Below are 110,191 nucleotides of genomic sequence, written 5' to 3'. Positions count from 1 at the left end.
TACTTAAAATCTCACACAGTTCTTTGAAAGTTTCTCCGCCGTGAATTGTAAGTAGGCCAAAAACATTTTCAAATACAAAGGATTTTGGTTGTAATTCGGATAATAATCTAATGTATTGTTGTGGAAGTTGCCCTCTTGGATCTTTTATGCCCAAGCGCTTGCCAAAAACGCTAAATGCCTGACAAGGTGGACCACCTGCAAGTAAGTCAGTTTCGCCAGGTTTTAGATTTGCTTTCTCCATAACTAAATTTGAGCTAAGGCTTAAAATATCAGCTTCGTGAATAACCGCATTTGACAGGAAAGGCTTGCCTAGCTTGGCCGCTTTTTCTTTTCCTTTTTTTAAAGTTTCACAGCTGTGATGATCAATGTCGGTTGCAAATACCGTTTCAAATCCTGCTGCCTCAAGACCTAAATCTAAACCACCGCCCCCGCTAAACAAGGAAACCAGTTTCAAAGGCTTTAATCCATTTTTCTTTGACATTCTTTAATCCAAAACAATTATTAATTTCGAAGACGTAATCTGGGTCACAGTACTGTGAAAATGAGCTTACGTGAAGAATTTGTTGCGCTTAACAATGATTTTTTGATGCACATCGAACTCGACGCTATCTGTTTTAAGCACTAATGCCGTGGCCTCACAGCATCTGCGTAGTGTGCCGTAATTCTGAGCGATGAAGTGACGCACGCTAGACGGATATGCATCTTGTGCCGCCACATTTTGGCATCCACTGAACGCACGGCATTCATCAGTCACTAAGGGCTACAGTTCACAAAAACCCAAACCTCCGCGCATGCGCCTCCAAAAACGCAGGCGCAGGCCGAAAGCGTTCCGGCAGGCGAATCGCCTGCCCTTGGCATTGCGCCAAGCTGCTTAGTGCAAACGGGTCCAACTCGGCGTGGCGCAGCGCTTCGCCCACGCGGATGGTGAAGTCCGGTAACACCGTGATCAGCCCTTGGTCATAGGCCCGGTCGTGCAAGGCCGACAGGCACAGGCCGTTGCTGGGGTTCAGGCGGTTTTGGGTGTCCATGCTCCACGGCACGATGTGGCTGGCCACCAGCAGTTTGGGCACGCGCAGGCCGCTCATGCAGCAGGTGGCGTTGTAGCTGGCCAAAATCGAGCGGCGAAACCCGGCTTGGTTGACGCGCACCTGCACGATGGCCGTGGTGGTTTTGCCTTCTGCAATCTCGGGCACTTCGTCCAGCACGTCCACAAAGGGCGGCAGGCCGTTTTGTTCTGCATAGCTGCCAAAGGACGTGGCCGCTTCGGTCACCACGGGGTCGTTAGCCGCCAAAAATTCGTGCCAAATTTGTTGGTCCAGTTTGGACGCATTGCCCATGCCGCGTCGGCCACTGGCCACAATTTGTGGGTCGAGGCTGGCCAAGTTGACCAGCTTCATGGCCACAGCGCTGGCGGTGCGCCCAATCCACTGCGACAACTGCACGATGCGCGGTTGGTTGCGGTGCAGCTGCCCAAATGGCAGTTGCAGGTAAATGTGAAACGCCGCCAATGTTTCGTTGCGCGTCCAGTCGGTGGATCGTGGCATGTGTTGTTCTCCCTGATCGCGGATGTTAGCTGTCCTCGTCCCATGGAACCGGTTTGGCTTGCCTGCGCAAATTGTTGGGGCGGGTGTTTTGTCGGAAGGTGTCGGGTGGCCTTAAGCATTCTTCGGGCGTCACCACATAGACCGTCCAATCGCCGTACAGCTTGCCGTCAAAGCACAGCAGGTCGCCGTCCATTTGCAGTTCCAAAAACGTGTCGTTGTTGCCGGTGAGCAAGTGGGCGTCGCTCGGGCTGGTGAACTGGAGATTCACGCTGCAAGCGTAGGTGGTGTGAAAGTAAATGAGGGGACCCAGTGCGGGGCCATCAAAACCCCAGTCGTTCATGACTTGGTTGGGTGTGTCGCGGCCATGGAACAAGCCCAAATACATGCCGGGTTTTTGGGGCCGAATGCCGTAAACGGGTGCATCGGCTGCTTGTGTTTGCTTGGGCATATCGCGTCCTTGTTGCAAAGGCGCTCAGCTTACGAATGGGGCGGGGCTTTGTGTACCAGGGCTTTGCCTGGGTTATCCAATGGTCCGTAGCGGCTAAAGTGGAGGCTGCTTTTCAGCCAAGCCAAAATACCCGCCCATGACCCCACCCCGACTTGACCTGCGCAAAGGCGTGACCGACCCTGTTGTCCTGTTGATTTCCAGGCGGCAGGTGGAGCAACAAGATCTGGCTTCGGTGCTGGATTCACTCAAGGTGTTCACCGCCACGCGTGAAGACGCTTGGCTTTACCGGGGGCAGATGAGTCTGGTGGTGGACGGCTACAACCACGACCCCCGTGAGCTGGTGGACATTCCCGAGGTGCGCCACTTCCTCAAGCGGCTGGCCGCTCAGTGGCCGTATTGGGGTTTCTTTTTGAACCAGGTGGACGACAGCATCAAGATTTTGGGCTCGTGCTGCTGCGGCGTGGAGTTTCCCGGCCGTGGCGCGGTGCTCATCGATCCGGCGCTGCTGCCCGGCTTTTTGAACCAGGCCTTTGCGGGCATGAACGCGTTGTTCGACCAGCACGGTTTTCCTGAACACGAGCTGGAGGCCATGAGCATGGGCTTGGTGGCTTTGATTGCGCCGTCTGAGTGATGCGGCCTTGTCCGTCCGCTTTCAAAGCCCCGATAATCACCCCATGAAAAATCTACGCCCAGAGACGCTGGGCATCGTGCAGCGGGTCGAAGCCCTCAGCGGGTGTCCCGTCGAATTTCAGCCTGACAGTTCGCTCAGCATCCAAGCCACCCTCCAGAAAGCCCGCCACGGTGCCGCCGCCCATGTGCTGCGTTACCGGCCGGGCAGTGGGCCGCTGGACTATTGGGTCGCCTACCAGTGCGGCTTTGCCTTGCGCTTTTTTGCTTTGCCGCCTGATCAGCGTTTCGATTTTGTGGACACGGGCGATGGCACAGAGCAGGCCGCCACCTTGTTGACCAGTGGGCAGGCGCTGCCCGCTGCCGACCTGGAGCGCGTGCCCATGTTCGCGCACCAGATCGAGCAATGGGCCTTGATGACCTTGCTGTCTTACCCGGTGGGCATGCGGGTGGACCAGTGGCTGCATGACGAGTTCCCGGCTTTGCGCGATTTGCAGCGCGAAGGCATGGACTTGATCCAGCAAGAAAACCTGCGGCTCTTGTCCATGGCCATGGGGCGCTTGACGGTGCCCGTGCCTTTGCTGGGCATGCCTGCGGCTTATGCCTTGTTGGCCGACGAGCTGCTGGGCACCGGCATTTATGCCATTGCCTACCGGGCCGCTGGTGTGTTGGGCATGGGCGAGGCTTTGCGCGATGCGGGCGCGGCCGTGCCCACAGGCCCCGAGCACGACCGCGCCCTTATTGATGCCTGGGCGCAAGCGCTGGGCGTGTCGTCCTGGTACGCCTGGCGTCCTTACAAAATCCTCTCATGATTTCCGAATTCAAGATTCCCCTGCACCGCTTCGACCTGAACCTGCTGCCCGCCGATGCGAGGCAGATTGGCTCTGAGGCTTTCAAGATGGCGGTTACGGTGCACTTCGCGGCCGAATACGCGGCCAGTGGTCAAAACGCCATCGTCACGGTGGACGATGTCGAGATTGGCGTGATGACTTACCCGCGTGATGCGGATGCGCTGGACATGATCATGCCCAAGCTCAAGGCGGGCAAGCTGGCCGAGGCCGTGCCTTACCTGGAAGCGGTCAACAAGGACGAGCCGGACAATGCCGCCGTGCTCTACAACCTGGGGCTTTGCTACAGCGAGTTGGGCCAGTTCGACGAAGCGATCATTCGCCTGAAAAGGGCCGTGCAGCTGGACCCGAAGCACGCGCATTCGTGGATTGGCATTGGCAACGCGTACCACCGCATGCGCAAGCCGGAGCAGGCTTTAGAGGCTTTCACCGAAGCGCTGCGCCTCAACCCGAAAGACGCTTACACACAGCGCAACCTGGGCGGCATGTTGCTGGCCATGAAGCGCCCGGCAGAGGGCGTGGCCTACCTGCGCAATGCGCTGGCCCTGATGCCCGATGACCCGCAAAGCATTTACGGCTTGGCGCTGGGCTTGTCCGACCTGGACACGGTCGATGCCGACCGCGAAGCCGATGGTCTGTTCAACCGGATCATCAAGGAGCACCCGACATCGCCCGTGGTGGAGCAGGCCGAAAAAGCCCGCACGCGCCTGGCGCACAAGGGTCTGCAAGAGGGCGCTGTCGGTGGCCTGCGGCTGGACGTGTTGGCCTACATCACCGATGCGCTACGCACCTTCGACAAAGTCAGCCCCAAGGACATGCAGCGCATCGCCCTCGAAATCGCTTTGAAGGGTCAGTCTGGGCTGGACATCAACAACCCATCAAAGCAATACACGCTCAAGAGTTTGCCCGGCGAGTTCTCAGGCCTGCACCTGCTGGCCATCATGTACGCGGCCTTCCAGAAGGTGGACCCGAGCGCGGACCTGGGGGCGGATTTTTCGAAGGAATATGCGATGGCTTTGCAGGCGATCAAGGGGCGGTGAATTTGGTAGAGCAGGCTTGAGTGGAGTCAAGCCCCTCCAAACAAGCTCACGAGCTTGGCCACCTCGGGTGTCATGCCCATGGTTTTGAGCCGCACATGAGGGTGTGCGGTGGCAAAGACACGAAAAACTTCATCCACAAAGGCTTGGCCGACGTGGGCCACGCCTTCGAAGTCAAGTACCACGGTTTTGAACTGTGTGGCACGGTTCATGACCCATTTAGCTTGCGAGCGAGAGACCAGCTCGCTGCTCAGTTGTGCCAGGCGCACCGGGATTTCTGTGGTGTGAAAGGCTTCGCCGGGCTCTGCATCGCCCACGTTGCTGGCTTCAAAGTATTTGAAATACACATCGTTGCTGGTGCGGGTGCTGTCCACCGCCAGCGACATGCGCACCATGGTCTGCACCTGTGACGGCTTCAAAGCGGCGTTCACGTCGATCCAGTCAAAACGGGCCAAGGGGGTGCTGGCCTCGTTGGGGTCAAAACGCAGGCCACACGATTCGATGGCGAAGCCGTCCATCATGCGGGACGACACAAAAATGCCCATGCCCGAATGGCCTTGGGCAGCCGTGGTGAACTTGCCTTTGGCCAACTCCAAAATGGCCAAGCGTTCATCAAACAGGTGTGCCGATTCGGCGATTTTGCAAAAGATCCCCTCGCCGTCATCGGCCACCACCATTTGCAACTGTCCGCCCTCTAGGTGCATGCCCATGAGCACCTGCAAACCGTTGGAGTGGTCCAGCGCGTTGTTGAGCATTTCGGTGAATGCGGTGTTCACCAGGCCTTTGACGTTGGGCTTGAGGTCGGTCAGCAGGGGCGCAAGGCGCTGCTCCCAAACGGCCATTTCACCGCCGCGCTGCAAAATGCTCTCGCGCTGCTGCACGCCCAGCCAAAAGCGCTTGTCACCCAGGCTGTAGGTTTGCCGGGTGCCTGTGCCGTGCCGCTGCAAATAGCCACTGTCGGCCAGCTTCTTGATGCGACGCGACACGGCTACCCGCGTCAGGCCGGTTTGCTCGGTCGCCACACTGGCCATGGCCCCACCTTGTGCAGCACAAGCGAGGATGATTGCATCGTTAAGGTCAAGCATTTGTATCGCTCAATGTAAATTTTGATTTTTTCATTGTATATCTTGGATCAGTTTATTGTTCTGTTGATGTCGGAAAGTCGGACCTGGCTGACGCTCAAGCGGCTGGCCGCCCAGTGGCCTTACTGGGGTTTCTTGTTGAACCAGGCCTTTGCAGGCATGAACGCGCTGTTCGACCAGCACGGTTTTCCTGAGCACGAGCTGGAGGCCATGAGCATGGGCTTGGTGGCTTTGATTGCGCCGTCTGATGAATAAGCGTTTTGTCGTTCCCACACCCACGCCACAATCTGCACCATGAAAATTCTTCGCATCCACAAGCTGGTTCAAGGTCAAGCCGATGATGTCGACCGGCTTGCCACGTTACGACAAGCCGCCCAAGAGGGCATTGCCGACATCGATGCGGGGCGTTTCAAGACTTTTGTAACCAAGCAGGAGTTGCGCAAACACGTGCAGGCGATCGCAGCGAAAGCCCCGACGTTTATTCACCAAGCCCGTTATCGATAAAGCAGCCTTGCGTGCTTCAAGAGCTTGGCCGCATTTGCTGGACGGCCCTGATTTCGTAGTCGTTGATCAGCTTCTGGAAGTACTTGTAAATGTCAGTCATCTTCACATTCAGCTGGATGCTGGCAAAACTTTCATCGTTTTTGTCGAGCGGGATCACGCCCGTGACCACGCTCTTGAAGTGTTCGGGGTCTTTGTTTCTGATGGGCTGATAGCTGTTGATGGCCAAAAAAATGTCGTCGAGTGTGTAGCCATGGTCTCTGGTGAGGACCATCAAATCGTAGAGATCACGAGACTTCACGCGGTCATAGACAACGAGGCTTTTCATGACAAGAAGCCCTTCAACGCTCAGCACATCAAAGCCCCCTTCAGAAACCGTCACCTTGGGGGCGGTCTTTAAGTACGCAATCTGCGCCTTGGGCCGATCGCTTTCATTGCGGGAATGAAACGTGACCTTGGCGCCGTCAATCAGGTAATCCTGAATGTAGTGATCCAGGTTTTCTGACGTATTGATTTTGAAGCCCAGCTTTTGTTCAGGTGTGATCAGGCTTTCAATCGTGGAGCCACTTGTAGCCAAATCATCCAGGAGGCCATCAATAGCTTTGATGGGCAATTTTTGGCCAAAGATATTGAAGTCCAGGTCTTCGCTGATCCGGTGCCCTATTTGCAATGCCAGCGCAGTGCCGCCGACCAAGGTGAAGTCGGCCAGTTTAGGGTCGTCTTGGAGTCGGGCGAAATTTTGCCGAGTCGCCTCTGGCATGAAATCCAGTTTGAGCTTAAGCATTCGATGGCTCCTTTGCTGTTCGCAAGCCTTTGCTGATGTTGCCCAGCATCCTGCTCACGCTGGCGCTGGTCATGGGCTCAAATGCACGCCGCTTGAAAACGCGCTTGACCTTGGGGACGCCGTAGTAAAAGCACAGCCGAGCCACATCCTCGAACTTGTGCTTTTCGAGCACATGGCCGATCAACACATCGTCCTTGATGTTGGGGTTTGACCAGTCATAAGCGCCCGATAAACCGATCTTGACGGACTTGCGTGTCGCATTGGCTTGGTGAATGACGGTGCGCAGCCACGCGGGGATCAGCGCTGCGTAGTTGTCCATTTCCCCTTCTGCCCAGTCACCCGTGGCACGCTGGATGTCCAGCGTTGTGAGGTTTTGCATTCCCTGGGTCCACAGCTCAAGCAAGATCCTGCCCTTGGGGCTGGCCGCAAGCTGGATTTTCCTTTGACTCATGCGGCGAAATTGCACGGTGTGCCCAGCAGCCTGGACGGTGCGCGACAGACCCGAAGTGGGCACCACCAGCAGGTCTTCTGCTCCTCCGGCTGGCGCAAGCCCTACTTTCTCCCCCGTCTTTTGCGCCATTGCATGGGCAATGGATTGTGCGTCCACACGCTGGCCCGCTGTGACATACAGCCCTCTGGCGACCCGCTCAATGGTCCCTGCCTTCATCATCCGAATGAGCGCCTGGTCAACGGCTGCGCGAGTCCCCACCGACAAAAAGTCAGCACTGGAGAAAACGGCCCCTGGGGGCTTGTCTGCGATAGTTTGCCTGATCTTTTCAGATGTTTGCATGTCAGAAATTATTGACGTTTTTCAAACAATGTCAATTATTTAAGCGGTGCTATTGAAAAATGCAGACCCGATGATGTTTGCATAAACGCCTTTTTTGTAAGAGCGGCACCCTCGCCGCGATGGCATCTCTCAGACCACCCTCCATCGCCCCGGGGCGGGACTCCCACAGGGATCACAGGGCTGATCGTTGTACCCAAGACCAGCCTTTCACTTCAGACTTCAAAGGGCCGGATCAATAAACGGTCACGTCAATCGGGCAGCATCAACGTCGGCACGGCTGCTTGATCGGCCCAGACAAAGGCCCATTGCTCATATTGACCCGCCAGCGCTTTGGCGGCTTCGCGGCCCATGTTCAGAATCAGCACGCTGGGCTCACCGGGCCAGCCATTGCCGGGGTGTTGCCCGATGCCATCGATGAAAACCTGGCCACGTTCCGTGAGGTTGTCTTTCAGCGTTTGCTGTCGCGCTTCGTTTTCTGTATTGGTCAGTTGTTGGGCAAACGGGTTCCATGCGGTGATGAAAGCGGCGCACAAGGCCTTGCGCTCGGCCATCAGCTTTTCAAGGTCGGGGCAAAACACGCCGATGTTCATCGTGAACGGCGGTTCATGGTGGACGATGTAGTGGGTTTCGGTGAAGGCTTGAAAAAGTTCGGCGGGCAGCTGGCTTGTCATGGTGAGGGCTCTGTTCCGAACAAGCCCGTGGCCGGGTTGTAAAAGCAGGGGGCGCTTTCTGGCAGCAGTACCTTGATCATTCCAGAGCCGGGCACGGTCTGTATTTGGAGGGTTTGGTTTTGCAGCGCAATGGTGGCGTAGGCCATGGTTTTTTCCTTCTCCCGCAGACGATTGGAACGTCGGCGGCGTGCGGGATCAGGGCGCTGCGTGACGCTTTAGCCATATATTTGTTGTGCGCCCAGGCAAGTGGTCTGGAATAAATCCGGCGCGGTGGAGATTGCAGAGTCTATTTATTCACTTTGACCGATTGAGGTGCCGGGCATGGGCGGGTGACTGTGCTCGGTATTGAATCAATAGCCCTGAAACAAAAAGTCGAGTGCAGTGGTGATCTGGTCTTGTTCCTGAGCGAGTGAAGTCACGGGCGATTTCAGCACCCGCAAGGGCACAGCACCCATCTTTGGCGTTTCCAGCAAGAAGTCTTCGCCATCGATGGTGAAGATGGGTGTCAGCCGGTTTGACAACTTGACTTTCGGGAAGTGCTTGAGCCCACGCATTGGAATGACCATCCGGGTGTCCAGCCCATTGAGCAGATCGCTTTGTACATCCAGCAAGTAGGGTGTTGTTGTGGCGGAGCCGCCTGGGTTGGCGTAAACGTCAAAGCGGGCCATCAGAAGCTTTTCCACTCGTCCAGTGGCAGGCCTTCGGCTGCAATGGTGCCGTTGTAAGCCGCAATGAAATCTGCGTGTTGCTCGCGCCATTGGCGTTCTTGTTCGCGTTGCACGACGAGGCGCAGGTGTTGGTCGCAGACTTTCGAGATGTTGATGTCGAGCTGTTTGGCGGCTAACAGCACATCACTGCTCAGGCTCAGATTGATGGCGCGTTTGCCTGGCGTGCCAGAGGGTGGACGTTCTGTGGTGGGTAGGGTTGGCATCTATAACCTTATGCGCATTGTGGTGTGCGCATATTTTAATGGCTATCGGTGCGTGTGTGAACGATCTGAATGGACTATGTCCGTTTTCAGTGCACGGTCAAGAGTTGATCACGGTCAAGCCTGCAGATTCAAAGGGCAGTATGCGTTGTGCGACAAATTGCGCGGTACCGCTTGCGCCGCTCCGAATATGCGGCCTGGCAAGCCCGACTGGCTAAAGGCGAGCAGGGCTGATCGCGCTCAAGGCCACGTCATCACCCCCCGCAGCTCCACCCCAAAGCTCTGAAAGCCTTGCGCGTCCCAGTGAGCGCTGCTGTCAATGCAGTCGTGCTGGTGGCCGTGCACCGTCATGCGCACGCCCATGCGGCGCGCCAGGGTGTCCAGCGCTTTGAAGCCGTGTTCGTGGTAGCCGGGCGCTTCGTGGGTGATGAGGATGTCGGCTTGCAGCGATGCAAGTTGTTCCACCTCGTCAGGGTAGATGGTGGACCAGTGCTTCAGGTGCACGCTGCCTTGCCAGCGGTCTTGGCGCGGGGTGACACGGGCGTGCGCTTCGCGGTTGCGAAACTTGGGTTCTTGTGCGTCTTTGGGGTACCACACCGCACCGCGAAATACACCGCCCAGCCCGGCAATTCGCGTGCCGCAGGGCAGCGTGACCACGCGGCCGTGCAGCTGCCGCTCGCTCACGTCGCTGTGCCAGACGTTGGCAAAGTTGTCCGCATGGTCGGTGTCGTGGTTGCCGTGGATGAACCAGACGCGCTCCCAAATGGCTTGCAGCTCGATGTGCAGCGGCCGTGACGGCTCCAGATCGCCCAGCAAGATCACGGCGCGGGCGCGTGTTTGCTCAGCCGCATCGATGATGTGCTGCCATTGGCCGTGCGGGTCGCCGCAAAAGAGGATGGGGCCGGGGTGCATGGGGAGTGAACTTGAGGCGGTGGTTGATCCAAGTAAATCGTACATGAGGTGTTGGATTGACGGGCTTGGCAAGTCATGGACCTTTTTGTAGGAGTCCACCCTGTGGGGGATGGTTTTCAGGGCGTGTGTCACGCCGATCGCCCACGGGGTGGGCTCCTACAGCGACGTGGTCGCCCGTCAACCGCCGTCTCACATCGCCGGATAGTCGGTGTACCCCTCAGGCCCCGGCGCGTAAAAGGTGCTGGAGTTCGCTTTGGCCAGTGGGGCGTTGGCTTTGAGGCGTTGCACCAAGTCGGGGTTGGAGATGTAGGCGCGGCCAAAGGCCACGGCGTCGGCACTGCCCGATGCGATGGCGTCGATGGCCATGTCGCGGGTGTAGCCGTTGTTGGCGATGTAGGCGCCTTTGAAGGTTTGACGTGCCCAGGCAAAGTCAAAGCCGGTCAAGTCGCGTGGGCCACCGGTGGAGCCTTCGACAAAGTGGATGAACGCGATGCCGCGCTGACTGAGTGCTTCGACCAAAGGCCCAAACACAGCTTGGGGATTGCTCTCGGCCGAGTCGTTGGCGGGCGAGACGGGCGACAGGCGGATGCCGGTGCGGCCTGCGCCGATTTCGGCAGCCACAGCATCCACCACTTCCAGCGCGAAGCGGATGCGGTTTTCGGGCGAGCCCCCGTAGCCGTCGGTGCGCAGGTTGGTGCTCTCGCGCAAGAACTGGTCGATCAAATAGCCGTTGGCGCCATGGATTTCCACGCCGTCAAAACCGGCCCGCATGGCGTTGGCCGCGCCTTGGCGGTATTGCTGGACAACTTGCTTGATTTCGTCCTCTGTCAAGGCGTGTGGCACGGGAGCGGGCACTTTGCCGTTGCGGCCGTAGGCCATCACCTTGGCGGCCACGGCCGAGGGCGCGATGGGTTCAACGCCGCCAGTCAGGTCGGGGTGGCTGATGCGACCCACATGCCAGATTTGCGCCACGATTTTGCCGCCCGCTGCGTGCACGGCCTGGGTGATGGGCTTCCAGCCTTCAACCTGCGCGTCCGAGTAAATGCCGGGTGTGGCCATATAGCCTTTGCCCCCGGGCGAGACCTGTGTGCCTTCGCTGATGATCAGGCCTGCGTTGCTGCGCTGGCGGTAGTACTCGATGTTCATGGCGCTGCCGGGAATGTCGCCTGCGGCTTCGTCGGCGCGGCAGCGGGTCAGTGGCGCCATGACCACGCGGTTGGCCATGTCGATGTCGCCGATGCGGGTGGGTTGGAAGAGTTGGGCAAGTGTGTCGGTCATGGGGGCTTTGTTATGCGGTGGGGCCAAAAGAGAAGTCGATCATTATGAGTGGAACAGTTCCTTGTGGGAGCCCACCCTGTGGGCGATGGTTTGCAGGGTGTGTTCCACGCCCATCGCCCACAGGGTGGGCTCCTACAACAACACTGTCCGGTCAAAGAGGCCGCACCGCACTTGGGATAATGGCACTCCCCTTTCACACCGGACAACACACCTTGAGCACCATCGCCGTCATCGACTTTGAGACCACCGGGATTTCTCCCAACATGGGTGACCGCGCCACCGAGGTGGCGATTGTCTTGCTGGAAAACGGCCAAGTGGTGGACCGCTACCAAAGCCTGATGAATGCCGGGGTGCGGGTGAACAGTTTCATCACGCAGCTCACTGGCATCACCAACGAGATGGTGCAAGCCGCGCCGCCAGCCGAGCAGGTGATGCGCGAGGCGGCGCGCTTTGTGGCCGGGCGGCCCATGGTGGCGCACAACGCGGCCTTTGACAAAAAGTTTTGGCAAGCCGAGCTGGCGCGTTGTGGACAAGACGGCTCGCACCCTTTTGCTTGCACCGTGCTGCTGTCGCGCCGCCTGTACCCGCAAGCGCCCAACCACAAGCTGGGCACGCTGGCGGCGCTGCACCATTTGCCGTCGTCAGGTCGTGCCCACCGGGCCTTGGCCGATGCCGAAATGGCCGCGCATTTGCTGGCGCAGATGCAGCACGACCTGAAAACCCGCTACGCCTGCCAGCAGCCCGACCACGCTTTGCTTATGGGCCTGCAACGCACCAGCCGCCACATGGTGGGGCCGTATTTGAAGGCGCGCACGGGTGGCCCTGGATCTTCGTAGGTCGGCACCTTCAGGTCCGACATGGTGTGTGTTGGTGCAGAGCTTGGCGGGGGCTGAATGGCGCAAACTAAGTCGCATTTAAAGTCGCAAAATTTCCCGCATGATTTGGTAAATATCTTTGCATGACATAGACTTGCATCTTATGTCAAAGTCGCAAAAATTTCAGCTTTATGACCATCCTGCGCAGATGGAGCCCCTGTTGCCTTCCGAGCACCGCATGGGCCCCCTGCTGGAGCGTGCGCATGACCTGATCCGCAAGGCGGACCGTTTGTCGGGCTGGTGCCCAAGCGGGGCCTTGCCGGGGCTGCGCTCGTCTTTGCGGGCCATGAACTCGTATTACTCCAACAAAATTGAGGGGCAGCACACTTTGCCGCTGGAAATCGAGCAGGCCCTGCGCAATGATTACGCGCAGGATGCCGATAAAGCCCGCCGCCAGCGCATGGCGCTGGCCCACATGGCCACCGAAGCGCAGCTGGAGGCGCTGTGGCCTGCATGGGACGCCGCGAAAGTTTGGTCGGTGCAAACGGTTTGCGATATCCACCAGGATTTGTTCGCCCGCTTGCCCGAGGCCGATCGCGCCATCGAATCACCAGGGGGCGTGCAAACCTTGCAGCCCGGCGCCCTGCGGGAGCGCGAGGTGAGCGTGGGCCGCCATGCCGCCCCAGCCGCTGCAGTTTTGCCTGCGTTTTTGTCGCGTTGGACCAGCGTCTATTCGGGCGTCAGACGGGGCGAGTTGCAGTTGGTGGCCATGGCGGCGGCGCACCAGCGGCTGGCCTGGATTCACCCCTTTGCAGACGGCAACGGCCGCGTGGTTCGGCTGCACAGCCATCTGGTGTTGGGGCACATGGGTCTGACGAATGGTTTGTGGTCGCCTTTGCGCGGGTTTGCCCGCACGCATGAGGCCTACTATGCGCATCTGGCAGCAGCCGATGAACCCCGGGCAGGCGATCTGGATGGCCGGGGCAACCTGACCGAGTCGGGTTTGATTCGCTGGATCGATTACGTGCTGGGCGTGTGCATCGACCAAGTCGACTTCATGTCGGGCTTGCTGTCGCTCGATGGCATGAAGGACCGCATGGCGGCGTGTTTGGCCTACGAGGAAAACGTGGTCAAACAAGGCGTGCGCGCCGAGGCTTTGCGGGCGCTGCATTACCTGTTTGCGTCGCAGGCCGAGCTGGACCGGGCCGACTTCAAAGCCATGCTGGGTTTGGGCGAACGCTTGGCTACGGCGCAGGTGTCGGCTTTGCTCAAAAGAGGGTTACTGGAAAGCGATACGCCTCACGGCAAGCTGCGCCTGGGCGTGCCGCAGCACGCGTTGCGCTTTTACTTTCCGAGTTTGTGGCCGGAGGCCGAGGCGCAGGGTTGAAAGCGTCTCACCCTCACCTTCACCCCAAACCCAGCGGCAGCGCCGTCTTGTAGCGCACCTGCTTGAGCGCAAAGCTGGAGCGGATTTTTTCCACCCCCGGGATCGGTGAGAGCTGCTCCAGAATGAAACGTTCCAGCGCCGCCATGTCGCGCACGGCCACGCGCAACAAATAGTCGCTGTCGCCGGTCATCAAATAGCACTCCATCACCTCGTCGTGCCGGGCGATGTGCGCCTCAAAGTCGGCCAGGGTTTCCTTGCTTTGGGTCTTGAGGCTGATGGAGATGAACACCGTCAGGCCCAGCCCCAGCGCCGCCGCGCTGGCCAGCGCCACGTAGCGCTGGATCACGCCGTTGCTCTCGAGTGCCTTGACGCGGGCCAGGCACGGCGAGGGCGACAGGCCGATGCGTTTGGCCAGCGTCACGTTGGACAGTGAGCCGTCGCGCTGCAGTTCGTCGAGTATCTTCAAATCCACGTTGTCCAGAATCATGTGCTGAATTCCTTTTAATTTCGGCATATTGTGCTTTAAATGACGGATAAGTTGGTTCAAATACGCAGCACATGCGCCGCTTGCCTCTGTAAAGTTCAGCGCATGAACGCACCCATCGAACCCCATTTGCAAGCGATGTTGTCCGCCCACGACATTGACCCCGAAGAAACCGCCGAGTGGCGCGAGGCTTTGCTGGCGTTGATCGGCACGCAAGGCCCCGAGCGTGCGCGGCAAATTCTGGACGAGCTGGCCGTCGTGGCGCGCCAGCAGCGCACGGGCTGGCAGCCCGAGCTGAACACGCCCTACATGAACACCATCGCGGTGCAAAACCAGCCCGTGTTCCCCGGCGACTTGGCCACCGAAGAGCGGCTGGTGGCCATCATGCGTTGGAACGCGCTGGCCATGGTGGTGCGGGCCAACCAGGCCTATGGCGAGTTGGGCGGGCACATCGCCAGTTACGCCAGCGTGGCCGATTTGTTCGAGACCGGCTTCCACCACTTCTTCCACGCCCGCACCGAGCAGCACAAGGGCGACTTGGTGTTCTTCCAGCCGCACAGCGCACCCGGCGTGTACGCCCGCGCTTTTCTGGAAGGGCGCTTGTCTGAGGCGGACCTGATGCACTACCGCCAGGAAATCACCGCGCCCGACAGCGGCGCTCGCGGTTTGTCGAGCTACCCACACCCTTGGCTGATGCCCGACTTCTGGCAGTTCCCCACGGGCTCCATGGGTTTGGGGCCGATCAGCTCGATCTACCACGCCCGTTTCATGCGCTACCTGACGCACCGCCAGCTGCAAGACTGCAGCGCCCGCAAGGTGTGGGGCGTGTTTGGCGACGGCGAGATGGACGAGCCCGAGAGCATGAGCGCCTTGACCTTGGCCGCGCGCGAAAAACTCGACAACCTGGTGTGGGTGGTGAACTGCAATTTGCAGCGCTTGGACGGCCCCGTGCGCGGCAACGGCCGCATCATCGACGAGCTGGAAAAGCTGTTTGCGGGTGCAGGCTGGAACGTGATCAAGCTGGTCTGGGGCAGCGACTGGGACGGTCTGCTGGCACGCGACACCTCGGGCGCTTTGCTGCGCGCTTTTGCCAACACGGTGGACGGCCAAATGCAGACCTTTGCCGCCAAAGATGGGCGCTACAACCGCGACAACTTCTTTGGCCAAAACGAAGAGCTGGCGCGGCTGGCGCAGGGCATGACCGACGAGCAGATCGACCGGCTCAAGCGCGGCGGCCACGACATCGTCAAAATCCACGCCGCTTATGCGGCAGCGGCTGCGCACCGTGGCCAGCCCACGGTGATCTTGGCGCACACCAAAAAAGGCTTTGGCATGGGCAGCGCGGGCCAGGGCAAGATGACCACGCACAGCCAAAAGAAGTTCGACGAGCAAGACCTCATCGACTACCGCAACCGCTTTGACCTCCCGCTGAGCGACGAGCAGGCCAAGGGCTTGGCCTTTTACAAACCCGCCGACGACAGCGCCGAGATGCGCTACCTGCGCGAGCACCGCGCCCGCTTGGGCGGCAGCTTGCCCAAGCGCGAGACGACCTGCGACCGCTTGCCTGTGCCCGTACTCGCCAGTTACGGGCAGTTTGCGCTGCAGGCCGACGGCAAGGAGATGAGCACCACCATGGCCTTTGTGCGCATGCTGGGCAACCTGCTCAAAGACAGCACGCTGGGCCCGCGCATCGTGCCAATCGTGGCCGACGAGGCGCGCACCTTTGGCATGGCCAACCTGTTCAAACAGGTGGGCATTTACAGCAGCGTGGGCCAGCGCTACGCGCCCGAAGACATCGGCTCGGTGCTGAGCTACCGCGAAGCCACGGACGGCCAGATTCTGGAAGAAGGCATCAGCGAAGCGGGCGCCATCGCCAGCTGGACAGCCGCGGCCACCAGCTACAGCGTGCACGGCCTGGCCATGCTGCCCTTTTATATTTATTACTCGATGTTCGGCTTCCAGCGCGTGGGCGACGCCATTTGGGCAGCGGCCGATCAGCGGGCCCGTGGCTTTTTGCTCGGTGCCACTTCAGGCCGCACCACCTTGGGCGGCGAGGGCCTTCAACACCAGGACGGCAGCAGCCACTTGGTGGCGGCCACCATCCCCAACTGCAAGGCCTACGACCCGGCCTTTGCGGGCGAGTTGGCGGTGATTTTGGACGCGGGCATGCGCGAGATGGTCGAGCAGCAGGCCGATGTGTTTTATTACGTCACCTTGATGAACGAGAACTACGCCCAGCCCGACTTGCCGTCGGGCGTGGAGGCCGACGTGCTGCGCGGGGGCTACCGATTTGGCGTGTATGGCCCCAGCGATGCTGCGCAACGCGTGACCCTGCTCGGCTCGGGTGCGATCCTGACCGAGGTGGTCAAAGCCGCGCAGCAACTGGCCGCACAAGGCGTGGGCGTGGAGGTGCTGAGCATCACCAGCTGGAGCGAGTTGGCGCGTGACGGCATGGCGACCGAAAGACTGGTCGATGCGGCCCTGGCGGCGGGTGTTGGTGGTGCTGGTGCTGGTGCTGGTGCTGGTGCTGGTGCTGGTGCTGGTGGTGCTGGCCCATGCGGTGGACATTTGGCAACCCTGTTGTCAACCACCCAAGGCCCCGTGATCGCCGCCACCGACTACGTGCGCGCCGTGCCCGAGAGCGTGCGCGCCTTCGTGCCCGAAGGCCGCCGCTACACCACGCTGGGCACCGACGGCTTCGGCCGCAGCGACACGAGGGCCGCGCTGCGCCGCTTCTTTGCGGTGGACGCGGACAGCATTGCGCAGACGGCAACGCGGGCTTTGGCCGCTTAACTCGACATGGAGCACAGTGCACTGAGAACCCTAATGATCTGGTCCCTTGAAGTCTTGAACAACAGGTAAGGGATCGTTTTTTGTAGGAGCCCACCCCTGTGGGCGATGGGCGTGGAACACGCCTTGCAAACCATCGCCCACAGGGTGGGCTCCTACAAAGACAACAAGATCGGCATGCTCGGCACCAACAAGGGTCATTCAAACTTCATCGGGCCGGATCAATGGGTCTAATTCTTGGTTGACGCATGGTGTCAATAATGGCACCCTTGTTATCGAGACGCCTTGGCCAGGCGATCGAGAAATTAGGCAGTCCATCATGAACATTCAACACTACACCTACCGCGTGACATGGTCGCCAGAAGATGGCGAGCATGTGGGCTTGTGCACCGAGTTTGCTTCTCTGAGCTGGTTGGCAAAAACGCCCGAAGCTGCGCTCAAAGGCATCCAAAAGTTGGTGGGCGATGTTGTCGCCGACATGCTGTCAAATGGCGAACCCGTCCCCGTGGCGCTGGCCGACAAAAGCTACAGCGGTGAGTTCCGTGTCCGCATTCCGCCGCTTGTTCACCGCAATCTGGCACTGTTGGCAGCCGAACAGGGCGTCAGCCTGAACCGCCTGGCCAGCGCCAAGTTGTCGGCCTGAACAAGCCAGGAGCTACCCGTCATGAAGTTCAAAAAAATTGCACTGGTCGGTCTGGCCGCCATCTTTGGCGCGGGTGCCTTGGGTTGGCAAAGTCTGGACAAGGAAACACGGGGTTTCTTGGCGGCGTTCCCCACCAACACCGACCTGCTGTTTTGGAGCACATCGCAGCGCGATGCGGCATTTCGGGCGCTCGATCGCTTGCCCTTTTTGGCCAAGCACCGCGTGGTGCCTGCGGGTGACACGGCGTCTGCTTTGCCCCCCGGCCCGCCGCTGGCGCTGCCTCTGGACATCGACGCGTACATGCAAGGGCAGCGCAGTGCGGAGCTCATGGTGCTGCACAACGGCCAGGTGCGGCTGGAGCGCTACGGGCTCGACTTTGACAGCGAAGGCCGTTGGACCAGTTTTTCTGTGGCCAAGTCTTTGACCTCGACCTTGGTGGGCATGGCCGTGCGCGATGGCCACATCAAGAGCATGGACGACAAGGTCAGCGATTACATTGCCGAAATGAAGGGCTCAGCCTACGACGATGTCAGCATCCGCCAGTTGCTCACCATGACCTCGGGTGTGGCCTGGAACGAGAACTACGACGACCCGAAATCCGACGTGGCCCAGTTCAACAACCACAAGCCCAATGGCGGCGAGGACGCCGTGGTGAGTTACCTGCGCAAACTGCCGCGTGCCGTGCCCGCCGGAACCCGCTGGCTTTACAGCACGGGTGAGACCAATTTGGTAGGCGTGCTCGTTTCGCGGGCCACGAAAAAAACGCTGTCGGATTACTTGTCTGAAAAAATCTGGCGGCCCGCTGGCATGGAACAACAGGCCACCTGGATGCTGAGCAAAACCGGGCAAGAGATCAGCGGCTGCTGCCTGCAAGCGGCCACGCGAGACTTCGCCCGTTTCGGCCAATTCATCTTGAACGGCGCCCAGATCAACGGCCAGCCCACTTTGCCCGAGGGCTGGCTGCCAGAAGCCACCACCTCGCGCACCGGCATTGGCCAGCCCGGGCGCGGCTACGGTTACCAGTGGTGGACCTACAACAACGGCAGCTTTGCCGCCCGTGGCATCTTCGGTCAGGGCATCTTCATTGACCCGGCGCGCCAGCTCGTGATTGCCTCCAACGCCAACTGGGGCAACAACGCCACCGACCCGACGGCCACCGCCGCCCGGGAGGCTTTTTACATGGCAGTGCAGCAGGCCGTGGATGCCGAAGTTGCAGAGGCAGCGGCCAAGCGCTATTGATCCGGCCCCCTGGCGTTTGAGTTTTGTTCACCTGTCTCCCGTAGGTCGGTGGCTTTAGCCCCGACATCGCGTGCTTCACGCGTGGGCTGCTTGTCGGGGCTAAAGCCACCGACCTGCAAACTCTTTGAGCGTTGAAGACTTCGCTGGGCCGGATCAATAGAGTGGTTTTGTGCACAAGCGCTGCAGTGCTGTAACCAACACCGGCATGGGCCGAGTCCAGCAGCCCTTCGAGCAGTCGACATGTTTCACCGTTTCGGGCTTGGGGCTTTCAAACACAAACGCTCAAGCTCGCGCAGCACCAAGCCTGCGTCCACCATGTCGGCCAAGGCGCGGTAGAGCGCTTCGTGGCTCACGCCCAGTTCGGCCGCCAGCGATTTGTAGCCTGCGGTCACGGCGCAGCAGCCGCTCGTGCCTTCGGTTTCCAGCCAGTGCAGCACGCGCGCTTGCACGCCCTTGAGGTTCAGGCGCTCGCACTGCAAGCGCAAGCGGCGCACCTCTTGGTTGAGCATGCCAATCCAGCGCAGGGCAAAGGCGGGGTCTTCGGTGAGCGCTTGCAAAAGCGCGGGCACGGGCACGCGGGTGATGTGCGCGTCCACCACCACCAGGGCGTCGCAGTGGTAGCGCGGCGACTGCAGGCTGGCCTCGCTCACAAAGCCTTGGTACGTGCGCTGCAGCACCACACTGGTGCCGTTGGCCGCCGCACGTTCCAGCACCACTTGGCCCACGTGCACCCAAAACAAATGGCGTGGCCGCTGGCCCGTGGCAAACAGCCGATCGCCTTTGCGCACATGCAAGGCCTCGCAATCGGCCAAGAGGGCCGGGGGCAAGAGGTCAAGCAAGCGCTGGTCTGGGATGCTGGTATTCATATGATTCAAATCATATGAGAAAGCGCCACCGCGCCGCATACTGCCCGCATGAAAACCCCATTTTTTGCCTTTGGCCAAACCCTGCCCGATTACGCGGTGCCCGTGTTCAACGAACGTGCGGTGCGCGCCAGCGCCGGGATTTTGTTTGTTGTGGCCTTCGCCGCGTTTGCGCAGGCCTTGTTGCTGGGCCAATTCCAAACCACGCAGGTGTTTGTGGTGGCCTTTGTGATCGAGTTTGGCATTCGCCTCTTCGTCAACCCGCGCTGGGCCCCGGCCATGATCATCGGCCAGTGGGTCGTGCGCGGGCAGGAGCCCGAATACGTGGGCGCGCCGCAAAAGCGCTTTGCTTGGGGCATCGGCTTGGCGCTGGGCCTGTGGATGTTGTATTTGCTGGTGATCGAGCGCAGCATTGGGCCGATCAACATGCTGGTCTGTGGCACCAGTTTGTTGCTGATGTTTTTTGAAACCGCGTTTGGCATTTGCATTGGCTGCAAGCTGCACGACTGGCTGCGCCCCACACAAGCGCAACTGTGCCCCGGCGGCACCTGCCGCTACACACCACCGGCTGGCGCGGGCGGCCACTGGGGCCAAGCCTTGGTGCTGGTGGGTTTTGTGGCGGTGATGGTCGCGGTGGCCGGCTGGGTCAAGCAAGGCCCCGCATTGCGCGGCATGCACCACCCCGCCATGCACGGTGCACCGAGCCAGCCCACGGCCAACGAAGAAGAGCGCTGCCGTGTGCCCGATTTCGCCAAGGCCATGGGCCACGAGACCATTTGGAAACAACACAACGGCTGTCTTTGAAAGGACCCCCACATGACTGCACTGATTTTTGACGTCGAGAACATCAAATGTGGCGGCTGCGAAAACTCCATCCGCAAAGGCCTGAGCACCATCGCGGGTGTGAGCGAGGTGCAGGTTGACCGCGAGCAGCAACGCATCACGCTTTTGGCCAACGAGGCCGAGCGCAGCGCCATCGCCGACAAACTGCGCAGCATGGGCTACCCCGAACAAGGCTCGGTGGCGGGCTTTCAGTCGGGCTTGGCGCAGGCCAAGTCGATGGTGAGCTGCGCGATCGGCAAGGTCAGCGCTTAAAGCGCGAGTTGCTTGTGGCCTGTTGGATGGGGATGAAACAGGACAGTGGTGGTGGCGTGAAGGGCCCATAAAGCGCTGGTGTTGCCATAATGGCACGACCCCATTGAACCCCTCTGTCCCCCACAGAACCCAACCCACAGGAGTTGCCCCATGCTCGACCCGCAAGCCCAAGCCCTGATGACTTTGTTGAGCGAAAAGGGCATCCCCCCGGTCTACACGCAAACACCCGCCGAGGCGCGGTCCTCTTACCGGGCGCGGCGCACATTCACCCAGCCCGATGCGCCCGAGGTGGGGCGGGTGCAAGACCTGTCGTTCAAGCATTCGGGTGTGGACATCGCGGTGCGCGTGTACCACCCGGCCGGGGCCACCCAGGCCATGCCCGCCTTGGTGTACCTGCATGGCGGCGGCTGGACCATTGGCGACTTGGACACACACGATGTGCTGTGTCGCAGCCTGTGCCAGCAAGCCCATGGCGTGGTGGTGGCGGTGGATTACCGCATGGGGCCTGAGCACAAGTTTCCGGCGGCCTACGACGATGCGGTGGCCGCCTGGCAGTGGGTGGCTGCGCAAGCGCAGGCCTTGGGCATTGACCCGGCACGCATCGCCATCGGTGGCGACAGCGCGGGGGGCAATCTGGCCGCTGCGGCCTGTTTGGGCCTGCGCGACTTGGGCCTCAAGCCGGTGCTGCAGTTGTTGATTTACCCCAGCACCCTCATGGCCCCCGACACCGCCTCGTACCAGACCAACGGTCAAGGCTACATGCTCACGCGTGAGTCCATGGCTTGGTATTCGGGCAACTACTTGCGCGGGCCACAAGATGCTCAGGACTGGCGTGCATCGCCCCAGTTGGCCACCAGCCATGCCCATTTGCCGCCAGCCTTTGTATTGACGGCAGGTTTTGACCCTTTGCGCGACGAGGGCCTGATGTATGCCGATGCGCTGACCCAGGCGGGCGTGTCCTCGCAATACATCTGCTTTGAACGGCAAATCCATGGCTTCATCACCATGGGCCGGGTGCTGCAAGAGGCCAACACGGCGGTGGCTTTGTGTGCGCACGCTTTGCGCACTGCTTGGGCTTGAGCCCGCAAGCCGCTGCGCCAGCGGCTCAGGCCTCGGTGATGGCCAGGTAAGCCTGCCGGGTTTCGGGGCTGACCGCTTGGAGCGCTTGCTCGTAACGGGTTTGGTGCCGGGCCACCATGCGTGCCGAGGCGATGGTCTTGGATTTGCAAAACCAGTGGCAGCTGTGCTGCATGAGGAACATTTCCCCCATCAGGCGAAAAGCCCGTTCCTTCAGTGGCAAGCCAGCCGTGTTGTCAACCGCCTGACCAATGCCTTTGGCGTGCGTCTCCAGCATCCTGCGCATGTCAAAAGTGGCCTTGGGGGAGAGTTGGTCCACAAAGGGCAGCGCAATCTTGAAGGCGCGTGTGGCAGGGGCTGGCAGTTTGGCAAAAGCCTCAGCCAGATTTTGAAAGTCTGCGGCCAGCTGCTGCTCGGCCTGTTCTTGCAATTGCAAAATTTGCGTTTGCCGCGCCAGGTCGCTCTCGCCCAGTGCGCGCATGTAGGCGCTGGTCAGCTGCTCCATGTGTTTTTCGATCTGGTAGGGGTGCAATTGTTCGGCCAGCAAGGCGGTGCGCTGACGCTGCCCACGGGCATTGACCCAGTGAACGCCCAAGCCCAGCAGCAAGAACAAACTGAATAATTCCATACGAATGTGACCTCATGGCCCAAGGGGGCCGAAGCCCAGAGTGTAAAGAGCCCCCAGCCCTTTTCGAGGCCGCACTCAAAAACACAAGGATGTGACATGTCTGTGACGCAGATCAGGCACAGCCAGGTTTTGGAGAGTCGACTCTAAAGAACGGGTTTACCCTTGTTTCGATGCAGAGGTGGTGTTCCAATTGCTGCATTGCAACAAAACTTCCAAAAAGGAAAAAACCATGAACTTCAATGCTGAACAATTCGCCGCCACCCAACAAGCCAACTTGGCCGCTGCTGCTGGCCTGTCGCAAACCGCTTTCGCCGGTTTCGAGCGCCTGGTCGAGCTGAACATGGCCGCTGGCAAAGCCGCTGTGGGTGAGTCTTTCGCCAACGTGCAAGCCCTGATCGCTGCCAAGACCCCCCAAGACCTGCTGGCCGTGCAAGCCGCTTTGGTGCAGCCTGCTTTCGAAAAGTCGGTGTCTTATGGCCGTCACTTGGCTGAAATCGCTCAAAGCACCGGTGGCGAGTTCACCAAAGCCGTCGAAAGCAAAATGGCCGAGTCCGAGCAAGCTGTCAAAAGCCTGGTCGAAAACAGCCTGAAAAACGCCCCCGCCGGTTCTGACGCCGCTGTGGCCGTGATCAAAAGCGCTTTCGAAGCCAGCCAAAACGCCGCTGAAACCCTGAAAAAAGTGGCCAAGCAAGCCGCTGACAGCGCCGAGTCCAACCTGAAGGCCGCTACTGCCCAAGCCGAAGCTTCGGTCAAAGCCGCCATGAGCAAGGCCAAAGCCAAGGCTTAAGCCTTTGCGCAATGAGCGCCCCTGTTGGGGCGCTTTCTACAATCAAGGGCGTCTTCGGACGCCTTTGTTGTTATTGGAATTGCGATGAATCCTGCTTTGGCTCAGCCGTCACCCCCTGCACTGCACATCGCCGGTGGCGTTGCCACCATCACCCTGAACCGGCCCGCCCAGCGCAACCGGCTTGAGAACGGCGATCTGCAAACTTTGTTGACCCAGTTCGATGCCATCGACCGCAAGCCCGAGGTGCGCGTGCTGGTGTTGACGGCCAACACCGCCGGTCAGCCCAAGCCGGTGTTTTGCGCGGGTTATGACATCGGCGGCTTCAAGGAGCCCGGCCAGGGCGCCACGGCGTTTGAAAAAGTGCCCGAAGCGCTGGCCGTGCTGCGGCCCATCACCATTTGCGCACTCAATGGCAGTGTTTACGGTGGCGCCACCGACGTGGTGCTGGCCTGTGACCTGCGTGTGGGCCTGCAAGGCATTGAATGGCGCATGCCTGCCACGGCTCTGGGCCTGCATTACTACCCCAGTGGCTTGCAGCGCTACATCAGCCGCTTTGGGGTGGCGGCTGCCAAGCGGGCATTTCTGACCGCCCGGCCTTTCAACTGGCAGCAACTGGAGCGACTGGGTTTGTTTGAAGCTTTTGTCAGTGCGGATGAATGGTCGGACACGCTGGAGGCGCTGACCGAAGACATTCTGGCCCTGGCCCCGCTGGCCGCTCAGGAAACCAAAAAATCCCTGAATGAAATCGCTGCAGGCCAGATGGACTGGCCCACTTTGCGCGCCCGCGAAGCGCTGACCAGCACCAGCGCAGACTTTGCCGAAGGCCGCGCCGCCTTTGCCGAGCGCCGCAAACCGGTGTTCGTGGGGCGTTGAAAAAGCGGACGCCGCCGTTCTGAGGCCATTGCCGCAAGGGATGAGGTCGGCGCAACCCGTCGGGTCGCAGGGGTAATATCTGCCCTGGTTTCACGTCGCTGACCTCTTTCTACCCATCGAGCCATGTTGTTGCGAATCACATTTTTCATGCTCTGGATCTGGGGCACTTTGTTACACAGTGCGTGGGCAGTCGCGTCCACCGATACGCCTGCCGATACGTCTGCCAATGCTTTGCAATGGGCGCTGCCCGTGGAAGCCAGTCCCGGCAAGCCTTTGCCGCAGACGAAATTCTCTGGCCCCAGGCCCGGGCTGTGGCTGGAGGTCAATGCCTTGCAAAAAGTGCTGGTGCCAGCAGATGGCACCTTGCTGTACGCGGGCGGGGTTTCAGCGTCACAAACGGGTTTTGTCATCGGCCACCCGAACGGCTGGATCTCCCTGATTGCGTCGCCCATGTCTTGGGAGCGAACCGCAGGCATTGCGGTGGGCGCTGTGGTGCGCCAAGGCCAGGAATTGGCCGTGGTGCGGGGCGGGCGTGCAGAAATTTTGCGGCAGTTGAATTGGTCGGTCTTCAAGTTGGACGAAGCGCCTTTGCGTCAGGAATTGATGGCGTTGGTGCCTGACGCGGGTGAAGCCGCAGCCGCGATTCGAGACCTGTTGTTTGCGCGCTTGTTGCAATTGCCAGCGGTGAATGCGAAGGGCTTGCTGGGCTTGGGAAGCTTGCAATTGGGTTTGAATGCCGGCAACAACCTGGAAGATTGCACGGTTCGATTTGTGGGTGTGCAGATGCCCTGCCGGTCCGCTGAACAACAAGATTTCCTGTTGCCCGTGGGGGTTCATAAACTCGAAGTGCAAAGCGGGCGTGTATTTAAAAGCACCAACACCACGGTACATTTCATCTCATTAACTGACACCATTGTCCAGAACATTGAAAAGGACGATCGCAACAACTATCTGGCGACTGCCTATGCGATAGATCGCAGCGAACTGAAAGCGGACTCATCTGAAAGCCAGGCACAGGCACAGGCACAGGCGCAGGCGCTCAAACTGGAGCAAGACCGGCAATTGGCCGCAGCCGAGAATCTGAAGCGCCAAAAGGAGGCCGAAACCTTGGCCCAAGCTCAGGCGCTCAAACTCGAGCAAGACCGGCAACTGGCCGCTGCCGAGAGTCTGAAACGCCAAAAAGAGGCCGAAGCCTTGGCAAAAGCTCAGGCGCTCAAACTGGAGCAAGACCGGCAATTGGCCGCAGCCGAGAATCTGAAGCGCCAAAAAGAGGCCGAAGCCTTGGCAAAAGCTCAGGCCCTCAAACTCGAGCAAGACCGGCAACTGGCCGCAGCCGAAAACCTGAAACGCCAAAAAGAGGCTGAAGCCTTGGCAAAAGCCCAGGCGCTCAAACTCGAGCAAGACCGGCAACTGGCCGCTGCCGAAAGCCTGAAACGTCAAAAAGAGGACGAAGCCTTGGCACAAGAACGTTTGGCGCAAGAGGCGCGGCAACGTGATGCGCAGGAAATCTTGCGGGTGAATGCGGAGCTGTCCAAACTCAAAGAGCAACTGAGCCAGATCCAGGCGCAGAAGGCCCCTGTGCTGGATGTGCCCGTCTCGTCCAATGACGCACGCACGGGCATGCGCCGAGCACTGATCATGGGCAATGACGCCTACAAAGATGTGGCGGTTTTGCAAAACGCACGCTCAGACGCACGTGCCATGAGCAAGACCTTGGGACGCTTGGGTTTTGAGGTGTCTACCCATCTGGATTTGACCGAGCGTGGCATGAAAGAGGCCATCCGCACATTCAAGTCACAAATTCGCGGTGGCGATGAGGTCGTCGTCTTTTTCGCGGGGCACGGGGTGCAATTGGGGGCCACCAATTACCTGCTGCCGGTAGACATCCGTGGACAGTCCGAAGACCAGGTGCGCGATGAGGCCATTCCGCTGCAACGACTTCTGGATGATTTTCAGGACACCAAGGCGCGGTTTGCCTTGGCCATCATTGATGCTTGCCGGGATAACCCTTTCAAAACAGCCGGTCGGGCCATCGGCGGGCGAGGGCTGGCTTCCACCTCGGCTGCAACAGGTCAGATGGTGATGTTTTCAGCGGGCACCGGCCAGCAAGCGCTGGACCGTCTGGGGCCGCAAGACCGTGAGCCCCATGGCTTGTTCACACGCGTGCTGCTCAAGGAAATTGACAAGCCGGGCGTTTCCATCGAGCGCTTGGTGCGAAACGTGCGCAACGAAGTGGCCCGCCTGTCCAAAACAGTGGGCCATGAACAAGTGCCCGCTGTGTACGACCAAACCCTGGGCGATTTCTTTTTCCGCCCCTGAGGCGGGCCGCTGGCTTGGGCTCGCCCCGTCAGTCCCTGGATCGACCCGCCGACCAGGCGCTGCCCATGGACGCGGCCATGATGAACAGCATGGCCAACTCTTGCTGAAAGGTCAGCTTTTCGCCCAGCACCAACCAGCCTGCCATGGCGCCCACAGCGGGCTCCAGGCTGAGCAAGATGCTGAAGGTGCGCTTGGGCAGGTGGTTCAGGGCGTACATCTCCAGGGTGTAAGGAATGGCGCTCGACAGCAAGGCCACGCCCAGGCCGGCGGCCAGCCATTGCGTGTCAAACAAGGCGCCGCCCGCCTGTGCCAGCCCGATGGGCGTGACCACGATGGCCGCTGCCAGCATGCCCATGGGCGTGGCAAATGCCCCATAACGCAGCGCGACGCGTTGACCAAAAATGATGTACAGCGCCCAGCACACACCGGCGCCCAGGGCATAGGCCATGCCCACGGGGTCCAGTGCGGTGCCCGAGCCCGGCAGGGGCAGGATCAGCCCCAAACCGAGCACGGCCAGTGCAATCCAGAGCCAATCTGAGACTTTCTTGGACGTCCACAAGGCCACCGCCAGCGGGCCGGTGAACTCGATGGCAATCGCCAGGCCGAAGGGAATGGTCTTGATGGCGCTGTAAAACAGCAGGTTCATGACACCCAGGGTCACGCCGTAAAGCCCCAGCGGAAGGGCGTCGGCCCATTGCCAGCGGCGACGCCAGGGCCGCCAAAAAGCCATGAGCATGAGCATTGAAAAGACCAGGCGGTAAGTGGTGGTGCCTTCGGCGCCGACGGCAGGAAACAAACTTTTGGCAAAGGACGTGCCTACGCAGAGCGACACCAGGGAGCCCATCAAGGCGGCAATCGGCAAAACAGGAAAGGTCAAGGGTGTGCTTTCAGGGGCAAGGTCAAAGGGGGGCTCAAACCCGGTCCCAAGCCTTGAGAGTCAGTCAAATCAGGGGGTCATCATAGCCCCGCATACAATCCCGGCTTGGTCTGCAAACCCTGGCCTTGTGTGAGCGCTTGCAGAAGACATCTATACAGTTTTTGTGGAGTTACCCATGTTCATTTCTTCCGCTTTTGCCCAAACCGCTCCTGCAGCCGCTGCCGGTGGCGACATGCAGTCCACCCTGATGAGCATGCTGCCTTTGCTGCTGATGTTCGCGGTGCTGTATTTCGTCATGATCCGCCCCCAGATGAAAAAGCAAAAAGAGCACCGAGCCATGATTGACGCCTTGGCCAAGGGCGATGAAGTCGTCACCGCTGGCGGTTTGCTGGGCAAAGTCAGCAAAATCGGCGACAGCAACATCGGTGTGGAAATTGCCTCCGGTGTGGAAGTGCAGATGCAGCGCAGCGCAGTGGTGCAGGTCTTGCCCAAAGGCACACTGAAGTAATTCAGACCGCAAGCGGTTTTTTCAGAGGGGCGCACGATGCCCCGATTTTTTCATCCTGTACGCGAGTCCCTATGAACCGTTACCCGGTCTGGAAATACGCGATCATCGTGATCGCATTGTTGCTGGGGGTGGTCTACACCCTGCCCAACTTCTTTGGTGAGGCACCTGCGGTGCAAGTGTCTTCGGGCAAGGCCACCATCAAAGTGGACACTGGGACTCTGCAAAAAGTCGAAGACGCCCTCAAGGCCGCGGGCGTGAGCGCCCAGAGCGTGGCGCTCGAAGGCGGCTCCATCCGCGCCCGCTTTAACAGCACTGACGAGCAGCTCAAGGCCAAGGACGCGGTTCAAAAAGCCCTGATTCCAGATGCGGCCAACCCTCAGTTTGTGGTGGCGCTCAATCTGGTGTCGCGCTCGCCCGCCTGGCTCAGTGCCTTGCACGCAGCGCCCATGTACCTGGGGCTGGACTTGCGCGGCGGCGTGCACTTCATGCTGCAGGTGGACATGCAAGCGGCTTTGACGCAAAAGGTGGAATCCATCACGGGTGACTTGCGCAGCTTGCTGCGCGAAAAAGACGTGCGCCACGGCGGTATCAGCCGCAACGGCGCCAGCATTGAAGTGCGTCTGCGTGATGCGCAGCAACTTGAAGCGGCCAAGCGCGTGCTGTCGGCCCAGTTTCCTGACCTGCAAACGCAGGACGTGCCCGATGGCAGCGAGTTCCGCCTGACGGCCAGCATCAAGCCCGAAGCCGCCCGCAAAGTGCAAGAGCAGGCGCTCAAGCAAAATATCACCACGCTGCACAACCGGATCAACGAGCTGGGCGTGGCCGAGCCGGTGATTCAGCAGCAGGGCCTGGACCGCATCGTGGTGCAGCTGCCCGGCGTACAAGACACGGCCAAGGCCAAAGACATTCTGGGCCGCACCGCCACCCTGGAAGTGCGCATGGTTGATGAAAGCACCGAAGCGCGTGCGGCTGAACAAGCTGGCGGCATCGTCCCCTTTGGGGCTGAGCGTTACTTGGAGCGCGATGGCCGCCCCTTGATCGTCAAGAAGCAAGTGGTGCTCACGGGCGACAACCTGACCGACGCCCAGCCTGGCTTTGACAGCCAGACGCAAGAGCCCGTGGTCAACCTGACGCTGGACGCCAAAGGCGCCCGCATCTTCAAGGACGTGACGCGCGACAACGTGGGCAAGCGCATGGCCATCATCTTGTTCGAAAAGGGCAAGGGCGAAGTGGTCACCGCTCCGGTGATCCGCGCCGAGATCGGCGGCGGGCGCGTGCAGATTTCGGGCCGCATGACCACGGCCGAAGCCAACGACACCGCGCTGCTGCTGCGTGCCGGCTCGCTGGCCGCGCCCATGGAAATCATCGAAGAGCGCACCATTGGCCCGAGCCTGGGCGCTGAAAACATCGCCAAAGGCTTCAACAGCGTGACCTGGGGTTTCCTCGTCATTGTGGCTTTTATGGTCATTTACTACGCCATGTTCGGTTTGTTCTCCGGCATTGCGCTGGGTGTGAACTTGTTGTTCCTGGTGGCCATTTTGTCGATGCTGCAAGCGACCTTGACCCTGCCGGGCATGGCCGCGATGGCGCTGGCGCTGGGCATGGCGATCGACTCGAACGTGCTGATCAACGAGCGCGTGCGTGAAGAGCTGCGCAATGGCGCAAGCCCTCAGGCCGCCATCCACGCGGGCTACGACCGCGCCTGGGCCACGATTTTTGACTCCAACATCACCACGCTGATCGCGGGTGTGGCCTTGCTGGCCTTTGGTTCCGGCCCGGTGCGCGGCTTTGCGGTGGTGCACTGCATCGGCATCTTGACGAGCATGTTCTCGGCGGTGTTCTTCTCGCGTGGCTTGGTCAACCTTTGGTACGGTGGCAAGAAAAAACTCAAATCGGTGTCGATTGGCACCGTCTGGCGGCCCGAGGCTGGCACTGCGGTGAAAGCCGACTAAGGGGAAAAGACCATGGAATTGTTCAAAATCAGAAAAGACATCCCGTTCATGAAGAACGCGTTGGTCTTCAACGTGATTTCCTTCGTGACCTTTGCCTTGGCGGTCTTCTTCTTGTTCAGCCGTGGCCTGCACCTGTCGGTGGAGTTCACGGGCGGCACTTTGATGGAAGTGAGTTACAGCCAACCCGCCGACCTGCAAAAGGTGCGTGGCACGGTGGCCACGCTTGGCTTTTCAGAAGTGCAGGTGCAGAACTTCGGCTCGGCACGCGATGTGATGATCAGGTTGCCCGCGCAAAAAGGCGTGAGCTCGGCCCAGCAAAGCGAAAAGGTTTTAACGGCTCTTAAAGCCAATGACCCTGATGTGACCTTGCGGCGCACCGAGTTCGTTGGCCCGCAAGTGGGCGACGAGCTGGCCGAAGACGGGCTGAAGGCCTTGGCCTTTGTGGTGGTCGGCATCATGATTTATTTGGCGATCCGCTTCGAGTGGAAGTTCGCCGTCTCGGCCATCATCGCCAACTTGCACGACGTGATCATCATCCTGGGCTTTTTTGCCTTCTTCCAATGGGAATTTTCACTGGCGGTGCTCGCGGCGGTGCTGGCGGTGCTGGGTTACTCGGTCAACGAGTCGGTGGTGATTTTTGACCGGATTCGCGAGAACTTCCGCCGCTACCGCAAGATGAACACGGTCGAAGTGATTGACAACGCGATCACCTCCACCATCAGCCGCACCATCATCACCCACGGCTCGACCCAGATCATGGTGTTGTCCATGCTGCTGTTCGGTGGCGAAACCCTGCACTACTTTGCCATGGCGCTGACCATCGGCATCTTGTTTGGCATTTACTCGTCGGTGTTCGTGGCCGCCGCCATTGCCATGTGGCTGGGCTTGCAGCGCGAAGATCTGATCAAGCCGATCAAGAAAGACAACGACCCGAACGACGAAAACTCGGGCGCGGTGGTCTAAGACCTCACCCCAACAAACAAGGGCACCTTCGGGTGCCCTTTGTTTTGGCTATCGACCTACGGGGCAGTATTTGTAGGTCGGCACCTTCAGGTCCGACATGGGGCCTGCGCCGAAGCCTGCATCCCCTATGCAGACCCGATGCGCTGAAACAAGCCGCCTGGCAGACGGCCCACTTGCCCCATCAATTCCAGCTCCAGCAGCTGCGCTTGCAGCTGGGCGGTGGGCCAGCCGCAACGTGCTTGCAGGGCGTCCAGGCTCACCGGGTCGTGGCCCATGTGCTGGAGCAGTTCATCCTCGTCGGATTCTTGATGGGATGAGGCCGTAGGAGAGGAATCCAGGGCGAGTGGCACCTGGGCGAAGGGATCGCTCATGCGCAGTTCTTCGAGCACGTCCTGGGCCGATTCGACCAATTTGGCGCCTTGTTTGATGAGGGCGTGGCAGCCTTTGGCCTGTGCGGAGTGGATGGAGCCGGGAATGGCCATCACGTCGCGACCTTGCTCCAGCGCCTGTTTGGCCGTGATGAGCGAGCCCGACTGCAAGGCCGCTTCGACCACCAGGGTGGCTTGAGACAGGCCGGAAATCAGGCGATTGCGCCTGGGGAAGTGGTGCGCCAATGGCGGCGTGCCCAGCGGGTATTCGCTCAGGATCAGGCCTGAAGCCGTGATGCGGTGCGCCAGGTCGCGGTGCTGGCGGGGGTAGACCCGGTCCAGCCCAGTGCCCACCACCGCGATGGTGGCCAATGCGCCGGGTTGTCCTCCCGCTTGTGCGCCTTGCAGGGCGCCTTCGTGCGCGGCGCCATCCACCCCCAAGGCCAGGCCCGAGACGATGGTCAACCCGCTGGCGGCCAGGCTGCGCGCAAATTCCCGGGCGTTGACAGCGCCTTGTGGTGTGGGGTTGCGGCTGCCGACCATGGCCAAGGACCGGTCCACATGCAAATGGCGCAGGGCGCTGACTTGGCCCAGGGCGTACAGCATCAGGGGTGGGTCTGGGATTTGCAGCAGCGGGGCCGGGTAGTCGGCATCCCCCAGCGTGAGCACGGCACGCGTCTGGGCAGACGGTCCATCGGCTTGCAGCCATTGCCAGGTTTCAGCGGTGAGTTCTGCCCAGCCTGCGGGTGTTTGGCGCAGGGCCTTGGACTGCTGGGGCGAGACGATCTGGCGCAAGGCCGATTCTGTTTGCGCAAAGATGGCCTGGGGTTCGCCAAGCGCGGCCATCAGGTTGCGGGCGGTTTCGGGGCCCACCCCGTTGGTGAGCGCCAGGCGCAACCAGGCACCCAATTCTTCAGAGCTGTCCATCATGTGTCTCTCCCTGTGCAGCCTTGAAAGCCGTCTGTGCAGGCATTGTGGGCCAAAGCTGGCGCGATGCCAAGGACACAGGATTGAGGCCAGAAAGCGCGTGGCCGCAGCTTTTGCACCTCAAACAACGGGCTTGGAGGGGCAGACGCTTTCAAAATTAGGGACAATACAGGATTGGTTTCTTCTAGCTCTTGACCCATGGCCCTGCTTCCCATCCTTTGCTACCCAGACCCTCGCCTGCACAAGGTGGCCAAACCCGTGCAAGCGGTGGACGCCCGCATCCACGCCCTGATCGACGACATGGTTGAAACCATGTACGAGGCCGGTGGCATTGGCCTGGCCGCCTCACAGATCGATGTGCACGAGCGCCTGGTGGTGATCGACACGTCTGAGGAGCGCAACCAGCCCATGGTGCTGATCAACCCCGAGATCACCTGGATGAATGAGGAGCGCGTCAAGGGCGAGGAGGGTTGCCTGTCGGTGCCCGGCATTTACGACGGCGTGGAGCGCGCGACCAAAGTGAAGGTCACGGCCTTGGACCGCGATGGCCAAAGCCGCACGATCGAGGCCGAGGGCATGCTGGCCATTTGCATCCAGCACGAGCTGGACCACCTGATGGGCAAGGTGTTTGTGGAATACCTCTCGCCGCTCAAGCAAGGCCGGATCAAGACCAAGATGGTCAAAGCCCAAAAAGCCGGGCGCTGATCCCTTTTGAAGAACCGTTCATGCGTTTGATTTTTGCGGGCACGCCCGAATTTGCCCAGGTGGCGCTGGCCGCCCTGCACGCGGCAGGCCACGACATCGTGCTGGTGCTGACCCAACCCGACCGGCCCGCCGGGCGCGGCATGAAGCTGCAGGCCTCGCCCGTCAAGCAGTGGGCGCTGGCGCACGGCGTGCCCGTGGCCCAGCCGCGCAGCCTGCGCCTGGACGGCAAATACCCCGAAGACGCCGCCGCAGCCCGCGAGGCCTTGCTTGCTGCGCAAGCCGACGCCATGATCGTGGCGGCCTACGGTCTGATCTTGCCGCAGTGGGTGCTGGATTTGCCGCCACGCGGGTGCCTGAACATCCATGCGTCCCTCTTGCCGCGCTGGCGCGGTGCGGCGCCCATCCATCGCGCCATCGAGGCGGGTGACAGCCAAACCGGCATCACCATCATGCAGATGGACGCGGGCCTGGACACGGGCGACATGCTGCTGGTGCGCGACGAGACCATCTGGCCAACCGACACCACCGCCGTGCTGCACGACCGTCTGGCCGCTTTAGGCGGCGAGGCCATCGTGCAGGCCCTGGCCGACATCGACCAGTTGCAGCGCCAGCCCCAACCGAGTGAAGGCGTGAACTACGCGCACAAGATTGAAAAAGCCGAAGCCGCGCTCGACTGGGCCTTGAGTGCCGAGGTGCTGGCGCGGCGCATCCGTGCCTTCGACCCTTTCCCGGGCATGACCGTGCCGCTGACCACCGAGGCAGGCACCGAAACCCTCAAGCTCTGGCAAGCCGTGGCCGAGCCCTTGCCACGCCCTGCCGAGCCCGGCACCTTGGTGCAGGCCGACGCCAGCGGCGTGCGCGTGGCCTGCGGGCAAGGCCAGCTGTGCCTCACGCAACTGCAACGCCCCGGTGGCAAGCGTTTGAGCGCCGCCGACTTCCTGCGCGGCTGCCCCTTGCAGCCCGGCCAGCGCCTGGTGGTGGCCTGATGTTTTTCCTCTCGCGCCTGTACCGTCACCCCGCTTTTGTGCTGGGCATGCGCGAGGTGTCGCCGCAGTCGCCAGGCATTGCCGCCTGGGGCCTGATGACGGGCGTGGCCATGGTCAAGTCGGGCATGAGCGTGTTCGAGGCCAGCGCCATGACGCTATTGGTGTTCGCGGGCAGCTCGCAACTGGCGGCCATTCCGCTCATCGTGGCGGGCGCACCTGCCTGGGTGATTCTGGCCACCGGCTTTTGTGTGAACCTTCGCTTTGTGGTGTTCAGCCTGCATCTGCGCCAGTTCTTGATCCACCTGCCGCGCTGGCAGCGCATGCTGCACGGCTACCTGACGGCCGACATCAGCTATGTCCTCTTCACCCGCAAATACGCGCACCCGGGCCAGACCGCGCAGGAGCGGCATGAGCAGGAGGCCTATCTGGCTGGCAACGACTTTTTGAACTGGCTGTCATGGATCGTGGCGAGCTTTGTCGGCATCGCGCTGGCCAATCTGATCCCACCCAGCTGGGGCCTGGGCTTTGCGGGCATTTTGTGCCTGCTGGGCATCCAGTGTTCGCTGGCCAGCTCGCGCATGCGCATTTTGTCGGCGGTGGTGGCTGGGGCGGCTGCCGTGGTGGCCTACAACCTGCCGCTCAAGCTCAACATCGTGGTGGCGATTGCCGTGGCGGTGATCCTGTGCCTCACGGTGGAAAAACTCCGTCCGGCTCCCGGAGTCGCTGTATGAACACGAATGGGGCGGGGACCGATCTCTGGACTTTGGCCGTCATTGTCGGACTGGCGCTGGTCACGGTGATCACGCGAAGCTTCTTTTTCATCTCCAGCAAAAACTGGCAGCTGCCCCACTGGGCGCAGCGCGGCCTGCAATATGCGCCCATCGCCGCCCTATCAGCCGTGGTGGTGCCCGAAATCGTCACGGTGCAAGGGGTGTTGATCACCACCTGGCAAGACGCCCGCCTGTTTGCGGCCTTCATGGGCGCGGGGGTGTATTTTTGGCGCCGTGATGTGCTGCTGACCATCATGGCGGGCATGGCTGTGTATCTGCCGCTGCACCTGGGTCTGGGTTGGTAGCGTTGGTTCGGGCCTTGTTCGGGGTTCGTAACGGCCCAGGCGTAAGCCCTTGTCAGAGCAGGCTTTTAAAATCACGGGCAGTCATCTTCCCCAAGCGAGTCCCCCCATGAACGTCATCCGTTTTTCCGACCTGTGCGCCCAGGGCAAAGCCCAGAACCAGCGCGTGTTCATCCGCGCTGACTTGAACGTGCCCCAAGCCGATGACGGCAGCATCACCGAAGACACCCGCATCCGTGCCAGTGCGCCCTGCATCCAGATGGCGCTGGCCGCAGGCGCCGCCGTCATGGTGACCAGCCACCTGGGCCGCCCGACAGAAGGTGAATTCAAACCCGAAGACTCGCTGGCCCCTGTGGCCAAGCGCCTGGGCGAGCTGCTCGGCCGTGATGTGCCGCTGATCGCCAACTGGGTGGACGGCGTGACCGTCGCCCCCGGCCAAGTGGTACTGCTCGAAAATTGCCGCGTCAACAAAGGCGAGAAAAAGAACAACGAAGAGCTGGCCCGCAAGATGGCCCAGCTGTGCGACATCTACGTGAACGATGCTTTTGGTACCGCGCACCGCGCTGAAGGCACGACTTACGGCATCGCCCAGTTCGCGCCCATCGCCTGTGCAGGCCCCTTGCTGGCCGCCGAGATCGACGCCATCACGCAGGCCCTGGCCAACCCCAAACGACCGCTGGCGGCCATCGTGGCGGGCTCCAAGGTGTCCACCAAGCTGACCATCTTGAAGAGCCTGTCGCAAAACGTGGACCAGCTGATTGTGGGTGGCGGCATTGCCAACACCTTCATGCTGGCGGCGGGCCTGAAGATCGGCAAGAGCCTGGCCGAAGCGGACTTGGTGGGCGAAGCCCAGGCCGTGATCGAGGCCATGAAGGCGCGTGGCGCCGAAGTGCCGATCCCGACCGATGTGGTGACCGCCAAGACCTTTGCAGCCGACGCCGTGGCCACGGTGAAGAAAGCCACCGACGTGGCGGATGACGACATGATCCTGGACATCGGCCCCGAAACCGCCGCCAAACTGGCCGCGCAACTCAAGTCGGCAGGCACCATCGTCTGGAACGGCCCAGTGGGCGTGTTCGAGTTCCCGGCCTTTGAAAACGGCACCAAAGTCATCGCCCAGGCGATTGCCGAGTCCAGCGCGTTCAGCATCGCAGGCGGCGGCGACACCCTGGCCGCGATAGCCAAGTACGGCATCGAAAAGCAGGTCGGCTACATCTCCACGGGCGGTGGCGCGTTCCTGGAAATCCTGGAAGGCAAGACCTTGCCTGCTTTCGAGATCCTGGCCAAGCGCGCTGCCGGTTGAAGCATCGACGGGGCTGAAGCTGCCGACCTACAGCTTATTTTGTAGGTCGGTGGCTTCAGCCCCGACGTGAAGCCTGTGCCGAATTCACCAACGTCGGAGCTGAAGCTGCCGACCTACGGGGAGGTGTCGGTAGTTTGGTGGCTTTGGCCCCGACGTAAATCTTCAGATTTCCGATAACAAAAAACCCCGCATTGCGGGGTTTTTTGTGGCGTGAAACGAAGCCCTGATCAGGCCTGAGCCACTGGCGGCAGGTTGCCGCGCACCGGGCTGGTCATGGTGCCCTTGAAGTCGGTCCAGCACTCGCGGCTGAAGTCGTAGAGCTTGCAGTTCTTGGCCGTCTCAAAGTACCACTTCCAGGAGAAGGGCTGCACGATGATGCGGCCGGGCAGCATTTCTTCGAGCTTGGCTTGGGCTTTTTTCAGGCGGTACAGGGGCACGCTCATGTCCACATGGTGGGCGGTGTGCTCCATGATGTGGTGCATCAGTGCGCCGATGTTGAAGGGGAAAGTCAGGTGCACGGTGGTCGACACGAAGGGCGCGGCCTTGGTCCAGGCAGCCTTGTTGTCGTGCCAGGAGACCTTGACATGGGTGTGGTGCACATAAACCACAAAACCGATCATGGTGTTCCAGAAGAAGAAGGGCACGGCAAAGCCCAGCAGCAGCGACAGCCAGACCGACTGGCCGGTGGCCACGGCGGCGGCGGCAATGGCGGCGATCCAGAGAACGCCAAAGACCGTCACCAGCGAACTGTCCTTGAAGAAGATCGGGCGGCGGGTGGGCATGTGGGTCTTGTTGGGGAAGAACTCGCGCTTCCACCAGATCTCGATCATGTAATACAGACCGGGTGCCCAGCCGCTGCGGTAGGCACGTTCGAGCAGTTTCTGCATGGGAGACAGCGCTTCAAACTCTGCAGCCGTCAGTGGGGTCCAGACAAAGTCCACACCTTTGAGGTTGGTGTAGCCGTGGTGCACCACGTTGTGGCCGGTGTCCCACAGGCTGTAGGGCGTGAGCGATGGCAAAAACGCGATGCGGCCGAGCACCTTGTTGAGTTCGCGGTGGGGTGTGAGGCTCTGGTGGCAGGCGTCGTGGCCGATGATGAACAGGCGCCCGATCACAAAACCTGCAGCCAGACCGCTCAGCAGCTTGGCCCAGATGGCGTCGAAATACAGCGTGCCTGTGATCAGGGCAAAAAACAGGGCGTAGTCCACGATCAGCAGCACAAAGGCCAGGACGGTGGTGCGCTGGGACAGCGGGATCAGCCATTCGCGAATGATCTTGCGATGGGGCAGAGGCTGGTCCAGAGGGATGGGCTGTGAAGGCGTGGGGGGGGTGTTCATGACAGTCATGGAGCAAGAATTTGAATCGCTTGACTGCAAGTTTAGTCGTTCGACCATGCAACTGGCCTGACAAGGATCAATCATGGTTTGGACAAAAGGGCATAAGCCCACTGGGTCTGCGTCTGGCAGGGGTGCATGGGCACGGTGCTTATGCTTGATGGATGCGTTGAATGTTTTCGGTGTGTAACCGATTCCGTGTGAAAATTGAAATCAAATTACATGGAGTCCCCTGAATGTCGCTTCGCGCCACCAAAATTGTTGCCACCTTAGGCCCCGCTTCCAGCGACCCCGCCCTGCTTGAAGCCATGATCCGTGCTGGCGTCAATGTGGTGCGTTTGAATTTCAGCCACGGCAAGGCGCAAGACCATGTTGACCGCGCCCGCCTGGTGCGCGAAGCCTCGCAGCGCGCTGGCCGCGAAGTGGCCATCATGGCCGACCTGCAAGGCCCCAAGATCCGTGTGGGGAAATTTGCCGAAGGCAAAGTGATGCTGGAGCCCGGCGCATCTTTTGTGCTGGATGCCTCGCGCGCCGAACCCGGTGACTTGCAAGGGGTCGGTCTCGATTACAAGGAATTGCCCCGCGATGTGAAAGCGGGCGATGTGCTGTTGCTCAACGATGGCCTGATTGTGCTGAATGTGGTGGCTGTCAAAGGTGAGCAAGTGCACACCACCGTCAAGTTGGGTGGCGAGTTGTCCAACAACAAAGGCATCAACAAGCAAGGTGGAGGCCTGACCGCGCCCGCCTTGACCGCCAAGGACATGGACGACATCAAGACTGCCATGAGCCTGAAGGCTGACTATGTGGCCGTGAGCTTCCCGAAAAACGCCACCGACATGGAAATGGCCCGCCAGCTGTGCAATGTGGCCGGTGCCGAATACGGCCACAAGCCGGGTTTGATCGCCAAGATCGAGCGCGCCGAAGCCATTCCGCACCTCGAAAGCATCCTGATGGCCAGCGACGGCATCATGGTCGCGCGGGGCGATCTGGCGGTGGAAGTGGGTAACGCGGCTGTGCCTGCCCTGCAAAAACGCATGATCAAGCTGGCCAAGGTGCACGACAAAGTCGTCATCACCGCCACCCAGATGATGGAAAGCATGATCACCAACCCGGTGCCCACCCGCGCCGAGGTGTCGGACGTGGCCAATGCGGTGCTGGACGGCACCGACGCCGTGATGCTCAGCGCTGAGACCGCCGCAGGCAAATACCCGCTGGAGACGGTGGAAGAAATGGCCAAGATTTGTCTGGCCGCTGAGGGCGCGGAAGACGTGCAGCTCGATGCTGACTTCAAGGGCCAGACCTTCAAGCGCATCGACCAGTCGATTGCCATGGGCGCCCTGTTCACGGCGCACCACCTGGGCGCCAAAGCCATCGTGGCCCTGACCGAGTCGGGATCGACCGCCTTGTGGATGAGCCGCCACCGGGTGCACATCCCGATTTATGCCTTGACCACCAAGCTGTCGTCGCAACGCAAGATGACCTTGTTCCGCAATGTGCGCCCCTTGTTGCTGGACACCAGCGCCGACCGCGATACCGCCTTGTTGGAGGCTGAAGGCCACCTGAAAAAACGCAACATCGTGAGCACAGGCGATGTGTACGCCATCACCTGTGGCGAGCCCATGGGTTCGCCCGGCGGCACCAACATGCTCAAGATCTGCCGAGTCGAATAAGTCCAGGTGTGCCTTGGGCGGGGCGTGGCGACGGACGGTGCTTTGTGCGCCAGTTCATCCAGCCAGCGCTTCGCCTGGCCTGCATTCAGGCCTGTGTCAGACCGGAGCCTATAAAATTCACCCAGTTACAAGCCGGTTACATAGACAGTCGGCTCACCTGAATCTTCAACTCTCCGGGAAAACACTACCATGGCACTCGTTTCAATGCGTGAGCTGCTGGACCACGCCGCCGTCAATGGCTACGGCATTCCAGCTTTCAACGTCAACAACCTGGAGCAAGTCCAGGCCGTCATGACGGCGGCCGACGAAGTCGGCGCTCCCGTCATCCTGCAGGCGAGCGCCGGCGCACGCAAATATGCAGGTGAGCCCTTCATCAAGCACCTGATCCAGGCCGCCACCGAGCAGTGGCCCCACATCCCGCTGGTCATGCACCAGGACCACGGCCAAAGCCCGGCGGTTTGCCAGGGTGCGATCAACCTCGGTTTCTCGTCGGTCATGATGGACGGCTCTTTGCTGGAAGACGGCAAGACCCCGGCCGACTTCGCTTACAACGTGAATGTGACCCGCCGTGTGGTGGACATGGCCCACTTGTTGGGCGTGTCGGTAGAGGGCGAGCTGGGTTGCCTGGGCAACCTGGAAACCGGTGAGGCCGGTGAAGAAGACGGCATTGGCGCTGAAGGCAAGCTCGACCACAGCCAGATGCTGACCGACCCCGAAGAAGCCGCGCAGTTTGTGAAAGCCACCGGTCTGGATGCCTTGGCCATTGCCATTGGCACCAGCCACGGCGCCTACAAGTTCAGCCGCAAGCCCACGGGCGACATCCTGGCCATCAGCCGCGTCAAGGAAATCCACCAGCGCATTCCCAACACCCATTTGGTGATGCACGGCTCGTCCAGCGTGCCGCAAGAGCTGCTGGCCCTGATCAACCAGTACGGCGGCAAGATGAAGGAAACCTACGGCGTGCCCGTCGAGGAAATCCAGGAAGCCATCAAGCACGGCGTGCGCAAGATCAACATCGACACCGACATCCGCCTGGCCATGACAGCGGCTGTGCGCAAGTTCCTGTTTGAAAACCCCGATAAGTTCGACGCCCGCGAATGGCTCAAGCCCGCCCGAGAAGCGGCCAAACAGATTTGCAAGCAGCGCTATCTTGAGTTCGGCTGTGAAGGCCAGGCTGCCAAGATCAAAGGCGATAACCTGCAGGTGGTGGCGGCTCGTTATGCCCGGGGTGAGTTGGCGCAAGTGGTCAACTGATCGGATCGGATGGTTCACAGCGGCAGTGTTTCTAGACCCTCACACGAGACACTGCCCATGCCTTTAAAAGGCGTAATTCAATTTTGCAAATAACTGGCTCGATCTCAAGTTGATTTCGGGCTGGACTGCGCTTGCAACGATGCGACTGCCTTTGTAAAGGGCTTGTGGCGTGCCTTCTTCGATGCGGTCTTGTCGAATGTGGATGGCGGCTGACCATGTCCATCTTTGATCGTTTGCGCCCAGCTTATTTCCTATCGACAATCCAATTTCACGGGTATGGCCTGCGCCCAGATGCAAGGTTGAAGGCGCAAAGTTGGGAAACACCACATTCGACTGTCCTGAAAAAATGCGTCCCTGCCAATACTCAGCTTGCCAGATCAAATTTGTATTCACGGATTGTTTGTACCGAACACCTAGAGACAAGTCGTTGAATTGAAAATGCTCGGGATAGCCTGCCGCCTCGCTGGTGGATTGAATGTTTCGATGAATTGAGTTGTGAACCACTCGTCCTCCTAAGGACAAGTTTTCGCTGGCCTTGAGGTGAACCGATCCGGAGATTCTCTGATGCCCAACGTCAGAAAAACTTGTGGCAGTTTGGCCTGTATTGGTTGCACCCAAGTAAGTGCGCGACCCCTTGCTCTGTGACCAAGCCAAAGCCCAGTCAGCCGATGTGCAATGAGCGGAAAGCATCAAGCCATTGAAATGCAGTCGCCCGTTCTCAGTCACCAGCCGTTTACCTGAACGGGACACTTCTTCCCAGCGGCTTATTTCAGTTCCAAGCTGAGGGCTGAGGAAGACCTTGGAGCACTCTTTACCGAGCGCACTCCAGGATACAAAAAGAGCAAGCGCACCCACATACAAATGTGGGCGCAACAGGCGATCACAGAATTTAAAGGATGTCACTCCAAGGCACTTGTTTGGATGTTTCAAATTTGCCGTCATTTTCTTGGTCAAGTTCGATCAATGCATTGCTGGTGCCATTAGCGGTTGCACGGATTTTCCCACCTTGCTTGAATGTGATGAGGGCAATTCCATCAGTCGGGTAGGACAAAGAAAATGAAACGTTAGATGTCACAGGCGATACGAAATTCTTGATGGTCTGAATAGTGGCGGTGTTGGAGCCCAAGCTCGGGATGTTGATGGAGCCCGTGATGGACAGAGTCACTTGCTTGTTGTAGGTGGTGCTTTTGAGGATGTAGTCACGGTATTCGTAAACTTTTGTGGTTCCTGCTGTGGTGACGCTGTAGTCCAGACTGGCGGCGCTGACATTTACAGTCATGCTCTGTTGAGTCATGCCGTTTTGCCCGAGTACGTAAATTGATGAAATGTCCATGTCAAACGATCCTTGGGTGGCTGTTGTAACGCCATTGATCTCGGAACGGAACTGATTGCTTTGAACAATTAATGAAGCATCAAATGCGTCTGGATTCGCCGAATTTTTTGAGTACTTCGTGAAGGTGATCGTCATTTGACCGTTGATTTTCGCTCCACTCAATGAGTCTATGCAGTCGTTTGCGGAAACCGTGACGTAGTCACCAGGGTCGGGTGAATCATTTCCATTTAAATCGTCGCTGGACATGCTGAGTGAGCCACCTGAGGTGCATGGTTGTGTATCTGTGATGATGGCGCCGATGAGTTGTGGTCGTTGAGCGCCCAAACTTTTGATCAAGTCTGGAAGTTTTGAAAGCACGAAATCAGTGATGGTTGGCGCTGTTTGAACGTTTGCGCCCGGCAAAAGATTGGAGGCGTTACTCGAATTGCCAAGCAAGGTGCTCGAACTGCCCATGGCCTCAGTGGCTGCGGCCTCATAGTTTTGAGTCGTCAGCGCAACCGACGGTCTGTCAGTTTTGTTGTTTGAGTTTTGACTGCCACCTCCACCGCCTCCACAAGCGGTCAACGTTGCACAAATCATCAGAACAGTTGCGAGTTTTTTCATGGTTGCCCCTTCAAAATAATTGAATTTTATGATGAGAAAGTATTTGTTTTTAAATGCTTGATGATTTGAAGGTGCTTGTTTGGATGGGGAGAAATGTGTGCGGGGTATGCTGCAAGAGTCGTATGGAGGGGGAGATCTCTTGAGATAATCCACAAGAATGATTCCGAGCCCTTGAACAGTTCAACGGGCTTTTTGTTTGATGAGAGTTCCCATGCCCAACGCCCTCCACACCTCGGCCCTGACCTCCTTGCCCCTGCTGGCGCGTGGCAAAGTGCGTGACAACTACGCCGTGGGTGACGACCGCATCCTGATGGTGGCGTCGGACCGCATCAGCGCGTTTGACGTGATCATGGGCGAGCCGATCCCTGGCAAAGGGGTGCTGCTCACGCAAATGGCGCTGTTCTGGTTTGACAAACTGGGCCCCAAGGGCCTGAACATTTGTCCGATCCACCTGACGGGTGAAGCGCCCGAGAGCGTGGTGAGCGCTGAAGAGGTGCCGCAGGTTGTCGGCCGCTCCATGCTGGTCAAGCGCCTCAAGCCCATCCCGGTCGAGGCGGTGGTGCGCGGTTATTTGGCCGGCAGCGGCTGGAAGGAATACCAGGACAACCAGGCCGTGTGCGGCGTGAAACTGCCCGCGGGCCTGAAAAACGCCAGCCGCCTGCCCGAACCCATCTACACGCCCGCAGCCAAAGCGGCGGTGGGTGAGCACGACGAAAACATCACCTTCGAGCAAACCGTGGCCATGATCGGCGCCGACCTGGCCACCCGCATCCGTGACATCAGCATCCAGCTGTACAAAGCCGCGCGTGACATCGCGGCCACCAAGGGCATCATCATTGCCGACACCAAGTTCGAGTTTGGCCTGGATGCCGATGGCACCCTGGTGCTGATGGACGAGGTGTTGACGCCCGATTCATCGCGCTATTGGCCCGCCGAAAGCTATGCAGAGGGCGCCAACCCGCCCAGTTACGACAAACAGTTTTTGCGCGACTGGCTGGAAAGCGCCCAGATCAACGGCAAGCCCTGGGACAAGACCCCGCCTGCGCCGCGCTTGCCGCGTGAGGTGATCGAGAAAACCGCCGCCAAATACGAAGAGGCCATGAAAAAGCTGATGGCCTGAACCTTCAGGCCGCCAGACCTCGGTGCCAAGTCGATAAAAATGACAAGACACACGGCGCCTCCGACCAAGACCCCCAAGGCGCCCGGCGATGAGTCACCCCCCAGGTGCGTGAGAAAAAAGGACACACCCACATGAGTTTTTTCCGACCCGCTTCAGCACTGATGGTGCAGTACGCCCACTACCACCGCGACCGGCGCAACATCGCCACCCATTTGCTGGGGGTGCCCCTGATCTTCATGGCCATTGGCATGATGCTGACCCAGCCGACCTGGGCGTGGGGCGAGTGGGCGCTGACCCCGGCTTGGTGCATGTGGGGGCTGACAAGCCTGTGGTATCTGACCCGTGGCACCCTGCTGCTGGGTGTGGCCACCAGCTTGGTCAATGGTCTGCTCATCGCATGGGCGCATGGGCTGGCGGCCCTGGCCGCAGACGCAGGCGTGCTGGCTTGGCAGGCGGGTCTGGGCCTGTTTGTGATCGGCTGGATCATCCAGTTTGTCGGGCATTACTTTGAGGGCAAAAAACCCGCCTTTGCCGACGACATCGTGGGCTTGCTGGTCGGCCCCATGTTTGTCGTGGGTGAGGTGCTCATGGCCATCGGCTTGCTGGCGTCCATGCGCATGGACATCGAACGCCAGGCTGGCCCGACGCACTGAACGATTCGGCGAACACCCACGTCGGACTCTGCGAGTACCGGCCTGCGGGGAGGCTACGGTGGGCCTTGGCATTGACAACTTCGCGAATGGACAGTCATCTTGTAGGTCGGCGGTCGAAGACCCCGACAAATGTCTGCAGGCCGATTGTGCTGTTCAGGGCTTCAGGCCGGTCATGAGGCCCGAAGCCGACGCCTGTCAGTTCAGCGCCATGCTCAGCTTGCGCCGGTAGCTGGAGATCATGGCCAGCAGCGGGTCTTCCTGCAGAGCGGCTTTGCCCATCAGCTCGATGCCGCCGGCCGACTTGCCGGTGGCGTCTTGCGTTTTGGGCTTGGGCGGTGTCATCAGCTCCAGCAAGGCGACAAAGGTTTTGCGCGGGGCTTCGTCGTCCCACTTCTTGTCGCGCATGATGATTTCCAGCAACTCGTCCATGGCCGCTTCCCATTGACCCACGGCGATCAGCAAGCGGCTTTTGGCAAAGCGGGTTTCAAAGTCGCGCTTGTTTTGACCGATCAGGACGTCAAATTGGCCCAGTTCCCACTGACCACGCGGGTCGTTGGTCACAAATTCCAGGGCGTTGAGCCATTGGGTTTGCGCCTCAAAGCGCAGCGGCACCGGGATGCGGGCCATGGCCGGGGCCAGCAAGGCGGCAGCTTCGGCCAACTCTTCTAGGCCAATCAACAGCTTGACCAGGTCAAAACGCGCATCGTCGTTGCCGGGGTCGGTGGCCAGTGCCTGCTCCAAGGCGGCGCGGGCGCTGTGCTCATCGCCTGCTTGCAGGTGCTGCTGGGCTTCCAGGGTGGCGGCCTGGGCGTGCAGTTCTTCAGCGGCGGGCAGGTGTTTGTCGAGGAACTGGCGCAACTGTCCAGCGGGTTGGACGCCCATGAAGCCGTCCACCGGTTTGCCGTTCTTGAGCATGACGCAGGTGGGAATGCTTTTGATGCCAAAGGCCTGGGCCAGTTCCTGCTGCTCGTCCGAGTTGATCTTGACCAGCTTGAAGCGGCCTGTGTAGGCCTCTTCCAGCTGTTCGAGCACCGGACCGAGCGATTTGCAGGGGCCGCACCAAGGGGCCCAAAAGTCCACCAGCACGGGCGTGGTCATGGAGGCTTCGATCACCTCGGCTTCAAAATTTTCTATCGTGACGTCCATCATGGCGGGCAGTGTTCCGGGTTGTGTTTCAAACCCACGCGGGGTGAAACCTTAAAATTCAAGATTGATCACGAAAAGCACCCAATGACTCAAGCGCTCATCGGCGTCGTCATGGGTTCCAGCTCTGACTGGGACACCATGCAGCACGCAGTCCAGATTCTCCAACAGTTTGGCATCTCTCACGACGCCCGTGTGGTTTCGGCCCACCGCATGCCCGACGATATGTTTGCTTATGCACAAAACGCGGCCGAACGTGGCTTGCAGGCCATCATCGCGGGGGCGGGCGGCGCAGCCCACCTGCCCGGCATGATCGCGGCCAAAACCGTGGTGCCGGTGCTGGGCGTGCCGGTGCAGACCAAGGCCCTGTCGGGGGTGGATTCGCTGCACAGCATTGTGCAAATGCCCAAGGGCGTGCCGGTGGCCACCTTTGCCATTGGCGCAGCCGGTGCGGCCAATGCCGCCCTGTTTGCCGTGGCCATGCTGGCCAACAACGACCCTGCTCTGCGTCAAAAGCTCGAAGCTTTTCGCGCCGAGCAAACCGCTGCCGCCCGCTCCATGACCTTGCCCCCGGTAGGTGCAGCATGAACAAACCCATGAACAAAGCCCTGTTGCCAGGCGCCATCGTCAATGGTCACCCTGCCACATTGGGTGTGATGGGCGGCGGCCAGTTGGGTCGCATGTTTGTACAAGCGGCGCAGGCCATGGGCTATTTCACCGCCGTGCTCGACCCCGACGCCGCCAGCCCCGCCGGGCTGGTGAGTCACCACCACATCCAGACCGATTATTTGGACGAGCAAGGCCTGGCCCAGCTGATGCAGCGCTGCGCGGCCATCACCACCGAGTTCGAGAACGTGCCCGCGCCCGCGCTGGTCACACTGGGCGCACACCGCCCGGTGGCCCCGGGCGCCGATGCTGTGGCCATTGCGCAAGACCGCGCCGCCGAGAAAGCCCACTTTGTGCACTGCGGTGTGCCGGTGGCGCCGCATGCCGTCATCGCCAAGCCCGAGCAATTGGCCGCTGTGGGTGACGATTTGTTGCCGGGCATCCTCAAGACCGCCCGCATGGGCTACGACGGCAAGGGTCAAATCCGCGTCAAGACCCGTGATGCGTTGACCGCCGCATGGGACCAGCTCAAGAACGTGCCCTGCGTGCTCGAAAAAATGCTGCCGCTGCAAGCCGAGTGCTCGGTCATCGTTGCGCGTGGACCCAATGGCCAAATCGTGAATTTTCCGGTGCAGCTGAACCTGCACCGCGAAGGCATTCTGGCTGTGACCAGCGTCTACGAAGGCGCGGTGCCCGCAGAACTGGCGGCGCAGGCCGTGGCGGCGACTCGCACCATAGCCGAAGGCCTCCACTACGTGGGCGTGCTGTGTGTGGAGTTCTTCATCCTCGAAGGCGGCCAGCTGGTCGTCAACGAGATGGCACCGCGTCCGCACAACAGCGGCCATTACACGCTGGACGCCTGCGACCAGTCGCAGTTTGACTTGCAGGTGCGCACGCTGGCTGGCTTGCCGCTCACGCAGCCGCGCCAGCATTCCCCGGCCGTCATGCTCAACCTGCTGGGGGATCTGTGGCCCGAAGGTGGCGTGCCTGCCTGGGACAAAGTGCTGGCCTTGCCCGGCACGCATCTGCATCTGTACGGCAAGCTGTCGGCGCGCCCCGGTCGCAAGATGGGGCACCTGAACATCACGGGTGCCACACCCGAGGCGGTGCGCGCCACGGCCTTGCAGGCGGCAGCCCTGCTGGGCATTGAAGCGTTTTGAGCTTGTCATGATCTTTGCGGCAGACGATCGCGCCATCGAGCAGGCCGCCCGTGCCTTGCGAGATGGCCAATTGGTGGGCCTGCCCACCGAGACGGTCTATGGCCTGGCGGCCAACGCCACCGACGACGCGGCGGTGGCTCAGATTTTTGTGGCCAAGGGTCGTCCGGCCGACCACCCGCTGATCGTGCATGTGGCCAGCGCCAAACAGGTGCCGCTGTTTGCCGCGCAGGTGCCCGAATTTGCCCAGCGCCTCATACAGGCTTTCTGGCCCGGCCCCTTGACCCTGATCCTGCCGCGCCAGAGCGGCGTGGCCACGGCCTCGGCGGGTGGGCAAGACTCGATTGGTTTGCGCTGCCCATCGCACCCAGTGGCACAGGCGCTGCTGCGTGCGGGGCTGGCCTTGGGCGTGCACGGCGTGTCAGCGCCCAGCGCCAACCGCTTTGGCCGCGTGAGCCCGACCACGGCCGCGCATGTCCAGTCCGAGCTGGGCCAGGACTTGCTGATTCTGGACGGTGGCGAGTGTGCGGTGGGCATTGAGTCCACCATCATCGACTGCACACGCGGCGAACCGGTGCTGCTGCGCCCGGGGCACATCACCCGCCCACAGATTGAAGCGGCTTGCGGCCGCATCGTGCTGGACAAAGATGCGCTGACCCAAGCCGCACCACGCGCCTCGGGCACGCTCGAATCGCACTACGCGCCGCGTGCCAAGGTGCGCTTGATATCGGCGCACGACATCGACGCCAAACTACAAGCCCTCGGCCCGCATGCCAACAACCTGGGTTTGTGGTCGGCCCAGCGCCCTGACGCGGGTGCAGGCGTGGTTTGGCGCGAACAGCCCACAAGCCCTGAACAGGCCGCGCATGATCTGTTCAGCGTGTTGCGAGATCTGGATGCGCGTGGCGTGACGCAAATTTGGGTGCAGCTGCCGCCCGACACGCCCGAGTGGGAAGGTGTGCTAGATCGGCTGAAAAGGGCAGCGGCTTGAGTGGGAGGCCGCATCTGTATTAATCAGGCCCTGGATGTATTTGATGCTCAAAGGTTTCGTAGGTCGGCAGTTTCAGCTCCGACGTTTGTTCGATACAGCTCAGACTGCATATCGGGGCTCAAGCCTCCGACCTATTGATCCGGCCCTGTGAAGTTTGCAGGGTGACTTCAATCTTGCACCTGGTGGGAGCTAGCCTTGCTGGCGATCAGACGCATGTGGACCACAGGCTTTTCGCTTGGCTGGCAAGCCCCACTAAATCCTCCCAACGGGCAACACACGGCTCATACTTCATCGGGCCGAATCTATAAGGGATGACTGGGCGCAAACAGTTCAGACTTCAGCGTTCATCATCAATCATCAAAACGCCCGCTTGCAGCGGGCGTTTTGACTTCAGAGGGCGCTCAAAACTTCATGCCCACACCGAATGTGGCAATGCCCGGGTCGAGGGTGGTCTGAATGGTCTGCCCGGTGGACAGGGTGGTGGTGGTCTTCAAAAACGTTTTGGCGTAGGAAAAGTCCACGAACCAGCGATCATTCATCTGGATGCTCATCCCTAAGCCGGGGCTGAGCGCCAGTTTGGAATCCACTTTCATGCCGGTGCTGCTTCCTTCGGGGTTGAGCGGGTTCAAGCTGTTCAGGGTGGCGCTGCCTTGGGCGTCACTGAAGTGCACGTAGCTCAGTCCCAGCATGGCGTAGGGTCTGAATTTGGCCTGGGCTTCGCCAAACCGGTATTGCGCAAAAACCGTGATGGGCAAGGCGGTCACTGTGCCGATTTGCCCCACATTGGAGATGGCGCCCGTGCCATACAGCTTGTGTTTGAAGCCTGTGCCCAGCGGCACGGCGACCGCCAGGTGCTCGTCATACACATAGGTCAGCTGCAGGGTCGGCCGTGTGTCGCTGCCCACATCAATGGTGGTGCCCGAAGGCGAGGGGGCGCTCAAGGCGCCACTGCTCACGCTCGGGGAGATTTGCGTCACACCGCCCTGGACCAGCCAGGAACCCGCGCTTTGCGCCCAAACGCCAGTGAACGTGCCCATCAGTGCGAGGGTTAGGATGCTTTTTTTCATGGATTGCTCCTGTGTTGATGTCAGAGCCAACCCGCACGGGCCAAGGCGCGGGAGACGGATGCAGCCAACAAGGTGTGGCCATAAGGGGTGGGGTGGAAGCCGTCTGAGAAGGCGTACTTTTTCCACCAGCCTGGGGTTTTGTCTTTCATTGCATCCAGTGTGGTGCTCAGGCACGGAAAGTTGCCGAGAGGTCCAACGGTTTCCGTGCAAACGGGTGAAGTCACGTCACTCAGGCCATAGGGGCCGGGGTTGCTGATTTCGTCTGTGAAGTCGGCGTAGAAGTCGACCAAAGCAATCTTGCTGTTGCCATTCACTTTGCTTTTCAGTTGCGCATTGAATGCACCAATCCATTGCTGAATCGCTGCTTTCAATTGCAGGCTGGCGGCTTCGCCTTGGGCCGTTTTGACGGTTTTGATAACGTCCTTGAAATCCGGTGTCAAGGTGATGTCGGGAACGTTGAGGACTGCTACCTTGGTCGCGCCTTTGCCCAATGCCTGGGTGTCGATGGCCGTGTAGAAGGTGTTGGCCAGTTGGGTCATGTAGATGCCGGCCGCTTGGGCGGCTCCAGTTGCACCTTGACTCAACAACGGATCTACCACACTCGCATCGAGTTGCTGTAGCAAAAAGGCACGCAAAGGCATGGCGTCTGGTGCGCCCAGATAAGACTTGACGAGATCTGCTGCATCGTTTCCGCCGCCATCAATCAGCAGAAGATCGGTGGCCAGATAGTTGCCTGCCGACGCCTGCATTGCCAGCTGCGAACCAACTGTTTGGGGGTTAGATGCGCCGCCTTTCAATTTGTCGACCACGATCCTGCCGCCGCCAATGGCGTAGTTGGTGCAGCCGGGCGTGGGGTTGGCGATGAATGTGGTGCCGTCGTAAGCGAAAAAGTTGCACTGCTTGGAGCCATCCAAACCAAAATGATTGGCCACGATTTGCGGCCAGACCTGGGAGTTTTTGGGCTCTGTAGGGTCCATCACCGTGAACTTCACGCCGAACGTCCCCACATCGGCCAGGCTGTCGCCCATCACATACACCTTGCTGATCGTGGTTTTGGGGGGCAGGCTGTCATTGCCGCCGCAGCCTGCCAGCCCCCATGCCAGCACGGCCGCCAGCCCTGCTACCAGGCCGTATCGTTTGAATTGATGCATCGTTTAACTCCTGTTGTTTCAAAAAAAGAACGGTTGTTCTTTTTTGTCATCGTAGGAGGGATGGCCGCTTATCGCATTGGTATATATACCAACAGACTCTTTGTATATTGACAATGAAAACTATTTGTAGCTTTTTTTCATCACCAAAATCATCAGCGCCAGGCTGGTGGTGATGACGTTGGCGATGATGATGGGCCAGGCCATCATGAGCACGCCGTACACCAGCCACAGGGCCACGCCCACGGTGAACAGGCTGTACATACCCAAGGAGATGCCGCTCACGTCGCGAGTGCGGAAGGTGTGCCAGGCCTGGGGCACAAAGCTGGCGGTGGTCAGGATGGCGGCCAGAGAGCCGACCCAGTCAATCAGGTTCATGGCCTGATTGTCGCTTGGCGCTGTGGTCTGGAGGGCGTGTTGGTGGGGCTGGCTGGGTTGTTTGTGTCACGTACCGCCCATTCCAGCAGGGCGTCCAGCGCCGGGCGGGCCTGGTTGGCGTTGGGGTGGTTGATGATGGCGACCACGCTGTAGCGCTGGCCGCTTTGGCCCTGCACATACCCGGCGACCGATGCCACATCACGCAAGGAACCGGTTTTGAGCCAGGCCTGCCCGATCACGGGCGAATTCGGCTGGCGTTCACGCAAGCGCGCCGCCGTGCCATCCACACCCGCAATGGCCAGGGAGTTTTGAAACGCGTGGGCATGCGGGCTGGCGCTGGCCGCGTGCAGCAAGGCCGTGAGCGCTTGGGCGTTGCTGCGCTCGATGCGCGACAGGCCCGAGCCGTTGTCCAGCACGGGCTCTGGCAGCCCCGCAAACTCCGATCGCCACCAGCGCAGCACACGCAAACGCGAAGCCTCAAACCGGCCCGGGGCGCCCAGATCGCTCGAAAGCGTCAAAAACAACTGCTGCGCCATCACGTTGTTGGACAACTTGTTGATGTCGGCCATCACCTCGGCCAGCGGCAGTGAAGGTGCCTCCAGCAGCAAGCGCGCCCGTGCGGGCACCGTGCCATCGCGCACTTGGCCCGTCAGGCGTCCACCAGAGGCCAGCCACAGGGCGCGAATCAGTTGAGGGGCATAGGCTTCTGGCGCTGCAAAGGCCACGGGCCAGGCCCGTTCGCCGCAGCTGGCGGGGTAAGTGCCCGCAAACCGCGCCGCTTGCGACTGGCTGAAGTCGGCCTGCAGTTGGCGGCGCCAGTCGTTGCAAGGGCCTGTGCGCAAAGGCAATTCCTGAGGGACTTCAAAGCCAGCCAGCGGCGGCTCGTAGCGCACACGCGCCAGGCCTGCGGCCACATCCGGGCTGAAGGTGTAAATCACGGCCTTGAAGTTCAGCAGCAAGCCATCAGGGCTCACGTTGTAGGGGCGCAGCGGCTCGTCGTCAAAGGGCTCGCTGCGCGGGCTGACGTCAAACACGCTACGGTCCAGCAGGATGTCGCCGCGCACCTCGCGCACTCCGGCGGCGTTGATCTGGGCCATCCAGTCCTGCAAGCGCTCGACCACCAGTTTGGGGTCGCCACTGCCGCGCAAGATCAGGTTGCCGTGCAACACACCGGCTAGCACCGGCCCGTCTGTATAGACGCGGTTGCGCCAGATGTATTGCGGCCCCAGCAGCGACAAACCCGCATAGGTGGTGATCAGCTTCATGACCGATGCCGGGTTCATGGTCTCAGCAGCGCGGTGGGTCAAGCGGGGCAGCTCAGGGGCGGCGTCAGGCATCGGCTGTGATGCAGGCACGGGACTGACTTGCACGCTGATGGCCGAAGGCGGCACCTGGGCCTGGCGCAGAGCCTGCAAAACGGCTGGGGGCAGGTGGTGGGGCGCTGCGCTGCGATGTGTGCGGCTTGGGATTGGTGACGTTTCCTGTGCAGCAGGCGTCCAAGGCGCGCACAAGCTCAGCCCTAGGGCCAGCCACGCAGCGCGCACAGGCTTCCAGTGGGGTCGGGGTGTTGGCTTGCGTGCGTGGGGATGAGCGGAGAGACAAAACAACATCGCCCAAGTCTAGCGGTCTGCGGGCGATGTGGGCTTCGGCTCAGGTCCCATGTCGGGGTCTTCGACCGCCGACCTGCGGCAAGGACTCGTAGGTCGGCACTCGAAGAGTCCGACGTTGGGCCGATGAGGCAGCAGGCCAGCCACGTATCATTGCGCCCATGCGATTTTCTTCAAAAACCGTGGGCCTGGTCTCGGCGGTCATCACGGTGCTCATCTGGACTGGCTTCATTGTCATTGCCCGCGCCTCGGCTTCGCGGGGGCTGCTCCCTCTGGACATTGCGCTGGCCCGCATTCTGGGGGCCAGCTGCGTGCTCTTGCCCTGGGCCTGGTGGCTGATGCGGCCTGCCCGTCAGCGGGGCGAGAAGGTCGGCTCGCTTTTGGGGCTGTCGCCCTTGCCGCTGGCGCCCACGGTGCAGGCCGGGTTGCTGGGGGGCTTGCTCTATGCGGTGCTGGCCTACAGCGGCTTCTTTTTTGCGCCAGCAGCCCATGCTTCTGTCTTGATGCCGGGCAGCTTGCCGCTGTGGACCACTTTGCTGGCCTGGCTGGTGCTGCGTGAAAAAGTGTCATCTTCGCGCGCCGTGGGCCTGGGGCTCATTGTGCTGGGCGATTTGCTGGTGGGTGGGGTCAGCCTGCTCAAGGCCTTTGAAGGCGGCGAGGTCTGGAAAGGTGATCTGCTCTTCATGACGGCGGCCTTGTGTTGGTCGGGTTACAGCGTCACCGTGCGCCGTTACGGCCTGGACGCAGTGCGTGCCACCATGGCGATCACGGCGTTTGCCTTCGTGGGCTTTGTGCCGCTTTACCTGGCCCTGATTGCCCTGGGTGTCTTGCCCACACATCTGCATCAGGCCCCGTGGACCGAGTTCCTTTTTCAGGCCGCTTTCCAGGGCGGCGGCTCGGTGGTGATTTCGGGCATCACCTTCACGCAGATGGTGCGCCACTACGGGCCCGTGCGCTCGACCATGATCACCGCCCTGGTGCCGGGTCTGTCGGCCATGGGCGCGGTCTGGTTGTTGGGCGAGCCCATGCATTGGAACTTGCTGGCCGGGCTGGCGCTGGTGACCGGTGGCATCTTGTTTGGTGTGCGCCAGGCCAAGCCTGCGGGGGGCGCCAAACCATGAGCGCGCACAACTGGCTGGCCTTTGACACCAGCACCGATGTGCTGTCTTTGGGCGTGGCCCGGGGTGATCAGGTCTGGACGCAAACCTTGCCCGGTGGCGCACAGGCGTCCAGTGGACTGATTCCCGCAGTGCTGGCCATGCTGGCCGAGGCCGGTCTGACCTTGCCGCAACTGGACGCCGTGGTGTTTGGTCGGGGGCCGGGTTCCTTCACCGGTTTGCGCACGGCTTGCGCGGTGGCGCAAGGCCTGGCGTTTGGTGCCGACATTCCGGTGCTGCCAGTGGACACCTTGCTGGCCGTGGCCGAAGAAGCCCGGTTCGAGCAATGCCAGGCCGGGCATATTCAGAGCGATGCGCCGCTGACGGTGCTGGCCTTGCTCGATGCGCGCATGGACGAGGTCTACAGCGCGGCCTACCGTTGGCAGCTCTTGTCTGAGGGGAATGGGCCAGTTCAGGGCAACTGGCAAGAAGTCTCTGCTTTGCAGGTCAGCGCCCCCGAAAAAATTCACAGCCCGCAGGACAAGCCTGTTTTGTTGGCAGGCAATGCGTTTGCCGCTTATGGCGAACGCTTGCCGCAAGGGCCGCATTGCGTGGCCTTGCCCACCGCTTCGGCCTTGTTGCGACTGGCGCCCGCCTTGTGGGCGCAGGGCTTGGCCGTGCCTGCCGATCAGGCCATGCCGTTGTACATCCGCGACAAAGTCGCCAACACCACCGCCGAGCGCGAAGCCCTGAAGGCCCAGGCCCTGGCCCAGGCCCAGGCCCAAGCTCTTGCTGCCACCCGCGCCGCAGCCAACCCATGAGCGTGAACATGGGACAACCGCACTCGCCACTTCAGCCTCAGCAGCCGCCGTGCGAGGCCATGCGCAACGCGGTCACCTTGCGGACCATGACGCACGACGATCTGGACGCCGTGCTGGCCATCGAGCAAGCTGCCTACAGCCACCCCTGGTCGCGGGGCAATTTTCGGGATTCGCTCAATCCGCTGTTTGACGCCCAGTGCCTGTGGTTCGAAGGCGAATTGCTGGGTTACTTTTTGGCCATGCACGGCGTGGAAGAAATGCACCTGCTCAACATCACCGTGGCACCGGCCCGGCAAGGGCAAGGTTGGGGCCACATGATGCTGGACGCCTTGTCGCTGTGGTCGCGCAGCCAAGGCGCCAAAGTGCTGTGGCTCGAAGTGCGCCAGAGCAACGCCCGTGCCCTGCACGTTTATGAGCGCTACGGTTTTCGCCGCGTCGGCCTGCGCAAGGATTACTATCCCCTGGACCGCCAGCAGCGCGAACACGCCGTGGTGATGAGTCTGCCGCTGTGAAGGGCACCTGCCGCTTTTGCACTTGCACTTGACCGCCAGACCCGCTGCGCATGAATTTTGAGACGAATGGACATGACCGACCCCACCCGATTTGACCTGGACGACCGCCAACGCGCCATGCTGGCCGAGATGGGGGTGCGCGTCTGGTGGCCCAAGGCGACCGAGTTGTCCAGGCCAGCCGCTGACACGGTGCCGGCTGAGATGGCACCCCAGAGCGGTGCCAAGGCAACTGCATTACAGAGTGATGCACGGCTTGCACCATCTGCTGCTGCAAGGACTTCGGCACCGGACCCCGCCATGACGTCTACGTCAGCACCCGAGGTGGCGGCAAAAGCGGCACACAGCAGGCCTGTACCTGCTGCAGCCCCGGCCACGACAGCGCCTGCGTTACCTGCTGCAGCGCAGGCCCAGCCCTTGGCAGAAGGCGTTGACCGCATGGACTGGGCGTCCCTGCAAGCCACCGTGGCGACCTGCCAGGCCTGCCCCTTGTGTACGGAACGCAAGAACACCGTCTTTGGCATGGGCCATGTTCAGGCCGACTGGATGGTGGTGGGCGAAGCCCCGGACGAAGAGGAAGACGCGCAAGGCAAGCCCTTCGTCGGCCAGTCGGGACAATTGCTCGACAACATGCTCAAAGCAGTGGGTCTCAACCGGCAGGACGAGAGCGGGTCTGGCGTCTACATCGCGAACGCCCTCAAGTGTCGCCCCGCCATCCCCCGCAACCCGACACCCGCCGAAGTGGTCACCTGTGCCCCCTATCTGATGCGTCAGGTCGCCCTGGTCAAACCCAAAGTGATCCTGGCCATGGGCCGTTTTGCCGTGCAATCCCTGCTGCAAAGCAACGAACCCCTGGGCAAACTGCGCGGCCAGGTGCACGACTGCCAGGGCGTACCGGTGGTGGTGACCTACCACCCCAGCTATTTGCTGCGCAACCCCGCCGACAAAGCCAAAGCCTGGGCCGATCTGGTGCTGGCGCTCAAGGTGGTCAAAGGCTGAAGCTCTCGTCGGGGGTCTTCGAACGACGACCTACGGGGGTTGCCGAGGGTGTGACTTCGTAGGTCGGTACTCGAAGAGTCCGACAATTTCTCCGGCAGAAGGCTGAAGCGCAAATTAGCCCAAGCTCCCCATCGACTCGCCCATGCAGATTGGGCGGGCCGGTGTCCAGTCCTTGTTGAACTGCATCACGCCTTGGGGGAACAGCATCACCACGGTGGAGCCGAGCAAGAAGCGGCCCATCTCTTCGCCTTGCGCCAGGGCGATGTTGCCCATCTCGTAGGTCCACTCGCGTACCGTGCCCGGACGCGGCGGGTTGACCACGCCGTGCCACACGGTGGCCATGCTGCCCACAATGGTGGCGCCCACCAGCACCATCACAAACGGGCCGTGCTCGCCGTCAAAAACACACACCACGCGTTCGTTGCGTGCAAACAGCCCCGGCACGCCGCGTGCGGTGGTCGGGTTCACCGAGAACAAATCGCCCGGCACGTAAATCATGCGCGTGAGCTGCCCCGCGCAAGGCATGTGGATGCGGTGGTAGTCGCGTGGGCTCAGGTAGAGCGTGGCAAATTCGCCGTCTTGAAACTGCGCGGCCAATGCGGAGTCGCCGCCCACCAAGGCGCGTGTGCTGTAGCGGTGGCCCTTGGCCTGGAAGACTTGGTCGCCAGAAATCGGGCCGCACTGGCTGATGGCGCCGTCCACCGGGCTCACAAAATCAGCCGCAGCCAACGGACGCGCATCGCCGCGCAAGGGGCGGGTGAAGAATTCGTTGAAGCTCTTGTAGCTGGCCGTGTCCGGGTTGGCCGCTTCGCTCATGTTCACGTTGTAGCGCTTGACGAACCAGTTGATGATCCCGGTGGTCGCGCCGCCCCATTGGCTGCCCGCCACCCAGCCTGCAAAGGCGGTCAGGGCTTGTTTTGGAATCATGTATTGCGGCAAAACTGCCAGGCGATCAGAAAAGGAGCTGGACATAAGAGGCCGCGGGGGCGGTTCAAGAGAAGGCCCTGATTTTATCGGGCAGCCGAAGGGGCTCTGGCACAGGTCCATGTCGGGGCAGAAGCTGCCGACCTGCGGCTTGGGTAGATTCGTGCCGCAAAAAATGCCTTTGACCCAGTAGGTCGGCACTCTAAGAGTCCGACGCTGTTGTGCTTGAGCGATCTGGTGGGTTTGACGGGGTAACCCACCACGTCGGGGTCTTTGACCGCCGACCTACAGCTGGCCGTGCGAGGACTTCCCCGTAGGTCGGCACCTTCAGCACCAACGCTGCTGGCACAGGCACAATCCGGGGCATGAACATCCCTTTGCTTTCGGTCGAACATCTGGTCAAGCGCTACGGCGACGCCACGGTGGTCAACGACCTGTCTTTCCACATCGAGCCCGGTGAATGCCTGGGCGTGATTGGCCCCAACGGCGCGGGCAAAACCACCACGCTGCGCATGTGCTTGGGCTTGTCGCAGCCCGACAGCGGCAGCATTGCCTACTTTGACGGCCTGCAAATGCCGCGTGACGCCTTGGCCATCAAAGCCCGCTTGGGCGTGGTGGCGCAAATGGACACGCTGGACCCGGACTTCACCGCGGAAGAAAACCTTTTGGTCTTTGGCCGCTACTTTGGCCTGCCCGACGCGGTGATCCGCGAGCGCATTCCCCAGCTGCTCGAATTCGGCGCCCTCAGCCACAAAGCCAAGGCCAAACCGGGCGAGTTGTCGGGCGGCATGAAGCGGCGCTTGAGCCTGTCGCGAGCCCTCATCAACCACCCGCAGCTCTTGATGCTGGACGAGCCCACAACGGGCCTGGACCCGCAGGCGCGGCACCTGATGTGGGAGCGCCTGCAGGTGCTGCTGCAAGAAGGCAAATCTATCTTGCTCACCACCCACTTCATGGACGAGGCCGAGCGCCTGTGCAGCCGACTTTTGGTGCTGGACCAAGGCCGCAAGATCGCCGAAGGCAAGCCGCGCGATTTGATTGCCCAGCACCTTGAGCCTGAAGTCGTGGAAGTCTTTGGTCAAGGCGCAGTGGCGCTGGCGCAAGAAGCTGGCCTGAAAGCGCTGGCAGGGCGGGTCGAGGTCAGCGGTGAAACGGTTTTCTTCTACACCCAAGACAGCCGAGCGCTGATGCACGCGCTGGAGGCCTGGCCCACGCTGCGCACGCTGCACCGACCTTCCAACCTGGAAGACCTGTTCTTGAAATTGACCGGACGCCAGATCCGAGAGGAAGGTTGATCATGAGTCAAATTCAAAACAACATCTGGGCCGCGCCCCGCCTGTCCATGCGCTGGTGGCCCGTGTTTCAGCGCAACTGGCTGGTCTGGAAAAAGCTGGCCATCCCCAGTCTGGTGGGCAACATCGCCGAGCCACTCATGTGGCTGGTGGCTTTTGGCTACGGCCTGGGTTCGCTGGTCGGGCAGATCGAGCTGGGCGGCGAAAAGGTACCTTACATCCTCTTCCTGGCCAGCGGCAGCATCTGCATGAGCGCCATGAACGCGGCCACCTTTGAGGCGCTGTACTCGGCGTTCTCGCGCATGCATGTGCAAAAAACCTGGGACGGCATCATGAACGCCCCGGTGCGCCTCGACGATGTGGTGCTGGCCGAAATGCTGTGGGCCGCATTCAAAGCACTGTTCACCGTCACGGCCATTTTGGGTGTCATGATGGCCCTGGGCATCAGCCACAGCTGGAAGCTGCTGGTGGCCTGGCCCGTGCTGCTGGGCGTGGGCATCACCTTCAGCTGCATGGCGCTGATCTTCAACGCGCTGGCCAAAGGCTACGACTTCTTCACCTACTACTTCACCCTGTTCCTCACACCCATGATGTTCCTCTCGGGCATCTTCTTCCCACGCGAGCAATTGCCCGGCTTCGTGCGCGTGATCGCCGACTGGCTGCCGCTGTCGGTGGCGGTGGATTTGGTGCGCCCGCTGTTTTTGGACCGCTGGCCAGACCAACCGCTGCACCATGTGCTGGTGCTGGCGGGGTTTGCGGTGGTGTCGTTTTGGATTGCGTTGGCGTTGACCCGCAAGCGGTTCAGGAGTTGAGTGTGCAAGGATGCATCTTGCTGATGCGCACAGAGGTCGTTGGGCACTCAATTCCGTGGGCAAGTACTTTTGGGTGTGGTTTTCTGGAATGTCGCAATATGGCAATCTTTGCCATTGATGGAAAATTCCATGACTCTTAACGTCTCTTTGCCCATGGAACTTGAGGCCCGCGTCCGTGCGCACGTTGCATCGGGTCTGTATGGCTCAGCCAGCGAGGTCATTCGTGAAGCCTTGCGACTTTTGGAGGCTTATCAATCGGTACAACAGTCCAGTCTGGCTGCACTCAAAGCCGATATCGATCAAGGCATGGCCGATCTCGACGCAGGGCGGGTGAGCAAGATGGACATGGCTGCCATCAAGGCCCAGGGGCGTGTTCTGAAAAAGCGCAGCTGATGCCTGAAGTCTCTTTTGCGCAAAGCGCGCAGACGGACCTTTTGGAGGCGTGGTCTTTCATCGCTGAAGAAAGTTTCGAGGCGGCCGACCATGTTTTGGACGTCATTGAAAAAGAAGCCCAGACATTGGCATTGCACCCTTGATGGGGAGAGCGCGACCGGAATTGCGCAAGGACGTGAGATGTTGGCCTACATCGGCTGCGTACAACCTGTACTACGTCGCCAACGATTCCGGGATCACTGTCATCCGTGTTTTGCACCATGCGCGAGACATCAACAGCAGGCTCTTCTGAGGCGGTGTCATGGGCTAGTGCTTGACAAAAGCATCGAGTGGCCAAAAGTTTGGCTTCAGGGCATTTTCCGGATTCTGTGAGTGCCAAGCTGCTGCAGTGATGGGATTTGTAGGTCGGTGGTCGAAGACCCCGACAGCTGTCGGTCGTCCCTTGATGCCTGTCGCTCAGTGGCTTTGCGCCAACCCTTGCACCCATGCCATCTGCCCAGGCAAACACCGCGTCTCCAAATCGTAGTTTTCCACCGCAAATGTCCGAGCCTGCGCGCCCAGCCGTGCCCGCTCGCTGGGGTTCTCGCACAAGGCCGCCACTTGCTGTGCCAGCGCCGCCGGATCAAAGAAGTCGACCAGTTGCCCGGTTTCGCCGTGTCGAATCGCTTCGCGCACCGGGGCAGTGTCGCTGGCCACGATGGCGCAGCCGGCGCTCATGGCTTCAAGCAGGCTCCAGCTGAGCACGAAGGGATAGGTCAGGTACACATGCACGGTGGACACCTGCAGCACGCGCAGGTAGTCGGCATAGGGCACCTTGCCCACAAAGTGCACGCGTGACAGGTCCAGCGCGCCCTTGACTTCCTTCAAGAAAATCTCGCGCCAGGTTTGGGCTTGGCCGTCGGGGTCGGGAGGCGGTGCCGCGCCGTAGCTCACTTCATTGCCACCAATGATGACCACACGGGCCTTGGGGCGGGCCTTCAGCAGCGCAGGCAGCGCCCGCATGAACTGGTGGTAGCCACGGTAGGGCTCCAGGTTGCGGTTGACGAAGGTGATGACTTCGTCGCTCTGGCTCAGCACGATTGGGCCTTGCGCGGTTTGCAGTTGCAGCTGGGCTTCGGGGTTGGGGCGGACCAGTTCGGTGCGGATGCCGTCGTGGATGACCGCGATGCGCGAAGCAAAGGGCTTGGGGAACAGCGAGGCCTGCCAGTGTGTGGGCGCGAGGCCCGCGTGCGCACGCGCAAAGTGCAGCTCGTAGTTGGCGTTTTTCATTTGCAGGCGGCAGCCCACGTCGGGATCTGCGCCTGGGAACTCGGGGTCAAAGCCCACGTCGGCCCCCAGGGCCTGGTAGAAAAACTCGCAATAGATGCCGATGCGGGCCGCTGGCCAGACTTGCGACAAAAACAGGCTCTCGCCCCAAGCGGGATGGGACACGATCACGTCGGGCGTGAAGCCGTCTTGCTGGAGCTGGCGGGCGGCGCGGTAGGCGGCTTCGGCCCGCAGGGTTTTGACTTCCAGATCAGCCAGCCAGCGGTGTGTGCCTTGTGCGGGCTGGCCTGAAACGGGGTAGCGCACCAGCTGCACGCCGGGCACGGGCGGGCAGGCATTGATGTGCAGCGCCACCACGCGGTGGCCGCGCTGCGCCAAGGCAGGGGCCAGGTGCTTGAACTGGCCGGGAAAGTTCTGGTGGACGAAAAGGATGTTCATGGGGCGCCAATCAGGCGTGAATCATCGCATGACAAATCAGGGGCAGGCGGTGTTTCCGGGGCGGCTTGACCCGCTCAAGCATGGGGTCAGGGCCGCTTGAGCGCTTCGCGTGCCAGCCCTTGCAGGTCCAGCCCCTTGGCTTGATCGTTCTGAATCAGGCGTTCAGACAAGCGGGGGGGTATGGTGATGACGAGTGGAAATTCGGACAGCGGCATTTCCCATGAGCGGCGGCGCTCATCCTTGGCCGCTGGGTTACGCACTGTGATCACCATCTGCTTGGCCCCTGATTTGCGCCAGCCTTCCAGACGACTGAAGCCGGAGGCGCCTTCGACGGCCAGGTAGTCGATGCCTTCGAATGCTTCTTCGTAATACACCTCTTGCGCCAGTGTGCCCAGCGGCCACGCGATCTTGCCTCCCTTGACCGATTGCAGGCCAAACTGCTGAGATTCAAAAACCCCTAGGGCTCCGATGCGGGGTTTTTTCTTCAAACTTTTCATCATGAATTGCCACTGCGCGTCGCTCGAAGCAAGTAATTTTGTAGACGGCGTTCTGGCCGCATGAAAATAAGGCACATCCCGCTCTTTCGGAATCGTCCCGTTCTTGTAATAAATCTCAAAGCGGTGCTCGCTGGCACGGCGGCACACATCGGGGTTGTCGCCCCAGCCACACACCTCTTCGTCCTGGTTTTGCACCATCTTGTAAGCAATGGCTTCGGCCCCTTGCAGTTCGCTGCTCACAAACTCTTGTGGCATGCAGAACTTGCGCGCAAACTCCGGCGTCACCACCCACAGCCACGGGTCTTTGGTGTAGCGGGCTTTGCCCGGGCGTGGCCCGGTGTAGTGCCCGCTGGGGCAGTTTTCATATTGGGTTTTGACTTGCGCTTGCGTCAGCACGGGCGCGCTGGCTGCGGACGCAGCAGTGGATGCGACAGCTTGGGCGTTGGCTGTGCTTTGGGCATGCACGGCGTTCAGGCAGGACAGCGCCACCGTCAAGCTGAGCAAAAGGCGCAGGCCATGCGCCATCCATGTGGGGTGTTGTGTCATTCGCATGTGCGGTGTTTTGTGTGTGGGGTGGGCGGTTTCTGAATGTAATTGAAAAGATTACCAAATCGGCAGGGTGATGGTTCGCAGCTGTTGTATCGCAGGGCTGTTGGATGCGGTGTCGCTGTCAATCTTTGGGGTGGCGTTCATGCCCATGGCGCCTGTTGTCAGTAATTCATTCGGATCGGGCCGCTAAGATGCCGCTTTTCTCCGTTTTTCAAGCATTTCAAGGAAAGATCATGAGCATCCAGACCGTAGGCATCATTGGCGCAGGCACCATGGGCAATGGCATTGCACAGGCGTGTGCGGTGTCGGGCATCCAAGTGGTGATGGTCGACATTTCGGACGCGGCCGTGGCCAAAGGCGTGGCCACCGTGGCCAGCAGCCTGGACCGTCTGGTCAAGAAAGAAAAGATCAGCGAAGCCGACAAGGCCGCTGCGCTGGCCCGCATCCAGGGCTCCAGCAATTACGACGACCTCAAGGGCGCCCAGCTGGTGATCGAGGCCGCCACCGAAAACCACGAACTCAAGGTCAAGATCTTGAAGCAGCTCGACGGCATGCTGGCCCCCAACGTGATCATCGCGTCCAACACCTCGTCAATCTCGATCACGCAACTGGCCGCCGCCACGCAGCGTGCTGACCGTTTCATCGGCATGCACTTTTTCAACCCCGTGCCCATGATGGCGCTGGTCGAAATCATCCGTGGTCTGCAGACCAGCGACGCCACCCACGACGCGGTGCACGACATGGCGCTGGCCTTGGGCAAGACACCCATCACCGTGAAAAACGCCCCCGGCTTTGTGGTCAACCGCATCCTGGTGCCCATGATCAACGAAGCCTTCTTTGTGCTGGGCGAAGGCTTGGCCGAAGCCGAAGCCATTGATGCGGGCATGAAGCTCGGCTGCAATCAGCCCATTGGCCCGCTGGCGCTGGCCGACATGATTGGTCTGGACGTGTGCTTGGCCGTGATGGAGGTCTACCTCAAGGAGTTTGGCGACAGCAAATACCGCCCCAGCCCCTTGCTCAAGGAAATGGTTGCAGCAGGCCGCTTGGGCCGCAAGACCGGGCAGGGTGTTTACACCTACTGAGCCTTGCAACGGGCAATCCCATCCGACGTGATATGAGGGTCAGTTGGGTTTGCCAGATTGCCGCAGCATCACGATGTTGCGGTAACCCAAGCGGATCAGACCCTGGTCCTGAAAGTGTCGCAACTGCTGGTTGACCCGTTGGCGAGAGGCTGAGGCTGCCTGCGCCAAGTCGGACTGACTCACGCGCAGCATCACGCCGTCGGCCACCTTGACGCTGTTGAATTTGGCAATCCGCTCCAGCGCCGCCCAAACGCGCTGCTCCAGGCTGTGCATGCCTTGGTCGGCCAAGGTGTCAAACAACTGGTTGATGCGCAAACCCAGAATGCGCAGCAGGTCCAGAGCCACCACAGGGTCGCGCCCAATCAGTTCAATCAATCGGGCGCGTTCGATGTGCAAGACCTGTGTCAAGCCATGAGAGACCAGGTCGGCGGGGTTGGTGGCTTCTGCAAACACCGAACTCAGCCCTGCGATTTCACCGGGCAGCATCCAGCGCAGCAATTGTTCCTCGCCTTCGGGTGTGATCACGCTGATGCGTACGCGTCCACTGACGACCATCCATGCCGCCGAGGTGGGTTGGCCCCGGCTGAGCAAGACCTGGCCATCGGTCCAGGTGCGCAGCACGCCCACGCTGTGCAGCGCTTGGGTCGAGCGCGGCGTCAGCGCCGAGTTCACGGTCCAGGTTTGGTTGAAGTCGGGCGCGTCCAGCGCCTTGAAGACAGCGCTGCGTTTGGGGCTGGACGTGACCGTGCTCGGTGTGCGGGGGCGGGGCAGTGGCATGTTGATTTCGGGTGGCGTTCAGATTTATTTTGAGTGCTTTCCCCTAAATTGTCACATCAGAAACAATTTGGCGCTCCCGTGGGGCTTCAAATCTGCTTCGCCGAGCTTGACGGTGATCAAGCCTGTAACCCATCCATTGGAGACAACATGAAATTTACTGCCCCTGCATTTGTTCGCACCACTTTGGGTGCCATCGCTTTGACCCTGGGCGCCAGCGCCATGGCGCAGTCCGTGGTGCGCTTCCAAGACTATCCTGGCACCGGCAACCTGTTGGTGCGTGTGGCCCAAGAGCAAGGTTTCTGCCAGCAAGCGGGCATTCGCTGCGAACTGCGCACCATCGCGGGTGGGCCACTGGGCATGCAGACCATGCTCTCGGGTGACATCGAAGTGTTTTTTGGCCCGACCGAAGTGGCGGTTGCAGCCGTGGCCCGCAAGGCCCCCATTTCCATCATTGCCGCAGGTTTCGTTGACCCGGTGTTTTTCATGGCCGCAGGTGCAAAAACCGAATTGCCGACCGAAAAAGAAGGCTACCCCGGTGTGGTCAAGTCCTTCAAAGGTAAAAAAATCGGCGTGACCCAACGCGGCTCAGGCGCTGAATTTCAGGTGATCGACATGCTGGCCGATGCGGGCCTGACCGCGAACGACGTGACCTTTGTGGCCGTGGGCGCGCCCGACACGGCATTCCCAGCGCTCACACGCGGCCAGGTCGATCTGGTCATGACCTTCCCGCCCGCCGACGGCATGTGCGAAGTGCTCAAGGCCTGCCGCCTGGTGGTGGACCCCCGCAAAGGGCAAGGCCCCAAGAGCATGCTGGCAACCCGAGGCGGCGCTGGTGCCATGGCGGTGAAGACCGAATGGGCAGCGGCCAATCCACAAACGGTGGCCGCCATCCGCAAGATGCTGGACATGTCGGATGCTTTCGTCGCCAACCCGGCCAACTTCGGCAAGACACTGGAGATCCTGCGCAAGACCTTTGCACTGCAATTGCCCAACGCAGACCAGATCGCTGAGGTGAGCCTGCGCAACGGCATCGGCAACTTCAAGGCCCGTGGCACCGTGCCCGCCATGCAGGCGGTGGCCGATGCCATGACCGAAAACAAGCTGCTGCCGGTCAAAGTGGACATGGCACCAGCCGTCTTGCCTTGAACTTCGAGCGGCGAGATTTTTTCATGGAGTATTCATGATCGACGCACAGCGCATCGACCTGAGCTTTGACGGCACCAACTTGGTGTTGCAGGGCGTAGACCTGCACGTCAAGGCTGGGGAGTTTGTCGCGCTCGCAGGCCCGAGTGGCTGTGGCAAAACCACCTTGCTCAACCTGTGCGCGGGGCTGGTGGATTTGCCTGCAGGACAGCGGCTGCTGGTGGCGGGCGAAAAGCCAGCGCTGGGCAGCCACAACGTGGCTTACATGTTGGCCCGCGACAGCTTGTTTCCGTGGCTCAACGCGCTGGACAACGCCGCCTTTGGCCTGAAGGTTCGGGGCGTGCCCATCGAAGAGGCCCGTGAACGGGCCGCCTTGATGCTCAAGCAAGTCGGGCTCGGCGGGTCTGAGTACCGACTGCCCAAAGCCTTGTCGCATGGCATGCGCCAACGCGTGGCACTGGCCCGCACCTTTGCCATGCCATCGCCCCTGCTGCTGATGGACGAGCCCTTTGGGGCACTGGACGCGCAAACCAAGTTGCAGCTGCAAGACCTGCTGCTGCAGTTGTGCCAAGAAGGCAACCGCACGGTGCTGTTTGTGACGCATGACTTGTCCGAAGCCGTCGCGCTGGCCGACCGGGTGATGGTGATGTCATCGCGTCCGGGGCGGATCGTGGCCGATGTCCAGGTGCCTCTGGCGCGTCCGCGCTCTATCCGTGAACTGCAGACCAGCGATGACTTCCATCACACCTACACCCAAGTCTGGAAACATCTCGAAGAAGGGTGGGTGCATCATGAGGGCTGAAACCTTGCGTACCTTGTCATTGCATGCCCTGTTCCTGTGCGTGGTGCTGGGCTTATGGGAGTGGGCTGCCCGAGCAGGTTGGGTTGACCCGAGTTTCATGGGCAGTCCGACGGGCATCATCACCTTCACGCTGGACAACCTGACCAACGCCCGCATGTGGGGCGATTTGGGCTACACCCTGTTGGCCGTGTTCGCGTCTTTTGTCATTGGCTCGGTTGCCGCCATGATCACGGGCTTGGCCTTTGTGACCTGGCCCAAGTTCGAGGCTTTTTGCGACCCCTACATCTCTGCCTTCAATGTGCTGCCGCGCATTGCGCTGGTGCCGCTGTTCATTTTGTGGTTTGGTTTGGGTATCGGCTCCAAGATCGCTCTCGGGGTTTCGCTGACGTTCTTCATTGTGCTGTCCAGCACGGTGGCCGGTATTCGGGGCGTCAGCCAGGACCATGTGACGCTCACCCGCACCCTGGGTGCCAGCAGTCGGCAGATGTTTTTCTCAGTCACATTGCCGGGCGCTGTTCCTGTGCTGTTCTCAGGATTGCGCTTGGGCGTGATCTATGCCTTGCTGGGCGTGGTGGGCGCAGAAGTCATTGCTTCCGAGCGTGGCCTTGGGCAGCAACTGGCCTACCTGGGCTCTACTTTCAACGTCAACGGCGTGTGGTCACTGCTGTTTGATCTGGCGCTCATTGGGGTGCTGATCATGAAGCTGATGAACTGGATCGAACGCCGTTTGCTGCACTGGCAATAAGCCGGTGAACACCATCACATCAAGGAGATTAAAAAATGAACTTCCGTCACATCCAGGTCGATCCCATGACGCCCACCATCGGCGGCATGATCAGCGGCGTTGATTTGAACAACACCCGCTCAGAAGACGTTTACGAAGAAATCAAAAAAGCGCTGTGGCAATACGGCGTGGTGTTCTTCCGCAAGCAGGCCTTGAAGCCCGAGGCTTACATCCGTCTGGGCCAAAACTTTGGCGAGATGGAGCAGCACGAGTTCTTCCCGCACATTGAAGGTCACCCCCAGATCCAGCTGATCTCCAACCAGGGCAACGAAGCCCCCGAGACCGACCGCTGGCACACCGACGTGACCTTCCGCAAGAAGCCCAACATGGTCTCCATCTTGCGCATCACCGACTTGCCCCCCTCGGGCGGTGACACCATGTGGATGCACGCGGGCGCGGCCTACGACGCCCTCAACCCCGGCATGCAGCAAATGCTCGAAGGCCTGCAGGCCGATCACGACCTGCCTTGGCACTTTCGCCGCATCAACGCCAGCGAGCGCTTTGCACAACGCGCCACCGCCAAGAGCGGCATGCTGGTCACGGCCAGCGAGCAAGAGTGCAAGATGATCGAGAACACGCCCACGGTGACCCATCCGGCCGTGATCACGCACCCTTACAACGGCCGCAAGATCCTGTTCGTCAATTCGATCTGGACCAAGCGCCTGCTGGGCATGCACATGGACCTGTCCGAGGCCGTTTTGCACATGCTCTACGAGTGGGTCAAAAAGCCCGAGTTCATGGTGCGTTTCCGCTGGGAAAAAGATTCCTTGGCCATGTGGGACAACTGCGCCACACAGCACTACGCCGTGTTCGACTACGCGCCGCACTACCGCGCTGGCCAGCGCATGACCTGCGGCAGTTTTGTGCCCACGCTCAACCCCGGCGCAGCCCCTGCGGGTGGCCAGCCCTCGGTGATGCGCCAGTTGCTGGACACCACCCGCATGCAAGCGGCCAGCCCGAGCGAGCAGAAGGCGGTGGAAGCCATCTTCAGTGCGCTGGAAAGCGTGGACCTGAACGCCGTGGCCACAGCGGCCCAGCGCCGTTGAACCCGGGATGCACCCTGTCATGAGTTCATTGAACCCCATCGAACTGGCCGACCACGACCTGGCCGCCTTGCAGGAGGCCCGCGACTTGCTGGGCCGCGCCCGGCAAGCCGCTGCCACGCTCGCGCTGTGGACGCCCGAAGAAGCCAAGCGCGTGGCCAAAGAAGTGGCCGCGGCCTTGCTGCCGCGTGCCGAGTTTTATGCCGAGTGGGCCGTGCGCGAAAGCCGCATTGGCAAAGTCGCCGACAAGATCGCCAAAAACCAGTTGGCCTGCACCCTGACGCCCACCGCTTGGGACAATGTGGCCCTGGGCGGCGTGCGCCGCAACGACGCGCTGCGCATCGTCGAGATCGGCCGTCCGGCCGGTGTGGTGGTGGGCTTGTCCAACTCCACATCACCCGTGGCCACCATCATCTTCAAGGCCATCCTGTGCCTGATGACGCGCAACGCGCTGGTCATCTCGCCGCACCCTGTTGCGCTGGGCTGCTGCACCGCTGTGACCAATGAATTGCAGGCCGCCATTGAAAAAGCCGGTGGTCCGGCCAACGCTCTGCAAATCCTGACCCGCCCCACGGTCGAGGCCACAGGCGCGCTCATGCGCGATGCCCGCACTGACGTGATTTTGGCCACCGGTGGCACGCCCATGGTGCGTGCGGCCTATGGCTCGGGCAACCCCGCCATTGGCGTGGGCTCGGGCAATGTGCCGATTTATGTGGACGCCAGCGCCGACATTCAAGCCGCTGCGCAGACCATTGTGACCGCCAAGAACTTTGACCACGGCAGCCCCTGCCAGGCCCCCTCGGTGCTCTTGTTGCACGCTGCCATCGCCGGGCCGATGCAGCAAGCGCTTGCCCGCCAGGGTGCGCATGTGTGCACCGAAGAAGAAGCACAAAAAATCCAGAACCACGCCTTTCCGGGCGGCAAGTTCAACGGCAAAGTGGTCGGACGCCCCGCGTTTGAGATCGCGCAGGCCGCTGGCGTGCAGGTGCCACGCGACTGCCAGGCCTTGGTCTGCCCCATCGCCAACCCGCAGGCTGGCCATGTGATGCTCAAGGAAAAGCTCTCGCCGATTTTGGGCTGCGTGGTGGTGCAAGACGTTGACCAGGGCATTGGTGTGGCGCGGCTCATGCTGCAGCACAGCGGCGCAGGCCACACCACCGGCATCCACTCGGCATCGGCCGAGCAGGCGGTGTACTGGGGCGCGGCGCTCGACTATTACCGTGTGGTCGTCAACGGCTCCACGGTGCACGACAGCACCGGTGGCAACACCGGTTTGCCTTACACCTTCACCATCGGCACGGGTTACGCGGGCAAAAGCTCGGTTGACTGCAACGTCGGCCCCGAGCTGCTGGTCAACTGGAAGCGCGTGGCCTTTCCGCTGCCGGGCGGCTGGGCCGGGGCCATGGCTTCAGGCGCAGCTTTGCCAGCGGCACCGGGCCAGTTGTCCACCCTCACGCCTGAACTTCAGGCCACCGTCCTGCGCATCGTGCAGGAAGAACTCGAACACCTTCGCTGAAAGCCCCTCATGTCCACTTTGCGCAGTTACATTTTTCTGGACCGCTTGCAGCCACAGCTGATGTGCATGATCGGATCCACCGCCCGTGGCTTCCTGCCGCGCCACAACGACGCCGCCATGGTGATCGAAGTCGCACCCGGCATGGACATCGAGTGGTTGACCGACATCGCGCTCAAGCACGACAACGTCAAGCCCGGCAACCTGGTGGTTGAGCGTCAGTTCGGCTATCTGGAGTTCCACGGCCAGTCTTCTTCGTCCGTCAAGTCGGCGGGTGCTGCGGTGCTCGAAGCCATGGGCGTGAGCGAGAAAAGCGTGCTCAAGCCCGAAATCCTGGCCTCCAAAGTCATTGACCGTGTCGACGGTTACCACGCCTTTTTGATCAACCGCAGCAAATCGGGCAGCATGCTCTTGCCCGGCGAGTCGCTCTACATCATGGAGATGACCACCTCGTCTTATGCGCTGCTGGTGGCCAACGAGGCCGAGAAGGCCGCCAACGTGAAACTGATCGACTGCCGCTTCATGGGTCCAGCCGGTCGCTTGTACCTGTCGGGCAATGCGTCGGACGTGCGTGCCGCCGCTGCCGTGGCCGAGGCCGTGATCCGCGACGCAGGAGGTGCTGCATGACCACTGACGCCTTGCGCGCGCAAATTCGCACGCAGGTGCGAAAAGCTTTGGGCGCTGCGTCCAGCCCAACCCCGGCGGCTGACGCGTCCGTGGCGGCTTTGATGCGCCGCTTTGAAGCCGGTTACGAGACCGTGAGCGCCGAGGCCATCGTGGCCTGCTTTGCGCCCGATGTAGTCTGGATCCTGCCCGACTCACGCGTGCTCAACGGCCGCGAAGCCTGCCTGGCGTTTTTGAAAGAACGCTTTGCCAGCCCCACTGGCCCGAAGTTTTCGGACTCACACATGAACGTGCTGGGCCAGACCGTGGTGCAAAACTACAAAGTGTCCGTGCCACTGCCCGGCGGCCAAACCGGCACCTACGACGGCACCGATGTCTACCAAATTCGCAACGGCCTGATCGCCCGCAAAGACGCTTACTGGAAGCAAGTGGGCATGCCCAAGCCTGCGCCTGCACCTGCACCTGCACCTGCAGCGCCATCGGCCCCAACTCAGGCCGCTGCCAGCCCCGCAGGCGTGGTGGTGCCCTTGCGTGTGGGCACGGCCGCGCAAGCCGCTGCGCTGACCGACCTCTTCAAGCGCCTGGCTGCCAGCCCCGCCCTGCTGCAAGCGGCGCAATCGGGTTTGCTGCGTTTTGACATGGGTGTGGACGAAGCGGCGGTGAAAGCCGTGGCGGCCTCTGCTGGTTCATCCGGTGGTGCGTCCGGAGGTGCCTCGGCCATGGCCGCCACCACCGCCATTGACCCGGCCGCTTGCTGCCCCTCTTGCAAAGAAGGCAAAGCCTGCGAATGCAAGGGCGACACCTGCGAGCTGCATGACCACAAAGCGCAAGTCCCTGAACTCCAAGGTGTGATTGGCGAGAAGCTGCTCAAAACCTTGCCCGCCAATGTCAAAACCGTTCGCATCCACCCCAAAGCGGTCCTGACCCCTTTGGGCAAAGAGGCCCTGCGCAAGCGCGGCATCGCCATTGAACGAGGAGCCACCGCATGAAAACAGGAACCGTGATCGGCCGCATCGTGGCCAGCAAACGCCTGCCCGAGTTGCCTGCGGGTGCCTTGCTGGAAGTGCAACTGGACTACCCCAAGGACGTGGTCGTTTGCTACGACCCGCTGGGCTGCGGCATCGGCGAGCGCGTGATGATCACCATCGGCGCACCCGCTGCCTGGTGGTTCGCCCCAGCGCACCCGCGTGTGGTGGCCGATGCCCTGGTCATTGCCTCACTCGACAACTACGACACCCCCACACCGATGCGTTGACGCAGCGGTATTTTTTCCCTCAACCTTTCCCTCAACCCTTTCTTTTTTAACCCCTCAAGGAGACTCACATGTCACAAGCTATCGGAATGATCGAAACCAAAGGTTATGTTGCTGCCTTCGCTGCCGCTGACGCCATGGTCAAAGCCGCCAACGTCAACATCGTTGGCAAAAAAGAAGTCGGTGGCGGCCTGGTCGCCATCATCGTCTCGGGCGACGTGGGTGCCGTCAAAGCCGCCACCGAAGCCGGTGCAGAAGCCGCAGGCGCGATCGGTGAAGTGGTGTCCTGCCACGTCATCCCACGTCCACACGCTGACGTGTCCAAAGCCTTCGACGGCAAGTGATCGCAGGCTGTTGCAGATAAGGAGGCCGCATGGCCACAACTAAAAAAACCGCAGCGCCTGCCAAGCCGGCCGCTGAGCTTCGGGTTTACCTGACGCTCACCGACCTGCAGCCCCAGTTCTCCTCGTGGATGAGTTCGCCCTTGGGCGCACGCGGCTACGTGGCGATGCAAGGCACCAACGCGCTGCTGGTCGAGATCGCCCCCGGTCTGTCCATTCAACGTGTGATCGATCTGGCCCTCAAGGCCGAGCCCACACTGGAGCCCGGCATCCTGGCCGTGGAGCGGCAGTTCGGCGTGCTGGAGTTGCACAGCAACGACAGCGAGGCGCTGCAACGTGCTGGCCAGGTCATTTTGGACTGGATGGGCGCCAAGGCCCAAGACCAGCTGCGCCCGCATCTGCTGTACAGCGACATTCTGGAAAACGTGACCGATCAGCACGCCGTGCTGATGAACCGGACACGCCAAGCCAGCATGGTGCTGCCTGGCCAGAACATGCTGCTCATGGAAGTGGCCCCGGCCCTGTTTGGTGCCCACATGGCCAACGAAGCCGAAAAAGTCGCCCCCGACCTGACCTTGGTCGAGTGCAGCATGATCGGTGCGAGCGGCCGCATGTACCTCACGGGCAGCATGGCTTCGCTCGAAAAAGCCAAAGCCCATGTGGAGCAACTGCTGTCGGAAATTCCGGGCAGAGGCTGATGCGCTTGCCGGTCAGTGCGTGACCCCTAAGGGGACGCACTGACCCGTGCATGGATGGGAATGTCTGGGTTGTTTAACCCAGACATCGCTTGCACTTCAAGCCTTTCTCAGGCCACCCATCAGCATGTATTTCAATTCCAAATAGTCATCCAGACCGTGGTGTGAGCCTTCCCGGCCCATGCCCGATTCTTTGATGCCGCCGAAGGGTGCCACTTCCGTCGAGATGAGGCCCTCATTGATACCGATGATGCCCGCTTCCAGTTGCTCGGCAACGGCCCAGACCCTGGCCAAATCACGGCTGTAAAAATAAGCGGCCAAACCTGATGGGGTGTCGTTGGCCAGACGGATGGCTTGCTCTTCGGTTTCAAACCGATAACAGGCCGCGATGGGACCAAAAGTTTCCTCTTGCGCCATCAGCATGTCGGTTGTGGCATCGGTGACAACCGTAGGTTCAAAAAATGTGCCGCCCAGCGCATGCCGCTGGCCACCGCATTGGATGCTGGCCCCTTTGGCGACAGCATCTTGCAGGTGCTTTTCCACTTTCGCCAAGGCGGCCTCGTTGATCAAGGGGCCCTGTTCGACACCAGCTTGCAAAGCCGATCCCACTTGCAACTGCCGCACACGTTCGGTGAGCTTGGTGGTGAAGGCGTCAAACACACTGTTTTGAATCAAAAACCGGTTCACACAAACGCAGGTTTGGCCCGTGTTCCGAAACTTGGAGGCCATGGCGCCGTCTACAGCAGCGTCCAGATCGGCGTCATCAAAGACGATGAATGGGGCATTGCCGCCCAGTTCAAGTGATACTTTTTTCAAGGTGTCTGAGGCTTGGCGCATCAGCAATTTCCCGACGCGTGTAGACCCGGTGAAAGACAGTTTTCGGACCACGGGACTGTTCATCAGTGTCTCGCCAATGGCTGGCGCATCACCGCAGACCACATTCAGAACGCCATCAGGCAAGCCTGCTTTTTGACCGAGAACCGTCAGGGCGTGGGCAGAAAGAGGGGTCTCCTCTGAAGGTTTGAGCACCACGGTGCAGCCAGCGGCGAGTGCAGGCCCCACTTTGCGCGTGACCATGGCCAAAGGAAAGTTCCATGGGGTGATGGCGGCCACAACCCCGACCGGCTCTTTGAGCACAAGCACCCGTGCCCCTGATTTGAAGGAGGGCACGATATCGCCATGGGCGCGTTTGGCTTCTTCGCCAAACCACTCCAGAAAGCTGGCGGCATAAGCAACTTCCCCGCGTGCTTCGGCCAAAGGTTTGCCCTGCTCGGTGCTCAGGATCAAAGCGAGATCGTCCTGATGCTCCATCATCAGGTCGGCCCAGCGCCGCAAGATGGCGCTGCGTTGCTTGCCGGTGGTTTTGCGCCAGGAAGTCAGGGCGTCTTGCGCGGCATGGATGGCGGACTCGGTCTGCGCTGTGCCCGCGCGTGCGACAGTGGCAATGCGCTCACCTGTGGCGGGGTTGGTCACCGCGAAAGTCACAGCGCTGGCCAGCCACTGGCCATGGATGAAGCTGCCCGTTGGCAGCAAGTCTTGTTGCTTCAGGCGTTGTGTGAGGTTCATGGGTCACCGATGACAAGTTGAAAAAGGTGAAATCTAGAGGGGCAGGGTGCAGCTGACAAACGATAAATATGGAGGGGGTGGATGAGTTTATGGAATGCGTGGCCACATGAGATTTCCTCATGGGTGGTGCTCATATAAATCGGTTGTTGCTGCACCATGTCCTTGCGCACAATGTGGCTTGCTTTTGAGCAGACGGTCTGAACAGACACACTGAACAGACGGTCCATTGAACAACCCATTTGGAAATGAATCTGAACATGTACATCGGTGAATCATTTATCGGTAGCGGCCCGAACGCAGCACACATCAACGTGATGGTTGGCCCTCGAACCGGCCCCGTCGGATCGGCCTGGGCAGGCGCTCTGTCATCGCCCACAAAAGGGCATTTGCCCTACATGGTCGTGCTGCAGCCAGGTGTGCCCGTCAAACCCATGACGGCCTTCATCAACAAAGCCGATTTGCGGGGTGAGCAGCATGAAACCATGACCTGGGGTCCGGCGCAAGCAGGTGTGGCCAAGGGTGTGCAAGAGTGTTTGCTTGAAGGCGTGTTGCCGCCTGAGGCTGAAAACGAGTGGTGCGTGATTGCGGCGGTCTGGGTGAACTGGACGGCCCATGATGCGGACGAGGTGTTTGCCAACAACTACGCCGCGGCCAAAGGTGCCGTGCAGGCTGCCATGCGCCAAGAACCTACATTGGCACAGGTTCGCCAAGCCGCAACCGATGTGAAAAACCCGTTCTACACACCCAAAGCCTGAGGACACACCATGCAATACGTCAACTTTGGCCAAACGGGCATGAAGGTGTCCCGCCTTTGCTTGGGCACCATGGGCTTTGGTACGCCTGCGTGGCGTCCGTGGGTGATGGATGAAAGCGCCTCCACACCGGTCATTCACGCCGCCATAGAGCGGGGTATCAACTTCATTGATCTGGCGGACTTTTATTCCATCGGTGTGTCCGAAGAAGTCGTGGGTCGCGCCATCCGCCATATTCCCCGTCACAAACTGGTGTTGGCCTCCAAGTGCCTGTACGCCATGAGCGACGATGTGAATGACCAAGGTCTGTCGCGCAAGCACATTTTTGATGCGGTGGATGCTTCCCTGCGCCGCATCGGGACCGACTATCTGGATTTGTTTGTGATCCATGGCTTTGACCCGTCAACCCCCATGGAAGAAACCATGCGTGCACTGGACGATGTGGTGCGCTCGGGCAAGGTGCGTTACATCGGGGCTTCGACCATGTATGCCTGGCAGTTCGTGAAGATGAACTATTTGGCCAAAGTTCATGGATGGACTTCGTTTGTGTCCATGCAGTGCCAGCTCAATGCCGCTTACCGCGAAGAAGAGCGCGAGATGATTCCGTATTGCCAGCATGAGGGTTTGGCCGTCACGCCGTTCTCTCCTTTGGCGCGGGGTTTGTTGAGTGGCAATGCGACGTCACTGCGCAACAAGACCGATCAGTTCACCACCCAGCAGTATGACGACCAAACCAGTTTGGACATTGCACGCGCTGTGGGTCAGATTGCTGAAAATCGGGGTGTTTTACCTTCGCAAATTGCATTGGCCTGGGTCAACGCAAGGCCCGGTGTGACCTCCACCCTGATTGGGGTTGAAACCATTGAGCAATTGGATCAAAACATCAGCGCTCTGGACATGGTGTTGACGCCGCAGGAGCTGTTTGAAATCGACCGTTGCTACACGCCATGTGATGTCATCAACGATTACAACCTCAACCGAATTCCACGTCAGCCACGCTGACATGGATTGCCGGGTCAGGGGTCCATGGGCGCAGACGGAGGACTGTGAATCAGGGCTTTGAGGGTGTTCAGGCCACTGATCAATTGCTCGGTGATCTGGGGTGAGTTCAAGCTGATCCGAATGGCGTGTGGTGCCGCAGAGCGGCCCACCGCAAAGTGGTCAGCGGTTCTCACCAGCACACCGGCATGCCGCAATGCCGCAGAAAATTGCCCGGCCCGCCAAGGGTCGGGCAAGGGCATCCACAACAAGGGATATTCGCTGTCCGATTGGAAATCAAGGCCGTCCAGAACGGTGTTGGCGATGGCCAGCCGCTCTTGAATGGCCTTTCTTTGCAAGCCAATCAGGTACTCCATTTCGCCGCTTTCGATCCAGTGCGAGGCAATTTCCGGCATCAAAGGTGCCACCATCCAGCTGTCGGCCCGAATGCTGGCGGCGAGCTTGTCAAGCCATTCGGGGGCGGCTTCCAAAAAACCGATCCGCAATCCGGGTGCAATGACCTTGGAAAAACTGGACAACAAAAAAGACCGCTCTGGCAGCCAAGTTGACAAAGCGGGCAAGGGGCTGACCTGAGCGGCCGCATGGACACCATCTTCAATGACCAGCAAATTGCTTTTGCGAGCGATGGCTGCGATTTCTTCCCTTCGGGAGATGGGCATGGTGCTGCCTGTAGGGTTGTGCAGCGAAGGGGAGCAGTACATGAATTTGGTGTCAAAGGTTTTGGCCGCGCGTTCCAGCGCCTGAGGAACCATGCCCTCGCTGTCCATCTCGACACCAATGAGCTGCAAGCGCATGGATCTGGCCAAGGCCTGCAAGCCGGGGTAACTCAAGGATTCTGTCAACACCGCATCACCGGGACGAGCCAGGGTGCGCAAGATGCATGCAAGTCCATGCTGGGCACCGTGGGTGATCATCACCCGGTTCCAATCCCCTGAGGTGCCAAATCGCTTCAACCATTGGGCCCCGGCTTCCCGGTGGCGCAACAGCCCCGTTTCCGGTTGGTAACTGAGGACTTGGCGCAAGGCCTCTGGCGATGCAGACAAGGCGTCGAAGGCCCGCTTGAGCGCCTGTGTGTCGTCCGTCGGAATGGACACGTTGTGGGCCAGGTCAATCGGAGTCGCCTGGAGTTCAGTGGGGGCAAACGATGTGCTTCGCTCCAAAGCACGCACATAGGTGCCGTCACCCACGCGTGCACTGGCCAGACCGCGCCGCTCCAAATTGGCATAAGCGCGGCTGATGGTGCCTGCAGTCACCCCCAGCCGATGGGCCAAATCCCGCTGCGGCGGGAGTTTTTCCCCCATTGCAAATTGGCCCGCCAAAATGGATTGGGCCAAATCGTCTGCAATGAGCTGGTATTTGGGTTTTGTGGCGTCGCCAAGGCTGGTGATTGAGATCAACTGTTCAAAAGACAAACGCTCCTCCTCAAGCTGGGTGACGGGATGATTGCACCATTGCGGATGCCGGTGTGATGGGGAGACCCCTGTGTTCAATTACTCAATTTGAACGCATTGAATGGGTGCATTCTTGTGAATAGCATATGGCATTGACATTCAAGAAGTACCCCAGCAATGCACCGACCGCCAAAGACAGACGCCACAAGTGTGTCTGTCCCGTTAGAGATGGGTAAGCCATTGACTGCAGAACCAGCGCCCACAAGCCTGATGGCACAACCTTGGGTGCTCTGGGCTTTGGCCGTGGTCTATGTTTTTTGGGGCACCAGTTATTTGGCCATCAAACAGGCAGGTCAAGACTTTCCGCCCATGATGCTGGTCGGGTTGAGGAATTTGCTGGCCGGCGGACTGATGCTCTTGCTGGCGTGGATGCTGAAACGACCTTTCGGGACATTCCGGCAGGGGATGAATGCATCGTGTGTGGGGGTCTTGATGATTGCTGTGGGCGCGAGTTTGCTGGCCATGGGCATTCGGTATGTCGACTCGGGGTTTGCTGCAATGCTGTTTGCCACCGTGCCCGTGGCGGTGTGCCTGATGGTGGCCGTGACAGGCTCGCGCATTGTCCTGATGCAATGGTTGGGCACCTTGGTGGGTGTTTTGGGTTTGGTGCTGATGAACAAAGACATTGACGGATCCTTGCAAAGCGCAGGCATGTGGTTGATCTTGGCGGCTGTGATTGCAACCGCCGCATCCGCCGTGATGATGGACCGCATGCCCATGCCGGGCGATTTGATCGTGGCAACCGGCGTGCAGATGGTGGCAGGCGGCGCAGTCGCTTGCATCGTTGGCTGGATGCTCGGTGAGCGCATCGAAGAGGTGGGCTTTTCCGCCTGGATGGCCTGGCTGTACCTGAGCCTGATGGTGTCCGTTTTGGGCTACATGTCCTACACCTATTTGTTGCTCAAAACAGGGCCGGTGTTGGCCAGCAGTTATGCCTATGTGAATCCTCCCGTCGCCCTGTTGGCTGGTGCGGCCATGCTGGGTGAGTCGGTGACTTCGTCTGGATTGTTCAGCATGGTTTTGGTCTTGCTTGGGGCCATGGTTGTGCTTTGGGGAACACCGGCTCAGCGCGCCCAGGCCAGCAGCAGTGCAGATCAATTTATGAAAAAAGCAAATACATGAACAGCTACGATTTCATCATTGTGGGTGCTGGGTCAGCGGGCTGCGTTTTGGCCAATCGGCTCAGTGAAAACCCGGATCGCCGTGTGCTCTTGATCGAGGCGGGTGGGTCCGACCGCAGCCCTTTGATCCAGGTGCCGCTGGGTTATGGCTTGACCTTTTCACACCCACGCTACAACTGGATGTACGACACCCAGCCCGATGCCGCGTTGAACGGTCGCACGTCCTTTTGGCCCCGGGGCAAGGTGCTGGGCGGCAGCAGCTCGATCAACGCCATGGTCTACATCCGAGGCCAGGCCGGCGACTTCGACGACTGGCGCGACGCGGGCAATCCCGGCTGGTCTTGGGACGATGTGCTGCCCTATTTCAAGCGCTCCGAAGACCATGTGTGGGGCGCCTCGACGCACCATGGCGCTGGCGGTGAGCTGCGCGTGAGCGATTTCACCCAACAAGTGCACCCCTTGTGCCAAACCTTTTTGGACACCGGTGTGGCCTTGGGTTGGCCCAAGACCCCAGACTTCAACGGTGCGCAAGCCGAAGGGGTGGGTTTGTGGCAAATGACGATTCGCGACGGCAAGCGCGAGTCCACCGCCAACGCGTTTTTGCGCCCGGCCATGGGCCGCGCCAACCTGACGGTCATGACCCACACGCAGGTCACCCGTGTGCTGATGGCCAACGGCCGGGCCACCGGGGTGGCCTGCGTGCAAAAAGGTTGCGAACAGACCTTCAACGCACGCAAAGAGGTGATTTTGTCGGGCGGTGCGATCAACTCGCCACAGCTGCTGCAGCTGTCGGGCATCGGCGATGCCGAGCACCTGCAAAGCGTGGGGGTGCCCGTGGTGCACCACCTGCCCGCTGTGGGCCAAGGTCTGCAAGACCACCTGTGCGTGTCTTATTACTTCAAGTCCAAGGTCAAGACGCTCAACAACGAGCTCTACCCGTGGTACGGCAAGGTGAAGGCGGGGTTGCGTTACTTGCTGGATCGCAAAGGCCCGTTGGGCATGAGCGTGAACCAGGCGGGGGCTTTTGTGCGCAGCCGCCCTGGATTGGAGCGCCCCAACATGCACCTGTACTTCAACCCGATCAGCTACACGGCCAGCACCATGAAGCCCGGGCGCATCCCCAACCCCGACCCGTTCGCCGCGTTCTTGATTTCCTTCAACACTTGCCGCCCCACCAGCCGCGGCCGCGTGTCCATCGAATCGGCCAATCCGCTGGACAAGCCCAAGATCGAAACGAATTTTTTGAGCACCGAGCAAGACGTCAATGATGTGCTGGAAGGCGCGCAGTTGCTGCGCCGCATCGCCGCCACGCGACCACTGGCCGATGCCGTCGAGAGCGAGCACTTGCCGGGGCTCGGGACCCAAACACCGCAGGCCATCCTGGACGACTTTCGCGCCAGGGCCGGCTCGGTCTACCACGCCTCGTGCACCTGCGCCATGGGACCAAGCGCCGAGACTTCGGTGGTCGACGCCCGCTTGCGCGTGCACGGCATCCAAGGCCTTCGGGTGGTGGACGCGTCGGTGTTCCCTTTTGTCACCTCGGGCAACACCAACGCGCCGACCATCATGGTGGCCGAAAAAGGCGCCGAGATGATTTTGCAAGACAACGCCTGAGTCCCTTTCTTTTTTTAACACAGACCCCATCACCATGAGCACAGATTTTCAAGCGCTGGTTTTGAACCAGCAAGACGGCAAAACCACGTCAAACGTCCAAGGGCTGAGCCTGCAAGATTTGCCCGAGGGCGATGTGTTGGTGCAAGTCGAGTACTCCAGCATCAACTACAAAGACGCCATGGCGGTGACCGGCACCGGAAAAATCATCCGCCAATTCCCCATGGTGCCGGGCATCGATTCGGCCGGAACCGTGATCGAGTCGAGCAACCCGCGCTTCAAAGTGGGCGATGCGGTGGTGCTGACCGGTTGGGGCGTGGGCGAACGCCACTGGGGTGGTTTGGCGCAACGCCAGCGCGTCAAGGCTGACTGGTTGGTGCCCTTGCCCCAAGGCATGAGCCCCTTGACAGCCATGACCATGGGCACCGCCGGCTTGACCGCCATGCTGTGCGTGATGGCCTTGCAAGACGCGGGTGTCGCGTCTGGCCCTGTGCTGGTCTCGGGTGCCACCGGCGGCGTGGGCAGCGTGGCCGTGGCGGTGTTGGCGCGCTTGGGCTACAGCGTGAGCGCCTTGAGCCAACGCCCCGATGCCTCGCGCGCCTATTTGACCCAACTCGGCGCCACCGAAGTGATTGGCGGGCCTGAGTGGAGCGAGAAACCCAGCCCCTTGGCCACCCAGCGTTGGGCTGGCGCGGTGGATGTGGTGGGCGGCACGACCTTGGCGCGGATCTTGAGCGAAACCCATTACGGTGGCGCGGTCGCGGCCTGCGGCTTGGCCGGTGGCGTGGGCTTGGAGACCACGGTGATGCCCTTCATCTTGCGCGGTGTGCGCCTCTTGGGCGTGGACTCGGTGATGTGTCCGACCGAGCGGCGTCTGTTGGCTTGGCAGCGTTTGGGCACCGAGTGCCCCAACGTCGAAGGCCTGGGTTTACAACGCGTTGTGGGTCTGAGCGAGGTGTTGGCGATTTCGCAAGAAATGATGGCCGGCCGCGCACACGGCCGTGTGGTGGTCGATGTCAACCGCTGAAATGCCCGAGGACACCATGCACGCCACCCGTGAACACCGTCTGGACGCCCTGCTGCGTCCCCGCTCCATTGCCATCGTGGGCGCCAGTGGGCGCGAGGGCAGTTTTGGCAAACAGCTGCGCTTGTCGATTGAGTCCCTCGGCTACGAAGGCGAAGTATTTCTGATCAACCCCAAGTACGAGCAGATCGATGGTCTGCCGGCTTACCCCAGTTTGGCCGCACTGCCGCATCCGGTCGATTGCGTGGCCATGGCCATCGCCGACAAGGCCTTGCCACACAACCTGGAGCTGGCGGCAGCTGCCCAAGCGCGCTCGGCCCTGATGTTTGGCCGTGCATATGGCGCAGCCGATGATGGGCGCGAGCTGATGCCCACCTTGTCTGCCATCGCCCAAGCAGGCAACATGCAGCTGTGTGGGGCCAATTGCATGGGCTATGTGAATTTGGAAGACCGCTTGCAAATGACGGGCTTCCCGTTTTCCACCTTGTCCGAACCGGGCCACGTGGCCTTGGTGTCACACAGCGGCTCGACGTGGTCGGGCATCGTGGGCAATTTGCGCCAACTGCGCTTCAACTATGCCATTTCGGCCGGTCAAGAATTGGTCACCGGGGTGGCCGACTACATCGACTTTTTGGTCGATCAGCCCTCGACTCGGGTCATCTGTTTGGTGCTGGAAACGGTACGTCAGCCCGAGGCATTTTTGGCGGCGCTGGGGCGCGCACGCGCCCAAGGCATCGCGGTCATTGCCTTGAAGCTGGGTCGCAGCGCACAAGGCCAGGTGTTTGCCCAATCGCACAGCGGGGCCATGTCGGGCAGCGCCGATGTGTACGACGCCATTTTTGAACGCCACGGTGTGGTCAGCGTGCGCACCTTGGACGAGTTGATGGACACTGCCGAGCTGTTTGCTGCTGCACGGCGTCCCCACAACGGATCGATTGGCCTGGGGTGCGACTCCGGAGGGGAGCGTCAACTGATCGCCGATGTGGCCGAGCCACTGGGCTTGTCGTTTGCGCCTTTGAGCCAGGCGACCGTGACCCGGCTCGAAGGCTTGCTCGATCCTGGCATTGAAGTGGCCAACCCTTTGGATTACTGGGGTGACGGCAACGACATCATCGCCGACGCTTTGCTGGCCTTGGCCAGCGACGAAGGGGTCGGCACTGTGGTCATGGCCACCAACATCCCCGACGGTCAAGACTTCACCAACGCTTGCACCGCCGCCTTGGAAAAAACCTATGCGGGCACATCCAAACCCGTGGTTTTGATGGGCAACGTGGCCAACACCATGTCGCCCACCGAATGCGCGCGCTACCGCGCTGCGGGCATCCCTGTGCTCATGGGGACAGAGACCGCTTTGCGTGCCTTGCGCCACTACACGCGGTACCACGACCGTTTGGCTGCCAGTGCTGAACATGCGCCCGCTCTGGCAGCGCCGAGCGTGCCTGCCGCCGTGACCGAACGTTGGCTCAAGCGCCTGCAACAAGCTGCACAAACCCAGACCAGCGTGCAAGACTTTGATTTGCTGCGCGACTTTGGCGTGTCGGTGCCGGCATCGCTGAGCACCGCCGATCTGGCGCAGGCTTTGGACTTTGCGAACGCCACCGGTTATCCGTTGGTGGCCAAAATTGATTCGCCCGACATCGCCCACAAATCCGACATGGGTGGTGTGATCTTGGGCATCCACAACGAGCAGGCTCTGCGCGAAGCCCTGAACCGTTTGCACGCCATCGCGCCGGGCCCGGTTTTGCTGCAACAGCAACTGCAGGGCAGTGAATGGATTCTGGGCATGAAACAAGACCCCCAGTTTGGCCCCACCTTCACCTTCGGTTGTGGCGGCATCTTTGTGGAAATCCTCAAGGACTACACCACCTTGCTGCCCCAGGACAGCGTGGCGCAGATTCGCCAAAAAATCCAATCGCTCAAGGCCTATCCCTTGTTGGCGGGCGCGCGCGGACGTGCAGTGACCGATGCGGCGCAATTGGCCGCCGTGGTGCACGCGTTCATGCGCATGGGCCTGGCCTTGCAAAGCGGGGTGGCCGAAATGGAAATCAACCCCTTGCTGGTCGATGGCCACCGCATCGCCGCAGTCGACCTGTTGGTCATCCCCCTGTCTGAGGACAACACATGAACAAACCATACGAAACCATCCGCACCGAAACCGTCGGGCGTGTCGGCGTGATTCACCTGAGCCGCGCCCGCAAACTCAACGCCATCAATGGCCAAATGATGCAAGAGGCCACCGAGGCCTTGCGCGCTTATTCGATCGATCCAGCCATCGGTGCCATCGTCCTGGCAGCCGAGGGCCGGGCCTTCAGCGCGGGCTTTGACTTGAAAGAGTTGGCCGAACAACACCTCACCACGGCCGAGCAGTGGGGCGAGGTCTTGCGCGCCGACTTTGACTTTGTCATGCAGTTTTGGGACTGCCCCAAGCCCACCGTCTCGGCCATCCACGGCCACTGCATTGGTGGCGGCATGGAATTGGCCGTGTCGTGCGACTTGACGATTGCCGATGCCGACACACTCATGGGCGAGCCCGAAATGAAGTTCGGCTCCAGCATCGCGGCCTTGGTCTTGCCTTGGCTGATCGGTCCCAAGCAGGCCAAAGAGTTGTTGCTCACCGCCAGCGACCGGGTCACGGCACAACGCGCTTACGAGTTGGGACTGGTCAATGAGGTCACGCACGGCGGCACGCACTTGCAACGCGCCCTGGAGGTTGCCCAAGCCATGGCGGGTTACTCGGCCATGTCGGTGCAAATGACCAAAAAAGCCATCAACCGCAGCCTGGACATCGCCGGCATGCGCCAGGCTTTGCTGGCCGCCATCGACACCGCCACCTTGATCGAGGCCAATGTGCGCCCCGAAAACGTCGAATTCGAACGCATCCGCAGCACCGAAGGCATGCAAGCGGCCTTGGCTTGGCGCGATGCCAAAGCCAAACCCTGAGGTCAGACCTCATCCACAGACACGCAACAAAGGAAACAGACACCATGAACAACGCCAGCCAACCCGCCGTGGGCTTCATCGGATTGGGCAGCCTCGGTGAAGGCTTGTGCCACAGTTTGGTCAAAGCGGGCTTTCCCGTCACCGTGACCGATTTGAACAAAGCCAGCGCCCAACGCTTGATCGCCGCCGGTGCGCAGTGGTCCGACGACGTCGCGGGCGTGTGCCGCAACGCCGAGGTGGTCATCACCGTCTTGCCGTCACCTGCCGTCTCGCGCCAAGTGGTCGAAGGCCCCGAGGGCGTGTTGACGCACCTCAAGTCCGGTGGCATCTGGATCGAGATGAGCACCACCGACTTGGAAGACCTCAAGCGCTTGGCCGCTTTGGCCAAAACCCGTGGGATCTCGGTGCTGGAGTGTCCCGTCACGGGCGGTGTTCACTTGGCCAATTCGGGTGAAATCACCGTGCTGGTCGGCGGTGAAAAAGACACCTTCGAGCGCGTCGAATCGCTGCTGGGCACCATGGGTGGCGAGATCATTTACATGGGTCCCATGGGCAACGCTTCGGTGGTCAAGGTGGTCACCAACATGCTGGCGTTCATCCACTTGGTGGCGGCCGGTGAGGCCATGATGCTGCCGGCCAAATACGGCGTGGACCCCGACGCCACCTACCGCGCCATTCGCGCGAGTTCGGGCAACAGCTTTGTGCACGAAACCGAATCCAAGCTGATCCTCAGCGGCAGCTACAACGTGAAATTCACCATGGACTTGGCTTGCAAGGACTTGGGCCTGGTCAACGGCATCGCCGAAAAACTGGGTGTGCCGCTCGAGTTGGGCAGCATCACGCAGCAAATTTTCCGTCGCGCCCGCGGCCTGTACGGCAGCCAAGCGCAGTCGCCCGAAGTGGTGCGCATGCTCGAGCAGGCCTGCGGCTTGGAGTTGCGCGCCGACGGTTACCCGACCGAGCTGGTCGCCGAGTAAACCCATGAGCTCGTCCAACCCCACACGAACACGCGACGACTGGGCGCGAGCCGCTGCGAAGCTGACGCCCGCTCAGAGCCATTTCATTGGTGGCCGCAGCGTGCCGTCGCGCGCAGGCGCCACCATGCCTTGCATCAACCCGGCCAACGGACAGCTCATCGCCCAGGTGGCGCGCGGCCAGGCCGAGGATGTGGACGCGGCCGTGGCCTCGGCGCAAGCGGCTTGGCGCGACGGGCGCTGGCGCCTGCAGTCGCCGCGCCAACGCATGGCGGTGTTGCAGCGCTGGGCCGACCTGATCGAGCAACACGCACACGAGCTGGCATTGCTCGAAACGCTGGACATGGGCAAGCCCATCTCCGATGTGCTCAACATCGACCTGCCTGAGGTGCTGCGCACCTTGCGTTATTTCGCCGAGTGCATCGACAAACTCGACGGTGCCGTCACGCACACCGCGCCCGAGGCCATGCACCTCATCACACACGAGCCTTTGGGGGTGGTGGGGGCGATCACCCCTTGGAACTACCCCATGCTCATGGCCATGTGGAAGCTTGCACCCTGTTTGGCTGCGGGCAACTGTGTGGTGCTCAAGCCGGCCGAACAAGCGCCCTTGACGTGCACGCGTTTGGCGCAGTTGTTTGTGGACGCGGGCGGCCCCGAGGGGGTGTTCAACCTGGTCAATGGCGTGGGGGCCGAAGCCGGACAAGCGCTGGCCCTGCACCCCGATGTCGCCAAGATCACCTTCACCGGATCGACCGCCGTGGGCAAGTTGCTCATGGCCTATGCCGGTCAGTCCAACCTCAAGCGGGTGGCCTTGGAGACCGGGGGCAAGAGCCCGCAAATCTTCATGCCCGATTTGTACGACCTCGACGCCGCGGTGGACCGCGCCGTGGGTGGCATCTACGACAACGCCGGCCAGGTGTGCAACGCCGGTTCGCGTTTGTTGGTGCACCGTTCCTTGTACGACGCTTTTGTGGAGCGCTTTGTGGCGCGCACGCAGCAAACCTACCGCCCCGGCGACCCTTTGGATCCCGCCACCACCATGGGCCCCTTGGCCAGCCGAGGCCACCAAGCTGGTGTGCTCAAACGCATCGCGCTGGCCCAAGCCGAGGGTGCGCAATGCGTGATAGGCGGCGGCAGCACCTTGGGCGAGGAAGCCACGTTTGTGGCGCCCACGCTCATCGCCGGGGCGACGCAGTCGATGGCCATCGTGCAAGAGGAGGTCTTTGGCCCCGTCGCCACGGTGCAAACCTTTGACACCGAAGCACAAGCGCTGCAGATGGCCAACGACTCCATCTACGGCTTGGCCGCCTCGGTCTGGACGTCCGACCTGAAAACCGCGCACCGCATGGTGGGCGCGCTCGAGGCGGGCGTGGTTTGGGTCAACTGCTTTGGCGACGGCGACATGACGCAGCCCTTTGGTGGCTACAAGCAAAGCGGCAACTCGCGCGACAAACACATCGACAGTCTGCTGTCGTACATGCAAAGCAAATCGGCGTGGTTCAACCTCGTTTGAAACTCCCACACGCCAAAGGAACAACATGATTCGATGCAACTTTTATATCGACGGCGCTTGGGTAGAACCCCAGAGGACCGGTGCCGAGCACCCCATCGTCAACCCGGCCGACGAGAGCGTCATGGGCACGGTGGCCATGGGCTCGGCCGAGGACGCGGCGCTGGCGGTGCAAGCCGCGCGGCGCGCTTTTGACGGCTTCAGCCAAACCACGATGGCGCAGCGCCGGGCCTTGTTGGCGCAGCTCAAAACGGTGTTCGAACAACGTTACACCGAGATGGCCCAAGCCATCAGCCACGAAATGGGCGCGCCGTGGGATTTGGCCTACGACTCCCAAGCCGAGTGTGGCCCGGGGCACATCCAGGCCACCTTGGACGCGGCTGCGGACTACCCCTTTGAAGCACCAATCGGCACACACGGTCAGCTCTTGGCCGAGCCCATTGGTGTGTGTGTGCTCATCACACCCTGGAACTGGCCCATCAACCAGATCATGTCCAAACTGGCCCCGGCTTTGTTGACCGGTTGCACTGTGGTCATGAAGCCCAGCGAATTCGCGCCCTTGTCGGCGCGCTTGGTGGCCAAGATGGTGCACGAGGCCGGTTACCCGCCCGGTGTTTTCAACCTGCTGTACGGCGATGGCCCCGTGGTGGGCTCGGCGCTGTGCGCAGACCCCGAGGTGGACCTGGTGTCCTTCACCGGCTCGACCGCCGCCGGCGTGTCGGTGGCCAAGGTCTCGGCCGACACGGTCAAGCGCGTGGTGCAGGAGTTGGGTGGCAAATCGCCCAACCTCGTGTTCGCCGATGCGCCTTTGGAAGAAACGATCGGGCGCGCGGTGCGCAAGTGCTTCAACAACACCGGGCAGTCGTGCAACGCACCCACGCGTTTGTTGGTGCAGCGCGCCGTGTACGACGAAGCGGTGGCGATTGCCGCACGCGTGGCGGCCCAGGTGCGCGTGGTGCACCCGAGCGAGCGCGGTGATGGCGTGGGTCCACTGGCCATGCGCCGCCAATTCGAGACGGTGCAGCGTTTCATTCAGTTGGGTCTCGACGAAGGGGCCCGCTTGGTGGCCGGCGGCTTGGGGCGCCCCGACGGGTTTGAGCGTGGTTACTACGTCAAGCCCACGGTGTTTGCCGATGTGCGCAACGACATGGCGATTGCCCAGCAAGAGATCTTCGGCCCCGTGCTGTGCATCTTGCCCTTTGACGACGAAGCGCACGCCATCCGTTTGGCCAACGACACCCCGTTTGGCTTGGCCGCCTACATCAACACCGCTAACTCCGAGACCGCGCAACGCGTGGCGCGTCGCTTGCGCGCGGGCACCATCTCCATCAATGGTGTGGGCAATGAATATTGCTCGCCCTTTGGCGGCTACAAACAGTCGGGCAATGGTCGCGAGTGGGGTCGCTTTGGTTTGCAAGACTACCTCGAATACAAGTGCATCAACGGACAGTGAAACTGGGAGAACCTCATGAAAATCATCGACGTCAAAACCTTTGTGGTCGGCAACCCCCCCCCGGGGTTTGGTGGCCGCTATTTTGTTTTTTTGAAACTCATCACCGACGCCGGCATTGAAGGCTTGGGCGAGGTGTACAGCTTGCCTTTCCACCCGCACGTGGTGGAAAAAATGATCAAAGACGTGGTCGAGCGCTGCGTGATCGGACAAGAGCCCTACAACATCGAGCGCATTTGGCGCAGCGTGTATTCGAGCGGTTTCACCCAGCACCCCGATCTGTCGATGATGGGCATCTTGAGCGGCATCGAAATGGCCTGCTGGGACATCGTGGGCAAAGACGTGAACAAACCGGTCTATAAATTGTTGGGCGGCCAAGTGCACGAGAAGCTGCGCAGCTACACCTACATTTACCCCAAGCCCGGCGACAAGACCGACGTCTACGCCGACCCGTTCTTGGCCGCCGAGCGCGCCGCCGAATACCTCGCCATGGGCTTCACCGCGCTCAAGTTCGACCCGGCTGGCCCGTACTCCGCTTATGACGGCCGCCAGCTCTCACTCACCGAGTTGGAACGGTCCGAAACCTTCGTGCGGATGTTGCGCGAAGCCGTGGGCACCAAGGCCGACCTCTTGTTCGGCACGCACGGCCAGATGACGGCGGCAGGTGCACTGCGCCTGGCGCGCCGGTTGGAGCCTTACGACCCGCTGTGGTTCGAAGAGCCGATGCCCCCGGACAACCCCCGCGAGATGGCCAAGGTCGCCCGTGGCACGAGCATCCCGATCGCCACTGGCGAACGCTTGGCCACGAAATACGACTTTGTGCGTTTGCTCGAAGAAGGGGCTGCCGCGATTTTGCAAATGAACCTGGGCCGCGTCGGTGGCATTTTGGAAGCGAAAAAAATCGCTTCCATGGCCGAGGCCTACCACGTGCAAATCGCGCCGCACCTGTATTGCGGACCGGTGGTGGGCGCGGCCAACATCCAGCTGGCCACCTGCAGCCCGAACTTCCTGATCCAAGAAAGTATCTTGGATTGGACAGGTTTCCATTCCGAGATTTTGAAGAAACCGATCCAGTGGCAAGACGGCTATATCATCCCGCCGACCGAACCCGGTTTGGGTGTGGAACTCAACGAAGAGGTGGCCTTGAAGCACCCCTACACCGGCACAGCACTGCACTTGGACATGACACACCACCCGATCCTGCCTTGAGTCTTGTCATCGCTGAAAAATGTTGTGATGCATTGCGAGTACTACATGGGGGCAAATACTCGGATTGCATCACGGGTTTCCGATGATTCATGTCCAGGAAGTCAGAGATAACCTAAGCGCCGAGTTGTTAAACGGCTCTGTCAAATCAATTTACGAAAGATTCACATCATGAACGATATGGAACAACTGAACGCTCTTGTAGCCAATGGGAAATTGTCGCGTCGGGAATTCGTCTCCCGTGCCAGCGCGCTGGGTGTTGGCTCTTCGCTCGGTGGTTTGTTGTTGGCCGGCGAGGCAGCTGCACAAACAAAGAAAACCCCTAAAAAAGGCGGAACCCTTCGTGTGGGCATGGAGGGTGGAAGTGCCAGCGATTCTCTCGATCCTCGCACTTATGCAGACTCCATCATGATTGCAGCGTCATTGACGTTGATGAATGGCTTTATTGAAATTGGTAATGATGGCAAAGCCAAAGGTGAATTGTTGGAGAGCTGGTCCACCAAGCCTGGTGCGACCGAGTGGGTGTTCAATGTGCGCAAAGGCATCAAGTTCACATCGGGCAAGACGCTCGATGCCGATGACATCCTGTATTCCTTGTCGTTGCACATGGGTGATACGAAATCGCCCGCCAAAGGTTTGCTCAAGCAAATCAAGGAAATGAAGAAGCTGTCACCGACGCAAGTGCAGTTCACGCTGGAGAGCGGTAATGCCGACTTCCCATCCGTCTTGTCGGATTACCATTTGGTGGTGACTTCCAATGGCTGGACAGATTGGACGAAACCAGACGGTACAGGTGCTTTCACGCTCGAGAAATTCGAGCCAGGTGTCCGCATCACGTTCAAGAACAAAGGCAGCTACTGGAAGCCAGGCCGTGGCAATTTCGATGCCGTGGAAATTTTGTACATCAATGACAAGGCGGCCCGTACAGCTGCACTCCAATCCGGAAAAATCGATGCAGCCAACCGCCTGGATGCCAGGACCGTGAATTTGCTGGCCAAAAATCCGAAGCTCAACATTGTTCGGACCAAAGGCTCTGGCAACCGCTACTGTTTCGTCTCTCATGTCACGGCGGCACCTTACAACAACAAGGACCTGAGAACCGCGTTGAAGTTCGGTATTGATCGCAAAAAGATCATTGACACGGTGTTCAATGGTTTTGCATCCGTGGGCAACGACCACACCTTGGATGCCAACAATCCTTTCTATAACAAGAAGATGGCCCAGCGTGCTTATGACCCGGACAAAGCCGCATTCCACTTCAAGCGTTCCGGTGTCGCGGCTTCGGATCTCGAATTGCTCACCTCTGAGGGGGCCTGGGGTTCCGCTGTCGATTGCGCATCGATCTACCAGGAGTCACTGAAAAAAGCAGGCATTCAGCTGAAAGTCAAAAAGGTAGCCGCCGATGGTTACTGGAGTGATGTGTGGCTCAAGCAGCCCTTCTGCGCCGCCTACTGGGGAAGTCGCCCAACGGCAGACGTGGCCTTGTCGACCACCTTCAAATCAGATGCTGAGTGGAATGACACCAAATGGAAAAACGCCGAGTTTGACAAACTGATTCTGGAAGCACGTGTTGAACTGAACGAAGCCAAGCGCAGTGAGATGTATGCCCGCGCGCAAGAGATCGTTGCAGACGACGGCGGCATGGTTTGTTTTGCCATCAGTGACTATTTGGATGGCTATGCCAAAAACGTCATGGGCAACGATCCTCACCCCCGTTACGACCTCGCGGATGACCGGATCGCAGAAACCGGATGGTTTGCCTGATTCTTGGCTTGATAAAAGGTAAGACATGTTGAGAATCGTATTCAGCCGACTGTTATTGGGTGTGTTGACTTTGTTGGCTGTGAGCATGCTTATCTTTGCCGCAACCGAAGTACTGCCTGGCGATGTCGCCAGTGCAGTACTGGGGCAAGGTGCCACCGCCGAAACACTGGCGGTATTCCGCAAGGAATTGGGCTTGGACCTGCCGGCGACAACGCGGTACATGAACTGGCTAACAGGAGCACTCAGTGGTGATCTGGGTGTGTCCATGACCAACCAAAGACCCATTTTGGAAGAAATTGCGCCACGTTTTCTGAACACCTTGTTCCTGGCGTGTTTTGCAGCATTGATTGCCATTCCTTTGGCCGTTGGCTTGGGGATTGTGTCTGCGATCAATGAAGGAAAGTCGGTCGACCGTGCGTCCAATGTCTTGTCATTGATGACCATCTCGGTGCCCGAGTTCTTCATTGCCTACCTGTTGATCATGGTGTTTTCCGTGCAACTCGATTGGCTGCCTTCACTGGCGACGGTGTTTCCGGACATGGCCTTGGGCGAGCGTCTGTATGTCACAGCCTTGCCGGCCATCACCTTGACACTGTTGGTGACTGCGCACATGTTGCGCATGACCCGGGCATCGGTTTTGTCCATCATGTCCCAACCCTACATAGAGATGGCCTTTCTCAAGGGTTTGACACGGTCACGCATCGTGATTCGCCATGCACTGCCCAATGCTGCGGCACCGATCATTGCCGTGGTCGCACTCAATTTGGCTTATTTGATTGTTGGTGTGGTGGTCATTGAAGTGGTTTTTGTGTACCCAGGCATTGGGCAACTGATGGTGGATGCAGTGTCTAAACGCGATCTGCCAGTTGTTCAGGCGTGTGGTCTTATTTTTGCTGGTGCATTTGTGGTGCTCAACACCTTGGCCGATGTGCTGGCGATCTTGGTCAATCCCCGGTTGCGCAAGCCACGATAAATCCATTCAAAGAACTAAAAAATGCGCTTATTTGGACAAACTCCGACCCCCTCTGCAAAGATGGGCCTTTCCATCATTTTCATTTTCCTGAGCTTGGCCATATTTGCCCCTTGGCTTGCACCCTATGGCGAATCTGAAACCTTGGCCGGTACGTGGGATCCACCCTCCGCACAACACTGGCTGGGCACAGACAACATCGGTCGGGATATTTTTTCACGTTTGATCTATGGAGCCAGAATGACGGTGGCCGTGGCGCTGGCAACGACACTTTTGTCTTTTGTGTTCGGCACTGTGACGGGTTTTCTGGCGGCTGTGGGTGGCAAGTGGATTGATCTGACTTTGTCAAGAATTGTGGATGTGATGCTGAGCATTCCACTCCTCATCTTTGCGCTGATCATCCTGTCTGTTTTCGGCTCGTCCATTCCCGTTTTGATCCTCACCATTGCCATCCTCGATGCCACGCGCGTTTTCAGATTGGCCAGAGCAGTGGCGATGAATATTTCGGTCACCGAGTTCGTGGAAGTGGCGCGATTGCGGGGTGAGGGCCTGTGGTGGATCATCCGGCGTGAGGTATTGCCCAACGCGGCCCCCCCCATGATTGCAGAATTCGGTTTGCGTTTTTGTTTTAACTTTTTGTTTGTCGCTGGCCTGAGTTTTCTGGGTTTGGGCATTCAGCCACCCCTGGCGGACTGGGGCGGCATGGTGCGGGACAACGCTCAAGCCATCTCTTTTGGTCTGATGGCACCCATGTGGCCAGCCTTGGCCATTGCCTTGATGACCATCGGTATCAACCTTGTCGTGGACTGGGTGCTTTCAATCAATTCGCGCCCATCTGGTGCGTCGGCGGAGTTGTGAACCATGAGCGATAACTATCTGGAAATCAAGGACTTGAGGATTGAAAGCATTGCCGGTCAAGTCCTTGTCGACGGCATTTCATTGACCCTTCGACGTGGTGAGGTGCTTGGCCTGATTGGAGAGAGCGGCGCTGGTAAATCCACGATTGGTTTGGCTTCCATGGTGTATGCCAGAGGGGGCTGCCACATCCACAGTGGACAGGTGCTGGTTGAAGGCCGCTCCATCAGAGATCTCGATGCCGATCAGCGCAGAGGGGTTCGGGGTGTCAAGATCGCCTACATCGCACAAAGCGCTGCTGCATCGTTCAACCCCGCCCACACATTGATGGATCAAGTGTGTGAAATGCCCCTGCAGCACAAGCTCATGAGCCGTCAGGAAGCGAGGCAATGGGCGATTGAGTTGTTCAAGGCGCTGGATTTGCCCGACCCGGAAAATTTTGGTGAACGATACCCACACCAGGTTTCAGGCGGTCAACTTCAAAGGGCCATGGCGGCCATGGCCATGTCTTGCCGTCCGGATGTCTTGGTTCTGGATGAGCCAACCACCGCGCTGGATGTGACCACACAAATTGAAGTGCTGGCCTTGCTCAAGAAACTCATTCGTGAGCACAACATGGCTGCCTTGTACATCACGCATGACTTGGCGGTGGTTGCGCAAATTGCGGATCGCATCATGGTGTTGAGACAGGGTCAACAAGTTGAATTGGGCTCGACCGAACAAATACTTCACCAACCCCAACAAGCCTACACCGCTGCCTTGGTGGCGGAGCGCAGTGCATCCGAGAAAATGTCCTCCAATACGCTGGACGATGCAGCCGAAGACGTGTTGACCGTGACACATGCAGTCGGGGCCTATGGAGATGCCGTGATTGTTCGTGATGTCTCCATTCGAATTCGACGCGGTCAAACCATGGCCGTTGTGGGTGAGTCCGGTTCGGGTAAAAGCTCTTTGGCAAGATTGGTTGCCGGCTTGTTGACCCGCAGAAGCGGAGACATCCAACTCAGTGGTGAGTCGCTGGCGCCCTCGTATGCCAAACGAACCAAAGAGCAGTTGCGTCGCTTGCAATTGATTTTTCAATTGCCCGACGTCGCCCTCAATCCTCGGCATACCGTGGGTGACACCATTGGCAGGCCGCTCGAATTTTATTTTGGCTTGAAGGGCGATGAAGTTCGGCGCAGGGTGCAAGAATTGTTGACACAAGTGGGCTTGCCCAAAGACTATGCCCATCGGTTGACCAGTGCGCTGTCAGGTGGTCAGAAGCAGCGCGTGTGCATTGCCAGGGCCTTGGCAGCCAAGCCCGATGTGATCATTTGTGATGAACCTACTTCGGCGCTGGACCCCTTGGTCGCAGATGAAATTTTGAAGCTTCTCAAAAAATTGCAAGACGACATGGGACTGGCTTATCTCTTCATCACGCACGACTTGGGGGTTGTTCGGCGCATTGCGCACAACACGGCTGTCATGCTCAAAGGTGAGTTGGTGGTGGAAGGTCCCACCCAAACGGTTTTTTCGCCACCCTTCCATCCTTACACCCAGTCATTGATTTCATCGGTGCCAGAAATGCGAACCGATTGGCTGGACAAGGTGTTGGCTAATCGGGTGACAAGCTGAGTTCATCCAGTTCCATCGCACGCGTATCGGACAAGGAGAGTTGTTTCATCAACCAGGTCCGAAATGTTGTGACCAGTTCTTTTTGCTGGCTATTTTGGGTGATCTCTGCAAACCAATAAGCTTGTGGTCCCATGAGTTCCCGGTCATCAAATCGTTTGAGAAGACCCGACTGAAGCTCCTGGATGATCATGGTCTGGTCAACCACCAAAATGCCTGCCCCGGCAATGGAGGCATTGATGGCTTGATCCAAAGTACTGAAATGCAGTCCCCCCTGTGTATCCACGCCACTCAAGCCGAAGTGGAGATCCCATTGCTCCCAAACCGGTAAGCGTTTGTCACCATCCAAGATGTGCAACAGGGTTGCTTTGACCAGCTTCGGCGGTTGGTTGCCGTGCCACAGTGATGGGCTGCAGGCCATGATGTGGTGTTCCTGCATCAGCCTCTGGCACGCGAGATCCGGCCAAGGCGCTTGGTCAAAGAACACCAGGCAATCGTGTTGGCGCGCGCTTTTGAGCGTTTGAATCCTGTCTGTGGTGATAGACAAATCGATGAACGGGTATTGGCTCCTGAAGTCTGACAATCGGGGCGCTAACCACCGCGTGGCAAATGTAGGCGGCGCATTGATGTTCAGCATTTGCCTTGCGGGCGTTTGGCGCGCTTTTTCCACGGCTTCTTCTATGTGTCCAAAAGCGTTCAGCAGTGCGTCTGACAGCGCTTGACCAGCAGGCGTCAAGCTGACCGATTGATGCGCCCTTTCAAACAGGCGTGTATCCAAATGTTGTTCGAGCATTTTCACCTGTCGACTGATGGCGCCTTGCGTGACATGCAACAGCTCGCCAGCTTTGGTGAAGCTGCCTGTTTGTGCTGCGGTTGCAAATGCCCTCAGCGCGTTGAGGGGGGGGAGTCTTTTCATGGGGGCTTCAAGATGAATGAACAAAACTGACAATCAATGCATGTTCAACGAATTCCTTGATTGGACAGCGTGCAACGTGTTTGAATGAAGCAGAGAAGTCACTGGAATTTGCTTGAATGATTATGCTTCTTCGCTGCTAAAACAATTGAACTTTGATCGTCTAGAAGTCGATGAATGTTGATGATGATTTTCTGCATTGCGAGACATCCAAGTCGGAGGAAATTGGGGGAAACCAACAATGCAAATACTCAAATTGAACGGATTGCATACCAGCAACTCGGAACATAAGATTTATTCAAAGCAGTGTGGGACTGCTTGGTTGCAGATCAATCCGGATCGGCAAAAGATGAAAGAAAGACTTATGAAAAAATCAACTGTTTTCCGCGCCTTGCCTTTGGTGGCTTTGTGTGCATCGAACCTGAGCTTTGCCGCTGAAACCAATGCCAACAGCTACAAGTTTTCTGGCACGCTGGATCTGGGCGTTTTTCGTGACTTCGATGGCAGCAACAACGTGGGCCCCATCTCCAGAAGCAACGTGGCTGTTTCAGGAGAACGCGATCTTGGCAATGGCAACAAAGCCAACTTCAAGCTGAGTGTCCGCCTGGATCCGTCCACTGGTGAACCCAATGATCCAGGCGATACCAAAAAACCTTTTTTCCATGGTGAAGCCACGGTGGGTCTGAAAAACGACAAGCTTGGCAGCATCAAGTTGGGTCGGGCCCTGGATGTGATGGGCAACAACAACTGGGCTTATGACCCCTTCTACTACTATGACTCCATTGCGTCTACCGCCTGGCATCTTTGGTCCTGGAACTACACCACGGACCGCACCAGCAATACCAGCAAGGCCACTGGCAAGCCTGCTGCGGAGTACGGTCGACTCAACAACGGCATTTTTTATGATTCGCCGGACCTCAACGGTTTCAAGCTCCATGTGAGTGGGTCTTTTGAAAAGAGTCCCAAAGTTGAAGGGTCAGGAACGGGGAGCAATTTGGGTGCTGCTGTGACCTACAACAAGGGTCCTATTTCCCTGATGTTGGGTAACAGCAAAAACACCAGTGGCGACAAGGACACATTTTTGGGTGGCAAGTACACCATTGGCAAGCTTGAGTTGATGGGTGCGATCGACCGTACTTCTTACAGCGGCACTTCTGTTTCGACCAACACGGCCAAAACGGGTGGCGTGAGTTACGGCATGGGTAAATACCGTTTCATGGCCAGTGTGGGCCAGGTCGATGACTCGCAATCCACAAAGATGCTGGGTGTAGGCGCCCAATACTTCATTGATAACCAAACCAATGTGTACGTGAGTGCTGGCCACAAATCATTCAAGACACTTGATGCGACCAAGGCCATTGGTGTTGGCATCAACTACAGTTTTTAATCGGTCAGTCGTTTCATCCAAGAGTTAGCTCTTGGATCATGGCGAATCCAATGTCCGTAGTTCGGGCCTTGTATTCGCCATGTTTTTTCAGGTCGCAAGTTCACCATAGTTTTCTTCAGGTGAGTTGTTTTCCAGATCATTCACAGCCACGACTATGCGGATTTGGGACCCAGGTACCCAATTCACCGCCTTTGCCCACGCAAACTCCCCCCTGAATTGTGTGGTGGTCGCTTTGCTCCGCCAGGGCTGTGAATTCAACAGTGGATACCTGACTCTTTTCACGCCAGCTTGGCCGGTCATGCAGACCTTGGGCGCGTGGCCAGTGTCCGGGCTGTGCGGTCTTTCATTTGTCACTTCGGTGAATCTACGTTCCAGGTGCTGCGCCTAATATGTGGCCATGAACACCACTCCCCACCCCGAAGGCCAGATCGACTGCACCGTGCACGGCGCGGTCCTTCAGATTTGCATCAACCGCCCCGCCAAGCGCAACGGCTTCACGCCCAAGATGTTCCGTGAACTGGGCGAGGCCTACACCCGCCTGGACGACGACCCCGCCCTGCGCGTGGGCGTGCTGTGTGCGGCGGGTGACCATTTCACGGCCGGGCTGGACTTGCCCACCATTGCGCCGCTCATGCAACGCGGTGAAAAGTCGGTGCCGCTGGGCTTGGTAGACCCTCTCAACCTGGGTATGGAGGGCTACCGCCGACGCGTCAAACCCATGGTGGTGGCAGTGCAAGGCATCACCTATACGCTGGGCATTGAACTCATGCTGGCCGCCGACATCGTGGTCGCGGCCGATGACTGCCGGTTTTCTCAGCTGGAGGTACAGCGCGGCATCATGGCCACGGGGGGCGCTACGCTGCGCATGGCCGAGCGGGCGGGCACGGGTAATGCGCTTTTGCATTTGCTCACGGCCGATGTTTTTGACAGCGCCGAAGCCCTGCGACTGAACTTTGTACAAAAGGTGGTACCTGCGTCTGAGGTGCTGACCGAAGCCATGCGCATTGCCGACATGATCGCCGCGCAAGCACCGCTGGCCGTGGTGGCCACGCGGCAAAACGTGCTCAAGTCCGTGGAGCATGGGCCGCTGGTAGCCATGCATGACTTCATCCCGGTGCAAAAAACGCTGTCCAACAGTGATGATGCTGCGGAAGGCGTACGCTCGTTTGTTGAAAAGCGCGCTGCCCGATTCACGGGTCAGTGATCCACAGGCGGCAGGGGCCGGCTGGGGGGGGCGATGTCGCGTCGCAACTCGGCGACTTCCTGGCGCAAGTGCCTGATCTCGCGCATCAGGTCTTTTTCGATTTGCCGGTCTTCGGCTTCGACTTCATTTTCCATGAAGATGGCCGACAAGGATGCCGTGACCAGCGACAGCACCGCCAGGCCCAAGAGCACCACCACGACAGAAAACAGGCGTGAGGCGTGCGTGGACGGCACCAGATCACCAAAGCCGACGGTGGCGGCGGTGGTGAAGGCCAGCCACAGACCGTCCGACAAGCTGTGAATTTGGGGATCAATCAACCAGAAACCCACGCCACCCAGACCCAAAATGGTCACAGCCAGCAACAGTGAGTAAACCAGGCCCTGATGGATCATCCGGCGAAGGCGGCGTTGGTGTGAAGACATGCGCCCATTTTCCACCATCCATGCACCGACCCATGTCGGGGCTGAAGCCGCCGATCTACCCCTAATCCCGTAGGTACCAACAGTTCCGCTACAGGCTTCGCCACAGACCCATGAAGGGCTCGGTCACAATCTGTTCATGACCGATACGAATGATGCACGCCACCCTTATTCCGAACTCACCCCTGACCGGGTGATGGACGCCCTGACCGATCTGGGCCTGTGGCCCGACGGGCGTTTGCTGGCGCTCAGCTCTTACGAAAACCGCGTGTACCGTGCGCACCTGGACGAACCCGTGCAGGGCAGCGCGGCCGTGGTCCTCAAGTTTTACCGACCCGGCCGCTGGAGCCGGGCACAGATTCAGGAAGAACACGACTTTGCCGCCGAACTGCTGGCGGCCGAAGTCCCTGTGGTGCCACCCCTGGTGCTCAACGGCCAGACCCTGCACCAAAGTGCGGGCTTCGATTTTTCGGTCAGCCCCTTGCGCGGAGGCCGCACGCCGGAGCTGGACGATTTTGAAGTGCTCGAATGGATCGGCCGTTTTCTGGCCCGTATCCACACCGTGGGCGCGGCCAAGCCCTTTGTGCACCGCCCCACGCTCGATGTGCAGACCTTTGCGCTGGAGCCCGCTGCTTGGCTGCAAACGCACCAAATGATTCCGCTGGAAGTCGAGCGCGAATGGCGCGAAGCCTTTGCCGCAGCGCTGGCTTTGGTGCAAGAAAAAATGGCGGAGGGTGCGTCGGAACGTCGCCTGCTACGCCTGCACGGCGACTGCCACCCGGGCAATATTTTGTGGACACCCACCGAGCTGCCCGGCGGCGGCCCGCACTTTGTGGACCTGGATGACGCCCGCATGGGTCCAGCCGTGCAAGACCTGTGGATGCTGCTGTCGGGCGACCGTGGTCAGCGCACTCAGCAGCTGTCGGCCTTGCTCGATGGCTATGAACAAGTGCGCGACTTTGACCGCGCCGAGCTGAAATTGATCGAGCCGCTGCGCACCTTGCGCCTGATCCATTACAGCGCCTGGCTGGCGCGACGCTGGCAAGACCCGATTTTTCCGGTCAACTTTCCCTGGTTTGGTACACCCGATTATTGGCGCGGCCAAGTGCTCATGCTGCAAGAGCAAGTCGAGCAGATGCAACAAGCCGCGCTGGTGGTGTGAGACATTGGCCGATCATGCACGCCATGTCGGGGTCTTCGACCGCCGACCTATTGATCCGGCCCTGTGAAGTTTGAGGGTGACTTCAATCTTGCACCTTGTGGGAGCTAGCCCTGCTGGCGATCAGACGCTTGTGGACCACAGGCTTTTCGCTTGCAGGGCAAGCTCCCCAAAAATCCTCCCAACGGGCAACACACGGCTCAGACTTCATCGGGACGAATCTATAAGCAAGATCGACCGATAGGTTTAGCGTCGGCCTGGCTTTACACCCAAACCCATGGCACAGCCGATCAGGGCGGGTTGTTCGGCGCGGATCACATAAGTCGGGATACGCACCATGTAGCTTTCAAAGCGGCCCTTGGCTTCAAAGGCGGCACGGAATCCTGATCGCGCAAAGTAGTCGCCCAAACGGCCAATGACGCCGCCGCCGATGTAGATGCCGCCCCTTGCGCCCAGCGTCAGGGCCAAGTTGGCGGCCGCGTTGCCCAGCAGGCGGCACATGCATTCGAGGGCTTCTTCGCAGGCCACATCCTGGGCCGCCAGGGCGCGTTCGGTCACTTGCGCTGCCACCAGGGGGGCGGCTTCTGTGCCGTTGAGCGCGCAAATGGCGCGGTACAAATTTTCCAACCCCATGCCCGAGATGGCTCGCTCGGCCGACACATGGGCGTAACTGCGCCACAGAATGCGCAGGATGTCGGCATCGCGTGCGCAGGTGGGCGCAAGGCTTACATGACCGCCTTCACCGGCAATCGGCACCCAGTCCCCCCGGCGCGAACGCACCAGAGAGGACACGCCCAGGCCCGTGCCAGGACCGATCAGGCCTTTGGGCGCATCGGGCACGGGCTCACCTGCGCCGATTTGTTCCAGGTCGGTGCCTTGCAGAGCCGGGGCGGCCATGGCCATGGCTTCCCAGTCGTTGAGCATGAGCAGGCTGTTCAGGCCCAATTGCTGGCGCGTGGCGTCAATCGAGAATTGCCAGTGGTTGTTGGTCATCTTCAGCACATCGCCGTCGATGGGATTGGCAATGGCGATGCAGGCTTGCTGCACACGGGGCTGCCCGACTTGCTGCAGATACGCCTGGGCCGCTGCGGCCAGGTCGGGAAATTGGCCGGTGGGCAAAGTGACTTCGTGCGTGATGGGCGAGCCGTCACCATGAATCAGGGCAAAGCGGGCGTTGGTGCCGCCGATGTCGCCCAGCAGGCTTGGGACGGTGGTGAGGGTGTGCAGAGCGTTCATGGTGATCAGGTGTTTCGGTGTCAAGCGTATCAGCGCAAGCGTGCGTATTCGGGCTATAAAGTTACCAACGTGTTCCGAGTTTCACGCTGGCAGGCGGTGCAGTGTGGGTTCTGCCAGCGGCAGTTCTATGCGCACGCACAGACCCTGGGGCTGCACGTTGATCAATTCCACATGCCCCGCGTGGCGCTGGACGATTTCTTTCACAATGGCCAAGCCCAGCCCGCAGCCGTCGCCCGCGTCGGTGCCACGCACAAAGCGCTCGAAGACGCGTTTGTGGTCGCCCTTTTCAATGCCCGGACCGTTGTCAATGACTTCGAGCCGGGCCATCTTCGGCGTAAGGGGTGCGGGCAGCACGCGCACCGTCACCTGGCTACCTCTGCCCGCATAGTGCAGGGCGTTGTCGATGAGATTGCTCAGCGCTTCACGCATCAACAATTCGTTGGCCTCAATCCAAACGGGGCTGTCGTTCGCGGCTGGAGTGCCAACGTCTGCGTCCTGCTCCAGCCCCAAGTCAATGTGCAAACGCAAGGCGCGGGGCACCCATTCGGCAGTGACGGCCTGCGCCATGCGTTGCAGGTCAAAACGCTGGCGGTCATGCGCCATGACCGATTCGGGCTCAGCGCGCGCCAAAGTCAGCAGCTGATTGACCAAGTGAGCACTGCGTGTGGCGCTCTCATGAACCCGCTGCAAACGTGCGCGCAGATCGGGGTCGGTGGCCGATTGCAGGGCAATTTCGGTCTGGCTTTTGAGGCCCGCTAGCGGCGTGCGCAGCTGGTGCGCCGCGTCGCCAATGAAGCGTTTTTGGGTGCTCACGTTGTTTTGTACAGCGGCCAGCAAGGTGTTCAGAGCGGTGGCCAGTGACCACAACTCGCGCGGTGCCGAGGCCAGCTGCAAGGGCGCGAGGTCGGTGGGGGCACGGCCTTCGACCTGTTGGCGAAGGCGCGCCAAAGGAGACAGGCCGGCACGGATGCCCAGCCACACGATCACCGTCATCAACAACACCAGGCTGGACATGGGCAGCAGCATGTCCACCAGGATGCGTTGCGCCAGCTCTTCGCGGTTGGCGCTGCTGCGCGCCACTTGCACCAGCATGGTTTGCGGCGCGCCGCTTTCTTCGCCAAAGCGCAGATACAGCGCCACCAGGCGCAGCGGCTGACCGGGGGGGGTGTTCAAGGACGCACGACCATTGACGGGCATGGCGCCGTCGTAAAAATAGGGCGTGTTCAGGGCGGGAGGGTGTTCGCTGTCATGCGCCGGAGGGGGCGGCAAAGCTTGGTTGCCCAAAATGAACTGCCCCGGAGGCGAGCTGACCATGTACAACTGACGATCGGCGGGATCGGCTTCGAGCACATCTTGCGCCGCACGCGGAAAATCGATCAGCAGGCCATTGCCAATGGGTTTGAGCTGTCTGGCCAGCGAGCGGCTGGCTTGCAGCAAGCTGGCGTCAATGGCCTGATTGGCATAGCCTGCCGCGAATTTGTAGGTGGCCACACCCCCGGCCATCCACAGCACCAATTGCGGCAGCAGCACCCACAGCAGCAATTGCCGGGCGAGCGAAACCCCGGCCTGAGCTGGCGTGTAAGAGGTGGGTGACGAGGGTGATGCCATGCGTGCCTTAATGCGCAAGGGATCATTGAGGCGAAGGATTGGCGACGCTGGACTGCCACATCACTTCGTTCCTCGCAGTGACGCAAGGCGTCATGGCGAGCGAAGCATGGCCATCCAGTGCGGGCGATCCACCGGCAGGCGTCATGGGGCTGTGGCTTCCATCAGATAGCCCAAGCCGCGAACGGTGCGGATGACCAAGCCGGCGTCTTCCAGCTTGCGCCGCAGGCGGTGGATGTAGACCTCGATCGTGTTGCCCCCACCGACCTCGCCACCCTCAGCACTCCAAGTCTGGATGATCTGTTCTTTGGTGACGACTTTGTCGCGTTGCTGCACCAGGAGCTCCAGCAAGATCCACTCACGGCCACTCAGATCCAGGGGCTCGCCGCCGACCAGCGCGCGGCGTGAGCTGGGGTCCAGGCTCAAGCGGCCAAACAGCGCTGATGCGCTGGCAGGCTGACTGCGCCGCAACAAGGCCTGCAAACGGGCCAGCAATTCAGGAAAGTCAAACGGCTTGGTCACGTAATCGTCGGCCCCGGCCTGCAAGCCCGCCACGCGGTCGTCCAGGGCGTCGCGGGCGGTCAGCAGCAGCACGGGCAAAGTGGGCAGGGTTTGCCGCACATGTTGCAGCACTGCCAAGCCATCCATCATGGGCATGCCGATGTCGAGCACCGCGATGTCAAAGTGTTGCTTTTGCAGCAAATAGTCGGCCACGGCCCCGTTGGGCGCGTGTTCCACCTCAAAACCCGCCCCGCCCAGTTGGGTTTGCAGGGCATCGGCCAGCATGGCATCGTCTTCAGCAAGCAGCAGTTTCATGGCGGCAAGCTTAATGGATTGTTGTGCCTCGGGCGAGTCCTGGGCAGGAGTCCTGACTAGGGTTTAACCTAGTGTTAATAAATTAACGAAACATTAACATTCGCCTGTCGAGGAAATTTTCAGGCATGTGGGCCACCTCACACATCAACCTTGGGCCACCGGGCCCCAACCAGGAGACTCTCTTGAAATCTAAGAAATTGTTCCAGTACAGCGTGTTGGCCATGGCGGCTGGCCTGACTTTGTCGGCACATGCCGGTGAAATTGAGGTTTTGCACTTTTGGACCAGTGGTGGCGAAGCCAAATCAGCCGCCGCGCTGAAAGCCACATTGCAAGGCAAAGGCCACACCTGGAAAGACTTCGCGGTGGCTGGCGGCGGCGGTGATAACGCCATGACGGTGCTCAAGTCGCGCGTGGTCTCGGGCAATGCCCCTGCTGCAGCGCAGATCAAAGGCCCTGCGCTGCAAGAGTGGGCGGCGGAAGGCGTGTTGGCCAACATCGACGATGTGGCCAAGGCCGAGAAGTGGGACAGCTTGCTGCCTCCCGTGGTCGCCAACGTCATGAAATATAAAGGCAACTACATTGCTGCCCCCGTGAACGTGCACCGCGTGAACTGGCTGTGGGCCAGCAATGCCGCGTTCAAAAAAGCCGGTGCCAAAGTGCCCACCAACTGGGACGAGTTCTTTGTCGCGGCCGAAGCCTTGAAGAAAGCCGGCATCATCCCTGTCGCGCACGGTGGTCAAAACTGGCAAGACTTCACCACCTTTGAAAGCGTGGCTTTGGGCGTGGGCGGTGCCGACTTCTACAAAAAAGCCTTGGTGCAACTGGACCAGGCTACCTTGACCGGCACCACCATGACCAAGGTGCTCGACACCTTCAAAAAGGTCAAGACCTACACCGACAAAAACGCCCCTGGCCGCGACTGGAACCTGGCCACCGCCATGGTCATCAAGGGCGAAGCGGGCATGCAGCTGATGGGTGACTGGGCCAAGGGCGAGTTTGTGGCCGCTGGCAAAAAGCCTGGTGCCGACTTCACTTGCGCCGCAGCCCCTGGCACCGCCAAGTCCTTCACTTTCAACGTGGACTCGTTTGCCATGTTCAAGCTGAAAAACGACGCCAACACCAAGGCCCAAAAAGACCTGGCCTCGGCCATCATGTCGAGCGACTTTCAGGAAGTTTTCAACCTGAACAAGGGCTCCATCCCGGTGCGCCTGAACATGAACCTGGCCAAGTTTGACGACTGCGCCAAGCTCAGCTCCAACGACTTCGTGTCCACAGCCAAGAGCGGTGGCCTGGTGCCCTCAGTGGCGCACGGCATGGCCATCGGCTCGGCCACTTCAGGCGCGATCCAGGACGCGGTCAGCCAGTTCTGGAACGACGACAAGATGAGCAGCAAAGACGCGCAAACCAAAATCGCTTTGGCCGCCAAGGTCAAGTGATTTTTTGAGCAGGCCCGCCGCTGATCGCGGCGGTCTGTTGTCTGTTGAGCCACGGGGTTGCGGGTCAAAAGCTCGCAGCCCACGTCGGCCTGTCCTTGGATCGCCTATGTCTAAATCAACCCTCCAGCAAGCCTCGTGGCTGCCCAAGCTCGTCATTGCACCCAGCTTTGTGGTGTCGCTGTTGTTCATCTACGGCTTGATGGCCTGGAACGGCTACTTGTCTGTGTCGGCCTCTCGCTTGCTGCCCAATTACGAATTTGTGGGCCTGCAGCACTATGCCGCCCTGATGGAAAGCGACCGCTTTCAGGTGGCCATGAGCAACATGGCCGTGTTTGGGATTTTGTTCATTGGCGGCGCTATGGCCTTGGGTGTGTTGCTGGCCATTTTGCTCGACCAAAAAGTACGCGGCGAAGGCGTCTTGCGCACCATTTATTTGTACCCCATGGCGATCTCTTTTATTGTCACCGGTACCGCCTGGAAATGGATTTTGAATCCCGGCCTCGGTCTGGAGCACCTGATGCACAGCTGGGGATTCACCAGCTTCAGCTTTGATTGGCTGGTGCAGCAAGACATGGCCATTTATTGCGTGGTGATTGCGGGTGTATGGCAAAGCGCGGGTTTTGTGATGGCGCTGTTTTTGGCGGCGCTGCGCGGCATTGACGACTCGATCATCAAGGCCGCGCAAGTCGACGGTGCCAGCTTGCCCACGATTTATTGGCGCATCATTTTGCCCAGCTTGGGTCCGGTGTTTTTCAGCACCTTGCTGGTGGTCTCGCACTTGGCCATCAAGAGTTTTGACCTGGTGATGGCGCTCACTGCGGGTGGCCCCGGCTATGCGACCGATTTGCCCGCCACCTTCATGTATGCCACCGCCTTCACACGCGGGCAAATTGGTGTGGGCGCGGCCAGCGCCACAGTGATGCTGGCCACTGTGGCGGCGATTGTGGTGCCCTATTTGTATTCTGAATTGCGGAGCAAACGATGAGCCGCCTGAATTTTCATCGCCTGATTTTGTGGTCCATGCTGCTGCTGTTTGCGGCCTGGTTTCTGGTGCCGCTCTATGTGATGCTGACCACCTCGCTCAAAGATGCTGAGCAGCTGCGCACTGGCAACCTGCTGAGCTTGCCCACTGCGCCCACATTGGACGCGTGGTTCAAAGCCTGGGGCAGCGCCTGTACTGGCGTGCAGTGCGAGGGCTTGAAGCCCTTTTTCTGGAATTCGGTGTTGTTGGTGGTGCCTGCGGTGCTGCTGTCCACCTTGATTGGCTCGCTCAACGGCTATGTCCTCAGCAAATGGAAGTTTCGCGGCAGCGAGACCCTGTTCGCCTTCATGCTGTTTGGCGTGTTCATGCCCATGCAGGTGGTGCTGCTGCCCATGAGCCAAGTGCTGGGTTGGCTGGGCTTGGCCAGCTCGGTGTGGGGTTTGATGTTGGTTCACGTCGTAGCGGGCATCCCGTCCACCACGCTGTTTTTTCGCAACTACTACATCGGCCTGCCGGACGAGTTGATCAAAGCCGCGCAGCTCGATGGCGCGGGCTTTTGGTTGATTTTCCGCCGCATCGTGCTGCCGCTGTCGCTGCCCATTTTGGTGGTCACGTTGATTTGGCAATTCACCAACATCTGGAACGACTTTTTGTACGGCGTGGTGTTCTCGGGTGCCGACAGCAAGCCGATCACCGTGGGCCTGAACAATCTGGCCAACACATCGAGCGCCGTCAAGGAATACAACGTGGACATGGCGGCTGCGTTGATCGCGGCATTGCCCACCCTGTTGGTGTACGTGGTGGCGGGAAAATATTTTGTGCGCGGCCTGACGGCTGGCGCCGTCAAGGGGTAAATCATGGGCGCACTGGCCATTCGCAACATCCACAAGACCTACAACGAAACGGTCCACATCCTCAAAGGCATCGATCTGGAAATCGAAGCCGGTGAATTTTTGATCCTGGTTGGGCCTTCCGGCTGCGGCAAATCGACGCTGCTGTCGATGATCGCGGGCCTGGACCACCCCACCAGCGGCAGCATCCACATCGGCGAGCGCGAGGTGACCCACCTGCCCAGCAAGGACCGCGACATCGCCATGGTGTTCCAGAGCTACGCGCTCTACCCCAACATGACGGTGGCGCAAAACATCGCCTTTGGCCTGGAGATTCGCAAGGTGCCCAAGGCCGAGCGCAAAGCCGCGGTGGACCGTGTGTCGGCCATGCTGCAAATTGGCCACCTGCTGGACCGCAAGCCCGGGCAACTCTCGGGCGGTCAACGCCAGCGCGTGGCCATGGGCCGGGCTTTGGCGCGTGACCCCAAGCTGTTTTTGTTTGACGAACCTCTATCCAACCTGGACGCCAAACTGCGCGTGGAAATGCGCGCCGAAATCAAACTGCTGCACCAGCGCACGAAAACCACCACGGTGTATGTGACGCACGACCAGGTCGAAGCCATGACGCTGGGCGACCGAATTGCGGTGATGAAAGACGGTCTGGTGCAACAGTTCGGCACACCGGGCGAGATTTACAACCGCCCGGCCAACCGCTTTGTGGCCGAGTTCATCGGCTCACCCGCCATGAACATGGTGGATGTTCAAGGTGTCATGACAGGCACCGGGCAAGCGCTCACGGCCCACGGCGTGGAACTGGCGATCACCGACACGCAACGCGCTGCGGTGCAAGCGCACGGCAGTGCCGAACTGGTGTACGGCCTGCGACCCGAGAGCATCAGCTTTGCGAGCACAGGTTTGCCCGGCACGCTCAGCATGATCGAGCCCACCGGTCCCGAAACCTACGCCACGGTGGACACGCCAGCAGGCAAGCTCACAGCCCGCGTGCCGGGTGTCTTGCAAGCCCATGTGGGTGAAGTTGTGCACCTGCAATGGCAGGCTGATCAATCGCATTTGTTTGACCGGGGGACTGGGGTCCGAGTCGGCTGACTTGGATCGGACACCTGTTTTGGGGCTGACCTGTTGGGGGCGCCGAAGGCAGGTGTGTGTGACGATCTTTCATGATGTTCTCCCTCAAGGCCCGACGTCGTCATTCCCGATCTTGTCATTTGGCCGTTGCAAGCGTGTGACGTGCTTCACGTCTGCCGGGCGTGTGCGCCGTATCATCCACCACGCATCGCTTTTGTTGGCCGTTTGAACACGCCTCACCGATCACCCCATGCCACGTTTTGTCACCATCACGCCCAACCCCGCATTGGATGTGTCCACCTCGGTGGACAAACTGGTGGACGCGCACAAGCTGCGTTGTGATGCGCCGCAGGTGCATCCGGGCGGTGGCGGTATCAATGTGGCGCGGGTGCTGCACCGGCTGGGTGCGCAGGTGCAGGCGCTCTATCCCGCAGGGGGGGCCACGGGTGAGCGTTTGCATGGTTTGCTCAATGCCGAAGGCGTGCCCGATCAGCGCTGGACGATCGCGGGTGAGACCCGCGAGAGCTGGAACGTGCATGAGCGTGAAAGCGGCCGTGAATACCGCTTTGTACTGCCAGGCCCAACGCTCGGCGGAGCCGAATGGGCCGACGGACTGGCATGTCTGCGGCGCCTGTCCGCAAGCGCTGCTTGGGTGGTGGCCAGTGGCAGCTTGCCATTGGGGGTGCCGGCCGATGGCCATGCGCAGATTGCGCGTGTGGCCAAAGACGTGGGCGCACGCATGGTGGTGGACAGTTCCGGGGCGGCGTTGGCCTCAGCTTTGGCGCAAGGGGTGTGGCTGGTCAAGCCCAGCTTGCGTGAGTTGGCGCAACTGTCGCAAGAAGATTTGACGACGCCTGACCAGCAGCGGCAGGCTGCGCGTCGGCTCATCGAATGCGGGCAGGCCCAAATCGTAGCCTTGTCCTTGGGCAGCCAGGGCGCGATGCTGGTCACGGCAGACCAATGTCTGCATGCTGCCGCACTGTCGGTGCCGCTGCGCAGCAGTGTGGGCGCTGGCGACAGTTTTCTGGCCGCGCTGGTATGGGCGCTCGATCAGCAGGGTGACTTGCGTCAGGCACTGACCACGGCGATGGCTGCAGGTGCCGCCACGGTGATGTCGTCCGGCACTGCACTGTGCCAGCCACAAGACATGGCCCGCCTGCGCGAGCAAGTCCACATCGAGACCTGCTGAACGGTTGCCGCTGCACCCACGATGAACGCGTTCAGCGGGTCAGGGCGTTCTGCCGCACCCGCCAGAACAACCAGCTGGCGATGCACAGGTTGAGCAAGTTCCACGCAATGCCATTCAAAAACGCCGCGTGGTAACTGCCCGTCAGGTCAAACACCCAGCCCGACATCCAGCCCCCCAAAGCCATGCCCAACAAAGTGGCCATGATGACAGCGCCCACCCGGGCACCGGCTTCTTTGGGGTCAAAGTGTTCGCGGATGATGATCGCGTAGGCCGGCACGATACCGCCCTGAAACAGCCCGAACATGGCTGAGACGATGTACAGCGGCACCATGCCATCAAAGGGCAAAAACATCAGCAGCGCCACGCCCTGCAACATGGAGCCCAGCAACAAAGTGCGGATGCCGCCAATGCGGTCACTGATCACGCCAAACACCAGGCGGCTGACGATGCCGCTGGCCAGCATGAGCGACAGCATTTCTGCACCGCGTGCCGCGCCAAATCCCAGGTCGGTGCAATAGGCCACGATGTGCACCTGCGGCATGGACATGGCCACGCAACACGCCACACCCGCCATGCACAGCAAGCCTTGTGCATGCGCAGGCTTGAGGCCAAAGGGGCGGCTGCGGTCCAGCACCGGCGCAGCGGCGTTGGCTGGCGCCAGCGTCACCAGCGGCGGGCGTTGGCGCATGCGCAGGGCCAGCAAAAACATGCCCACCCCGCAAAAGATGCCCAGCAGGATGTAGGTCTGGCGCCAGCCGATGGTCTCCACGCCATGCTGCACCAGCGGCGGCCAGATCGTGCCCGCGATGTAATTGCCACTGGCGCAAATGGCCACCGCAATGCCCCGGCGGCGGTTCCACCACAAGGCCGTGTCGGCCATCAAAGGCGCAAAGGTGGACGAACTGCCCACAAAACCCATCAGCGCATGCGCCAGGCCAAAAGCCCAGATGCTGCCCGACATGCCCGCCCACACAAAACCGCCGCACACCGCCAGCGCACCCACCCACAGCACCGGCATCAGCCCATGCCGGTCGGCCATGCGCCCGGTGAGCAAACCGCCCAGACCCAGACTGATCATCATCAGCGTGTAAGGCAGCGACGCATCGGCCCGGCCCACACCAAACTCGGCCTGCACCTGCGGCAGCACGACCGAGACGATGTACATGCTGCTGTTGCCCAGCACCACCAGCCCCAGCGTGACGAGCAAGCGCCAGGCGGCTTGGCGGGAATCGATGAGGGCGGGGTCGGCGGGGAGGGTGTTCATTCTGGCAATTTAGCCGATGGGCGGGGGTGGGCTTGTCTTTTGGGTTACTGGCTGGTGGGGTTTGCTTTTGACGGATACGGACATTGAGTCGATTTTTTTTAGCGAGTGAGTCTGTAATTTCTTTAAATTGAAAGTAATATTTAAGAAGTAATTTAAGAGGAAGGCAGGGAGATGCCATGGTTATGCGAAAGATCGTTGTTGTGGGTGATAGAACCACTACAAACGGCATGATCTTGCCAAATGCTAATTCAACTTTTTCAATTGGAGGGCACAAGGCAGCGCTTATTGGAGGGCCTGTCTATTGCCCTGCGTGCAAGAGCGTTGGGTCCATAGCTAAAGCAGGTGGGCCAAGGCGTGTGAACTTCATGGGGGAGGTTGCTCAAGAGGCTGATCTTGTCATCTGCGGTTGCTCAGAACGCCCAAAGCTGATTGCAAACGTAGGGCAAACCACGACCAATGATGATCTGGTGGAGTCTCATGGGGTTCTACCGTATCCAGATGTCTTGTTTGATTTTGACCAACAATTTCACTTGATAGATGAAGTGACGGGAAATCCAATTGTGGGTCAAAGAGGCTCTGATGAATTTCAAGTGGGTTGCCCAGCATGAGGATTGATAGCGTGGAAGTCGAGTCTCCCGGCGATCAAGAAGATGACAGTCTTGATCGTTGTGATTCGCGTAAACCCACGCGCACGACGCTTGGATGCCTGGAACAAACCGTTGATGGCTTCGAGGAATCCGTTGGTCTGGCGTGTCTGCGCCCAGGCCACGATGCCTTCCATATGAGCGCGGATCATCTTGGCAACGTCCTTCATCGGTTCGACCTTGGAGCGCATCACGCATGTGCACCAGTGATCCAGCATGGTTCGCACAACGTTGATCTGCTTTCGATCAAGGATCTCACGCAACTGCTCTTTGTAGGACCACGCCCTGGCCGTGCGTTTGACGGTCATCTTGGCCATCAACGCATCCAGTTCAGCTGCCGCCTCCGGTTTGAGCTTGGCTGTGTCTTTGAGCAAAGTCCAGCGCAT

112 protein-coding genes (1 of these 112 cut by a window edge) are annotated in these 110,191 nt (G+C 60.2%); 74 read left to right on the top strand and 38 right to left on the bottom strand.

The window, feature by feature from the left end; translation table 11 throughout:
- From AMM33_RS06715 to AMM33_RS06705, 3 genes are all read right to left on the bottom strand, one after another.
- Positions 1 to 481, bottom strand: partial view of a DNA cytosine methyltransferase gene (locus tag AMM33_RS06715; RefSeq protein ID WP_090139774.1) — the 5' portion only. Its footprint begins 656 nt before the window's first position; only the first 481 of its 1,137 coding nucleotides appear in the window; the start codon lies at positions 479 to 481; the stop codon falls past the left edge of the window.
- Positions 482 to 767: 286 nt separating this feature from the next.
- A complete protein-coding gene (locus tag AMM33_RS06710) occupies positions 768 to 1,544 on the bottom strand; it encodes an HNH endonuclease (protein ID WP_090139772.1) in 777 nt (258 codons plus the stop codon).
- A 25-nt stretch (positions 1,545 to 1,569) separates the two neighbouring features.
- Positions 1,570 to 1,992: a hypothetical protein gene (locus AMM33_RS06705; protein ID WP_090139770.1), complete on the bottom strand. Its 423-nt coding sequence runs from the start codon at positions 1,990 to 1,992 to the stop codon at positions 1,570 to 1,572.
- Between the two features lie 136 nt (positions 1,993 to 2,128).
- On the opposite strand from AMM33_RS06705, the gene AMM33_RS06700 reads away from it, so the two are divergent.
- Genes AMM33_RS06700 through AMM33_RS06690 form a run of 3 tightly spaced genes read left to right on the top strand, consistent with a single transcriptional unit; the run spans position 2,129 to position 4,507 of the window.
- Entirely contained in the window at positions 2,129 to 2,623 is a 495-nt protein-coding gene (locus tag AMM33_RS06700) for a chlororespiratory reduction 6 domain-containing protein (protein ID WP_053169143.1), read from the top strand.
- A 43-nt stretch (positions 2,624 to 2,666) separates the two neighbouring features.
- On the top strand, positions 2,667 to 3,431 hold the full coding sequence (locus AMM33_RS06695) for a hypothetical protein (protein ID WP_090139768.1): 765 nt from the start codon (positions 2,667 to 2,669) through the stop codon (positions 3,429 to 3,431).
- Positions 3,428 to 4,507, top strand: coding sequence for a tetratricopeptide repeat protein (locus AMM33_RS06690; RefSeq protein ID WP_090139766.1), 1,080 nt, complete (start codon positions 3,428 to 3,430; stop codon positions 4,505 to 4,507). Before AMM33_RS06695 ends, AMM33_RS06690 begins: the two co-directional genes overlap by 4 nt.
- Before the next feature lie 26 nt (positions 4,508 to 4,533).
- On the opposite strand, the gene AMM33_RS06685 is transcribed toward AMM33_RS06690, so the two are convergent.
- Entirely contained in the window at positions 4,534 to 5,589 is a 1,056-nt protein-coding gene (locus tag AMM33_RS06685; RefSeq protein ID WP_090139764.1) for an STAS-like domain-containing protein, read from the bottom strand.
- A gap of 66 nt (positions 5,590 to 5,655) precedes the next feature.
- Between AMM33_RS06685 and AMM33_RS06680 the strand changes: the two genes are divergently transcribed.
- Both AMM33_RS06680 and AMM33_RS06675 read left to right on the top strand, forming a co-directional pair.
- Positions 5,656 to 5,841 (top strand): hypothetical protein, encoded by a 186-nt coding sequence (locus AMM33_RS06680; protein WP_090139762.1) that lies wholly within the window; start codon positions 5,656 to 5,658, stop codon positions 5,839 to 5,841.
- Between the two features lie 39 nt (positions 5,842 to 5,880).
- Positions 5,881 to 6,090, top strand: coding sequence for a hypothetical protein (locus AMM33_RS06675; protein WP_090139760.1), 210 nt, complete (start codon positions 5,881 to 5,883; stop codon positions 6,088 to 6,090).
- A 16-nt stretch (positions 6,091 to 6,106) separates the two neighbouring features.
- Here AMM33_RS06675 and AMM33_RS22360 read toward each other — a convergent pair whose 3' ends face one another.
- The 8 genes from AMM33_RS22360 to AMM33_RS06640 form a co-directional block, all read right to left on the bottom strand.
- Entirely contained in the window at positions 6,107 to 6,871 is a 765-nt protein-coding gene (locus AMM33_RS22360) for a nucleotidyl transferase AbiEii/AbiGii toxin family protein (RefSeq protein WP_090139758.1), read from the bottom strand.
- Positions 6,864 to 7,661, bottom strand: coding sequence for a DUF6088 family protein (locus AMM33_RS06665; protein WP_090139756.1), 798 nt, complete (start codon positions 7,659 to 7,661; stop codon positions 6,864 to 6,866). Before AMM33_RS06665 ends, AMM33_RS22360 begins: the two co-directional genes overlap by 8 nt.
- A gap of 248 nt (positions 7,662 to 7,909) precedes the next feature.
- Positions 7,910 to 8,332: a DUF3293 domain-containing protein gene (locus AMM33_RS06660; RefSeq protein WP_090139754.1), complete on the bottom strand. Its 423-nt coding sequence runs from the start codon at positions 8,330 to 8,332 to the stop codon at positions 7,910 to 7,912.
- Complete coding sequence (locus AMM33_RS21810; RefSeq protein WP_194945281.1) at positions 8,329 to 8,478, bottom strand: hypothetical protein; 150 nt, start codon at positions 8,476 to 8,478, stop codon at positions 8,329 to 8,331. The genes AMM33_RS06660 and AMM33_RS21810 overlap by 4 nt, the downstream gene beginning before the upstream one ends.
- A 204-nt stretch (positions 8,479 to 8,682) precedes the next feature.
- Positions 8,683 to 9,000, bottom strand: coding sequence for a CcdB family protein (locus tag AMM33_RS06655; RefSeq protein ID WP_090139752.1), 318 nt, complete (start codon positions 8,998 to 9,000; stop codon positions 8,683 to 8,685).
- Positions 9,000 to 9,263 carry a type II toxin-antitoxin system CcdA family antitoxin gene (locus tag AMM33_RS06650; RefSeq protein ID WP_090139750.1) on the bottom strand — a complete coding sequence of 88 codons (264 nt, stop codon included), beginning with the start codon at positions 9,261 to 9,263 and terminating at the stop codon, positions 9,000 to 9,002. Before AMM33_RS06650 ends, AMM33_RS06655 begins: the two co-directional genes overlap by 1 nt.
- Before the next feature lie 237 nt (positions 9,264 to 9,500).
- On the bottom strand, positions 9,501 to 10,217 hold the full coding sequence (locus AMM33_RS06645) for a metallophosphoesterase family protein (RefSeq protein ID WP_228767985.1): 717 nt from the start codon (positions 10,215 to 10,217) through the stop codon (positions 9,501 to 9,503).
- Between the two features lie 144 nt (positions 10,218 to 10,361).
- Positions 10,362 to 11,450, bottom strand: coding sequence for an alkene reductase (locus AMM33_RS06640; protein ID WP_090139747.1), 1,089 nt, complete (start codon positions 11,448 to 11,450; stop codon positions 10,362 to 10,364).
- Positions 11,451 to 11,662: 212 nt separating this feature from the next.
- On the opposite strand from AMM33_RS06640, the gene AMM33_RS06635 reads away from it, so the two are divergent.
- Together AMM33_RS06635 and AMM33_RS06630 are read left to right on the top strand one after the other, a co-directional pair.
- Positions 11,663 to 12,286 (top strand): 3'-5' exonuclease, encoded by a 624-nt coding sequence (locus AMM33_RS06635; RefSeq protein ID WP_090139745.1) that lies wholly within the window; start codon positions 11,663 to 11,665, stop codon positions 12,284 to 12,286.
- Positions 12,287 to 12,428: 142 nt separating this feature from the next.
- Positions 12,429 to 13,652, top strand: a complete 1,224-nt coding sequence (locus AMM33_RS06630; protein WP_090139742.1) for a Fic family protein — start codon at positions 12,429 to 12,431, stop codon at positions 13,650 to 13,652.
- Between the two features lie 19 nt (positions 13,653 to 13,671).
- On the opposite strand, the gene AMM33_RS06625 is transcribed toward AMM33_RS06630, so the two are convergent.
- Positions 13,672 to 14,139, bottom strand: a complete 468-nt coding sequence (locus tag AMM33_RS06625) for an Lrp/AsnC family transcriptional regulator (RefSeq protein WP_053169430.1) — start codon at positions 14,137 to 14,139, stop codon at positions 13,672 to 13,674.
- A gap of 102 nt (positions 14,140 to 14,241) precedes the next feature.
- Between AMM33_RS06625 and mdeB the strand changes: the two genes are divergently transcribed.
- From mdeB to AMM33_RS06610, 4 genes are all read left to right on the top strand, one after another.
- Positions 14,242 to 16,929, top strand: a complete 2,688-nt coding sequence (gene mdeB, locus AMM33_RS06620) for an alpha-ketoglutarate dehydrogenase (RefSeq protein ID WP_090139740.1) — start codon at positions 14,242 to 14,244, stop codon at positions 16,927 to 16,929.
- 105 nt (positions 16,930 to 17,034) lie between these two features.
- Positions 17,035 to 17,160: a hypothetical protein gene (locus AMM33_RS22645; RefSeq protein WP_255350675.1), complete on the top strand. Its 126-nt coding sequence runs from the start codon at positions 17,035 to 17,037 to the stop codon at positions 17,158 to 17,160.
- 85 nt (positions 17,161 to 17,245) lie between these two features.
- Complete coding sequence (locus AMM33_RS06615) at positions 17,246 to 17,569, top strand: type II toxin-antitoxin system HicB family antitoxin (protein WP_090139738.1); 324 nt, start codon at positions 17,246 to 17,248, stop codon at positions 17,567 to 17,569.
- Between the two features lie 21 nt (positions 17,570 to 17,590).
- Positions 17,591 to 18,808, top strand: coding sequence for a serine hydrolase domain-containing protein (locus tag AMM33_RS06610; protein ID WP_090139736.1), 1,218 nt, complete (start codon positions 17,591 to 17,593; stop codon positions 18,806 to 18,808).
- A gap of 245 nt (positions 18,809 to 19,053) precedes the next feature.
- Here AMM33_RS06610 and AMM33_RS06605 read toward each other — a convergent pair whose 3' ends face one another.
- Positions 19,054 to 19,674 carry a Crp/Fnr family transcriptional regulator gene (locus tag AMM33_RS06605; protein WP_090139734.1) on the bottom strand — a complete coding sequence of 207 codons (621 nt, stop codon included), beginning with the start codon at positions 19,672 to 19,674 and terminating at the stop codon, positions 19,054 to 19,056.
- 48 nt (positions 19,675 to 19,722) lie between these two features.
- Between AMM33_RS06605 and AMM33_RS06600 the strand changes: the two genes are divergently transcribed.
- From AMM33_RS06600 to AMM33_RS06590, 3 genes are all read left to right on the top strand, one after another.
- The gene (locus AMM33_RS06600; protein ID WP_090139732.1) at positions 19,723 to 20,475 is read left to right on the top strand and encodes a DUF4395 domain-containing protein; all 753 of its coding nucleotides are present in this window, start codon (positions 19,723 to 19,725) and stop codon (positions 20,473 to 20,475) included.
- A 12-nt stretch (positions 20,476 to 20,487) separates the two neighbouring features.
- On the top strand, positions 20,488 to 20,766 hold the full coding sequence (locus AMM33_RS06595) for a heavy-metal-associated domain-containing protein (protein ID WP_228767984.1): 279 nt from the start codon (positions 20,488 to 20,490) through the stop codon (positions 20,764 to 20,766).
- A 150-nt stretch (positions 20,767 to 20,916) separates the two neighbouring features.
- Positions 20,917 to 21,846 (top strand): alpha/beta hydrolase, encoded by a 930-nt coding sequence (locus tag AMM33_RS06590; protein WP_090139730.1) that lies wholly within the window; start codon positions 20,917 to 20,919, stop codon positions 21,844 to 21,846.
- A gap of 25 nt (positions 21,847 to 21,871) precedes the next feature.
- Here AMM33_RS06590 and AMM33_RS06585 read toward each other — a convergent pair whose 3' ends face one another.
- Entirely contained in the window at positions 21,872 to 22,471 is a 600-nt protein-coding gene (locus AMM33_RS06585) for a hypothetical protein (RefSeq protein WP_090139728.1), read from the bottom strand.
- A gap of 229 nt (positions 22,472 to 22,700) precedes the next feature.
- Between AMM33_RS06585 and phaP the strand changes: the two genes are divergently transcribed.
- The 3 genes from phaP to AMM33_RS06570 all read left to right on the top strand — a co-directional run bounded on the left by phaP (position 22,701) and on the right by AMM33_RS06570 (position 26,450).
- On the top strand, positions 22,701 to 23,258 hold the full coding sequence (gene phaP, locus AMM33_RS06580; protein ID WP_090139894.1) for a TIGR01841 family phasin: 558 nt from the start codon (positions 22,701 to 22,703) through the stop codon (positions 23,256 to 23,258).
- 84 nt (positions 23,259 to 23,342) lie between these two features.
- A complete protein-coding gene (locus AMM33_RS06575; RefSeq protein ID WP_090139726.1) occupies positions 23,343 to 24,131 on the top strand; it encodes an enoyl-CoA hydratase/isomerase family protein in 789 nt (262 codons plus the stop codon).
- Between the two features lie 147 nt (positions 24,132 to 24,278).
- Positions 24,279 to 26,450: a caspase family protein gene (locus AMM33_RS06570; RefSeq protein ID WP_194945280.1), complete on the top strand. Its 2,172-nt coding sequence runs from the start codon at positions 24,279 to 24,281 to the stop codon at positions 26,448 to 26,450.
- 28 nt (positions 26,451 to 26,478) lie between these two features.
- On the opposite strand, the gene AMM33_RS06565 is transcribed toward AMM33_RS06570, so the two are convergent.
- Positions 26,479 to 27,327: an EamA family transporter gene (locus AMM33_RS06565; protein WP_369802412.1), complete on the bottom strand. Its 849-nt coding sequence runs from the start codon at positions 27,325 to 27,327 to the stop codon at positions 26,479 to 26,481.
- Positions 27,328 to 27,502: 175 nt separating this feature from the next.
- Here AMM33_RS06565 and yajC point away from each other — a divergent pair, with 175 nt between their 5' ends.
- From yajC to secF, 3 genes are all read left to right on the top strand, one after another.
- A complete protein-coding gene (yajC, locus tag AMM33_RS06560) occupies positions 27,503 to 27,835 on the top strand; it encodes a preprotein translocase subunit YajC (protein WP_090139723.1) in 333 nt (110 codons plus the stop codon).
- A gap of 71 nt (positions 27,836 to 27,906) precedes the next feature.
- A complete protein-coding gene (gene secD / locus AMM33_RS06555; protein WP_090139720.1) occupies positions 27,907 to 29,787 on the top strand; it encodes a protein translocase subunit SecD in 1,881 nt (626 codons plus the stop codon).
- 12 nt (positions 29,788 to 29,799) lie between these two features.
- Positions 29,800 to 30,750: a protein translocase subunit SecF gene (gene secF / locus AMM33_RS06550; protein ID WP_090139717.1), complete on the top strand. Its 951-nt coding sequence runs from the start codon at positions 29,800 to 29,802 to the stop codon at positions 30,748 to 30,750.
- Between the two features lie 125 nt (positions 30,751 to 30,875).
- Here the strand turns inward: secF and dprA are convergent, their stop codons facing one another.
- Positions 30,876 to 32,048: a DNA-processing protein DprA gene (gene dprA, locus AMM33_RS06545; protein WP_369802411.1), complete on the bottom strand. Its 1,173-nt coding sequence runs from the start codon at positions 32,046 to 32,048 to the stop codon at positions 30,876 to 30,878.
- 195 nt (positions 32,049 to 32,243) lie between these two features.
- Between dprA and def the strand changes: the two genes are divergently transcribed.
- The 5 genes from def to AMM33_RS06520 all read left to right on the top strand — a co-directional run bounded on the left by def (position 32,244) and on the right by AMM33_RS06520 (position 36,111).
- A complete protein-coding gene (gene def, locus AMM33_RS06540) occupies positions 32,244 to 32,750 on the top strand; it encodes a peptide deformylase (protein WP_090139715.1) in 507 nt (168 codons plus the stop codon).
- Positions 32,751 to 32,770: 20 nt separating this feature from the next.
- Positions 32,771 to 33,736 carry a methionyl-tRNA formyltransferase gene (gene fmt / locus AMM33_RS06535; RefSeq protein WP_090139712.1) on the top strand — a complete coding sequence of 322 codons (966 nt, stop codon included), beginning with the start codon at positions 32,771 to 32,773 and terminating at the stop codon, positions 33,734 to 33,736.
- On the top strand, positions 33,736 to 34,467 hold the full coding sequence (locus tag AMM33_RS06530) for an AzlC family ABC transporter permease (RefSeq protein WP_090139711.1): 732 nt from the start codon (positions 33,736 to 33,738) through the stop codon (positions 34,465 to 34,467). The genes fmt and AMM33_RS06530 overlap by 1 nt, the downstream gene beginning before the upstream one ends.
- Complete coding sequence (locus AMM33_RS06525; RefSeq protein ID WP_090139709.1) at positions 34,464 to 34,811, top strand: AzlD domain-containing protein; 348 nt, start codon at positions 34,464 to 34,466, stop codon at positions 34,809 to 34,811. The genes AMM33_RS06530 and AMM33_RS06525 overlap by 4 nt, the downstream gene beginning before the upstream one ends.
- Positions 34,812 to 34,917: 106 nt before the next feature.
- Positions 34,918 to 36,111, top strand: coding sequence for a phosphoglycerate kinase (locus tag AMM33_RS06520; protein ID WP_090139707.1), 1,194 nt, complete (start codon positions 34,918 to 34,920; stop codon positions 36,109 to 36,111).
- A gap of 227 nt (positions 36,112 to 36,338) precedes the next feature.
- Here AMM33_RS06520 and AMM33_RS06515 read toward each other — a convergent pair whose 3' ends face one another.
- The gene (locus AMM33_RS06515) at positions 36,339 to 37,457 is read right to left on the bottom strand and encodes a fatty acid desaturase (protein WP_090139705.1); all 1,119 of its coding nucleotides are present in this window, start codon (positions 37,455 to 37,457) and stop codon (positions 36,339 to 36,341) included.
- A 224-nt stretch (positions 37,458 to 37,681) separates the two neighbouring features.
- Between AMM33_RS06515 and pyk the strand changes: the two genes are divergently transcribed.
- The gene (gene pyk / locus AMM33_RS06510; protein WP_090139703.1) at positions 37,682 to 39,115 is read left to right on the top strand and encodes a pyruvate kinase; all 1,434 of its coding nucleotides are present in this window, start codon (positions 37,682 to 37,684) and stop codon (positions 39,113 to 39,115) included.
- Positions 39,116 to 39,304: 189 nt separating this feature from the next.
- Positions 39,305 to 40,369, top strand: coding sequence for a class II fructose-bisphosphate aldolase (fba, locus tag AMM33_RS06505; protein ID WP_090139702.1), 1,065 nt, complete (start codon positions 39,305 to 39,307; stop codon positions 40,367 to 40,369).
- Positions 40,370 to 40,432: 63 nt separating this feature from the next.
- Here the strand turns inward: fba and AMM33_RS21805 are convergent, their stop codons facing one another.
- Entirely contained in the window at positions 40,433 to 41,323 is an 891-nt protein-coding gene (locus AMM33_RS21805; protein ID WP_194945279.1) for a hypothetical protein, read from the bottom strand.
- Entirely contained in the window at positions 41,259 to 42,305 is a 1,047-nt protein-coding gene (locus AMM33_RS21800) for a hypothetical protein (RefSeq protein ID WP_194945278.1), read from the bottom strand. Before AMM33_RS21800 ends, AMM33_RS21805 begins: the two co-directional genes overlap by 65 nt.
- A gap of 199 nt (positions 42,306 to 42,504) precedes the next feature.
- Here AMM33_RS21800 and AMM33_RS06490 point away from each other — a divergent pair, with 199 nt between their 5' ends.
- Together AMM33_RS06490 and AMM33_RS06485 are read left to right on the top strand one after the other, a co-directional pair.
- Positions 42,505 to 43,425, top strand: a complete 921-nt coding sequence (locus AMM33_RS06490) for a phosphoribosylaminoimidazolesuccinocarboxamide synthase (RefSeq protein ID WP_369802410.1) — start codon at positions 42,505 to 42,507, stop codon at positions 43,423 to 43,425.
- Positions 43,426 to 43,556: 131 nt separating this feature from the next.
- The gene (locus tag AMM33_RS06485) at positions 43,557 to 44,078 is read left to right on the top strand and encodes an Mpo1 family 2-hydroxy fatty acid dioxygenase (protein ID WP_090139695.1); all 522 of its coding nucleotides are present in this window, start codon (positions 43,557 to 43,559) and stop codon (positions 44,076 to 44,078) included.
- Between the two features lie 195 nt (positions 44,079 to 44,273).
- Here AMM33_RS06485 and trxA read toward each other — a convergent pair whose 3' ends face one another.
- Positions 44,274 to 45,227 carry a thioredoxin gene (gene trxA / locus AMM33_RS06480; protein WP_090139693.1) on the bottom strand — a complete coding sequence of 318 codons (954 nt, stop codon included), beginning with the start codon at positions 45,225 to 45,227 and terminating at the stop codon, positions 44,274 to 44,276.
- Between the two features lie 81 nt (positions 45,228 to 45,308).
- On the opposite strand from trxA, the gene purE reads away from it, so the two are divergent.
- The 3 genes from purE to AMM33_RS06465 are packed head-to-tail and all read left to right on the top strand — an operon-like array spanning position 45,309 to position 47,975.
- Entirely contained in the window at positions 45,309 to 45,809 is a 501-nt protein-coding gene (gene purE / locus AMM33_RS06475; RefSeq protein WP_090139691.1) for a 5-(carboxyamino)imidazole ribonucleotide mutase, read from the top strand.
- An 8-nt stretch (positions 45,810 to 45,817) separates the two neighbouring features.
- Complete coding sequence (locus AMM33_RS06470; protein WP_090139888.1) at positions 45,818 to 46,987, top strand: 5-(carboxyamino)imidazole ribonucleotide synthase; 1,170 nt, start codon at positions 45,818 to 45,820, stop codon at positions 46,985 to 46,987.
- Between the two features lie 7 nt (positions 46,988 to 46,994).
- Positions 46,995 to 47,975 carry an L-threonylcarbamoyladenylate synthase gene (locus AMM33_RS06465; protein ID WP_090139689.1) on the top strand — a complete coding sequence of 327 codons (981 nt, stop codon included), beginning with the start codon at positions 46,995 to 46,997 and terminating at the stop codon, positions 47,973 to 47,975.
- A gap of 401 nt (positions 47,976 to 48,376) precedes the next feature.
- Here AMM33_RS06465 and AMM33_RS06460 read toward each other — a convergent pair whose 3' ends face one another.
- The 4 genes from AMM33_RS06460 to dacB all read right to left on the bottom strand — a co-directional run bounded on the left by AMM33_RS06460 (position 48,377) and on the right by dacB (position 52,112).
- Complete coding sequence (locus AMM33_RS06460; protein ID WP_090139687.1) at positions 48,377 to 49,042, bottom strand: OmpW/AlkL family protein; 666 nt, start codon at positions 49,040 to 49,042, stop codon at positions 48,377 to 48,379.
- A gap of 20 nt (positions 49,043 to 49,062) precedes the next feature.
- Positions 49,063 to 50,193 carry an SGNH/GDSL hydrolase family protein gene (locus AMM33_RS06455; protein ID WP_090139685.1) on the bottom strand — a complete coding sequence of 377 codons (1,131 nt, stop codon included), beginning with the start codon at positions 50,191 to 50,193 and terminating at the stop codon, positions 49,063 to 49,065.
- A 120-nt stretch (positions 50,194 to 50,313) separates the two neighbouring features.
- A complete protein-coding gene (locus AMM33_RS06450) occupies positions 50,314 to 50,568 on the bottom strand; it encodes a SemiSWEET family sugar transporter (RefSeq protein WP_090139684.1) in 255 nt (84 codons plus the stop codon).
- Entirely contained in the window at positions 50,565 to 52,112 is a 1,548-nt protein-coding gene (dacB, locus tag AMM33_RS06445; protein ID WP_228767983.1) for a D-alanyl-D-alanine carboxypeptidase/D-alanyl-D-alanine endopeptidase, read from the bottom strand. Before dacB ends, AMM33_RS06450 begins: the two co-directional genes overlap by 4 nt.
- Before the next feature lie 224 nt (positions 52,113 to 52,336).
- Here dacB and AMM33_RS06440 point away from each other — a divergent pair, with 224 nt between their 5' ends.
- The 4 genes from AMM33_RS06440 (at position 52,337) to AMM33_RS06425 (ending at position 55,601) form a co-directional block, all read left to right on the top strand.
- Entirely contained in the window at positions 52,337 to 53,296 is a 960-nt protein-coding gene (locus AMM33_RS06440) for a DMT family transporter (protein WP_194945277.1), read from the top strand.
- Positions 53,293 to 54,093: a tRNA (adenosine(37)-N6)-threonylcarbamoyltransferase complex dimerization subunit type 1 TsaB gene (gene tsaB, locus AMM33_RS06435; protein WP_090139678.1), complete on the top strand. Its 801-nt coding sequence runs from the start codon at positions 53,293 to 53,295 to the stop codon at positions 54,091 to 54,093. Before AMM33_RS06440 ends, tsaB begins: the two co-directional genes overlap by 4 nt.
- An 8-nt stretch (positions 54,094 to 54,101) precedes the next feature.
- A complete protein-coding gene (gene rimI / locus AMM33_RS06430; RefSeq protein ID WP_369802409.1) occupies positions 54,102 to 54,605 on the top strand; it encodes a ribosomal protein S18-alanine N-acetyltransferase in 504 nt (167 codons plus the stop codon).
- Between the two features lie 72 nt (positions 54,606 to 54,677).
- Entirely contained in the window at positions 54,678 to 55,601 is a 924-nt protein-coding gene (locus AMM33_RS06425; protein ID WP_090139887.1) for a uracil-DNA glycosylase, read from the top strand.
- A 114-nt stretch (positions 55,602 to 55,715) separates the two neighbouring features.
- Here the strand turns inward: AMM33_RS06425 and asd are convergent, their stop codons facing one another.
- Complete coding sequence (gene asd / locus AMM33_RS06420; protein WP_090139674.1) at positions 55,716 to 56,573, bottom strand: archaetidylserine decarboxylase; 858 nt, start codon at positions 56,571 to 56,573, stop codon at positions 55,716 to 55,718.
- 317 nt (positions 56,574 to 56,890) lie between these two features.
- On the opposite strand from asd, the gene AMM33_RS06415 reads away from it, so the two are divergent.
- The 3 genes from AMM33_RS06415 (at position 56,891) to AMM33_RS06405 (ending at position 59,022) form a co-directional block, all read left to right on the top strand.
- Positions 56,891 to 57,820 carry an ATP-binding cassette domain-containing protein gene (locus AMM33_RS06415; protein ID WP_090139673.1) on the top strand — a complete coding sequence of 310 codons (930 nt, stop codon included), beginning with the start codon at positions 56,891 to 56,893 and terminating at the stop codon, positions 57,818 to 57,820.
- A 2-nt stretch (positions 57,821 to 57,822) separates the two neighbouring features.
- Positions 57,823 to 58,629 carry an ABC transporter permease gene (locus tag AMM33_RS06410; protein WP_090139671.1) on the top strand — a complete coding sequence of 269 codons (807 nt, stop codon included), beginning with the start codon at positions 57,823 to 57,825 and terminating at the stop codon, positions 58,627 to 58,629.
- 129 nt (positions 58,630 to 58,758) lie between these two features.
- Positions 58,759 to 59,022, top strand: a complete 264-nt coding sequence (locus tag AMM33_RS06405; protein WP_090139885.1) for a type II toxin-antitoxin system ParD family antitoxin — start codon at positions 58,759 to 58,761, stop codon at positions 59,020 to 59,022.
- A gap of 456 nt (positions 59,023 to 59,478) precedes the next feature.
- Here the strand turns inward: AMM33_RS06405 and AMM33_RS06400 are convergent, their stop codons facing one another.
- Together AMM33_RS06400 and AMM33_RS06395 are read right to left on the bottom strand one after the other, a co-directional pair.
- On the bottom strand, positions 59,479 to 60,726 hold the full coding sequence (locus tag AMM33_RS06400) for a glycosyltransferase (protein ID WP_090139669.1): 1,248 nt from the start codon (positions 60,724 to 60,726) through the stop codon (positions 59,479 to 59,481).
- A gap of 86 nt (positions 60,727 to 60,812) precedes the next feature.
- Positions 60,813 to 61,775, bottom strand: a complete 963-nt coding sequence (locus AMM33_RS06395) for a hypothetical protein (RefSeq protein ID WP_090139668.1) — start codon at positions 61,773 to 61,775, stop codon at positions 60,813 to 60,815.
- 230 nt (positions 61,776 to 62,005) lie between these two features.
- Between AMM33_RS06395 and AMM33_RS06390 the strand changes: the two genes are divergently transcribed.
- Complete coding sequence (locus tag AMM33_RS06390; RefSeq protein WP_090139666.1) at positions 62,006 to 62,854, top strand: 3-hydroxybutyryl-CoA dehydrogenase; 849 nt, start codon at positions 62,006 to 62,008, stop codon at positions 62,852 to 62,854.
- A 39-nt stretch (positions 62,855 to 62,893) separates the two neighbouring features.
- On the opposite strand, the gene AMM33_RS06385 is transcribed toward AMM33_RS06390, so the two are convergent.
- A complete protein-coding gene (locus AMM33_RS06385; RefSeq protein WP_090139664.1) occupies positions 62,894 to 63,631 on the bottom strand; it encodes a Crp/Fnr family transcriptional regulator in 738 nt (245 codons plus the stop codon).
- A 147-nt stretch (positions 63,632 to 63,778) separates the two neighbouring features.
- Here AMM33_RS06385 and AMM33_RS06380 point away from each other — a divergent pair, with 147 nt between their 5' ends.
- From AMM33_RS06380 to AMM33_RS06335, 10 genes are all read left to right on the top strand, one after another.
- Complete coding sequence (locus tag AMM33_RS06380; RefSeq protein ID WP_194945276.1) at positions 63,779 to 64,777, top strand: ABC transporter substrate-binding protein; 999 nt, start codon at positions 63,779 to 63,781, stop codon at positions 64,775 to 64,777.
- A 34-nt stretch (positions 64,778 to 64,811) separates the two neighbouring features.
- Positions 64,812 to 65,576 carry an ABC transporter ATP-binding protein gene (locus AMM33_RS06375; RefSeq protein ID WP_090139660.1) on the top strand — a complete coding sequence of 255 codons (765 nt, stop codon included), beginning with the start codon at positions 64,812 to 64,814 and terminating at the stop codon, positions 65,574 to 65,576.
- Positions 65,566 to 66,321 carry an ABC transporter permease gene (locus AMM33_RS06370; RefSeq protein ID WP_090139658.1) on the top strand — a complete coding sequence of 252 codons (756 nt, stop codon included), beginning with the start codon at positions 65,566 to 65,568 and terminating at the stop codon, positions 66,319 to 66,321. The genes AMM33_RS06375 and AMM33_RS06370 overlap by 11 nt, the downstream gene beginning before the upstream one ends.
- 35 nt (positions 66,322 to 66,356) lie before the next feature.
- Positions 66,357 to 67,406, top strand: a complete 1,050-nt coding sequence (locus AMM33_RS06365) for a TauD/TfdA dioxygenase family protein (RefSeq protein ID WP_090139657.1) — start codon at positions 66,357 to 66,359, stop codon at positions 67,404 to 67,406.
- Positions 67,407 to 67,425: 19 nt separating this feature from the next.
- Positions 67,426 to 68,919, top strand: coding sequence for an aldehyde dehydrogenase family protein (locus tag AMM33_RS06360; RefSeq protein ID WP_194945275.1), 1,494 nt, complete (start codon positions 67,426 to 67,428; stop codon positions 68,917 to 68,919).
- 9 nt (positions 68,920 to 68,928) lie between these two features.
- Positions 68,929 to 69,543 (top strand): BMC domain-containing protein, encoded by a 615-nt coding sequence (locus tag AMM33_RS06355; RefSeq protein ID WP_090139652.1) that lies wholly within the window; start codon positions 68,929 to 68,931, stop codon positions 69,541 to 69,543.
- Entirely contained in the window at positions 69,540 to 70,529 is a 990-nt protein-coding gene (locus AMM33_RS06350; RefSeq protein WP_090139650.1) for a nuclear transport factor 2 family protein, read from the top strand. The genes AMM33_RS06355 and AMM33_RS06350 overlap by 4 nt, the downstream gene beginning before the upstream one ends.
- Complete coding sequence (locus tag AMM33_RS06345) at positions 70,526 to 70,795, top strand: EutN/CcmL family microcompartment protein (RefSeq protein ID WP_090139648.1); 270 nt, start codon at positions 70,526 to 70,528, stop codon at positions 70,793 to 70,795. The genes AMM33_RS06350 and AMM33_RS06345 overlap by 4 nt, the downstream gene beginning before the upstream one ends.
- A gap of 68 nt (positions 70,796 to 70,863) precedes the next feature.
- A complete protein-coding gene (locus tag AMM33_RS06340) occupies positions 70,864 to 71,136 on the top strand; it encodes a BMC domain-containing protein (protein WP_019427480.1) in 273 nt (90 codons plus the stop codon).
- Positions 71,137 to 71,165: 29 nt separating this feature from the next.
- On the top strand, positions 71,166 to 71,831 hold the full coding sequence (locus AMM33_RS06335; RefSeq protein WP_090139647.1) for a microcompartment protein: 666 nt from the start codon (positions 71,166 to 71,168) through the stop codon (positions 71,829 to 71,831).
- A gap of 96 nt (positions 71,832 to 71,927) precedes the next feature.
- On the opposite strand, the gene AMM33_RS06330 is transcribed toward AMM33_RS06335, so the two are convergent.
- Entirely contained in the window at positions 71,928 to 73,394 is a 1,467-nt protein-coding gene (locus tag AMM33_RS06330; RefSeq protein ID WP_090139645.1) for an NAD-dependent succinate-semialdehyde dehydrogenase, read from the bottom strand.
- Between the two features lie 257 nt (positions 73,395 to 73,651).
- On the opposite strand from AMM33_RS06330, the gene fae reads away from it, so the two are divergent.
- Positions 73,652 to 74,149, top strand: coding sequence for a formaldehyde-activating enzyme (fae, locus tag AMM33_RS06325; protein ID WP_228767982.1), 498 nt, complete (start codon positions 73,652 to 73,654; stop codon positions 74,147 to 74,149).
- 9 nt (positions 74,150 to 74,158) lie between these two features.
- Positions 74,159 to 75,148, top strand: a complete 990-nt coding sequence (locus tag AMM33_RS06320; protein ID WP_090139641.1) for an aldo/keto reductase — start codon at positions 74,159 to 74,161, stop codon at positions 75,146 to 75,148.
- A 14-nt stretch (positions 75,149 to 75,162) separates the two neighbouring features.
- Here the strand turns inward: AMM33_RS06320 and AMM33_RS06315 are convergent, their stop codons facing one another.
- Positions 75,163 to 76,557, bottom strand: coding sequence for an aminotransferase-like domain-containing protein (locus AMM33_RS06315; RefSeq protein WP_194945274.1), 1,395 nt, complete (start codon positions 76,555 to 76,557; stop codon positions 75,163 to 75,165).
- 249 nt (positions 76,558 to 76,806) lie between these two features.
- On the opposite strand from AMM33_RS06315, the gene AMM33_RS06310 reads away from it, so the two are divergent.
- The 13 genes from AMM33_RS06310 to AMM33_RS06250 all read left to right on the top strand — a co-directional run bounded on the left by AMM33_RS06310 (position 76,807) and on the right by AMM33_RS06250 (position 93,638).
- Complete coding sequence (locus tag AMM33_RS06310) at positions 76,807 to 77,718, top strand: EamA family transporter (protein WP_194945273.1); 912 nt, start codon at positions 76,807 to 76,809, stop codon at positions 77,716 to 77,718.
- Positions 77,715 to 79,331 carry a GMC family oxidoreductase gene (locus tag AMM33_RS06305; protein WP_090139636.1) on the top strand — a complete coding sequence of 539 codons (1,617 nt, stop codon included), beginning with the start codon at positions 77,715 to 77,717 and terminating at the stop codon, positions 79,329 to 79,331. Before AMM33_RS06310 ends, AMM33_RS06305 begins: the two co-directional genes overlap by 4 nt.
- A 34-nt stretch (positions 79,332 to 79,365) precedes the next feature.
- Positions 79,366 to 80,355 carry an MDR family oxidoreductase gene (locus AMM33_RS06300; protein ID WP_090139634.1) on the top strand — a complete coding sequence of 330 codons (990 nt, stop codon included), beginning with the start codon at positions 79,366 to 79,368 and terminating at the stop codon, positions 80,353 to 80,355.
- Positions 80,356 to 80,371: 16 nt separating this feature from the next.
- Positions 80,372 to 82,477: an acetate--CoA ligase family protein gene (locus AMM33_RS06295; protein ID WP_194945272.1), complete on the top strand. Its 2,106-nt coding sequence runs from the start codon at positions 80,372 to 80,374 to the stop codon at positions 82,475 to 82,477.
- The gene (locus AMM33_RS06290; protein ID WP_090139630.1) at positions 82,474 to 83,292 is read left to right on the top strand and encodes an enoyl-CoA hydratase/isomerase family protein; all 819 of its coding nucleotides are present in this window, start codon (positions 82,474 to 82,476) and stop codon (positions 83,290 to 83,292) included. The genes AMM33_RS06295 and AMM33_RS06290 overlap by 4 nt, the downstream gene beginning before the upstream one ends.
- Positions 83,265 to 84,269, top strand: coding sequence for an NAD(P)-dependent oxidoreductase (locus AMM33_RS06285; RefSeq protein ID WP_255350674.1), 1,005 nt, complete (start codon positions 83,265 to 83,267; stop codon positions 84,267 to 84,269). Before AMM33_RS06290 ends, AMM33_RS06285 begins: the two co-directional genes overlap by 28 nt.
- Positions 84,270 to 84,273: 4 nt before the next feature.
- The gene (locus tag AMM33_RS06280) at positions 84,274 to 85,782 is read left to right on the top strand and encodes an aldehyde dehydrogenase family protein (protein WP_090139626.1); all 1,509 of its coding nucleotides are present in this window, start codon (positions 84,274 to 84,276) and stop codon (positions 85,780 to 85,782) included.
- A gap of 25 nt (positions 85,783 to 85,807) precedes the next feature.
- A complete protein-coding gene (locus tag AMM33_RS06275) occupies positions 85,808 to 87,232 on the top strand; it encodes an aldehyde dehydrogenase family protein (protein WP_090139624.1) in 1,425 nt (474 codons plus the stop codon).
- 15 nt (positions 87,233 to 87,247) lie between these two features.
- A complete protein-coding gene (locus tag AMM33_RS06270) occupies positions 87,248 to 88,438 on the top strand; it encodes a mandelate racemase/muconate lactonizing enzyme family protein (RefSeq protein ID WP_090139622.1) in 1,191 nt (396 codons plus the stop codon).
- Positions 88,439 to 88,606: 168 nt separating this feature from the next.
- Positions 88,607 to 90,199: an ABC transporter substrate-binding protein gene (locus AMM33_RS06265; protein WP_090139620.1), complete on the top strand. Its 1,593-nt coding sequence runs from the start codon at positions 88,607 to 88,609 to the stop codon at positions 90,197 to 90,199.
- Between the two features lie 25 nt (positions 90,200 to 90,224).
- A complete protein-coding gene (locus AMM33_RS06260) occupies positions 90,225 to 91,172 on the top strand; it encodes an ABC transporter permease (RefSeq protein ID WP_090139618.1) in 948 nt (315 codons plus the stop codon).
- Between the two features lie 60 nt (positions 91,173 to 91,232).
- Positions 91,233 to 92,027: an ABC transporter permease gene (locus tag AMM33_RS06255; protein WP_228767981.1), complete on the top strand. Its 795-nt coding sequence runs from the start codon at positions 91,233 to 91,235 to the stop codon at positions 92,025 to 92,027.
- A 3-nt stretch (positions 92,028 to 92,030) separates the two neighbouring features.
- Positions 92,031 to 93,638, top strand: a complete 1,608-nt coding sequence (locus AMM33_RS06250) for an ABC transporter ATP-binding protein (protein WP_090139615.1) — start codon at positions 92,031 to 92,033, stop codon at positions 93,636 to 93,638.
- Here AMM33_RS06250 and AMM33_RS06245 read toward each other — a convergent pair.
- Positions 93,619 to 94,551 (bottom strand): LysR substrate-binding domain-containing protein, encoded by a 933-nt coding sequence (locus AMM33_RS06245; protein ID WP_090139613.1) that lies wholly within the window; start codon positions 94,549 to 94,551, stop codon positions 93,619 to 93,621. The two genes, AMM33_RS06250 and AMM33_RS06245, sit on opposite strands and share 20 nt — an antisense overlap.
- Before the next feature lie 361 nt (positions 94,552 to 94,912).
- Between AMM33_RS06245 and AMM33_RS06240 the strand changes: the two genes are divergently transcribed.
- Together AMM33_RS06240 and AMM33_RS06235 are read left to right on the top strand one after the other, a co-directional pair.
- On the top strand, positions 94,913 to 95,935 hold the full coding sequence (locus tag AMM33_RS06240; RefSeq protein ID WP_194945271.1) for a porin: 1,023 nt from the start codon (positions 94,913 to 94,915) through the stop codon (positions 95,933 to 95,935).
- Between the two features lie 397 nt (positions 95,936 to 96,332).
- Positions 96,333 to 97,139, top strand: coding sequence for a crotonase/enoyl-CoA hydratase family protein (locus tag AMM33_RS06235; protein WP_090139610.1), 807 nt, complete (start codon positions 96,333 to 96,335; stop codon positions 97,137 to 97,139).
- Here the strand turns inward: AMM33_RS06235 and AMM33_RS06230 are convergent.
- Positions 97,133 to 97,561: a potassium channel family protein gene (locus AMM33_RS06230; protein ID WP_090139883.1), complete on the bottom strand. Its 429-nt coding sequence runs from the start codon at positions 97,559 to 97,561 to the stop codon at positions 97,133 to 97,135. The two genes, AMM33_RS06235 and AMM33_RS06230, sit on opposite strands and share 7 nt — an antisense overlap.
- Before the next feature lie 136 nt (positions 97,562 to 97,697).
- On the opposite strand from AMM33_RS06230, the gene AMM33_RS06225 reads away from it, so the two are divergent.
- Complete coding sequence (locus AMM33_RS06225; RefSeq protein ID WP_090139608.1) at positions 97,698 to 98,720, top strand: serine/threonine protein kinase; 1,023 nt, start codon at positions 97,698 to 97,700, stop codon at positions 98,718 to 98,720.
- A 243-nt stretch (positions 98,721 to 98,963) separates the two neighbouring features.
- Here AMM33_RS06225 and AMM33_RS06220 read toward each other — a convergent pair whose 3' ends face one another.
- From AMM33_RS06220 to AMM33_RS06210, 3 genes are all read right to left on the bottom strand, one after another.
- Positions 98,964 to 99,953 (bottom strand): glucokinase, encoded by a 990-nt coding sequence (locus tag AMM33_RS06220; protein WP_090139606.1) that lies wholly within the window; start codon positions 99,951 to 99,953, stop codon positions 98,964 to 98,966.
- An 81-nt stretch (positions 99,954 to 100,034) separates the two neighbouring features.
- Complete coding sequence (locus tag AMM33_RS06215; protein WP_090139604.1) at positions 100,035 to 101,561, bottom strand: sensor histidine kinase; 1,527 nt, start codon at positions 101,559 to 101,561, stop codon at positions 100,035 to 100,037.
- A 141-nt stretch (positions 101,562 to 101,702) separates the two neighbouring features.
- Complete coding sequence (locus AMM33_RS06210) at positions 101,703 to 102,374, bottom strand: response regulator transcription factor (RefSeq protein ID WP_090139603.1); 672 nt, start codon at positions 102,372 to 102,374, stop codon at positions 101,703 to 101,705.
- 221 nt (positions 102,375 to 102,595) lie between these two features.
- Between AMM33_RS06210 and AMM33_RS06205 the strand changes: the two genes are divergently transcribed.
- The 5 genes from AMM33_RS06205 (at position 102,596) to AMM33_RS06185 (ending at position 107,897) form a co-directional block, all read left to right on the top strand.
- The gene (locus tag AMM33_RS06205; protein WP_090139881.1) at positions 102,596 to 103,810 is read left to right on the top strand and encodes an ABC transporter substrate-binding protein; all 1,215 of its coding nucleotides are present in this window, start codon (positions 102,596 to 102,598) and stop codon (positions 103,808 to 103,810) included.
- 106 nt (positions 103,811 to 103,916) lie between these two features.
- On the top strand, positions 103,917 to 104,795 hold the full coding sequence (locus AMM33_RS06200) for a carbohydrate ABC transporter permease (protein ID WP_090139600.1): 879 nt from the start codon (positions 103,917 to 103,919) through the stop codon (positions 104,793 to 104,795).
- Complete coding sequence (locus tag AMM33_RS06195; protein ID WP_090139598.1) at positions 104,792 to 105,646, top strand: carbohydrate ABC transporter permease; 855 nt, start codon at positions 104,792 to 104,794, stop codon at positions 105,644 to 105,646. The genes AMM33_RS06200 and AMM33_RS06195 overlap by 4 nt, the downstream gene beginning before the upstream one ends.
- Before the next feature lie 3 nt (positions 105,647 to 105,649).
- Positions 105,650 to 106,729: an ABC transporter ATP-binding protein gene (locus AMM33_RS06190; RefSeq protein ID WP_090139596.1), complete on the top strand. Its 1,080-nt coding sequence runs from the start codon at positions 105,650 to 105,652 to the stop codon at positions 106,727 to 106,729.
- A 229-nt stretch (positions 106,730 to 106,958) separates the two neighbouring features.
- The gene (locus tag AMM33_RS06185) at positions 106,959 to 107,897 is read left to right on the top strand and encodes a 1-phosphofructokinase family hexose kinase (RefSeq protein ID WP_090139593.1); all 939 of its coding nucleotides are present in this window, start codon (positions 106,959 to 106,961) and stop codon (positions 107,895 to 107,897) included.
- A gap of 31 nt (positions 107,898 to 107,928) precedes the next feature.
- Here the strand turns inward: AMM33_RS06185 and AMM33_RS06180 are convergent, their stop codons facing one another.
- A complete protein-coding gene (locus AMM33_RS06180; RefSeq protein WP_090139591.1) occupies positions 107,929 to 109,161 on the bottom strand; it encodes an MFS transporter in 1,233 nt (410 codons plus the stop codon).
- 182 nt (positions 109,162 to 109,343) lie between these two features.
- Between AMM33_RS06180 and AMM33_RS06175 the strand changes: the two genes are divergently transcribed.
- Positions 109,344 to 109,769 (top strand): PAAR domain-containing protein, encoded by a 426-nt coding sequence (locus AMM33_RS06175; RefSeq protein ID WP_228767980.1) that lies wholly within the window; start codon positions 109,344 to 109,346, stop codon positions 109,767 to 109,769.
- Here the strand turns inward: AMM33_RS06175 and AMM33_RS06170 are convergent.
- Positions 109,748 to 110,191 (bottom strand): transposase (locus AMM33_RS06170; RefSeq protein ID WP_194945270.1); only part of this gene is annotated, 444 nt, incomplete at its 5' end. The genes AMM33_RS06175 and AMM33_RS06170 overlap by 22 nt on opposite strands.

The sequence above is a fragment of the Limnohabitans sp. DM1 genome, assembly GCF_001269385.1.
Lineage (GTDB): Bacteria > Pseudomonadota > Gammaproteobacteria > Burkholderiales > Burkholderiaceae_C > Limnohabitans_A.
This window is presented reverse-complemented; position numbering and strand designations above follow the sequence as displayed.

What these genes read in the sequence shown, in the direction of transcription:
- AMM33_RS06710 (WP_090139772.1), bottom strand. Translation starts at nt 1,544, where the DNA reads ATGCCACGATCCACCGACTGGACGCGCAACGAAACATTGGCGGCGTTT.
- AMM33_RS06705 (WP_090139770.1), bottom strand. Translation starts at nt 1,992, where the DNA reads ATGCCCAAGCAAACACAAGCAGCCGATGCACCCGTTTACGGCATTCGG.
- AMM33_RS06700 (WP_053169143.1), top strand. Translation starts at nt 2,129, where the DNA reads ATGACCCCACCCCGACTTGACCTGCGCAAAGGCGTGACCGACCCTGTT.
- AMM33_RS06695 (WP_090139768.1), top strand. Translation starts at nt 2,667, where the DNA reads ATGAAAAATCTACGCCCAGAGACGCTGGGCATCGTGCAGCGGGTCGAA.
- AMM33_RS06690 (WP_090139766.1), top strand. Translation starts at nt 3,428, where the DNA reads ATGATTTCCGAATTCAAGATTCCCCTGCACCGCTTCGACCTGAACCTG.
- AMM33_RS06685 (WP_090139764.1), bottom strand. Translation starts at nt 5,589, where the DNA reads ATGCTTGACCTTAACGATGCAATCATCCTCGCTTGTGCTGCACAAGGT.
- AMM33_RS06680 (WP_090139762.1), top strand. Translation starts at nt 5,656, where the DNA reads ATGTCGGAAAGTCGGACCTGGCTGACGCTCAAGCGGCTGGCCGCCCAG.
- AMM33_RS06675 (WP_090139760.1), top strand. Translation starts at nt 5,881, where the DNA reads ATGAAAATTCTTCGCATCCACAAGCTGGTTCAAGGTCAAGCCGATGAT.
- AMM33_RS22360 (WP_090139758.1), bottom strand. Translation starts at nt 6,871, where the DNA reads ATGCTTAAGCTCAAACTGGATTTCATGCCAGAGGCGACTCGGCAAAAT.
- AMM33_RS06665 (WP_090139756.1), bottom strand. Translation starts at nt 7,661, where the DNA reads ATGCAAACATCTGAAAAGATCAGGCAAACTATCGCAGACAAGCCCCCA.
- AMM33_RS06660 (WP_090139754.1), bottom strand. Translation starts at nt 8,332, where the DNA reads ATGACAAGCCAGCTGCCCGCCGAACTTTTTCAAGCCTTCACCGAAACC.
- AMM33_RS21810 (WP_194945281.1), bottom strand. Translation starts at nt 8,478, where the DNA reads ATGGCCTACGCCACCATTGCGCTGCAAAACCAAACCCTCCAAATACAG.
- AMM33_RS06655 (WP_090139752.1), bottom strand. Translation starts at nt 9,000, where the DNA reads ATGGCCCGCTTTGACGTTTACGCCAACCCAGGCGGCTCCGCCACAACA.
- AMM33_RS06650 (WP_090139750.1), bottom strand. Translation starts at nt 9,263, where the DNA reads ATGCCAACCCTACCCACCACAGAACGTCCACCCTCTGGCACGCCAGGC.
- AMM33_RS06645 (WP_228767985.1), bottom strand. Translation starts at nt 10,217, where the DNA reads ATGTACGATTTACTTGGATCAACCACCGCCTCAAGTTCACTCCCCATG.
- AMM33_RS06640 (WP_090139747.1), bottom strand. Translation starts at nt 11,450, where the DNA reads ATGACCGACACACTTGCCCAACTCTTCCAACCCACCCGCATCGGCGAC.
- AMM33_RS06630 (WP_090139742.1), top strand. Translation starts at nt 12,429, where the DNA reads ATGTCAAAGTCGCAAAAATTTCAGCTTTATGACCATCCTGCGCAGATG.
- AMM33_RS06625 (WP_053169430.1), bottom strand. Translation starts at nt 14,139, where the DNA reads ATGATTCTGGACAACGTGGATTTGAAGATACTCGACGAACTGCAGCGC.
- mdeB (WP_090139740.1), top strand. Translation starts at nt 14,242, where the DNA reads ATGAACGCACCCATCGAACCCCATTTGCAAGCGATGTTGTCCGCCCAC.
- AMM33_RS22645 (WP_255350675.1), top strand. Translation starts at nt 17,035, where the DNA reads ATGGGCGTGGAACACGCCTTGCAAACCATCGCCCACAGGGTGGGCTCC.
- AMM33_RS06615 (WP_090139738.1), top strand. Translation starts at nt 17,246, where the DNA reads ATGAACATTCAACACTACACCTACCGCGTGACATGGTCGCCAGAAGAT.
- AMM33_RS06610 (WP_090139736.1), top strand. Translation starts at nt 17,591, where the DNA reads ATGAAGTTCAAAAAAATTGCACTGGTCGGTCTGGCCGCCATCTTTGGC.
- AMM33_RS06605 (WP_090139734.1), bottom strand. Translation starts at nt 19,674, where the DNA reads ATGAATACCAGCATCCCAGACCAGCGCTTGCTTGACCTCTTGCCCCCG.
- AMM33_RS06600 (WP_090139732.1), top strand. Translation starts at nt 19,723, where the DNA reads ATGAAAACCCCATTTTTTGCCTTTGGCCAAACCCTGCCCGATTACGCG.
- AMM33_RS06595 (WP_228767984.1), top strand. Translation starts at nt 20,488, where the DNA reads ATGACTGCACTGATTTTTGACGTCGAGAACATCAAATGTGGCGGCTGC.
- AMM33_RS06590 (WP_090139730.1), top strand. Translation starts at nt 20,917, where the DNA reads ATGCTCGACCCGCAAGCCCAAGCCCTGATGACTTTGTTGAGCGAAAAG.
- AMM33_RS06585 (WP_090139728.1), bottom strand. Translation starts at nt 22,471, where the DNA reads ATGGAATTATTCAGTTTGTTCTTGCTGCTGGGCTTGGGCGTTCACTGG.
- phaP (WP_090139894.1), top strand. Translation starts at nt 22,701, where the DNA reads ATGAACTTCAATGCTGAACAATTCGCCGCCACCCAACAAGCCAACTTG.
- AMM33_RS06575 (WP_090139726.1), top strand. Translation starts at nt 23,343, where the DNA reads ATGAATCCTGCTTTGGCTCAGCCGTCACCCCCTGCACTGCACATCGCC.
- AMM33_RS06570 (WP_194945280.1), top strand. Translation starts at nt 24,279, where the DNA reads ATGCTCTGGATCTGGGGCACTTTGTTACACAGTGCGTGGGCAGTCGCG.
- yajC (WP_090139723.1), top strand. Translation starts at nt 27,503, where the DNA reads ATGTTCATTTCTTCCGCTTTTGCCCAAACCGCTCCTGCAGCCGCTGCC.
- secD (WP_090139720.1), top strand. Translation starts at nt 27,907, where the DNA reads ATGAACCGTTACCCGGTCTGGAAATACGCGATCATCGTGATCGCATTG.
- secF (WP_090139717.1), top strand. Translation starts at nt 29,800, where the DNA reads ATGGAATTGTTCAAAATCAGAAAAGACATCCCGTTCATGAAGAACGCG.
- dprA (WP_369802411.1), bottom strand. Translation starts at nt 32,048, where the DNA reads ATGATGGACAGCTCTGAAGAATTGGGTGCCTGGTTGCGCCTGGCGCTC.
- def (WP_090139715.1), top strand. Translation starts at nt 32,244, where the DNA reads ATGGCCCTGCTTCCCATCCTTTGCTACCCAGACCCTCGCCTGCACAAG.
- fmt (WP_090139712.1), top strand. Translation starts at nt 32,771, where the DNA reads ATGCGTTTGATTTTTGCGGGCACGCCCGAATTTGCCCAGGTGGCGCTG.
- AMM33_RS06530 (WP_090139711.1), top strand. Translation starts at nt 33,736, where the DNA reads ATGTTTTTCCTCTCGCGCCTGTACCGTCACCCCGCTTTTGTGCTGGGC.
- AMM33_RS06525 (WP_090139709.1), top strand. Translation starts at nt 34,464, where the DNA reads ATGAACACGAATGGGGCGGGGACCGATCTCTGGACTTTGGCCGTCATT.
- AMM33_RS06520 (WP_090139707.1), top strand. Translation starts at nt 34,918, where the DNA reads ATGAACGTCATCCGTTTTTCCGACCTGTGCGCCCAGGGCAAAGCCCAG.
- AMM33_RS06515 (WP_090139705.1), bottom strand. Translation starts at nt 37,457, where the DNA reads ATGACTGTCATGAACACCCCCCCCACGCCTTCACAGCCCATCCCTCTG.
- pyk (WP_090139703.1), top strand. Translation starts at nt 37,682, where the DNA reads ATGTCGCTTCGCGCCACCAAAATTGTTGCCACCTTAGGCCCCGCTTCC.
- fba (WP_090139702.1), top strand. Translation starts at nt 39,305, where the DNA reads ATGGCACTCGTTTCAATGCGTGAGCTGCTGGACCACGCCGCCGTCAAT.
- AMM33_RS21800 (WP_194945278.1), bottom strand. Translation starts at nt 42,305, where the DNA reads ATGAAAAAACTCGCAACTGTTCTGATGATTTGTGCAACGTTGACCGCT.
- AMM33_RS06490 (WP_369802410.1), top strand. Translation starts at nt 42,505, where the DNA reads ATGAGAGTTCCCATGCCCAACGCCCTCCACACCTCGGCCCTGACCTCC.
- AMM33_RS06485 (WP_090139695.1), top strand. Translation starts at nt 43,557, where the DNA reads ATGAGTTTTTTCCGACCCGCTTCAGCACTGATGGTGCAGTACGCCCAC.
- trxA (WP_090139693.1), bottom strand. Translation starts at nt 45,227, where the DNA reads ATGATGGACGTCACGATAGAAAATTTTGAAGCCGAGGTGATCGAAGCC.
- purE (WP_090139691.1), top strand. Translation starts at nt 45,309, where the DNA reads ATGACTCAAGCGCTCATCGGCGTCGTCATGGGTTCCAGCTCTGACTGG.
- AMM33_RS06470 (WP_090139888.1), top strand. Translation starts at nt 45,818, where the DNA reads ATGAACAAAGCCCTGTTGCCAGGCGCCATCGTCAATGGTCACCCTGCC.
- AMM33_RS06465 (WP_090139689.1), top strand. Translation starts at nt 46,995, where the DNA reads ATGATCTTTGCGGCAGACGATCGCGCCATCGAGCAGGCCGCCCGTGCC.
- AMM33_RS06460 (WP_090139687.1), bottom strand. Translation starts at nt 49,042, where the DNA reads ATGAAAAAAAGCATCCTAACCCTCGCACTGATGGGCACGTTCACTGGC.
- AMM33_RS06455 (WP_090139685.1), bottom strand. Translation starts at nt 50,193, where the DNA reads ATGCATCAATTCAAACGATACGGCCTGGTAGCAGGGCTGGCGGCCGTG.
- AMM33_RS06450 (WP_090139684.1), bottom strand. Translation starts at nt 50,568, where the DNA reads ATGAACCTGATTGACTGGGTCGGCTCTCTGGCCGCCATCCTGACCACC.
- AMM33_RS06440 (WP_194945277.1), top strand. Translation starts at nt 52,337, where the DNA reads ATGCGATTTTCTTCAAAAACCGTGGGCCTGGTCTCGGCGGTCATCACG.
- tsaB (WP_090139678.1), top strand. Translation starts at nt 53,293, where the DNA reads ATGAGCGCGCACAACTGGCTGGCCTTTGACACCAGCACCGATGTGCTG.
- rimI (WP_369802409.1), top strand. Translation starts at nt 54,102, where the DNA reads ATGGGACAACCGCACTCGCCACTTCAGCCTCAGCAGCCGCCGTGCGAG.
- AMM33_RS06425 (WP_090139887.1), top strand. Translation starts at nt 54,678, where the DNA reads ATGACCGACCCCACCCGATTTGACCTGGACGACCGCCAACGCGCCATG.
- asd (WP_090139674.1), bottom strand. Translation starts at nt 56,573, where the DNA reads ATGTCCAGCTCCTTTTCTGATCGCCTGGCAGTTTTGCCGCAATACATG.
- AMM33_RS06415 (WP_090139673.1), top strand. Translation starts at nt 56,891, where the DNA reads ATGAACATCCCTTTGCTTTCGGTCGAACATCTGGTCAAGCGCTACGGC.
- AMM33_RS06410 (WP_090139671.1), top strand. Translation starts at nt 57,823, where the DNA reads ATGAGTCAAATTCAAAACAACATCTGGGCCGCGCCCCGCCTGTCCATG.
- AMM33_RS06405 (WP_090139885.1), top strand. Translation starts at nt 58,759, where the DNA reads ATGACTCTTAACGTCTCTTTGCCCATGGAACTTGAGGCCCGCGTCCGT.
- AMM33_RS06400 (WP_090139669.1), bottom strand. Translation starts at nt 60,726, where the DNA reads ATGAACATCCTTTTCGTCCACCAGAACTTTCCCGGCCAGTTCAAGCAC.
- AMM33_RS06395 (WP_090139668.1), bottom strand. Translation starts at nt 61,775, where the DNA reads ATGCGAATGACACAACACCCCACATGGATGGCGCATGGCCTGCGCCTT.
- AMM33_RS06390 (WP_090139666.1), top strand. Translation starts at nt 62,006, where the DNA reads ATGAGCATCCAGACCGTAGGCATCATTGGCGCAGGCACCATGGGCAAT.
- AMM33_RS06385 (WP_090139664.1), bottom strand. Translation starts at nt 63,631, where the DNA reads ATGCCACTGCCCCGCCCCCGCACACCGAGCACGGTCACGTCCAGCCCC.
- AMM33_RS06380 (WP_194945276.1), top strand. Translation starts at nt 63,779, where the DNA reads ATGAAATTTACTGCCCCTGCATTTGTTCGCACCACTTTGGGTGCCATC.
- AMM33_RS06375 (WP_090139660.1), top strand. Translation starts at nt 64,812, where the DNA reads ATGATCGACGCACAGCGCATCGACCTGAGCTTTGACGGCACCAACTTG.
- AMM33_RS06370 (WP_090139658.1), top strand. Translation starts at nt 65,566, where the DNA reads ATGAGGGCTGAAACCTTGCGTACCTTGTCATTGCATGCCCTGTTCCTG.
- AMM33_RS06365 (WP_090139657.1), top strand. Translation starts at nt 66,357, where the DNA reads ATGAACTTCCGTCACATCCAGGTCGATCCCATGACGCCCACCATCGGC.
- AMM33_RS06360 (WP_194945275.1), top strand. Translation starts at nt 67,426, where the DNA reads ATGAGTTCATTGAACCCCATCGAACTGGCCGACCACGACCTGGCCGCC.
- AMM33_RS06355 (WP_090139652.1), top strand. Translation starts at nt 68,929, where the DNA reads ATGTCCACTTTGCGCAGTTACATTTTTCTGGACCGCTTGCAGCCACAG.
- AMM33_RS06350 (WP_090139650.1), top strand. Translation starts at nt 69,540, where the DNA reads ATGACCACTGACGCCTTGCGCGCGCAAATTCGCACGCAGGTGCGAAAA.
- AMM33_RS06345 (WP_090139648.1), top strand. Translation starts at nt 70,526, where the DNA reads ATGAAAACAGGAACCGTGATCGGCCGCATCGTGGCCAGCAAACGCCTG.
- AMM33_RS06340 (WP_019427480.1), top strand. Translation starts at nt 70,864, where the DNA reads ATGTCACAAGCTATCGGAATGATCGAAACCAAAGGTTATGTTGCTGCC.
- AMM33_RS06335 (WP_090139647.1), top strand. Translation starts at nt 71,166, where the DNA reads ATGGCCACAACTAAAAAAACCGCAGCGCCTGCCAAGCCGGCCGCTGAG.
- AMM33_RS06330 (WP_090139645.1), bottom strand. Translation starts at nt 73,394, where the DNA reads ATGAACCTCACACAACGCCTGAAGCAACAAGACTTGCTGCCAACGGGC.
- fae (WP_228767982.1), top strand. Translation starts at nt 73,652, where the DNA reads ATGTACATCGGTGAATCATTTATCGGTAGCGGCCCGAACGCAGCACAC.
- AMM33_RS06320 (WP_090139641.1), top strand. Translation starts at nt 74,159, where the DNA reads ATGCAATACGTCAACTTTGGCCAAACGGGCATGAAGGTGTCCCGCCTT.
- AMM33_RS06310 (WP_194945273.1), top strand. Translation starts at nt 76,807, where the DNA reads ATGGCACAACCTTGGGTGCTCTGGGCTTTGGCCGTGGTCTATGTTTTT.
- AMM33_RS06305 (WP_090139636.1), top strand. Translation starts at nt 77,715, where the DNA reads ATGAACAGCTACGATTTCATCATTGTGGGTGCTGGGTCAGCGGGCTGC.
- AMM33_RS06300 (WP_090139634.1), top strand. Translation starts at nt 79,366, where the DNA reads ATGAGCACAGATTTTCAAGCGCTGGTTTTGAACCAGCAAGACGGCAAA.
- AMM33_RS06295 (WP_194945272.1), top strand. Translation starts at nt 80,372, where the DNA reads ATGCACGCCACCCGTGAACACCGTCTGGACGCCCTGCTGCGTCCCCGC.
- AMM33_RS06290 (WP_090139630.1), top strand. Translation starts at nt 82,474, where the DNA reads ATGAACAAACCATACGAAACCATCCGCACCGAAACCGTCGGGCGTGTC.
- AMM33_RS06280 (WP_090139626.1), top strand. Translation starts at nt 84,274, where the DNA reads ATGAGCTCGTCCAACCCCACACGAACACGCGACGACTGGGCGCGAGCC.
- AMM33_RS06275 (WP_090139624.1), top strand. Translation starts at nt 85,808, where the DNA reads ATGATTCGATGCAACTTTTATATCGACGGCGCTTGGGTAGAACCCCAG.
- AMM33_RS06270 (WP_090139622.1), top strand. Translation starts at nt 87,248, where the DNA reads ATGAAAATCATCGACGTCAAAACCTTTGTGGTCGGCAACCCCCCCCCG.
- AMM33_RS06265 (WP_090139620.1), top strand. Translation starts at nt 88,607, where the DNA reads ATGAACGATATGGAACAACTGAACGCTCTTGTAGCCAATGGGAAATTG.
- AMM33_RS06260 (WP_090139618.1), top strand. Translation starts at nt 90,225, where the DNA reads ATGTTGAGAATCGTATTCAGCCGACTGTTATTGGGTGTGTTGACTTTG.
- AMM33_RS06255 (WP_228767981.1), top strand. Translation starts at nt 91,233, where the DNA reads ATGGGCCTTTCCATCATTTTCATTTTCCTGAGCTTGGCCATATTTGCC.
- AMM33_RS06250 (WP_090139615.1), top strand. Translation starts at nt 92,031, where the DNA reads ATGAGCGATAACTATCTGGAAATCAAGGACTTGAGGATTGAAAGCATT.
- AMM33_RS06245 (WP_090139613.1), bottom strand. Translation starts at nt 94,551, where the DNA reads ATGAAAAGACTCCCCCCCCTCAACGCGCTGAGGGCATTTGCAACCGCA.
- AMM33_RS06240 (WP_194945271.1), top strand. Translation starts at nt 94,913, where the DNA reads ATGAAAAAATCAACTGTTTTCCGCGCCTTGCCTTTGGTGGCTTTGTGT.
- AMM33_RS06235 (WP_090139610.1), top strand. Translation starts at nt 96,333, where the DNA reads ATGAACACCACTCCCCACCCCGAAGGCCAGATCGACTGCACCGTGCAC.
- AMM33_RS06230 (WP_090139883.1), bottom strand. Translation starts at nt 97,561, where the DNA reads ATGTCTTCACACCAACGCCGCCTTCGCCGGATGATCCATCAGGGCCTG.
- AMM33_RS06225 (WP_090139608.1), top strand. Translation starts at nt 97,698, where the DNA reads ATGACCGATACGAATGATGCACGCCACCCTTATTCCGAACTCACCCCT.
- AMM33_RS06220 (WP_090139606.1), bottom strand. Translation starts at nt 99,953, where the DNA reads ATGAACGCTCTGCACACCCTCACCACCGTCCCAAGCCTGCTGGGCGAC.
- AMM33_RS06215 (WP_090139604.1), bottom strand. Translation starts at nt 101,561, where the DNA reads ATGGCATCACCCTCGTCACCCACCTCTTACACGCCAGCTCAGGCCGGG.
- AMM33_RS06210 (WP_090139603.1), bottom strand. Translation starts at nt 102,374, where the DNA reads ATGAAACTGCTGCTTGCTGAAGACGATGCCATGCTGGCCGATGCCCTG.
- AMM33_RS06205 (WP_090139881.1), top strand. Translation starts at nt 102,596, where the DNA reads ATGGCGGCTGGCCTGACTTTGTCGGCACATGCCGGTGAAATTGAGGTT.
- AMM33_RS06200 (WP_090139600.1), top strand. Translation starts at nt 103,917, where the DNA reads ATGTCTAAATCAACCCTCCAGCAAGCCTCGTGGCTGCCCAAGCTCGTC.
- AMM33_RS06195 (WP_090139598.1), top strand. Translation starts at nt 104,792, where the DNA reads ATGAGCCGCCTGAATTTTCATCGCCTGATTTTGTGGTCCATGCTGCTG.
- AMM33_RS06190 (WP_090139596.1), top strand. Translation starts at nt 105,650, where the DNA reads ATGGGCGCACTGGCCATTCGCAACATCCACAAGACCTACAACGAAACG.
- AMM33_RS06185 (WP_090139593.1), top strand. Translation starts at nt 106,959, where the DNA reads ATGCCACGTTTTGTCACCATCACGCCCAACCCCGCATTGGATGTGTCC.
- AMM33_RS06180 (WP_090139591.1), bottom strand. Translation starts at nt 109,161, where the DNA reads ATGAACACCCTCCCCGCCGACCCCGCCCTCATCGATTCCCGCCAAGCC.
- AMM33_RS06175 (WP_228767980.1), top strand. Translation starts at nt 109,344, where the DNA reads ATGCGAAAGATCGTTGTTGTGGGTGATAGAACCACTACAAACGGCATG.